The organism is Roseomonas sp. HF4, assembly GCF_005222755.1.
Classification (GTDB): domain Bacteria; phylum Pseudomonadota; class Alphaproteobacteria; order Acetobacterales; family Acetobacteraceae; genus Neoroseomonas.
Map to the genome: position 1 here is coordinate 334996 of NZ_STGD01000002.1, position 112156 is coordinate 447151.

The 112156-nt window shown below is 72.0% G+C and carries 102 protein-coding genes and 3 tRNA genes (2 of these 105 running past the window's edge); 36 read left to right on the top strand and 69 right to left on the bottom strand.

Annotated elements, in window-relative coordinates; genetic code table 11:
- The 3 genes in view from nagZ to E8M80_RS04540 are tightly spaced (at most 30 nt apart) and all read right to left on the bottom strand, a layout consistent with a single transcriptional unit that may run on beyond the window.
- A protein-coding gene (gene nagZ, locus E8M80_RS04530; RefSeq protein WP_240789885.1) for a beta-N-acetylhexosaminidase crosses the window boundary here: on the bottom strand, positions 1-91 show its 5' portion. 941 nt of this gene lie to the left of the window's left edge; the window shows 91 of its 1032 coding nt (coding positions 1-91); the start codon lies at positions 89-91; its stop codon lies beyond the left edge, outside the window.
- Positions 92-107: 16 nt separating this feature from the next.
- Positions 108-845 carry an SPOR domain-containing protein gene (locus E8M80_RS04535; RefSeq protein WP_137124467.1) on the bottom strand — a complete coding sequence of 246 codons (738 nt, stop codon included), beginning with the start codon at positions 843-845 and terminating at the stop codon, positions 108-110.
- Between the two features lie 30 nt (positions 846-875).
- The gene (locus tag E8M80_RS04540; protein ID WP_137124468.1) at positions 876-2714 is read right to left on the bottom strand and encodes an arginine--tRNA ligase; all 1839 of its coding nucleotides are present in this window, start codon (positions 2712-2714) and stop codon (positions 876-878) included.
- A 113-nt stretch (positions 2715-2827) separates the two neighbouring features.
- Between E8M80_RS04540 and E8M80_RS26255 the strand changes: the two genes are divergently transcribed.
- The gene (locus E8M80_RS26255; protein ID WP_206035566.1) at positions 2828-3175 is read left to right on the top strand and encodes an NAD(P)H-binding protein; all 348 of its coding nucleotides are present in this window, start codon (positions 2828-2830) and stop codon (positions 3173-3175) included.
- A gap of 27 nt (positions 3176-3202) precedes the next feature.
- Positions 3203-3514 (top strand): hypothetical protein, encoded by a 312-nt coding sequence (locus tag E8M80_RS26260; protein WP_206035567.1) that lies wholly within the window; start codon positions 3203-3205, stop codon positions 3512-3514.
- Between the two features lie 22 nt (positions 3515-3536).
- Here E8M80_RS26260 and E8M80_RS04550 read toward each other — a convergent pair whose 3' ends face one another.
- Positions 3537-4685, bottom strand: a complete 1149-nt coding sequence (locus E8M80_RS04550) for a deoxyguanosinetriphosphate triphosphohydrolase (RefSeq protein ID WP_137124469.1) — start codon at positions 4683-4685, stop codon at positions 3537-3539.
- Positions 4686-4785: 100 nt separating this feature from the next.
- Between E8M80_RS04550 and E8M80_RS04555 the strand changes: the two genes are divergently transcribed.
- Positions 4786-5139 (top strand): iron-sulfur cluster assembly accessory protein, encoded by a 354-nt coding sequence (locus E8M80_RS04555; RefSeq protein ID WP_137124470.1) that lies wholly within the window; start codon positions 4786-4788, stop codon positions 5137-5139.
- A 114-nt stretch (positions 5140-5253) separates the two neighbouring features.
- Positions 5254-6021, top strand: coding sequence for an exodeoxyribonuclease III (locus E8M80_RS04560; RefSeq protein WP_137124471.1), 768 nt, complete (start codon positions 5254-5256; stop codon positions 6019-6021).
- A 10-nt stretch (positions 6022-6031) separates the two neighbouring features.
- On the opposite strand, the gene E8M80_RS04565 is transcribed toward E8M80_RS04560, so the two are convergent.
- The 7 genes from E8M80_RS04565 to E8M80_RS04595 all read right to left on the bottom strand — a co-directional run bounded on the left by E8M80_RS04565 (position 6032) and on the right by E8M80_RS04595 (position 14042).
- Positions 6032-6328: a hypothetical protein gene (locus tag E8M80_RS04565; RefSeq protein WP_137124472.1), complete on the bottom strand. Its 297-nt coding sequence runs from the start codon at positions 6326-6328 to the stop codon at positions 6032-6034.
- Positions 6329-6362: 34 nt separating this feature from the next.
- Complete coding sequence (locus tag E8M80_RS04570; RefSeq protein WP_137124473.1) at positions 6363-6593, bottom strand: hypothetical protein; 231 nt, start codon at positions 6591-6593, stop codon at positions 6363-6365.
- Positions 6594-6692: 99 nt separating this feature from the next.
- Positions 6693-8411: a dihydroxy-acid dehydratase gene (gene ilvD / locus E8M80_RS04575; RefSeq protein ID WP_137124474.1), complete on the bottom strand. Its 1719-nt coding sequence runs from the start codon at positions 8409-8411 to the stop codon at positions 6693-6695.
- Between the two features lie 28 nt (positions 8412-8439).
- Positions 8440-11139 carry a valine--tRNA ligase gene (locus E8M80_RS04580; RefSeq protein WP_137124475.1) on the bottom strand — a complete coding sequence of 900 codons (2700 nt, stop codon included), beginning with the start codon at positions 11137-11139 and terminating at the stop codon, positions 8440-8442.
- 53 nt (positions 11140-11192) lie between these two features.
- Positions 11193-11729, bottom strand: coding sequence for a DUF2497 domain-containing protein (locus E8M80_RS04585; protein WP_240789886.1), 537 nt, complete (start codon positions 11727-11729; stop codon positions 11193-11195).
- A complete protein-coding gene (locus E8M80_RS04590) occupies positions 11726-13243 on the bottom strand; it encodes a TolC family outer membrane protein (RefSeq protein ID WP_137124476.1) in 1518 nt (505 codons plus the stop codon). The genes E8M80_RS04585 and E8M80_RS04590 overlap by 4 nt, the downstream gene beginning before the upstream one ends.
- A 142-nt stretch (positions 13244-13385) precedes the next feature.
- A complete protein-coding gene (locus E8M80_RS04595) occupies positions 13386-14042 on the bottom strand; it encodes a protein-L-isoaspartate O-methyltransferase (RefSeq protein WP_137124477.1) in 657 nt (218 codons plus the stop codon).
- A gap of 110 nt (positions 14043-14152) precedes the next feature.
- Between E8M80_RS04595 and E8M80_RS04600 the strand changes: the two genes are divergently transcribed.
- Positions 14153-14223: transfer RNA gene (locus E8M80_RS04600), tRNA-Cys, on the top strand.
- 60 nt (positions 14224-14283) lie between these two features.
- Positions 14284-14359: transfer RNA gene (locus E8M80_RS04605), tRNA-Asn, on the top strand.
- Between the two features lie 21 nt (positions 14360-14380).
- Here E8M80_RS04605 and E8M80_RS04610 read toward each other — a convergent pair.
- From E8M80_RS04610 to E8M80_RS04620, 3 genes are read right to left on the bottom strand one after another with little or no spacing between them, the layout of a single operon-like run.
- On the bottom strand, positions 14381-15607 hold the full coding sequence (locus tag E8M80_RS04610; protein ID WP_137124478.1) for a D-alanyl-D-alanine carboxypeptidase family protein: 1227 nt from the start codon (positions 15605-15607) through the stop codon (positions 14381-14383).
- 30 nt (positions 15608-15637) lie between these two features.
- On the bottom strand, positions 15638-16495 hold the full coding sequence (locus E8M80_RS04615) for an RlpA-like double-psi beta-barrel domain-containing protein (RefSeq protein ID WP_240789887.1): 858 nt from the start codon (positions 16493-16495) through the stop codon (positions 15638-15640).
- Positions 16492-17556 carry a lytic transglycosylase domain-containing protein gene (locus E8M80_RS04620; RefSeq protein ID WP_240789888.1) on the bottom strand — a complete coding sequence of 355 codons (1065 nt, stop codon included), beginning with the start codon at positions 17554-17556 and terminating at the stop codon, positions 16492-16494. Before E8M80_RS04620 ends, E8M80_RS04615 begins: the two co-directional genes overlap by 4 nt.
- Before the next feature lie 107 nt (positions 17557-17663).
- Between E8M80_RS04620 and E8M80_RS04625 the strand changes: the two genes are divergently transcribed.
- From E8M80_RS04625 to E8M80_RS04640, 4 genes are all read left to right on the top strand, one after another.
- Positions 17664-19064: an MmgE/PrpD family protein gene (locus E8M80_RS04625; protein WP_137124479.1), complete on the top strand. Its 1401-nt coding sequence runs from the start codon at positions 17664-17666 to the stop codon at positions 19062-19064.
- An 18-nt stretch (positions 19065-19082) separates the two neighbouring features.
- A tRNA-Ser gene (locus E8M80_RS04630) sits at positions 19083-19172 on the top strand.
- A 97-nt stretch (positions 19173-19269) separates the two neighbouring features.
- Complete coding sequence (locus E8M80_RS04635) at positions 19270-19449, top strand: hypothetical protein (RefSeq protein ID WP_137124480.1); 180 nt, start codon at positions 19270-19272, stop codon at positions 19447-19449.
- A gap of 78 nt (positions 19450-19527) precedes the next feature.
- Positions 19528-19752 carry a hypothetical protein gene (locus E8M80_RS04640; RefSeq protein WP_137124481.1) on the top strand — a complete coding sequence of 75 codons (225 nt, stop codon included), beginning with the start codon at positions 19528-19530 and terminating at the stop codon, positions 19750-19752.
- A gap of 7 nt (positions 19753-19759) precedes the next feature.
- Here E8M80_RS04640 and E8M80_RS04645 read toward each other — a convergent pair whose 3' ends face one another.
- Positions 19760-21322 carry an acyl-CoA synthetase gene (locus tag E8M80_RS04645; protein WP_137124482.1) on the bottom strand — a complete coding sequence of 521 codons (1563 nt, stop codon included), beginning with the start codon at positions 21320-21322 and terminating at the stop codon, positions 19760-19762.
- A 147-nt stretch (positions 21323-21469) separates the two neighbouring features.
- Here E8M80_RS04645 and dctP point away from each other — a divergent pair, with 147 nt between their 5' ends.
- The 3 genes from dctP to E8M80_RS04660 are packed head-to-tail and all read left to right on the top strand — an operon-like array spanning position 21470 to position 24325.
- Positions 21470-22522, top strand: a complete 1053-nt coding sequence (dctP, locus tag E8M80_RS04650) for a TRAP transporter substrate-binding protein DctP (RefSeq protein ID WP_137124483.1) — start codon at positions 21470-21472, stop codon at positions 22520-22522.
- Between the two features lie 7 nt (positions 22523-22529).
- Positions 22530-23039 (top strand): TRAP transporter small permease, encoded by a 510-nt coding sequence (locus E8M80_RS04655; protein WP_240789889.1) that lies wholly within the window; start codon positions 22530-22532, stop codon positions 23037-23039.
- Complete coding sequence (locus E8M80_RS04660) at positions 23039-24325, top strand: TRAP transporter large permease (protein WP_137124484.1); 1287 nt, start codon at positions 23039-23041, stop codon at positions 24323-24325. Before E8M80_RS04655 ends, E8M80_RS04660 begins: the two co-directional genes overlap by 1 nt.
- 35 nt (positions 24326-24360) lie before the next feature.
- Here E8M80_RS04660 and E8M80_RS04665 read toward each other — a convergent pair whose 3' ends face one another.
- The 3 genes from E8M80_RS04665 to E8M80_RS04675 form a co-directional block, all read right to left on the bottom strand.
- A complete protein-coding gene (locus E8M80_RS04665; protein ID WP_137124485.1) occupies positions 24361-25023 on the bottom strand; it encodes a peroxiredoxin in 663 nt (220 codons plus the stop codon).
- Positions 25024-25161: 138 nt separating this feature from the next.
- Positions 25162-26133: an alpha-ketoacid dehydrogenase subunit beta gene (locus tag E8M80_RS04670; protein ID WP_137124486.1), complete on the bottom strand. Its 972-nt coding sequence runs from the start codon at positions 26131-26133 to the stop codon at positions 25162-25164.
- A complete protein-coding gene (locus tag E8M80_RS04675) occupies positions 26130-27110 on the bottom strand; it encodes a thiamine pyrophosphate-dependent dehydrogenase E1 component subunit alpha (protein ID WP_137124487.1) in 981 nt (326 codons plus the stop codon). The genes E8M80_RS04670 and E8M80_RS04675 overlap by 4 nt, the downstream gene beginning before the upstream one ends.
- A gap of 72 nt (positions 27111-27182) precedes the next feature.
- Between E8M80_RS04675 and E8M80_RS04680 the strand changes: the two genes are divergently transcribed.
- The 4 genes from E8M80_RS04680 (at position 27183) to E8M80_RS26515 (ending at position 30814) form a co-directional block, all read left to right on the top strand.
- Complete coding sequence (locus E8M80_RS04680; protein WP_137124488.1) at positions 27183-27992, top strand: hypothetical protein; 810 nt, start codon at positions 27183-27185, stop codon at positions 27990-27992.
- Positions 27989-29728 (top strand): thiamine pyrophosphate-binding protein, encoded by a 1740-nt coding sequence (locus E8M80_RS04685; RefSeq protein WP_240789890.1) that lies wholly within the window; start codon positions 27989-27991, stop codon positions 29726-29728. Before E8M80_RS04680 ends, E8M80_RS04685 begins: the two co-directional genes overlap by 4 nt.
- Positions 29729-29780: 52 nt before the next feature.
- Positions 29781-30227, top strand: a complete 447-nt coding sequence (locus E8M80_RS04690) for a hypothetical protein (protein WP_137124489.1) — start codon at positions 29781-29783, stop codon at positions 30225-30227.
- A 71-nt stretch (positions 30228-30298) separates the two neighbouring features.
- The gene (locus E8M80_RS26515; protein ID WP_240789891.1) at positions 30299-30814 is read left to right on the top strand and encodes a hypothetical protein; all 516 of its coding nucleotides are present in this window, start codon (positions 30299-30301) and stop codon (positions 30812-30814) included.
- Between the two features lie 7 nt (positions 30815-30821).
- Here E8M80_RS26515 and E8M80_RS04700 read toward each other — a convergent pair whose 3' ends face one another.
- Entirely contained in the window at positions 30822-31751 is a 930-nt protein-coding gene (locus tag E8M80_RS04700) for a ribokinase (RefSeq protein WP_240789892.1), read from the bottom strand.
- Positions 31752-31843: 92 nt separating this feature from the next.
- On the opposite strand from E8M80_RS04700, the gene trxC reads away from it, so the two are divergent.
- Together trxC and E8M80_RS04710 are read left to right on the top strand one after the other, a co-directional pair.
- Positions 31844-32281, top strand: a complete 438-nt coding sequence (trxC, locus tag E8M80_RS04705; RefSeq protein ID WP_137124490.1) for a thioredoxin TrxC — start codon at positions 31844-31846, stop codon at positions 32279-32281.
- A gap of 76 nt (positions 32282-32357) precedes the next feature.
- Complete coding sequence (locus tag E8M80_RS04710; protein ID WP_137124491.1) at positions 32358-34688, top strand: xanthine dehydrogenase family protein molybdopterin-binding subunit; 2331 nt, start codon at positions 32358-32360, stop codon at positions 34686-34688.
- A gap of 100 nt (positions 34689-34788) precedes the next feature.
- Here the strand turns inward: E8M80_RS04710 and E8M80_RS04715 are convergent, their stop codons facing one another.
- The 3 genes from E8M80_RS04715 to E8M80_RS04725 are packed head-to-tail and all read right to left on the bottom strand — an operon-like array spanning position 34789 to position 39240.
- A complete protein-coding gene (locus E8M80_RS04715; protein WP_137124492.1) occupies positions 34789-35931 on the bottom strand; it encodes an acyl-CoA dehydrogenase family protein in 1143 nt (380 codons plus the stop codon).
- Between the two features lie 6 nt (positions 35932-35937).
- Entirely contained in the window at positions 35938-37146 is a 1209-nt protein-coding gene (locus E8M80_RS04720) for an acyl-CoA dehydrogenase family protein (protein WP_137124493.1), read from the bottom strand.
- Positions 37147-37170: 24 nt separating this feature from the next.
- Entirely contained in the window at positions 37171-39240 is a 2070-nt protein-coding gene (locus E8M80_RS04725; protein ID WP_137124494.1) for a 3-hydroxyacyl-CoA dehydrogenase NAD-binding domain-containing protein, read from the bottom strand.
- Positions 39241-39397: 157 nt separating this feature from the next.
- On the opposite strand from E8M80_RS04725, the gene E8M80_RS04730 reads away from it, so the two are divergent.
- Positions 39398-40183 (top strand): SDR family NAD(P)-dependent oxidoreductase, encoded by a 786-nt coding sequence (locus tag E8M80_RS04730; protein ID WP_137124495.1) that lies wholly within the window; start codon positions 39398-39400, stop codon positions 40181-40183.
- A 180-nt stretch (positions 40184-40363) separates the two neighbouring features.
- Here E8M80_RS04730 and E8M80_RS04735 read toward each other — a convergent pair whose 3' ends face one another.
- From E8M80_RS04735 to E8M80_RS04800, 13 genes are all read right to left on the bottom strand, one after another.
- Positions 40364-42190 (bottom strand): SUMF1/EgtB/PvdO family nonheme iron enzyme, encoded by a 1827-nt coding sequence (locus E8M80_RS04735; RefSeq protein WP_137124496.1) that lies wholly within the window; start codon positions 42188-42190, stop codon positions 40364-40366.
- A gap of 3 nt (positions 42191-42193) precedes the next feature.
- The gene (locus E8M80_RS04740; RefSeq protein ID WP_137124497.1) at positions 42194-43384 is read right to left on the bottom strand and encodes an FtsX-like permease family protein; all 1191 of its coding nucleotides are present in this window, start codon (positions 43382-43384) and stop codon (positions 42194-42196) included.
- The gene (locus E8M80_RS04745; protein WP_137124498.1) at positions 43384-44115 is read right to left on the bottom strand and encodes an ABC transporter ATP-binding protein; all 732 of its coding nucleotides are present in this window, start codon (positions 44113-44115) and stop codon (positions 43384-43386) included. The genes E8M80_RS04740 and E8M80_RS04745 overlap by 1 nt, the downstream gene beginning before the upstream one ends.
- Positions 44116-44269: 154 nt before the next feature.
- Positions 44270-46165, bottom strand: a complete 1896-nt coding sequence (locus E8M80_RS04750; protein ID WP_137124499.1) for a vWA domain-containing protein — start codon at positions 46163-46165, stop codon at positions 44270-44272.
- Positions 46162-47220: a hypothetical protein gene (locus E8M80_RS04755; protein WP_137124500.1), complete on the bottom strand. Its 1059-nt coding sequence runs from the start codon at positions 47218-47220 to the stop codon at positions 46162-46164. Before E8M80_RS04755 ends, E8M80_RS04750 begins: the two co-directional genes overlap by 4 nt.
- Complete coding sequence (locus E8M80_RS04760; protein WP_137124501.1) at positions 47217-49814, bottom strand: virulence factor SrfC family protein; 2598 nt, start codon at positions 49812-49814, stop codon at positions 47217-47219. Before E8M80_RS04760 ends, E8M80_RS04755 begins: the two co-directional genes overlap by 4 nt.
- Entirely contained in the window at positions 49811-52774 is a 2964-nt protein-coding gene (locus E8M80_RS04765; RefSeq protein WP_170979192.1) for a virulence factor SrfB, read from the bottom strand. The genes E8M80_RS04760 and E8M80_RS04765 overlap by 4 nt, the downstream gene beginning before the upstream one ends.
- 76 nt (positions 52775-52850) lie before the next feature.
- Entirely contained in the window at positions 52851-54008 is a 1158-nt protein-coding gene (locus E8M80_RS25745) for a hypothetical protein (protein WP_170979193.1), read from the bottom strand.
- A 133-nt stretch (positions 54009-54141) separates the two neighbouring features.
- Entirely contained in the window at positions 54142-55449 is a 1308-nt protein-coding gene (locus E8M80_RS04775) for a hypothetical protein (protein ID WP_137124503.1), read from the bottom strand.
- A 22-nt stretch (positions 55450-55471) separates the two neighbouring features.
- Positions 55472-57274: a serine protease gene (locus tag E8M80_RS25750; protein ID WP_170979194.1), complete on the bottom strand. Its 1803-nt coding sequence runs from the start codon at positions 57272-57274 to the stop codon at positions 55472-55474.
- 126 nt (positions 57275-57400) lie between these two features.
- Positions 57401-57814 (bottom strand): Rieske (2Fe-2S) protein, encoded by a 414-nt coding sequence (locus tag E8M80_RS04790; RefSeq protein ID WP_137124504.1) that lies wholly within the window; start codon positions 57812-57814, stop codon positions 57401-57403.
- The gene (locus tag E8M80_RS04795; protein WP_137124505.1) at positions 57814-58920 is read right to left on the bottom strand and encodes an amidohydrolase family protein; all 1107 of its coding nucleotides are present in this window, start codon (positions 58918-58920) and stop codon (positions 57814-57816) included. Before E8M80_RS04795 ends, E8M80_RS04790 begins: the two co-directional genes overlap by 1 nt.
- Complete coding sequence (locus E8M80_RS04800; RefSeq protein WP_137124506.1) at positions 58917-59978, bottom strand: amidohydrolase family protein; 1062 nt, start codon at positions 59976-59978, stop codon at positions 58917-58919. The genes E8M80_RS04795 and E8M80_RS04800 overlap by 4 nt, the downstream gene beginning before the upstream one ends.
- Positions 59979-60089: 111 nt before the next feature.
- Between E8M80_RS04800 and E8M80_RS04805 the strand changes: the two genes are divergently transcribed.
- The 4 genes from E8M80_RS04805 to E8M80_RS04820 are packed head-to-tail and all read left to right on the top strand — an operon-like array spanning position 60090 to position 65000.
- On the top strand, positions 60090-61097 hold the full coding sequence (locus E8M80_RS04805) for an MBL fold metallo-hydrolase (RefSeq protein WP_137124507.1): 1008 nt from the start codon (positions 60090-60092) through the stop codon (positions 61095-61097).
- Positions 61098-61099: 2 nt separating this feature from the next.
- The gene (locus E8M80_RS04810) at positions 61100-62734 is read left to right on the top strand and encodes a gamma-glutamyltransferase family protein (protein WP_137124508.1); all 1635 of its coding nucleotides are present in this window, start codon (positions 61100-61102) and stop codon (positions 62732-62734) included.
- A complete protein-coding gene (gene add / locus E8M80_RS04815) occupies positions 62731-63783 on the top strand; it encodes an adenosine deaminase (protein WP_137124509.1) in 1053 nt (350 codons plus the stop codon). Before E8M80_RS04810 ends, add begins: the two co-directional genes overlap by 4 nt.
- Positions 63780-65000 (top strand): M20/M25/M40 family metallo-hydrolase, encoded by a 1221-nt coding sequence (locus tag E8M80_RS04820; protein WP_137124510.1) that lies wholly within the window; start codon positions 63780-63782, stop codon positions 64998-65000. The genes add and E8M80_RS04820 overlap by 4 nt, the downstream gene beginning before the upstream one ends.
- 151 nt (positions 65001-65151) lie before the next feature.
- Here the strand turns inward: E8M80_RS04820 and E8M80_RS04825 are convergent, their stop codons facing one another.
- The 3 genes from E8M80_RS04825 to E8M80_RS04835 all read right to left on the bottom strand — a co-directional run bounded on the left by E8M80_RS04825 (position 65152) and on the right by E8M80_RS04835 (position 67907).
- Entirely contained in the window at positions 65152-65880 is a 729-nt protein-coding gene (locus E8M80_RS04825) for a transporter substrate-binding domain-containing protein (RefSeq protein WP_137124511.1), read from the bottom strand.
- Complete coding sequence (locus E8M80_RS04830) at positions 65877-66866, bottom strand: isopenicillin N synthase family oxygenase (protein ID WP_137124512.1); 990 nt, start codon at positions 66864-66866, stop codon at positions 65877-65879. Before E8M80_RS04830 ends, E8M80_RS04825 begins: the two co-directional genes overlap by 4 nt.
- A gap of 63 nt (positions 66867-66929) precedes the next feature.
- Positions 66930-67907: a tripartite tricarboxylate transporter substrate binding protein gene (locus tag E8M80_RS04835; RefSeq protein ID WP_240789893.1), complete on the bottom strand. Its 978-nt coding sequence runs from the start codon at positions 67905-67907 to the stop codon at positions 66930-66932.
- Positions 67908-68031: 124 nt separating this feature from the next.
- Here E8M80_RS04835 and E8M80_RS04840 point away from each other — a divergent pair, with 124 nt between their 5' ends.
- The 3 genes from E8M80_RS04840 to E8M80_RS04850 are packed head-to-tail and all read left to right on the top strand — an operon-like array spanning position 68032 to position 70237.
- Positions 68032-68853 carry a transporter substrate-binding domain-containing protein gene (locus E8M80_RS04840; RefSeq protein ID WP_137124513.1) on the top strand — a complete coding sequence of 274 codons (822 nt, stop codon included), beginning with the start codon at positions 68032-68034 and terminating at the stop codon, positions 68851-68853.
- A gap of 1 nt (position 68854) precedes the next feature.
- On the top strand, positions 68855-69523 hold the full coding sequence (locus tag E8M80_RS04845; RefSeq protein WP_137124514.1) for an amino acid ABC transporter permease: 669 nt from the start codon (positions 68855-68857) through the stop codon (positions 69521-69523).
- A 3-nt stretch (positions 69524-69526) separates the two neighbouring features.
- A complete protein-coding gene (locus tag E8M80_RS04850; RefSeq protein WP_137124515.1) occupies positions 69527-70237 on the top strand; it encodes an ABC transporter permease subunit in 711 nt (236 codons plus the stop codon).
- Here the strand turns inward: E8M80_RS04850 and E8M80_RS04855 are convergent.
- The 4 genes from E8M80_RS04855 to E8M80_RS04870 are packed head-to-tail and all read right to left on the bottom strand — an operon-like array spanning position 70218 to position 73931.
- Positions 70218-71141 carry a dihydrodipicolinate synthase family protein gene (locus tag E8M80_RS04855; protein WP_137124516.1) on the bottom strand — a complete coding sequence of 308 codons (924 nt, stop codon included), beginning with the start codon at positions 71139-71141 and terminating at the stop codon, positions 70218-70220. The genes E8M80_RS04850 and E8M80_RS04855 overlap by 20 nt on opposite strands.
- A complete protein-coding gene (locus E8M80_RS04860) occupies positions 71138-72250 on the bottom strand; it encodes an FAD-binding oxidoreductase (RefSeq protein WP_137124517.1) in 1113 nt (370 codons plus the stop codon). The genes E8M80_RS04855 and E8M80_RS04860 overlap by 4 nt, the downstream gene beginning before the upstream one ends.
- Entirely contained in the window at positions 72247-73662 is a 1416-nt protein-coding gene (locus tag E8M80_RS04865) for an FAD-dependent oxidoreductase (protein WP_137124518.1), read from the bottom strand. The genes E8M80_RS04860 and E8M80_RS04865 overlap by 4 nt, the downstream gene beginning before the upstream one ends.
- A complete protein-coding gene (locus E8M80_RS04870; RefSeq protein WP_137124519.1) occupies positions 73659-73931 on the bottom strand; it encodes a 2Fe-2S iron-sulfur cluster-binding protein in 273 nt (90 codons plus the stop codon). The genes E8M80_RS04865 and E8M80_RS04870 overlap by 4 nt, the downstream gene beginning before the upstream one ends.
- Positions 73932-74037: 106 nt before the next feature.
- On the opposite strand from E8M80_RS04870, the gene E8M80_RS04875 reads away from it, so the two are divergent.
- The 5 genes from E8M80_RS04875 to E8M80_RS04895 are packed head-to-tail and all read left to right on the top strand — an operon-like array spanning position 74038 to position 77939.
- Positions 74038-74778, top strand: coding sequence for an amino acid ABC transporter ATP-binding protein (locus E8M80_RS04875; protein WP_137124520.1), 741 nt, complete (start codon positions 74038-74040; stop codon positions 74776-74778).
- Between the two features lie 31 nt (positions 74779-74809).
- Positions 74810-75634 (top strand): transporter substrate-binding domain-containing protein, encoded by an 825-nt coding sequence (locus E8M80_RS04880; RefSeq protein WP_137124521.1) that lies wholly within the window; start codon positions 74810-74812, stop codon positions 75632-75634.
- 6 nt (positions 75635-75640) lie between these two features.
- On the top strand, positions 75641-76315 hold the full coding sequence (locus E8M80_RS04885; RefSeq protein WP_137124522.1) for an amino acid ABC transporter permease: 675 nt from the start codon (positions 75641-75643) through the stop codon (positions 76313-76315).
- Positions 76316-76317: 2 nt separating this feature from the next.
- Positions 76318-77007, top strand: a complete 690-nt coding sequence (locus E8M80_RS04890; RefSeq protein ID WP_137124523.1) for an amino acid ABC transporter permease — start codon at positions 76318-76320, stop codon at positions 77005-77007.
- Between the two features lie 11 nt (positions 77008-77018).
- Positions 77019-77939 (top strand): DUF6282 family protein, encoded by a 921-nt coding sequence (locus tag E8M80_RS04895; protein WP_137124524.1) that lies wholly within the window; start codon positions 77019-77021, stop codon positions 77937-77939.
- A 102-nt stretch (positions 77940-78041) separates the two neighbouring features.
- Here E8M80_RS04895 and E8M80_RS04900 read toward each other — a convergent pair whose 3' ends face one another.
- From E8M80_RS04900 to E8M80_RS04910, 3 genes are read right to left on the bottom strand one after another with little or no spacing between them, the layout of a single operon-like run.
- Positions 78042-78848 carry an ABC transporter substrate-binding protein gene (locus E8M80_RS04900; RefSeq protein WP_137124525.1) on the bottom strand — a complete coding sequence of 269 codons (807 nt, stop codon included), beginning with the start codon at positions 78846-78848 and terminating at the stop codon, positions 78042-78044.
- Entirely contained in the window at positions 78845-79678 is an 834-nt protein-coding gene (locus E8M80_RS04905) for an alpha/beta fold hydrolase (protein WP_137124526.1), read from the bottom strand. The genes E8M80_RS04900 and E8M80_RS04905 overlap by 4 nt, the downstream gene beginning before the upstream one ends.
- Positions 79678-80394 carry a PIG-L deacetylase family protein gene (locus tag E8M80_RS04910; protein ID WP_137124527.1) on the bottom strand — a complete coding sequence of 239 codons (717 nt, stop codon included), beginning with the start codon at positions 80392-80394 and terminating at the stop codon, positions 79678-79680. The genes E8M80_RS04905 and E8M80_RS04910 overlap by 1 nt, the downstream gene beginning before the upstream one ends.
- 97 nt (positions 80395-80491) lie before the next feature.
- Between E8M80_RS04910 and E8M80_RS04915 the strand changes: the two genes are divergently transcribed.
- Together E8M80_RS04915 and E8M80_RS04920 are read left to right on the top strand one after the other, a co-directional pair.
- The gene (locus E8M80_RS04915; protein WP_137124528.1) at positions 80492-82129 is read left to right on the top strand and encodes a GMC family oxidoreductase; all 1638 of its coding nucleotides are present in this window, start codon (positions 80492-80494) and stop codon (positions 82127-82129) included.
- A complete protein-coding gene (locus E8M80_RS04920) occupies positions 82126-83061 on the top strand; it encodes a carotenoid 1,2-hydratase (RefSeq protein ID WP_240789894.1) in 936 nt (311 codons plus the stop codon). Before E8M80_RS04915 ends, E8M80_RS04920 begins: the two co-directional genes overlap by 4 nt.
- Here E8M80_RS04920 and E8M80_RS04925 read toward each other — a convergent pair.
- A complete protein-coding gene (locus E8M80_RS04925; protein WP_137124529.1) occupies positions 82988-84193 on the bottom strand; it encodes an ATP-grasp domain-containing protein in 1206 nt (401 codons plus the stop codon). The two genes, E8M80_RS04920 and E8M80_RS04925, sit on opposite strands and share 74 nt — an antisense overlap.
- Positions 84190-85578 (bottom strand): cytochrome P450, encoded by a 1389-nt coding sequence (locus E8M80_RS04930; RefSeq protein WP_206035568.1) that lies wholly within the window; start codon positions 85576-85578, stop codon positions 84190-84192. The genes E8M80_RS04925 and E8M80_RS04930 overlap by 4 nt, the downstream gene beginning before the upstream one ends.
- Positions 85579-85687: 109 nt before the next feature.
- Between E8M80_RS04930 and E8M80_RS04935 the strand changes: the two genes are divergently transcribed.
- Together E8M80_RS04935 and crtD are read left to right on the top strand one after the other, a co-directional pair.
- Complete coding sequence (locus E8M80_RS04935; RefSeq protein ID WP_137124530.1) at positions 85688-86425, top strand: hypothetical protein; 738 nt, start codon at positions 85688-85690, stop codon at positions 86423-86425.
- Between the two features lie 6 nt (positions 86426-86431).
- Positions 86432-87955: a 1-hydroxycarotenoid 3,4-desaturase CrtD gene (gene crtD / locus E8M80_RS04940; RefSeq protein ID WP_137124531.1), complete on the top strand. Its 1524-nt coding sequence runs from the start codon at positions 86432-86434 to the stop codon at positions 87953-87955.
- Here crtD and E8M80_RS04945 read toward each other — a convergent pair.
- From E8M80_RS04945 to acsF, 22 genes are all read right to left on the bottom strand, one after another.
- Entirely contained in the window at positions 87930-89471 is a 1542-nt protein-coding gene (locus E8M80_RS04945; protein ID WP_137124532.1) for a phytoene desaturase, read from the bottom strand. The genes crtD and E8M80_RS04945 overlap by 26 nt on opposite strands.
- Before the next feature lie 94 nt (positions 89472-89565).
- Complete coding sequence (gene pufC / locus E8M80_RS04950; RefSeq protein ID WP_137124533.1) at positions 89566-90663, bottom strand: photosynthetic reaction center cytochrome PufC; 1098 nt, start codon at positions 90661-90663, stop codon at positions 89566-89568.
- Positions 90660-91640, bottom strand: coding sequence for a photosynthetic reaction center subunit M (gene pufM, locus E8M80_RS04955; RefSeq protein WP_137124534.1), 981 nt, complete (start codon positions 91638-91640; stop codon positions 90660-90662). Before pufM ends, pufC begins: the two co-directional genes overlap by 4 nt.
- Positions 91641-91662: 22 nt before the next feature.
- Complete coding sequence (gene pufL / locus E8M80_RS04960) at positions 91663-92490, bottom strand: photosynthetic reaction center subunit L (protein ID WP_137124535.1); 828 nt, start codon at positions 92488-92490, stop codon at positions 91663-91665.
- 123 nt (positions 92491-92613) lie between these two features.
- Positions 92614-92793, bottom strand: a complete 180-nt coding sequence (gene pufA, locus E8M80_RS04965) for a light-harvesting antenna LH1, alpha subunit (protein ID WP_137124536.1) — start codon at positions 92791-92793, stop codon at positions 92614-92616.
- A 27-nt stretch (positions 92794-92820) separates the two neighbouring features.
- A complete protein-coding gene (locus E8M80_RS04970) occupies positions 92821-92997 on the bottom strand; it encodes a light-harvesting protein (RefSeq protein WP_137124537.1) in 177 nt (58 codons plus the stop codon).
- 136 nt (positions 92998-93133) lie between these two features.
- Positions 93134-94573: a chlorophyllide a reductase subunit Z gene (gene bchZ / locus E8M80_RS04975; RefSeq protein ID WP_137124538.1), complete on the bottom strand. Its 1440-nt coding sequence runs from the start codon at positions 94571-94573 to the stop codon at positions 93134-93136.
- A gap of 2 nt (positions 94574-94575) precedes the next feature.
- A complete protein-coding gene (bchY, locus tag E8M80_RS04980) occupies positions 94576-96018 on the bottom strand; it encodes a chlorophyllide a reductase subunit Y (protein ID WP_170979195.1) in 1443 nt (480 codons plus the stop codon).
- A gap of 72 nt (positions 96019-96090) precedes the next feature.
- Positions 96091-97032 carry a chlorophyllide a reductase iron protein subunit X gene (locus E8M80_RS04985; protein ID WP_206035578.1) on the bottom strand — a complete coding sequence of 314 codons (942 nt, stop codon included), beginning with the start codon at positions 97030-97032 and terminating at the stop codon, positions 96091-96093.
- A 74-nt stretch (positions 97033-97106) separates the two neighbouring features.
- The gene (gene bchC / locus E8M80_RS04990) at positions 97107-98045 is read right to left on the bottom strand and encodes a chlorophyll synthesis pathway protein BchC (RefSeq protein WP_137124541.1); all 939 of its coding nucleotides are present in this window, start codon (positions 98043-98045) and stop codon (positions 97107-97109) included.
- Between the two features lie 80 nt (positions 98046-98125).
- On the bottom strand, positions 98126-99283 hold the full coding sequence (locus E8M80_RS04995; RefSeq protein WP_137124542.1) for a methyltransferase: 1158 nt from the start codon (positions 99281-99283) through the stop codon (positions 98126-98128).
- 10 nt (positions 99284-99293) lie between these two features.
- Entirely contained in the window at positions 99294-100160 is an 867-nt protein-coding gene (locus E8M80_RS05000; RefSeq protein WP_137124543.1) for a polyprenyl synthetase family protein, read from the bottom strand.
- Positions 100161-100243: 83 nt separating this feature from the next.
- On the bottom strand, positions 100244-100852 hold the full coding sequence (bchJ, locus tag E8M80_RS05005) for a bacteriochlorophyll 4-vinyl reductase (RefSeq protein WP_240789895.1): 609 nt from the start codon (positions 100850-100852) through the stop codon (positions 100244-100246).
- Between the two features lie 5 nt (positions 100853-100857).
- Positions 100858-102519, bottom strand: a complete 1662-nt coding sequence (gene bchE, locus E8M80_RS05010; protein WP_137124545.1) for a magnesium-protoporphyrin IX monomethyl ester anaerobic oxidative cyclase — start codon at positions 102517-102519, stop codon at positions 100858-100860.
- A 93-nt stretch (positions 102520-102612) separates the two neighbouring features.
- Positions 102613-103656, bottom strand: a complete 1044-nt coding sequence (locus E8M80_RS05015; RefSeq protein WP_137124546.1) for a phytoene/squalene synthase family protein — start codon at positions 103654-103656, stop codon at positions 102613-102615.
- Positions 103653-104942 (bottom strand): DUF3422 family protein, encoded by a 1290-nt coding sequence (locus E8M80_RS05020; RefSeq protein ID WP_137124547.1) that lies wholly within the window; start codon positions 104940-104942, stop codon positions 103653-103655. The genes E8M80_RS05015 and E8M80_RS05020 overlap by 4 nt, the downstream gene beginning before the upstream one ends.
- Positions 104939-105823 (bottom strand): alpha/beta fold hydrolase BchO, encoded by an 885-nt coding sequence (bchO, locus tag E8M80_RS05025; protein WP_137124548.1) that lies wholly within the window; start codon positions 105821-105823, stop codon positions 104939-104941. The genes E8M80_RS05020 and bchO overlap by 4 nt, the downstream gene beginning before the upstream one ends.
- Before the next feature lies 1 nt (position 105824).
- Positions 105825-107588 carry a magnesium chelatase subunit D gene (locus E8M80_RS05030; RefSeq protein ID WP_240789896.1) on the bottom strand — a complete coding sequence of 588 codons (1764 nt, stop codon included), beginning with the start codon at positions 107586-107588 and terminating at the stop codon, positions 105825-105827.
- Positions 107585-108697, bottom strand: a complete 1113-nt coding sequence (gene bchI / locus E8M80_RS05035; protein ID WP_137124549.1) for a magnesium chelatase ATPase subunit I — start codon at positions 108695-108697, stop codon at positions 107585-107587. Before bchI ends, E8M80_RS05030 begins: the two co-directional genes overlap by 4 nt.
- Entirely contained in the window at positions 108697-109908 is a 1212-nt protein-coding gene (gene hemA / locus E8M80_RS05040; protein ID WP_137124550.1) for a 5-aminolevulinate synthase, read from the bottom strand. The genes bchI and hemA overlap by 1 nt, the downstream gene beginning before the upstream one ends.
- A gap of 109 nt (positions 109909-110017) precedes the next feature.
- The gene (gene puhE, locus E8M80_RS05045) at positions 110018-111085 is read right to left on the bottom strand and encodes a putative photosynthetic complex assembly protein PuhE (RefSeq protein WP_137124551.1); all 1068 of its coding nucleotides are present in this window, start codon (positions 111083-111085) and stop codon (positions 110018-110020) included.
- 26 nt (positions 111086-111111) lie between these two features.
- Positions 111112-112156, bottom strand: partial view of a magnesium-protoporphyrin IX monomethyl ester (oxidative) cyclase gene (gene acsF, locus E8M80_RS05050; RefSeq protein ID WP_240789897.1) — the 3' portion only. The gene runs 74 nt beyond the window's last position; 1045 of the gene's 1119 nt are visible here — the last part of the coding sequence; the start codon falls outside the window, past its right edge — the gene reads right to left on this strand; its stop codon occupies positions 111112-111114.

Consider the following 112156-nt stretch of genomic DNA (forward strand, 5'->3'; position numbering starts at 1 on the left):
CGCCCGCCGGCGGCCGGGCGCGCAGCAGCGCCGCCTCCTCCGCCGTCAGGTCCGGCCCCGAGAGGCCGATGATCGCCGCGCGCGGGGTCACGGGACGCCGCGCCGCGTCAGCGCACGACGATGCAGGGAACGTTGCGCTCGCGGACCTGGTCGCAGAAGGCACGGGCCGAGGCGGCATCGGCGAAGCCGCCGGTGCGCAACCTGTAGAGCGTGGTCTGGCCGTCGCGCTCGAAGCGCACGACCTGCGGGCGGAAGGCGCCGAGCAGGTCGGCGTGGCGCCGCGCCAGCCGGTCCCATTCGCCGCGCGCATCGGCGTCCGAGGTCAGCGCGCCGAGTTGAACGCGGATCGTGCCGCCGGGCGCGGGCTCGGGCCGGGCGGCGGGTGCCGTCGCCGCGGCGGGCTGTGCCGGCGCGGATTGCGGCGCGGCAGCCTGCGGCGCGGCTGCCGCGGTCACGGTGGGCGGCGGCGCCGCCGTGCGCGGGGCCGCGACCTCGACCGGCGGCGGCGCCATCTGGGCGCGCAGCGCGTCGATCCGCGGGGCCTCGGGCTCGGGCGCCAGGCTCGCGCCCGGCATGGCCGTGCTGCCGCGGTTCCGTTCGAAGATCAGTTCGTCCTGGTTCGGCACGCGCAACCCGCCGGGATCGTCGGGGCGGACCTTGATCGGCCGGGGGTCGGCCTCGATCAGCGGCGCATTGCGCGGCCCCGACCCGCCGGCGATGCCCCAGACCAGGGCAGCCGCCACGACCACGGTCGAGGCCAGCCCGCCGCCGATCGCAATGAGCCGCCAGTTCGGGCCGGTTTCCGCCGGCCGCATGCGGTAGGACGGAATCGGTACATCGGTCACGCGCGCCCCCCTTCGGGCCGACCGCGGCCCTCAGCGCATCTCCTCAACCGGCGTCACCCCCATGACGCCGAGGCCCGAGCGGATCAACGTCGCGGTCGCCGCGACGAGGGCCAGCCGGGCCCGGGTCGCTTCCGGCTCCTCCGCGCGGATGAAGCGCAGGGTGGAATCGTCGCGACCGCGGTTCCACAATACATGAAAGTCCGAGGCCAAGTCTTGGAGAAAGAACGCGATCCGGTGCGGCTCACGCGATGCTGCGGCCGCTTCCACCGTGCGCGGCCAGGCGGCGATGCGCCGGATCAGGGCCATTTCCGCCGGGTCGGCCAGCGCATCGAGCGGCGCCGAGGCCAGCTCCGCCACCGGCGGGTCGCCCGCCTGGCGCAGCACGGACCGGCAGCGCGCATGCGCGTACTGCACGTAGAATACCGGGTTGTCGCGCGACTGCTCCACCACCTTGTCGAGGTCGAATTCCATCTGCGCGTCCGACTTGCGCGTCAGCATCGTGAAGCGCACCGCGTCGCGGCCCACTTCCTCGATGAGGTCGCGCAGCGTGACGTAGGTGCCGGCGCGCTTCGACATGCGCACGGGCTCGCCCGCCTTCATGACGTGCACGATCTGGCACAGCACGATCTCGAGCGGTACGCGCCCATCCGAGACAGCGCGCACCGCGGCCTGCATGCGGCTGACATAGCCGCCATGGTCGGCGCCCCAGACGTCGATCAGCAGGTCGTGCCCGCGTGCGACCTTGTCGGCGTGGCAGGCGATGTCGTTGGCGAAATATGTGTTCGAGCCATCCGACTTGCGCAGCGGCCGGTCAACGTCGTCGCCGAAATCGGTCGCGCGGAACAGCGTCTGCGGGCGGGGTTCCCAGTCCTCGGGCGTCTTGCCCTTGGGCGGTTCCAGCACGCCCTCGTAGATCAGGCCCTTGTCCTGCAGCAGGCGGACGGCGCCCTGCACGGCGCCGGCCTCGACCAGGGCGCGCTCGCTCAGGAACACGTCCTGGTTGACGCCGAGGAGCGCGAGATCCTCGCGGATCTCGGCCATCATCATCGCGACCGCGGTCTCGCGGCAGGTGTCGAGCCAGGCGGTCCGCACGAGCCAGCCGCGTTCGAGCGCGGGCTCGAAGGCCGAGATCGTCTCGTCTTCCTTCAGCATGCCGGGCTCGATGCGGCGCGGCGCCAGGCTGTCGCCGAAGCGCGCGGCCAGCGCATCGCCGACCGCGACCAGGTAGTCGCCGCGGTATTGCAGCGTGACGCCGAAGCGGCGCTCGGCGGATTCGGCATTCCACTCGTCGGAATCGAGGGTAATGGCGCGCAGGTATCGCCAATAGGCCGCCCAGCCGAGCGCCGCGACCTGGTTGCCGGCGTCGTTGACGTAGTATTCCTTGGTGACGGCGAAGCCCGCCTTGGCCATCAGGTTGGCCAGCGCGTCGCCGACCACGGCGCCGCGGCAATGCCCGACATGCATCGGCCCCGTCGGATTGGCCGAGACGTATTCGACATTGGCCCGCAGGCCGGCGCCCATCCGGCTGTCACCGAAGGCCTCCCCCGCGCGCAGAACGGCGGGCACCTGGGCGCGCAGGAAATCCTCCCGCAGCCGGAGGTTGACGAAGCCCGGGCCGGCCGGCGTGGCCTCGACCACCATGGGCAGCGCCAGCAGGCGCTCGGACAGCGCTGCGGCCAGCTTGGCCGGCGGCATGCGCGCTGGCTTCGCGGCGACCAGCGCGGCATTGGTCGCCATGTCGCCATGCGCGGCGTCGCGCGGCGGCTCGACCTGCACGCGAGCCAGCGCCTCAGCCGGCAGGTCGGGCACCAGGGCGGCGAGCGCGCCGCGCACCTCCTGCGTCAGCAGGGTGAAGATGTTCTCGGTCATTGGGGATTCGCCCAGATCTGTCGGCCCGTGTGATACGCCAGCACGGGCGGCGGCGTTAGCCATGCGCGGAAAGGCACCTCCGGGCCGCCTGCCGTCAAGCCAGGGAGGCATCCATGGCCAGGATCTGCATCGTCGGCATCTCGGGCAAGCTCGGGCGCTACATGGTGCAGCACGCGCTCGACCTCGGGCACGAGGTGGTCGGCGTCTGCCGACCCGGGAGCGTCGGCAAGCTCGACCGCTTCGCAGGACGCATAACGGTCTTCCCCGGCGCGACCGACGACCGCGCCGTGATCGGCCAGGCCGTCGCGGGCTGCGACGCGGTGCTGACCGTGCTCGCGCCCTGGGGCATCAAGGGCTACGCGACGGGCACGGCGCAGGCGGTGCTGGACCTGGCGCCGCCGGGGGCGCGGCTGGTGTTCTCCCGCGGCTGGCACATCACGCGCGACGGCCGGGACGTCTAATCCTGGAAGCTGCGCGCCTTCCTCGCCGTGTTCGGGCCGGTCGCGCGGCTGCTGCGCGTCGCCGACCTCGACGACCAAGTGGAGGCCTGCCGGCGCATCTTCACCAGCGACACGCGCTGGACCGTGGTGCGCGGCAGCGACCTGGAGGAAGGCGAGAGCCAGGGCCTGCCGATCTGGCGCCGCCACGTAGGCGACCCGGCGCTGGCCAGCAACCGCACCCAGCGCATCGACTTCGCGCTGTTCATGGTGGCCGCGGTCGAGGACGAGGCGCTGGTGCGCGAGGCACCGGCCCTCGTCGGGCGCCTCGCGCCCTCGGCGCTTGCGGCCGAGGGCGGCTGAACAGGGGCCGAACGGCATGGCGCTAGCCCGGCACGTCCGGGTCGGTCAGGCGCCGGTGCTCCTCCAGCGCGTAGCGGTCGGTCATGCCGGCGATGTAGTCGCAGACCACGCCCGCGCAGTGGGTGCTGCCGGCCTCCCCCGCCCGGGCGCGCCACATCGGCGGCAGCATCTGCGGCCCGCCATGCAGCAGCGTGAACAGCACCTGCACCACGCGCTTCGACTTCGCCATGGTGCGGTTGACGCGCCAGTGGCGGTACATGCGGGTGAACAGGAAGTCCCGCAGCACGCCATTCGCCTCGGCCATGGCCTGGGAGAAGCCGACCACCGGATGGCCGGCGCGACGGATGTCGTCCACGCCCGCGGGGGCCAGCGCGGCGATGCGCCGGCGGGATTCGGCGACCACGTCGCCCACCATCAGGTTGATGACGCGCCGGATCGTCTCCGGCGCCGCGCGGTCCTCGGCCAGGCCGGCATTGGCGCGGCGCGCATCGGCCAGCGCCTCCCCGATCAGGGGCAGCGCAGCCACCTCCTCCAGCGTGAACAGGCGGGCGCGCAGCCCGTCGTCGAGGTCGTGGTTGTTGTAGGCGATGTCGTCCGAGATGGCGGCGACCTGCGCCTCCGCGCTCGCATGCGTGCCGAGGTCGAGCGGATGCAGCGCGTCGTATTCCGCGATGTAGGGCGCGGGGCGGCGCAGCGGGCCGTTGTGCTTGGCGAGCCCCTCCAGCGTCTCCCAGGTCAGGTTCAGCCCGTCGAAGCCGCCGTAGCGGGTTTCCAGCAGCGTCACGGCCTTGAGCGACTGCGCGTTGTGGTCGAAGCCGCCATGCGGCTTCATCATCGCGTTCAGCGCATCCTCCCCGGCATGGCCGAAGGGCGGGTGGCCGAGGTCATGCGCCAGCGCCAGAGCCTCGGCCAGGTCCTCGTCCAGCGCCAGCAACCGCGCGACGGAGCGCGCGATCTGCGCCACCTCGATGCTGTGGGTCAGGCGCGTCCGGAAGTGGTCGCCTTCATGGTAGACAAAGACCTGCGTCTTGTACTGCAGGCGCCGGAAGGCGGTAGCGTGGATGATGCGGTCCCGGTCCCGCTGGAAGGGGGAACGCGCATCGGCGCCCGCTTCCGGATGCAGCCGGCCGCGGGAGGTCTCCGGCCGGACGGCATGGGGCGCGAGATCCATCTGCCGGGCCGTAGCACCGCTCCGCGCCGGGTCACAAGCCGCGACGCGTTGGAACCGGGCGCGCTAGGCCCTATGTTCAGGGCTGAGGAGTCCCATCGCCATGCCCGACGGCGCCAGCACCGCCCCAGCATTCCGCGTCACCACGCGCGCCCATGCCGAAATCACCGACATTGCGGCCCGCGAGGGCAGGCCGGCGGCAGGGCTGCGCCTGGCCGTCGAGGCCGGCGGCTGCTCGGGGTTCCAGTACAAGTTCGGCCTGGAGGATGCGCCGGCCGAGGACGACCTCGTCATCGGCGAGGGCGTGGGGAGGGTTTTCGTCGATCCGGTCTCGCTCGACCTGCTGGCCGGCGCCGAACTGGATTGGGCGGAAGAGCTGATCGGGGCGCATTTCGCGATCCGCAACCCCCAGGCGGTGTCCGCCTGCGGCTGCGGCACCTCGTTTTCGGTCGGATGAAGATCGGGGGAGGAGAACCTCCCCCGGTCCCCCTCCCTTCTTTGTTCCTTGGTTCCAGAGAAGGTTGAGGGGGGTGCGGGGGGAGAAGTTCTCTTCTCCCCCCGGTCACAGCGCATGAAGCTCGCGACCTTCAACGTCAATTCGATCCGCCAGCGCGCCGGGCATGTGGCGCGCTTCCTCGAGCGCGCGCAGCCCGACCTTCTGTTCCTGCAGGAGACGCGCTGCACCGCCGAACAGGTGCCCGCCATGGAGTTCGAGGCGCTGGGCTACCGCACCCACGCCATCGGCCAGCAGGGCGGGCGCAACGGCGTCGCCGTGATCTCGCGCATGCCGTTCGAGGTGGTGGCCGAGGCCCTTCCCGGCGACGCGGAAGACGCGCAGGCGCGCTATATCGAGGTGCGCGCAGGCGGGATGCAGGCGGCCGGCATCTACCTGCCGAACGGCAATTCCGGCGGCGAGGCTGGCTTCGCCTACAAGATCGCGTGGATGGAGCGACTGCGGGCGGTCGCGCAGGACCGGCTCGATGCCTTCATCCCCTTCGCGGTGCTGGGTGACTTCAACGTCTGCCCGACCGGGGCGGACCTGGCCCCTGGCGCGCTGCCGCCGACCGATGCGCTGGTGCGCCCCGAGACCCGGGCGCGGTTCCGCGCGCTGTTGCATCTCGGCCTGACCGACGCACTCCGCGCGCTGCATCCGGCCGAGACGCTGTTCACCTACTGGGACTACGGCGCGGCCTTCGAGACCAACCGCGGGCTGCGCATCGACCACGTGCTGCTCAGCGCGGAGCTCGCCGAGCGGCTCGAAGCCTGCGAGGTCGACACCATGCCGCGCGGCGAGGCACAGCCCTCGGACCACACGCCGGTGATCGCCACGCTGCGGTGAGCAGCGGCGGCTACCAGCGCCGGCCGCGGTAATGGGGCCGACCGTAATACCCCGGCCCCCACCAGCCGCGCGGTCCCCAATAGAAGCCGAGCCCGATGGACGGCGAGACGACGACCGGCGGCGGCGGCGCGACATAGACCGGCACGCCCTCCCCGGTCATGTAGGCGGGCGGGGCATAGGCGACGGGCGGCGGCGCGTAGTAGCCGACCGGCGGCGCCGGGGGCAGCGGGCCCAGGGTTCCATCCGGGTAGACGGCGCAGCCGCCGAGCAGCGCGGCAAGCGCCGGGACAAGCAGGGGCAGACGCATCACGTCCTCCTTCCGCGCCGGCCGCGTCGGCGGCTCAGCGCCAGTAGCCGCCCCAGCACCGGCCCCAGCGGTCGCAGCGCCGCGGCACCCATTGGCGGCGCGGCGGTGGCGCCACGTAGGCGCGTGGCGGCGGGGCGACATAGGCGCGCGGCGGCGGCGCGTAATAAGGCCCCGGCGGCGGCGCATAGGCCACCGGTGCCGGGTAGGCGACGCATCCTGCGAGGCCGATCCCGGCCAACAGGGGCAGCAACGTTCTCGTCGACATGATGGCATCCTCCCGGGCGGAAAGGCACCATCATGCCCTTCCGTCCGGGGAATGTCTGCGCGGCGCCCGTGTCAGGGGCGTGGCGCGCGTGTGGCGGTGCTACTGGTCGGCGTAGCAATGCGTCTCGGCGGCACCGCCCGGGTTCGTGACAGCGCCGAGATAGGCCGGGCCCACGAGCTGCGCGTACTTCCAGAGCGCACCGGAATTGTAGTCGTGGCCGCGCGGCTTCCAGGCGGCGCGGCGGCGCGCGATCTCCTCCTCCGGCAGCAGCATGTCGATGGTGCCCTTGTCCGCATCGATCACAATGCGGTCGCCGTTCTGCAGCAGGGCGATCGGGCCGCCCACCGCCGCTTCCGGCCCGACATGGCCGATGCAGAAGCCGCGCGTCGCGCCGCTGAAGCGGCCATCGGTGATGAGCGCGACCTTGTCGCCCATGCCCTGGCCGTAGATCGCGGAGGTGGTCGACAGCATCTCCCGCATCCCCGGGCCGCCCTTGGGGCCCTCGTAGCGGACGATGATGATGTCGCCGGGCTTGTAGGCGCGGGCCTCGACTGCGGCGAAGGCGTCCTCCTCGCAGTCGAAGCAGAGCGCGGTGCCCTCGAACCGGAGATTGGTCATGCCGGCGATCTTCACGATCGCACCTTCCGGCGCCAGGTTGCCGTGCAGCGCCACCACGCCGCCGATCGGGCTGATCGGGTCGGAGGTCGGGCGGACCACGTCCTGGTCCTTCGGGATGATGACCTCGCGGTGGTTCTCGGCCAGCGTCTTCCCCGTGACCGTGAGGCAGTCGCCCTTCACGTAGCCGCCATCGAGCAGCGCCTTGATGATGACGGGCACGCCGCCGATGCGGAACACGTCGGCCGCGACGTAGCGTCCGCCGGGCTTGAGGTCGGCGATATGCGGCGTCTTGCGCATGATCTCGGCCACGTCCTGCAGCGTGAAGCGGATGCCCGCCTCATGCGCCATGGCGGGCAGGTGCAGCGCGGCGTTGGTGCTGCCGCCCGTCGCGCCCACGATGGCGGCCGCGTTGTGCAGGCTGTCGAGCGTGACGATGTCGCGCGGGCGGAGGTTGCGGCGGATGAGTTCCACCACCGCCTTGCCCGATTCCACCGCCCAGCGGTCGCGGTCGAGGTCGGGCGCCGGGGCGCCGGCCGAGAAGGGCAGCGCGAGCCCGATCATCTCGCTGACGCAGGCCATGGTGTTGGCGGTGAACTGGCCGCCGCAGGCCCCGGCGCCGGGGCAGGCGTGTTCCTCGAGTTCCTGCAGTTCCTCGTCCGACATGTTGCCGGCGGCGTGCTGGCCGACCGCCTCGAACACGTCGAGCACGGTGACGTCGCGGCCGTGGTGCCGGCCCGGCATGATCGACCCGCCATACATGAAGACCGAGGGGACGTTCAGGCGGATCATGGACATCATGACGCCGGGCAGCGACTTGTCACAGCCCGCGATGCCGACCATGGCGTCGTAGCAGTGGCCGCGCATGGTGAGCTCGATCGAATCCGCGATGGTCTCGCGCGAGGCGAGCGAGGACTTCATCGACTGGTGGCCCATGGCAATGCCGTCGGTCACCGTGATGGTGGTGAATTCGCGCGGCGTGGCGCCGGCCGCGGCGACACCCTTCTTGGCGGCCTGCGCCTGGCGGGACAGCGCGATATTGCAGGGCGCGGCCTCGTTCCAGCAGGAGACGACGCCGACCAGCGGCTGGGCGATCTCCTCCGCCGTCAGGCCCATGGCGTAGTAGTAGGACCGGTGCGGCGCGCGCTCCGGGCCCATGGTGGTGTGGCGGCTCGGCAGGCGGGACTTGTCCCAGGCGGTCATGGCGTGTCCTCGGGTGGTGTCTTGCTGTTCAGGCGGTGATGCGGGCGATGGCGGCTTCGAGGCGTGCCATCTCGGTGCTTTGCGCGCTCAGGCGGTCGCGCATCTCCTGCACGATCTCCTCCGGCGCGCGGGAGATGAAGACCTCGCTGGCGAGCTTGGCCTCGGTCTTCGCGGCCTCGCCGGCGATGCGGGCGCGCTCCTTGGCCAGGCGCGCTCGCTCGGCGGCAAGGTCGATGACATCCGCCAGCGGCAGCATGATCGTCGCCTCCCCCACCACCGCCTGCACGGCGCCCTTCGGGGCCTCGCCCTCGAGCGCGCGGATCTCGGTGGCGCGGCCCAGGCGCCTGATGGCGTCGGACCAGCGCGCCGCACGATCGAGACTCTCGCCCGACGCGCCGGCCAGCAGCAGCGGCACCGTGATGGACGGGGCAACATTCATCTCCGAGCGCACGGTGCGCACCTCGGAGACCAGCCGCACCACCCAGTCGAGTTCCGCCCGCGCCTCGGCGGCCCCCTGCACCGGCACGGCTTCCGGCCAAGCCTCGCGGATCAAGCTTCCTTCAGGGCCGTAGCCCATGCGGTGCCACAATTCCTCGGTGATGAAGGGCATCACCGGATGCAGCATCCGCAGGATCGTTCCCAGCACGTGCTGCGTGGCACCCTTCACCTCGTTCTTGTCCGGCCCATCCGGGCCGAGCAGCACGGGCTTCGCGAATTCCAGGAACCAGTCGCAGAAGGTGTTCCAGGTGAAGCGGTAGCAAGCAAGGGCGTAGTCGTCGAAGCGGAACGCATCGAGCGCGGCATTGGCGTCCGCGACGGCGCCGTTCGCGGCATCGAGGATCCAGCGCGACAGCGGTAGCGTCGCCGTCGCCGGGTCGAAGCCCGGCACCGGCGCGATCCCGTTCATCTCGCAGAAGCGCGACGCGTTCCAGATCTTGGTCGCGAAGGCCCGGTAGCCCTCGATGCGCTGCTTCGCCAGCTTGATGTCGCGCCCGGGACCCGCCAGCGCACACAGGGTGAAGCGCACCGCATCCGCGCCATGCGCGTCGATCAGGTCGAGCGGGTCCATCACGTTGCCGCGCGACTTGGACATCTTCTGCCCCTTCTCGTCGCGCACCAGGCCGTGGATGCACACCGTCCTGAAGGGGACCTCGCCCATGAAATGGATGCCCATCATCATCATTCGGGCGACCCAGAAGAAGATGATGTCGAAGCCGGTCACGAGCACGTCGCCGGGGTAGTACTTCGCCAGTTCCGGCGTCTTCTGCGGCCAGCCGATCGTGCTGAAGGGCCAGAGCGCACTGCTGAACCAGGTGTCGAGCACGTCCTCGTCGCGCGTGAGGTCCACGTCGCGGCCGAACTTCGCGCGGGCGAGGTCGCGCGCCTCGGCTTCCGTGTGGGCGACGAAGACTTCCCCATCCGGGGCGTACCAGGCCGGGATCTGGTGGCCCCACCACAATTGGCGCGACACGCACCAGGGCTGGATGTCGCGCATCCAGGCGAAGAAGGTGTTCTCCCACTGGCGCGGCGTGAACACGGTCTGGCCGGTCTCGACGGCGCGGATTGCGGGGGCCGCCAGGGTCTTGGCGTCGACGTACCACTGCATGGTCAGCCGCGGCTCGATCGGCACGCCGGACCGATCGCCATGCGGCACGGCGTGCGTGTGCGGCTCGATCTTCTCTACGAGGTCCATCTCCTCGAGCCGCGCGACGATGGCCTTGCGCGCGGCGAAGCGATCCTGTCCGGCAAGCCCGCGCACGAAGTCGAGGTCGCTCACGCCCTCGAGCGCCGCGAAGGACGTGGCGATCTCGTCGAGGAACACGCACCCTTCCGCATCAAGCACGCTCGGCATCGGCAGGTCGTGCCGCCTGCCAAGGTCGAAGTCGTTGAAGTCATGCGCGGGGGTGATCTTCACCGCGCCTGAGCCCTTCTCCGGGTCGGAATACTCATCCGCCACCACCGGGATGGAGCGCCCGACCAGCGGCAGGACCACGCGCTTGCCGACCAGGTCGCGGAAGCGGTCGTCGTCCGGATGCACGGCGACGGCGGTGTCGCCCAGCATCGTCTCGGGGCGCGTCGTCGCCACCACCAGGAAGCGGCCGGGCTCGCCCTCGACCGGGTAGCGCAGGTGCCACAGGTGGCCCTTCACCTCCTTGCTCTCGACCTCGAGGTCCGAGATGGCGGTGAGGAATTTCGGGTCCCAGTTCACCAGGCGCCGGTCGCGATAGAGCAGGCCCTCGCGGTACAGCCGCACGAAGACCTCGCGCACCGCGTCGGACAGGCCCTCGTCCATCGTGAAGCGTTCGCGCGGCCAGTCGAGCGAGGCGCCCAGGCGGCGCAGCTGGCGGGTGATGGTGCCGCCCGATTCCGCCTTCCAGTCCCAGACCCGCTTGATGAAGGCGTCGCGGCCCATGGCGCGGCGGTCAGGCTGCTGCTGCTGCGCGAGCAGCCGTTCCACCACCATCTGCGTCGCGATGCCCGCATGGTCGGTGCCCGGCTGCCACAGGGCGTCGCGCCCCTGCATCCGCCGCCAGCGGATCAGCACGTCCTGCAGCGTGTTGTCGAGCGCATGGCCGATATGGAGGCTGCCCGTGACGTTGGGCGGCGGGATCATGATGGTGAAGGGCTTCGCGCTCGAGGCGGGGTTGGCCGAGAAGGCGCCCGAATCCTCCCAGCCCTGATAGAGGCGCGGTTCGATCGCGGCGGGGTCGAAGGACTTGTCCAGCATGGGCCGCATCCCTTCCCCGCCGGGCGCGCCGCGTCAAGGGCGGCGAAAGCGGGTCAGGTCAGCGCGCGGCCGACCACGCGCTCGATCTCGGCGCGGACCAGGCGCTCGACGATGCCGGGCAGGTGCTGGTCCAGCCAGTCCTTGAGCAGCGGGCGCAGTTCCTCACGCACCACGTCCTCGATCGACGGGCCACCGCGGGTCACGGTCGCGGCGCGGTCCGAGGCGACGGCGCCGAGCAGCCGGCTGACCGCGGCGGTGGCCGCGGCCGCCACGGCTGGGGCGAGCAGGCCCTCGGCAGCCGGCGAGGGCGGCGGCGGCGGCGGATCGGCCGCGGCCGGGGCGGGCGGGGGCTCGGCGGCTGGCACCATCATCTCCTCGGTCAGGAGGAGCGCGCCGTCGGCGGCAGGCTCCGGGGCCGGCGCGGGCGGTGTTGGCACGGCGGCCGCCTCCGCTGCCACGGGCGTCGCCGCGACCGGGGCTGCAGGCGCCTCGTCCTCGTTCAGGATGCGGCGGATGGAGGCCAGGATGTCCTCCATCGACTGGTCCGCCGTGACGGCCGGCGCGGCGGGGGGCGCGGCCTCGGTGCTCATCGCGGCGTGGATCCGGGCGCAGGTGCGGCGGGCTGCAGCACCTGCACCTGAACCACCCCCTGCGGGGAGGAGGATCCGGCGACACCCGAATAATCCCCGGTGCCGGCCCAGCGGTCGCGCACCGCGTTGTAGTAGGCGCGCGGGTCGTAGATATCGACCTGCAGCCCGAGGTCGCGCGCCGTCAGCCGCCCGAGCGTCGCGGTCAGGGCATAGGAGGCGTTGATCAGCGTCGCCAGCGCCTGCACCAGGCTGACGCGCGCGTTGAGCAGTTCCTGCTCGGCGTTCAGCACATCGAGGGTGGTGCGGCTGCCGACCACGGCTTCGCGCTGCACGCCGTCGAGCGCGATTTCCTGCGCGCGGATCTGGGCGCGCACGCTCTCGACCTGCGCGCGGGCGGACCGGAGCGATTCCCAAGCCTGCGTCGATTGCTGCGCCGATACGCGCCGCGCCTCGTCCACCGCCTGGCGGGCCTGCTGCGCCTGCTGGCGCGCCTGGCGCACCGCCGAGTGCTCTGCGCCGCCCTGGTACAGCGGCACCGAGAGGTTCGCCGTGATCTGCGTGCCGGTCTGGCGCGTGCCGCGGGCGCCGTTGTTGTCCGTGCGGAAGGCCGAGGCGTTGAGGCTCACCTGCGGCATCAGCGCGGAGAACTGCACGTCGATGAAGTCGCGCGCCGCAGCCTCGTCGAACATCGCGGCGACGACCGTCGGGTTGTTCTCGGAGGCGAGGCGCACGGCATCCTCGCGCGAGCGGACGGGCGGCACGATCGGTGGCGGCGCCTGCACCCGCGTGGGTTCCAGCCCGATCAGGCGCTGGAAGACGGCGCGCGAGGATTCGAGGTTGCCTTCCGATTGCTGCAGCTGCGCCCGCGCGCCCGCCAGCCGCGATTCGGCCTGCGCGACGTCGGTGCGGGTGATCTCGCCGACGCGGAAGCGCTCGTTGGTCGCCTGCAGCTGGCGGCTCAGCACCTCGACGTTGTTGGCGTTGAGGCGGACCACCTCCCCGTCCCGGATGAAAGCCACGTAGGCGGCGACCGAATCGAGCAGCACCTGCTGCTCGGTCGCGAGCAGGCGGGAGCGCTGGGCGTAGACCTGGTTCTCGGCGCGGCGGGTCTGCGAGGTGGTGCGGCCGCCGCGGTAGATCGGCTGGCTGACGGTCGCCTGCAGGCTGCCCGTGTTGCGCGGCTGCTCCGTGAACACGGAGAAGGGATCGCCCGCCGTGTCAGGGTTGCGGACATTGCCCGCGGAGTCGCGCACCACCGGCACCGTCGCCTGGCTGCGGGACGTGGTGTCGGAATATCCGCCGGCCGCCGCGATCACGACCGTGGGGCGCCAGCCGGCCAGCGCCTGGGGCACGTTCTCGTCCACCGCTCGGGCCTGCGCACGCGCGGCGAGCAGTGCAGGATTGTTCGCATAGGCCGCGGCGAGCGCATCCTGCAGGCTTTGCGCCCATGCAGCGGCGGATGGCAGGGCGGCCAGGGCGGCAGTGAGCAGCAGGGTCTTGCGCAGGCTTCTCATCACGGTCGCCGTTCCCCAGATTTTCCGGCCGGCATCCCGGCGGGCCGACCCGACAGGCCGGTGCAGTCTCGGCGAAAAGTCTTAACGCACTGCAACAGGGGCGCGCCACCCCGGAGCGGCGCTGCCGGTGTTGCAGAGCGTTTCAGAAGGCGAAGGCAGGCGCCGGGGCAAAGGCCGGCAGCATCGGCGCATGGGCGTCGAAGTCCTGCAGGCGCGTGACGGTGCCGCCGGCGCGGCGCAGCAGCAGCGCGCGGCCCGGCGGGCCGCCGGCGAGGCCAATGGCGACGATCCGCCCGCCCTCGGCAAGCTGCTCCTCGATCGCGCGCGGGATGTCGGCGACGCCGCCCTCGACCAGCACGACGTCCCAGGGCGCGCCAGCGGCGTGGCCCTGCGCGGGGTCGGACTCGACCAGCGTGACCGCGCCGGGGGCGACCGCCGCCGGCAGCGCGGCGCGCGCCAGCGCGAGCAGCGCCGGGTCGTTCTCCACCGCCGTGACGTCGGCGCCGATCGCGGCCAGCAGCGCGGCGCCGAAGCCCGTGCCGGCGGCGAGCACGAGCGCCCGCTCGCCCCGCCTGACGCCCGCGAGCTGCACCAGGCGCGCCAGCACGAGCGGCTGCAGCATGGCGCGCCCGCCCGGCAGCGGCACGTCCGCATCGGCATAGGCGCGCGCGGCGAGCGTGGGCGGCAGGAAGCGCTCCCGCGGGAGGTCGCGCATCGCGGCGACGATACGCGGATCCTCGACGCGATTGGGGCGGAGCTGCCCGTCCACCATGAAGCGGCGCGCCTCGGCGAAATCCATCGTTGCAGGGCCTCGTGCAGGTCTGGGCAGGGTTATAGGTCGCACCCGGCTGGGGCGCCAAGCGGGCGCTTGACCGGCGCGGCCGCGCGGCCGATATGGGCGAACCGCGCGGTCCGGTGGCCGAGTGGTCAGGCAAGGGTCTGCAAAACCCTCTACAGCGGTTCGATTCCGCTCCGGACCTGACCGCGCGGATGGGTTTACACCGGGGGCGCCCCCGACTATATGCGGCGCCCGGCTCCTTTCCCCGATAGCTCAGTTGGTAGAGCGCGGGACTGTTAATCCCTAGGTCGTAGGTTCGAGTCCTACTCGGGGAGCCATCTTTCCGGTCCAGCCGCCCGTCACGTCCCGAACACCCAGCGGCTGACGACCGCCGGGATGCGCGAGACCACGCCGAGCCGCTCGACATCCGCCCCGGCCAGCAGCGGCACGGTCAATTCCGGCACGCCCTGCCCGCCCACCAGCATCTCGCCGATCTGCTGCCCGCGCGCGACTGGCGCCGTCAGCGGCGCCTCGTAGCGCAGCCGCACCTGCAGGCGCGACCGCCACTGCCGCGGCAGGGTCAGCACCAGGTCGCGCCCGCCCACCATCGGCACCTTCGACCGCTCGCCGAGATAGACCGGCACTTCCTCGATCGTGTCCTGGGCGCGGAACAGCACCACCGCCTCGAACTCGCGGAACGCCCATTCCATGAGGCGCTCGCTCTCCTCCGCCCGGGCACGCATCGACGGCAGGCCGTTCACGACCAGGATCACGCGCCGGTCGCCACGCAGCGCCGTGCCGGTCAGGCCGTAGCCCGCCTCCTCGGTATGGCCGGTCTTGAGCCCATCGGCCCCCGCAACGCGGGAGAGCAGGGGGTTGCGGTTGTCCTGGCTGATGTTGTTATAGCGGAACGAACGCTCGTTGTAGTATGGGAAGTATTCCGGGAAGTCGGTGATGATCCGCCGGGCCAGGGTCGCGAGGTCGCGCGCCGTCGTGCGGTGCTCGGGATCGGGCCATCCGGTCGAGTTGCGGAAGGTGCTGTTGGTCAGGCCGATCCGCCGCCCGGTGTCGGTCAGCACCTCCGCGAATTGCTGCTCGCTGCCGCTGATCGCCTCGGCCAGCACGATGCAGGCGTCGTTGCCGGACTGCACGATGACACCACGGACGAGGTCCTCGACCCGGATCTGGGAGCCGAGCTCGACGAACATCTTGGAGCCGCCCATGCGCCAGGCACGCTCGCTGACCGGCAATGTCTGGTCGAGCTGCAGGCGCCCCGACTTCAGCTGCTCGAAGACGACATACATCGTCATCAGCTTCGACATCGAGGATGGCGGCATCCGCTCGTCGGCGTTCTTCTCGAGCAGCGTGGCGCCGGTCGCGAAATCAACGATCAGCGCCTGGCGCGCCTGCACGTCGAGCGGGCCGAGCGGCGTGTCCGCGGGCGCCCCGGCCGGCCGCGCCGGGGCCGCGCGGCGGGGGGCGGCGCCACGCTGCTGCGCCAGGGCCGGCGCGGCGAGCGTCGCGCCCAGCGCGCCCGCGAAGCTCGTGCCAAGCGTGCCGAGAAGCAGGCTTCGGCGATCGGTCATGTCCGCAACTCCTTCGACCCGGCGGCCATGTCAGTCCACCAGGATGCGCGCGCCGGATACGCCGGCGGCGCGGGTGCGCTCAAGTGCCGCATCGGCCTCCCGCACGCTTGCGAAGGGGCCGAGGCGGACGCGGTGCTGCCGGTCCCGGCGCGGGCCGAAGGCCTCGGTGCGGGCCCCGGGAATGCGGGCGGCGAGCGCCGCGGCGGCCGAGGCGCTGCCCAGCGTCGCCGTCTCGATCACGAGGCGGCCGGGCTGCGGCGATCCCTGGACGACGGTCTCGGGCAGCGGCTCGTCGCGCGGCGGCGGCGCGGCCGCCACGGCGGCGGGGCCGGCCGCGGCGGCCGCGACCACGGGTGCGGCGCCGCGCGCGCCGGGCGGCGGCGCCAGGCTTTCGGTCGCGACCGCGGCGCGCGGCGCGGCGGCGATCTCGACCGGTGGGGGCCGGCGGCCCTCGGCGAGCGCGCGGCTACGCTCGCCATCCACGGCGAGGCGCACCTGCGCCGCGCCGCCCGCCGGCAGGCCGAGAAGGTTGGCCGCGCGGTCGCTGAGCCCGATGACGCGCCCGGGATCGACCGGCCCGCGGTCGTTGACGCGCAATGTCAGCGCCCGCCCGTTCTCGAGGTTCGTGACCGTGACCACGGCGGGCAGTTGCAGCGTACGATGGGCGCCGAGCGCGCGTCCCGCGCTCCAGGCCTCGTCGTTCGCGGTGCGCGCGCCGAAGCCGGGACCGGGGTGGCGGACCGCAAGGCCCGTCTCGACCAGGGCGAAGTCCTCACGCGGGTAGGACCAGACGCCTCCCATCCGGTAGGCATCGCCCACCAGGTAGCGCGGCGGCGCGGAGGTGCAGCCGGCGGCGAGGACGGCGAGGAGGAGGACGACCCCCCTCACCCCACCCGGTCCGAGATCAGGCCGACGGCCAGGCCGTAGTTCACCGGCGAATTGTATCGCCGGATGACGCGGAGGTTGTGGTGGCCGAGGAAGACCTGGCCGCTGCCGCGGGAGGGCAGGACGATCTGCGCCTCAGGCCCGCTGGTCGACAGCGGCGCGCCGGAGGCCTCGCGGAACCCCATGCGGGCGAAGTCGCGCAGCGGGCGCTTGGTGTCGGTGTCGGCGCCGGCGGTCGTGAAGCCGGGCGGTGGGCGGACCTCGCGGCCCCAGGGCTCGCCCGCGCGCCATCCGCTGCGTTGGAAGTAATGCGCGATGGAGCCGAGCGCGTCAGCCCGGTTTTCCCAGATGTCGCGACGGCCGTCGCCGTCGAAGTCGACCGCCAGCCGGTCGAAGTTGGACGGCATGAACTGCGGCTGGCCCATCGCACCTGCCCAGGAGCCGCGCATGCGGTCGGCGCGGATGTGGCCTTCCTCCAGGATCTTGAGCGCGGCCATCAGTTCGTTGCGGAAATAGGACGCGCGGCGCCCTTCCCAGGCGAGCGTCGCCAGCGCCTCGACCACGCCGAAGCCGCCCGTGTTGCCGCCGTAGTTGGTCTCGACGCCCCAGATGGCGACGACGACGCTGGGCGCGACGCGGTAGCGTTCCTCGATCCGGCGCAGCAGGTCGGCGTTCTCACGATAGAGGCGCTGGCCGTTCTGGATGCGCGTGGAGGTGACCATGATGCGGTCGCGGTAGTCCTCCCATTGCATCCCGCCCTCGGCCTGCCGGCGGTCGAGCGCGATGATCCGCTGGTTGGGCCGGACGCCCGCGAAGGCGACATCCAGCGTCCGGGCGGAGACGCCGCGGCGGCGGGCATCGGCCTTGACCCCCTCGACGAAACGTTCGAACGGCACCGATGAGACGGATTGCAGGTCGGCGGCGTCCGGCATCGCCGGCGCGGCGGGGGCAGACGCGGCGCCCTGCAGCGGCGGCGCGGCCCTGAGCGGGGTGGCGGGCGGGGTGGCCGCGGCCCCGCAGCCCGCAAGCGGCGCGGCAGCCAGGAAAAGGCGGCGAGTGATCATGGGGTGGTCCTGCCACGCGAGGGGGGGCGGATGCAAACCCTGCCTGCATGTCTTGGCCGCAACGCCCGGAGTGGTAAGGTCCGCGCCGTCATCCGGAGGATAATGCCATGGCTGCCGTCACGCGCGAACTCGCCGCCTTCGCCGCCGCGATTCGCTACGACTCCCTGCCCGCCGAGGTGCAGGAGCGCACCCGCTTCCTGGTGCTCGACCTGGTGGGCAACATGCTGCGTGGACGTCACGATGCCGAGAGCACGGGTCCGCTGCTGGCGGCGGTGCGGGCGCTCGGCCTCGCGGCGGGCGGGGCGGCGGTGTTCGGCGACTCGGCGCGCTACACCCCGGCCGGCGCCGCGCTGGTGAACGGCGCGACGGCGCATTCGCTCGACTTCGATGACACCCACGCGGCGGGCACGCTGCACCCGGGCGCTCCGGTCATCCCCGCCGCACTCGCCGCGGCCGAGATGGTGGGCGCCGACGGCCGGACCCTGCTGGCGGCGATCGTCGCGGGCTACGAGGTGACCTGCCGGCTGGCGCTCTCGCTGCCGGGCGGCGACCACTACGACCGCGGCTATCACCCGACGGCCACATGCGGCGCCTTCGGCGGCGCGGCGGCGGCGGCGCGGGTGTTCGGGCTGAACGCGGCACAGATCGAGGACGCCTTCGGCATCGCACTGTCCCAGGCCGCGGGCAGCCTGCAGTTCCTGGCGAACGGCGCCTGGACAAAGCGCTTCCAGGTCGGCTGGTCGGCGCTGAACGGACTGACGGCGGCAAGCCTCGCCCGGGAAGGCTTCCGTGGCGCGGGCGAGGCGCTGGAAGGCCGTGCGGGCTTCCTGCGCGCCTATGCGCCGAACCCGACGCCGGAGCGCGCGCTGCAGGACCTCGGCCGGGTGTGGGAGCTGATGGAGACGGCGGTGAAGCCCTATCCGTCCTGCCGCTACGGCCATGCGAACGTGGACGCGGCGCTGGCGCTCAAGGCCGAGTTCGGCCTGAAGGCCGAGGACATCGAGAGCGTCACCATGGGCCTGCCCAACAAGGGCATGCTGCTGGTCGGCAGCCCGCTGCAGTACAAGCAGAACCCGCAGAACATCGTGGACGGCCAGTTCAGCGGGCCCTTCGTCGTGGCCTGCGCGCTGGCGCGCGGGCATTTCGGGTGGGACAGCTACGCCTGGCTTCAGGACCCCGACATCCGCGCGCTGATGCAGAAGATCACGCCGGCCGAGGACCCGGAGGTCGAGGCCGACTTCCCCACCTACATGTCGGGCAAGCTGACCGTGAACGCGCGCGGCCGGAGCTTCGTGCAGAAGGTGAACGTGCCGAAGGGCGAGCCCGGCAACTTCCTGACCGAGGCGGAACTCCGCGCCAAGTTCCACGGCCTAGCCGATGCGGTGCTGGGCGCGGAGCGCGCGCGACAGCTGGCGGATGCGGTGATCGGGCTGGACCGTGCGGCCGACGTGCACGGGATGATGCGGCTCGGCGCGCCGATGATGGCGGCGCGGCTGGCGGGGGAATAAGCCCGCGCCCGCCTGCCGGGATGGGTGGCCGAGCGGTTTAAGGCACCGGTCTTGAAAACCGGCGTGGGTTCACGCCCACCGTGGGTTCGAATCCCACCCCATCCGCCAGGTTCACTCATGCCAGGCCCACGATTTCGCCCAAAAAACGCTGCGCAATTAAGGCATCTGCGCCGAGCCGATCGACATCGGCAATGCCGCGACGCCGATGACGGCGCTCATGGCCAAGGGCGTGAACCGGGGCGATCGGCCGATCGCGGTGGAACCGACGATGGACCTGCACCAATTCGGCCAGGCCATCCTGCACATGGCGCGCCTGCCGCTCGAGGCGAACATCCTGACCATGACCATCAGGGCCTCGAAAGATCCGTCCGAAGGCCGCGGCTGAAGATCGGCAGCGTGCAACTTCGGCGCCGCCACGATGTTCTGGCTACGAGTGCACCAAGCCACAATCACGGAGGTCATGATGACCGGCGAACGCAAGCCGAGCACGGAATCCGCCGATACCCCGCCGCCGCCCCGACCGGAGAAGACCGGCCAGGGCACCATTCCGGTGCCGACCCCGTCCAACGCGAAAAATCCTGAGCCCGCCCCCAAGCCGGATCCTGCCGACAAGCGCGCCGAGAAGAAAGGCCAGGGCGTGATCGATGCGCCGACGCCCCCCGCGGGAAAGAAACCACAGGAGCGCTGAAGCGCCGCTAGGCCCGGCCGCGCTCCGCCAGAAGCCGCTTCACCTCGGCCTTCGGCACCTTGCCATAGCCCGACCGCGGCAGCGCGTCCCACACCACGATCCGCGCCGGCCATTTGTAGCGACCGAGCCGGCCATCGAGATGCGCCATCACCGCCGCCGGGTCGAGCATGGCGCCCTCGGCCGCGACCAGCACCGCCACGCCCGCCTCGCCCCACTTCGCGTCCGGCACGCCGACGACACAGGCCTCGGCCACGGCGGGATGCGTCAGGAGCACCTCCTCGATCTCGCGCGGATACACGTTCGAGCCGCCCGAGATGTACATGTCCGACTGCCGGCCCGTGATGTGGAGGAAGCCGCGCCCATCGAGGTGGCCGAGGTCGCCCGTGTGGAACCAGCCGCCGGCGAAGGCGGCCTCGTTCGCGGCCGGATTCTCGAAATAGCCGGCCATGACGGCGGCGCCGCGCACGCAGATCTCACCGGTCTCGCCCGCCGGCAGGCGGCGGTGCCCGGCATCCAGGATCGCGACCTCGATCCCCGTGCGCGGATAGCCGCAGGACCCGGTCGGGAAGGCCGGGTCGTCCTCCAGGCTGTGCCATTCGGGCGGCAGCACCGTGATGTTCCCGGTCACCTCGCCCAGCCCGAAATACTGCACGAGGCAGGGGCCGAGCTTGCGCAGCGCGTGCTTCTGGTCCTCCCGGTACATCGGCGCGCCGGCGTAGATCACGTGGCGCAGGCTGGAATGGTCGTGCGCGTCCACGCTCGGGTCGCGCACGAGCGCGTTCAGGATCGTGGGCACCGTGAACATGTTGCTGACGCGGTGCTTCTCGACCAGCCGCCAGGCCTCCGGCACGTCGAGCCGCTCGCCCGGCAGCAGCACCGAGGCAGCGCCGCGCGCCACCTGCGCCATGGCGTGGATGCCCGCGCCATGCGAGAGCGGCGCGACCACCAGCGAGGCGTCGCGCTCCGTCAATCCCGGCATCAGGTCGGCGATGTGGTTCACCACCACGAAGGCGAGTTGCCCGTGCGTCAGCGTGCCGCCCTTGGGCCGGCCGGTGGTGCCCGAGGTGTAGAACAGCCAGGCGGGGTGGTCGCGGTCCACGGCCTCGGTCTCGGCCACAGGCGCGGCGCGGCCTTCCTCCACCAGGCCGTCCCAGGCCAGGCCATCGCCCTCGCCGATCGCGACCTCGAGCAGGCAGGCGGCATTCGCCGCCTTTGCGGCGGCGCGGTGCTCGGGGAAGCCGGTGTCGAAGACATGCCCGCGGCAGCCGGCATTGGCCGCGAGCCAGGCGACCTCGGGCGGGCTCAGGCGGAAATTCACGGGCACCCAGACGGCGCCGATCAGCCAGCAGGCCCAGCAGGATTCGAAGATGGCGTTGCCATTGCGCGCAAGGACCAGCACACGGTCCCCCACGCCGATGCCCCGCGCGCGGAGCGCCCCGGCGGCGGCCATGACGCGCGCGGCGGTCTCGGCCCAGGTCCAGGCGCGGTCGCGCCAGACCAGCGCCGGGCGCCCCGGCAGGCGCCGTGCGGTCTGCAACAGCAGGGACGCCAGGTTCGCGGTCGGGATCATGTAGCGCTTCCTCCGGGCCAAACTCCTGCCGCGGCGCGGCGCCCCGGGCAAGAGCGCGGGCGCTTGCCGCCGCCCCCCGCGCCGGGCCAGTCTGGCGGCAAGCGCCGGCCAGCGGCGCGCCGAACGATACCCTTGGGAGAACGCCACATGTCCACGACCCGCCTCGGCGCCTCGCGCCGCGCCCTGCTGATCGCCGGTGCCGGCGCCGGCCTCGTCCTGCCGCTCAGGGTGCGCGCGCAGCAACAGTACCGGCCGGAGTACAAGGTCTCGGTCGTCGGCAACCGGCCGATCCCGCTGTCGGACGGTGCCTTCGTCTGGGCCGACCTCGTGCGCGAACGCTCCAACGGCCGGATCAACATGAAGGTCTATCCCGGCAGCCAGCTGGTCGGCGGCGACCAGACGCGCGAACTGGTGGCGATGCGCCAGGGCGTGATCGACATGGCGGTCTTCTCGACCATCAACATCTCGCCGCAGGTGCGGGAGATGAACATCTTCTCCCTGCCCTTCCTGCTGCGCGACCATCGCGGCTTCGACGCCATCGTGAACGGGGAGGTCGGCCAGGACCTGTTCCGCGTGCTGGCCACGCGCGAGGTGGCGCCCGTCGCCTGGGGCGAGAACGGCTTCCGCGAGCTGTCCAACTCGAAGCGCGAGGTGCGCAAGCCCGAGGACCTGCGCGGCATGAAGATCCGCTTCGCCGCCGGCGCCATCTTCAGCGAGATCTTCACGGCGCTCGGCGCGAACCCGCTGCAGATGTCCTTCGCCGACCTGCAGCCGGCGCTCTCCACGGGCGCGGTGGACGGGCAGGAGAACCCCGTCAACCTGTTCCTCGCCTTCCGCATGGACACGCTGGCGCAGAAGCACCTGACCATCTGGAACTACGTGGCGGATGCCGGCATCTTCGTCGTCGCGAAGTCGATCATGGACGGCTTCAACGCCGCCGACCGGACGCTGATCACCGAAGCCGCGCAGGAAGCCGCGCGGCGGCAGATCGCGGGCTCGCGCCGCGGCATCGGCATTGGCGGCGACCGCTCGGCCTTCGAGGAATGCGCGCGGCGCGGCGTCGCGGTCGCCGAGCTCACGGCCGCCGAGAAGGACGCCTTCGCGGCCGCGACGCGCCCCGTGTTCGACAAGTGGGCGCAGACCGTGGGCACGCCGCTCGTGCAGAAGGCGCAGGCCGCCATCGCGCGCGCCACGGCCTGACGGCCGCGTGAACGCAGAGCTCGACCCGGCTGCCGCGCAGCCGGACCCGCGCACGCGGGTGCCGCTGACGCTGGAGCGCGTGCTGCTGGCGGCCGCCATGGGGGCCATGGCGCTGATCACGGCGGCCAACGTGGCGGCGCGCTACCTGACCGACGTCTCGATCGCCTTCACCGAGGAATACTCGGTGGTCCTCATGGTGATCGTGACGCTGGTCGGCTCGGCGCTCGCCATGGCGGCGGGACGGCATATCCGGGTCGACTACTTCACCGGCATGATGCCGCGGGGCGCGCAGCGGGGTGCGGAGGTCGTCTCGCTCCTGCTCGCGATCCTCTGCTTCGGGCTGCTCGCCTGGTACGGCATGTGGCTCGCGTGGGACGAGTATCGCTTCGAGGTGCTGTCCAACGGCCTCGGCCACCCGAACTGGTGGTACACGGGCTGGCTGCCGCTGCTCTCGCTCCTCGTCATCGCGCGGGCTGCGGGCAGGTTGGTCCGCATCCTGCGGGGGGAGCCCGGCTGATGGTGGCCGGCGTCCTCTTCATCGCCTTCGGCCTGCTGCTGGCCGGCGGCGTGCCGGTCGGCATCGGGCTCGGGCTCGCCGGCGCGCTGGCCATCGTGCTGGCCGGCCAATCCATCATGGCCATGCCGACCAACGTCTATGCCGGCATCGCGAAGTATCCGCTCATCGCCATCCCGATGTTCGTGCTCGTCGGCTCGGTCTTCGAACGGACGGGCGTCGCGCTGCGCCTGGTGCGCTTCGCGAGCGCGATCGTGGGCGCCGGGCGGGGCGCGCTCGCCTCGGTCGCGGTGCTGGTCGCGATGGTGCTGGGCGGCATCACGGGCTCCGGCCCCGCCAATTCGGCGGCCGTCGGCCAGGTCATGACGAAGTCCATGGTCGAGGACGGCTACCCCCGCCCGTTCATCGCCAGCACGGTCGCCGCCGCGGCCGCGACCGACATCCTGATCCCGCCCTCCATCGCCTTCATCGTCTATGCCGTGCTGGTGCCGGGCGTCTCGGTGCCGGCCATCTTCGCCGCCGGCATGATCCCGGGGCTGCTCGCGGGGCTCTTCATCATCGGCGCCGTGGTCGGTATCTCGATCCTGAGGGATTTCGGCGGCAAGGCGCAGGCGCGGGAGGTGCTGACGCTCTGGCAGACCTTCAGCGAGGCGATCTGGGGCCTGCTCGCGCCCGTGGTCATCCTGGGCGGCATGCGCATCGGCATCTTCACGCCGACCGAGGCTGCGGTGGTGGCCGTGTTCTACGGCCTTTTCGTCGGCTTCGTCGTCTACCGGACGCTGACCTTCCGCGACGTCTACGAGATGCTGGTCGAGGCGGGCGAGATCTCGGCCGTGATCCTCATCGTCGTGGCGCTCGCCACCGTCTTCGCCTGGTCCACCAGCACGCTCGGCATCGTGCGGCCGATCGCGGAGTGGATCGTGGGCCTCGGGCTCGGCTCGGGCGGCACGCTCGTGCTGCTGACGCTGGTGCTGGTCGTGGTCGGCATGTTCCTCGACGGGATATCGATCTTCCTGATCCTGCTGCCGATCCTGCTACCGATCGCGGCGACCTTTGGCTGGGACCTCACCTGGTTCGGCGTGGTGCTGACCATGATGATCGCGATCGGGCAGTTCACGCCGCCCATGGCGGTGAACCTGATGGTGTCCTGCCGCATCGCAGGCGTGGGGATGGAGACGACGCTGCCCTGGGTGACCTGGCTCGTGCTCGCCATGACCGCGGCGGCGGCGGCGGTCATGGCGGTGCCGGACCTGGCGCTCTGGCTGCCGCGCGCGATGGGCCTCGGCTGAGCGGCGCGCCCCCGCGGGACGCGCCGCGCGCGCCTTCAGCCCTGCGGCTGCGGCACGATCCGGATGTAGGGCTTGGGTTCCCGCCAGCCGTCCGGGAACAGCTTCCTCGCGTCCTCGTTGCTGACCGAACCGGCGATGATCACGTCCTCGCCCCGCTGCCAGTTCGCCGGGGTCGCGACCTTGTGCCTGGCCGTCAACTGCAGGCTGTCGAGCAGCCGCAGGATCTCGTCGAAATTGCGCCCGGCCGTCATCGGATAGGCGAGGTAGGCCTTCACCTGCTTGTCGGGCCCGATGATGACGACGACGCGCACGGTCTGGTTGGCCGCGGCCGTGCGCCCTTCGGACGTCGCGCCCGCATCCGCCGGCAGCATCCCGAACAGCTTCGAGACGTGCAGCGTCGGGTCGCCGATCATCGGGTAGGTCACGGCATGGCCCGTCACCTCGGCGATGTCGCCTTCCCAGCGGTGGTGGCTCTCCACCGGATCGACGCTGAGGCCGATGATCTTGGTGTTTCGCCGATCGAATTCCGGCTTCAGCCCGGCCATGGTGCCGAGTTCGGTCGTGCAGACCGGCGTGAAGTCCTTCGGGTGGCTGAACAGGATGGCCCAGCCGTCGCCGATCCAGTCATGGAAGCGGATGCGGCCCTGGGTCGTGTCCGCCTCGAAGTCCGGGGCAATCTGGCCGATCGCGATGCTCATGGCACTTCTCCTCCTGCATCTGTGGCGCGGAAGGCATCACGCGCGGATCCGACGCGCAAGCGACAGCATTGTATCATCCCCAGCGCGTCGGGTGAGGAAATCCTTGCTCCGGAAGGTGCGGTGGCGGCTATGACGCCGTCAGGGCCCTGCGGCGGCGAGCCTCCTGACCGCCGCCGCCACGCGTGCCGGCGTGATGCGCATCGCATCCTCGAGCGGCGGGCTGAACGGCACTGGCGCGCGCGGCGCGCCCACGCGCTCCACAGCGCGCAGCCCGCCCGGGCCGACGCCCTCCACCACGCGCGCCACCACCTCCGCCCCGAAGCCCGAGACCGTAACCGCCTCATGCACCACAAGCAGCCGGCCGGTGCGCCGGACGGAGGCGACCACCGCCGCCTCGTCCCACGGCCAGAGGCTGCGCAGGTCGAACACGTCGCAGGCGATGCCGCTATCACGCGCGCCCTGCTCGACCACAGGCACGGTCGCGGACCAGGTCACCACGGTCAGCGCATCGCCTTGCGCCGCCTGCCGCGCGACGCCGAAAGGCACGGGCGCGACCTCGTCCGGCACCTCGCCCTCCGCGGTCCAGAGGTTCTTGGGCTCCATCAGCACGACGGGGTCGTCGGAGCGGATGGCGGCAACCAGCAGCCCCGCCGCATCCGCCGGCGTGCCGGGGGCGGCCACGACCAGGCCGGGGATGTGCGTGAGCCAGGCCTCCAGGCATTGGCTGTGCTGCGCGGCGGAGTTGCGCCACATTCCCTGCGGCATGCGAACGACCAGGCTCGCGCGCCCCTGCCCGCCGAACATGTAGCGCGCCTTGGCGATCTGGCTGACCAACTCGTCCATCGCGCAGAGCGTGAAGTCGGCGATGCGCATCTCGACCACCGGCCGCGTGCCGCACAAGGCGGCACCGAGGCCGGCACCCATGATCGTGCTCTCGGAGATCGGCGTGGAGACGATCCGCTCCGGCCCGAATTCCTCGGCCAGCCCCTTGTACTGGCCGAAGATGCCGCCCTGGGCCAGGTCCTCGCCCAGCGCCCAGACCAGCTTGTCGCGGCGCATCTCCGCGGCAAGCGCGCGGCGCGCGGCCTCGGCGAAGGTCAGGCGCGTCATGCCGGCGCTCCCGCATCCTGCACGTCGCTGAAGGCGGCCTCCGGCGCGGGCCAGGGCGCGGCCATGGCGGCGGCGCGGTGGCCGGCCATCTCGGCGGCGGCGGCGGCCTCGATGGCGGCGATCTCCCCGGCCGCGACGCCGGACGCCTCCAGGATGGCGGCGAGGCGGCGGATCGCGTCCCGCTCCCGCGCCGCCGACGCTTCCTCCGCCGGGCGATAGGCGGCGGGATCGGTGCCGGTGTGGCCTTCCCAGCGGTAGCATTTCGCGTGCAGGAACTGCGGGCCGGCACCTGCGCGGATGCGGGCAACGAGGTCGGCCGCGACGGCATCGACGGCCATTGCGTCCTCCCCGTCCACGGCCGTCGCGGGCACGCCGCAGGCCTCGGCGCGCGCGCCCGGGCCGGCGCCCGCGGTCACCGCGCTGTTGCGGGTGAAGGCGGCGAAGCCATTGTCCTCGCACACGAACAGCACCGGCAGGCGATAGAGCGCCGCCCAGTTCATGCCTTCGAGGAACGGGCCGCGATTGACCGCGCCGTCGCCGAAGAAGCACGCCACGATCGCGTCCTCCTTCGTCAGGCGAATGGCCTGCGCCGCCCCGCAGGCAATCGGAATGCCCGCGCCCACCACACCGTTCGCGCCCAGCATGCCCACCGCGAAATCGGCGATGTGCATAGAGCCGCCCTTGCCGCCACACGACCCACCCGCACGCCCGTGCAATTCCAACATCATCGCCCGCGCATCGGCGCCCTTGGCGATGGCGTGGCCATGGCCGCGATGCGTGCTGGTGATACGGTCGGCCCGCCGCAGATTCGCGCAGACGCCGACGGCAACGCCTTCCTGCCCGATCGACGGGTGCACCACGCCCGGCGCCTCGCCAGACCGCATGGCGGCGACCGCCTCGCGCTCGAAGGCGCGGATGCGCGCCATGTCGCGCAGCATCGCGATCCGCCGCGCCGTCTCGTTGGACGCGCCTGACATGCGTTCCCCCTTCCCCTGTTGCCAGCCCCGCGGCCGCGCTCTACTCCCGCGGCGGGAGCAAGGAACGCGGCCATGCTGGACCGGCTCATCGTCGTCGACAGCGTCACCCGGCTGGGGCCGGAGGCGCAAGGGCGCGTGATCGTCGGTGGCTCCCATGGCGGGGTCTATGCCGCCTACCTTGCCGCCCGCGCGCGCGTCGCCGGCGTGCTGTTGAACGATGCGGGGCTCGGGCTCGACCGCGCCGGCATCGCGGGGCTCGATTACCTGCAGCCGCTCGGCATCCCCGCCGCCTGCTGCTCGCACCGGTCCGCGCGCATCGGGGATGGCTTCGACATGCTGGGCCGCGGCATCGTCAGCCACGCGAACGGCGCGGCGGCGGCGCTCGGCATCGAACCCGGCATGTGGTGCCGCGAGGCCGCCCGGCGCCTGGCCGGCGCGACGGCGCCCGACATCGCCGCCCCTGACAGCGTGGAATCCCGCTTCGCCATCGGCGCGCGCGCCGCGGCCATGGACTCCAATTCCCTGATGACGCCGGCCGACGACGGCACGGTGGTCGTCACCGGCAGCCACGGCGCGCTGCTCGGCGGCCGGCCCGAGACCGCCGCGCGCGCCGCCGTCTTCGCGGCGCTCTACAACGACGCCGATGGCGGGGCGGACGGCGCCGGCTTCACCCGCCTGCCCGCGCTCGATGCCCGCGGCATCGCGGCGGCCACCTATTCCGCCTGGACGGCGCGCATCGGCGATGGCCGCTCCGCCGTCGAGACCGGCGTCGTCTCCACCGTCAATGCGCGCGCCGCCGCGCTGGGACTGCGTCCCGGCGGCCTTGTGCGCGACGCCGTCGCCCTGCTCGCCGACGCCTGCATGAAGGACCACCGCGCGTGACCAATTCCAACGCGACCCTCACCATCACGGGCGGAGAGGCGCTGGCGCGCATGCTCCAGGCCCATCAGGTCGGCCCGATGTTCGGCATGGGGGGTTTCCAGCTGCTGCCCTTCTACGAGGCGGTGCGCGCCCTCGGCCTCAAGCACCACCTGATCAACGACGAGCGCTGCGGCACCTTCGCCGCCGATGCCTGGGCGCGCGTGACGAACCGGCCCGGCGTGGTGGACGCGACGCTCGGCCCGGGGGCGACGAACCTCGTCACCGGGCTGGTGGAAAGCCTCAATGCCGGCATCCCGCTGGTCGCCATCACCGGCGACGCCAACCGCGATCACGCCTGGAAGAACATGACGCAGGAGGCGCGGCAGGTGGAGATCCTCCGCCCCGCCGCCAAGGAACTCCTGCGCGTCGAGAGCACGAAGCGCATCCCGGAATTCGTCCGCCGCGCCTTCGCCGTCGCGACCTCCGGCCGCCCGGGCCCGGTCGTACTCGACGTGCCGGAGGATGTCTGCCACGGCGAGCACACCTTCGGGGCCGACGAGATCTGGGCCGACCCGGGCACGCTGATGGCGCAGGCGCGGCGCACGCGCCCCGACGGGCGCGAACTCGACCGTGCCGCCGTGCTGCTGGCCAGGGCGAAGCGGCCCCTGCTGCTGGTCGGCGGCGGCATCCATGTCAGCGGCGCGCACGACGCGCTGCTGGCGCTGGCCGAGGCCGGGCGCATCCCGGTCGCGCACACCATGTCGGGCAAGGGCGCCATCGCCTGCACCCACCCGCTCAGCCTCGGCGTCTTCGGGCGCTATTCACGCATCGCCAACGACTTCATCGCGGAAGCCGACCTGCTCATAGTGGTCGGCTGCAAGCTCGGCGAGATCGCGACGAAGCGGTTCTCCCTGATGCCCGCCGGCGTGCCGCTCATCCACATCGAGATCGTGCCGGAGGAGATCGGCCGCACCACCCGCGCCGATGTCGCGCTGGCGGCGGACGCGAAGCTGGCGCTCGAGGACCTGCTCGCCGCCCTGCCCGCAGGCCCGCTGCCCGATGGCCGTGCCGACTTCGCCGCCGCCGTCGTGCCCCGCATGGCCGCCTGGCGCGTCGGCGCCGCGGACCGGCTCGAATCCAACGAGACGCCGATCAATGTCGGGCGCCTGATCAACGAGCTGAACATCGCGATGGGCGAGGACGACATCCTCGTCGCCGATGGCGGCTTCGCCGGCCACTGGGGCGGGCTGCTGTTCGACACCAAGCGCGCAGGGCGCCACTTCATCGCCGACCGTGGCTTCGCCTCCATCGGCTACGGCGCACCGGGCGCGATGGGCGCGCAGATGGCCGCCGGGCCGAGGCGCCGCGTGGTCGGCCTGACCGGCGACGGCGGCTTCAACATGACGATCGGCGAGATCGAGACGGCGCGGCGCGTCGGCGCCAACTACGTGTTGTGTGTCTTCAACAACGGCGCCTCGGGCTACGTGAAGGCGCTGCAGCATGCCGTCTACGGGCCGGGCAAGTACCAGTCCTCGGAACTCGCCGAGACCGACTACGCCGCCGCCGCCCGCGCCTTCGGCTGCCACGGCATCCGCGTCGAGGGCCCGGACGCGCTGGCGGGCGCGATCCGCGAGGGGCTGGCCAATACCGACACGCCCACCATCCTCGATGTGATCGTGACGCGCGACCCGGCGCGGATGCTGCCCGGCGTCGACAACCGCACGCTGCGCGTCGAGAAGGGCGACCGACCGGTCTGACCGGCAGCGGAACCTGATGCCGCGACCACGCCTGCTGCGCTATACTGCGGTCGTGATACGCCATCGCCCTGTCGCTGCCGTTCTTCTCGCCGCGGCGCTGCTGGCCGGCGCGGGCGCGCGGGCTCAGGCGCCCGAGCTCAGCCCGCCGCGCGTCATCTACGGCACGCCGAGCCCGAGCGTGGTCTACGGGCAGCCGAGCACGCCGCCGGAAGCGACGCGCCGCCAGGCGCAACCGCAACAGGCACCGCCGCCGCCACCGCAAGGCAGCCTCACCTTCGAAAGCGGGCCGGCCTACCTGCCGCCGGCCTACTGGCTGCCGCGGCAGGACGGCCGGCACTGGCGGCAACGCTGGCCGGACCGCCCGCCACCGCCCACGCCCACCCCCTATGTCTCCCCGCGCGGCGGGATGTTCGAGCCGCCCTTGCCGCAAGGGCGTTACGTCGGGCAACCGCCGGGGGCGCCGCCGCAGCCGCGCTACGGCCGCCAGCCCTTCCCGTGATGCCCCGCCACAGCGCCGCCATGCTGCTGGTGGAAGATGCGGTTGCAGGTCGGCGGCAGAGGACAGGAACGATGCGGCGCATGGGCATGATGGCGATGGCCGGGGCAGCGGCGCTGCTCGGCGCCGCCTGCACCAATCCCTACGACCCGACGCAGCGCGCCTTCGGCGGGGGGCTGATCGGCGCGGGCGCCGGGGCCGCCATCGGCGGCGTGGCTGGCGGAGGCCGGGGCGCCGCCGTGGGCGCGCTCGCGGGCGGGCTTGGCGGCGCCGCCATCGGCGCGGCGACCACGCCGCCACCGCCCGCCTACCAGGGCGGCTACGCGCAGCAGGGCAGCTACGCGCCGCCGCAGGCGGGTGGGTCGGTCTACTACCCGCCACCCTCGGGCGCACCCGGCTACTACCCGCAGCCGGGTCCTGGCCAGGTGGCGGCGCCCTATCCCTATGCGCCGCCGCAGCAATCCTGGCAGCAGCCGCCGCCGGGGTCCTACTGGCAGCCGCAGCCGCAACCCTACTGGCAGGGGCAGCAGGGCTATGGCGGCTACCCGCAGCCGCAGCCGGATCCGCGCAGCTACGGCTACTACTACTAGGCCGCCGCTACCCGCCCAGCGCCAGGATCTCCGCGCGCCGCGGCAGCGACGGCACGGCCCCGAGCCGCCGGCATGCCAGGGCACCGGCCGTGGCGCCCCGGCGGAGCGCGGCCTCGATCGGAAGTCCCTCGGCAAGGCCGGCGGCCATGGCGCCGGCGAAGGCGTCGCCGGAACCGGTGCTGTCCACGACATCGGTCGGAACGGCCGGGACGTGACTTGGCGCGGCCCCGCGTGCCGCCCACCAGGCACCCGCCGCCCCGGCCGTCAGCACCACGCCTTCGGCGACACGCGACGCGAGGGCCGCGGCAAGGTCGGCCGGCGCGCCGCTGCGCCCGGCCAGGCGCTCGGCCTCCGTCTCGTTCACCATCAGGATGGCCGTGGCGTCGAGCAGCGCCTCCGGCAGGACCTGCGCGGGCGCCGCATTGAGCAGCGTCCGCGCGCCCGCGGCGCGTGCGGCGACGAAGGCCGCGAGCGTCGCCTCGACCGGCGTCTCGAGCTGCGCCAGCACGAGGGCCGACACGCCCAGGGCCGCGACGGCCTCCTCCGGCGCCAGGGTCGCATTCGCGCCGCCGACGATCACGATCTCGTTCTCGCCCCGGTCGTCGAGCAGGATCAGCGCCTCCCCCGTCGGCACGCCGGCGCGACGATGCACGGAGGCGGCGCCGATGCCCTCCGCCGCCCAGAGCGCCAGTGCGGCCTCCGCCGCCTCATCGGTGCCGATGGCGGCCGCGAGCGAAACCGCGGCGCCGGCACGCGCGGCGGCGACCGCCTGGTTGCTGCCCTTGCCGCCATGGAAACGGTCGAGCGCGCGGGCGGCCAGCGTCTCCCCGGGCTGCGGGAAGCGCGGCACGCGCAGCACCGTGTCGCGGTTGTAGGACCCGATGACGAGGATGCGGCGCATCGTGACCTCCGGAGGTTCGCCGAGGCTGGCCAGCACGGCCCCCATGGTCAAGCCGGGGCTTTGCGGGGGCGCAAGGCGGCGGGGAGCGGAACGCGGCATCCTGCGGCGCTGAGCCAGGAGGATTGCCGATGTCCGACACCCTGCAGGTGGTCTGCCCGCATTGCGATGCCGTGAACCGCGTGCCGCGCGCGCGGCTCGCGGACGGGCCGGTCTGCGGCGGCTGCAAGCGGCGGCTGTTCGAAGGGCGGCCGCTCGCGCTCGACGAGGCGCGGTTCCGGCGGCATCTCGGCGCGTCGTCCATTCCGCTGCTGGTCGATTTCTGGGCATCCTGGTGCGCCCCCTGCCGCAGCATGGCGCCCGAGTTCGAGGCGGCCGCCGGGATGCTGGAGCCGGCGATGCGCCTCGTGAAGATCTCGACCGAGGAGGCACCGGCACTGGCGCAGGAGATGCAGATCCGCTCCATCCCGACGCTCGCCCTTTTCGCCGGCGGGCAGGAGGTGGCGCGGACGGCCGGCGCCATGCCGGCCGGGCAGATCGCCGCCTGGGCCCGGCAGGCGTCCGGCTGAGCGCCGCTGCGGGTTGCGGAGCCGCGGGGGCGGCCCATCCTTTGCATCGACCGTTCTTCATCGCCGAGGTGCGCCCATGCCCGACACGAATCTGGCCGACCCCACGCTGCTGAAGTTCGGCATCGGCCAACCCGTGCCGCGGCAGGAGGACCCGACGCTGCTGCGCGGCCAGGGGCGCTACACCGACGACGTCGCGCTCGCGGGCCAGGCCGTTTGCGTCATGGTCCGAAGCCCCTACGCGCATGGCGTGATCCGCCACATCGGCACCGAGGCGGCGGCCGCCATGCCCGGCGTGCTCGGCGTCTTCACCGCCGCCGACATGGCCGCCTACGGGCCGATGAAATCCGTGCTGCCGCTGAAGAACAAGGACGGTACGCCGCTCATCAACATCGAGCGCGGGCCGCTCGCGGCCGACAAGGTCCGCTTCGTGGGCGACCCGGTCGCCTTCGTGGTGGCCCAGACCCGCGACAAGGCGAAGGACGCCGCCGAGGCAGTCGAGATGGAGATCGACGCGCTCGACGCCGTGACCGAGGCCTCCGCCGCCGCGGCGCCCGGAGCGCCGCAATTGTACGACCACGTCCCCGGCAACGTCGTGCTCGACTTCCGCTTCGGGGATGCCGGGAAGGTCGAGGCCGCCTTCGCGCAGGCGGCGCATGTCACGACGCTGTCCATCCGCAACAACCGCATCGTCGTCTGCGCCATGGAGCCGCGCTCGGCGGTCGGCGAATGGGACGCGGCCGAGGGACGCTACACGCTCCATGTCGGCAGCCAGGGCGTGTTCGGCCTGCGCAACCAGATGGCCAACGACATCCTGAAGGTGCCGGTGGACAAGGTGCGGATCCTGACCGGCAATGTCGGCGGGTCCTTCGGCATGAAGGCCAGCGCCTATCCGGAATACGCCTGCGTGCTGCATGCGGCGAAGCTGCTCGGCCGGCCGGTGAAGTGGACCGACGACCGCTCGGGCGCCTTCCTGTCCGACTGCCACGGCCGCGACCACGAGACCGAGGCGTCGCTGGCACTCGACGCGGAGGGCCGTTTCCTCGCGGTCAAGCTGGTCTCCTACGGCAACATGGGCGCCTATCTCTCGACCGTCGGCAACCTCATGGGCACGGGCAATTTCAGCAAGAACGTGCAGTCCAACTACGCGACGCCGCTGCTGCTGGTGGAGACGCGGAACGTCGTCACCAACACCACGCCCGTCTCGGCCTATCGCGGCGCCGGGCGGCCCGAGGCCAACTACTTCATGGAGCGCCTGATCGAGACCGCGGCGCGCGAGACCGGCCGCGACCCGGTGGCGCTGCGCAAGCTGAACCACATCCGCCCCGACGCCTTCCCGTTCAGCGCGCCATCGGGGTCGGTCTACGACTCCGGCGATTTCTCCGCGCTGCTCGACCACGCGCTGGAAGCCGCCGACTGGGACGGCTTCGCGGCGCGCAAGGCCGCGAGCGCGGCGCGGGGGATGCTGCGCGGGCGCGGGCTCGGCAATTTCCTCGAATGCACGGCGCCGCCCATGAAGGAACAGGGCGAGCTGGTCTTCGAGGCCGACGGGACCGTGACCATTGTGACCGGCACGCTCGACTACGGGCAGGGGCATTGGACGCCCTTCGCGCAGGTGCTGCACCAGAAGCTCGGCGTGCCCTTCGAGAGCATCCGGCTCGTGCAGGGCGATTCCGACCGGCTGGTGGCGGGTGGCGGCACGGGCGGGTCGAAGTCGCTGATGGCCTCCGGCGCCGCCATCCTGCAGGCCGCCGACATCGTGATCGAGAAGGGCCGGCGCGCCGCCGGCTACGTGCTGGAGGCGGCCGCCGAGGACATCGAGTTCGCCGCCGGCCGCTTCGCCATCGCGGGCACCGACCGCTCGATCGGCATCATGGACCTGGCCGAACGGCTGCGCGCGATGGGGCCGCTGCCGCAGGACGTGCCGAACAGCCTCGATGCCCGCACGGTGTTCGACCAGGCGCCGATGGCGTTCCCCAATGGATGCCATGTCTGCGAGGTCGAGATCGACCCGGAGACGGGCCTTGTGCGGATCGACCGCTACCTGTCGGTCAATGACTTCGGCGTGGTCGTGAACCCGATGCTGGTCGAGGGCCAGGCGCATGGCGGCATCGTGCAGGGCATCGGCCAGGCCCTGCACGAGCGCGTGGCCTATACCGAGGAGGGGCAGATCCTGACGGCCTCCTACATGGATTACGGCCTGCCGCGCGCGGACGACCTGCCCTCCTTCGGCTTCGAGAGCGCGCCCAGCCCCTGCACGACCAACCCGCTCGGCGCCAAGGGCTGCGGCGAGGCGGGGTGCGCGGGGTCGCTGCCGGCGGTGATGAACGCGATCTCGGACGCCCTGGGCGGGCAGCACATCGACATGCCCGCGACGCCCGAGCGGGTCTGGGCGGCGCTGCGCGGGTAGGGCCGGAGAGGGCACATCTCCGCGCGCCCGAAGCCTGGCGCCAAGTGCCCGAAGAAGGAGGGGGATCGGGGGAGTTCCCGCCCCCGACCTGTCGTCCCGCCTAGGCCGCCAGGAACACGCCCCCTTCCTCGCTGAGCGCGGCCAGGTGATGGTCCATGTCGCCCAGCATGTTTTCGATGACCGTCAGCCGCTTCAGGTAGTGCCCGCCGGCATATTCCATCGTCATGGCGATGCCGCCATGCATCTGGACCGTCTGCTGGCCGACGAAGCGCGCGTTGCGGCCGATCTCGATCTTCACGGCGCGCATGTTGCGCCGCCGCTCGGCGTCGTCGCGCTCGGAGGCCATCATCGCCGCCAGCATCGCCATCGACCGCGCCTGCTCCAGGCAGACCATCATCTCCGCCGCGCGGTGCTGCAGCGACTGGAACGATCCGATCGGCCGGCCGAACTGCTTGCGGGTCTTGAGGTAGTCGACGGTCAGGTCCTTCGCGGCCTCCATGCAGCCGATCGCCTCGGCCGAGAGCGCGGCGATGGTCTCATCGGCCACGCGCTCGACCAGTGACAGGCCCCCCTTCAGCTCGGCCTCCGCGCCGACCTTCACGTTGTCGAAGGTGATGTCGGCGGCGCGCTGGCCGTCCGAGGTCTTGAAACCACGACGCGTCACGCCCTTCGCCGTCGCCGGCACCAGGAAGACCGCGATGCCGTCCCGGTCGCGCCGGCCGCCCGAGACGCGCGCGGTGACGACAAGCTGGTCGGCCGTGTCGCCATGCACCACGACGCCCTTGCGGCCCTCGATGACCCAGCCGTCGCCGTCCTTCCTGGCCGTGGTCGCGACGTCGTGCAGGTCGAAGCGCGACTGCGGCTCGGTCTGCGCGAAGGCGAGCAGCAGCTTGCCCTCAGAGATCTGCGGCACGAGCGCGGCGCGCTGTTCGGCAGTCGCGCCGTGGCGGAGGAAGCCGCCGCCCATAACGACGGTTGAGACGAAGGGCTCGAGCGCCAGGGCGCGGCCCATCTGCTCCATCACGATCATCGTCTCGACGGCGCCGTAGCCGAGGCCGCCATCCTCCTCGGCGAAGGGCATCGCGAGCAGGCCGAGTTCCGCATAGGCCGCCCAGACCTCGCGCGACCAGCCGGCCTCGGACGTCATGTAGCCCTTGCGCTGCTCGAAGCCGTACTTGTCCTTCAGCAGCTTCTGCAGGCTGTCCTGGAGAAGCCGCTGGTCATCAGAAAGGTCGAAATCCATGGTGCGTTACAGTCCCAGGAAGGCCTTGGCCATGATGTTCTTCTGGATCTCGGTGGATCCGCCGTAGATGCTCTGCTTGCGCCAGTTGAAGTAGGTCGCCTGCGCGAGCGTCTGCCAGTCGGCCGCGACATCCGGCTCGTTCCGCCCATCGGCCTCGGGATCGTTCGGCGCCGCCAGGCCGTAGGGGCCTGCCGCCATCACGTACAATTCGCTGATCGCCTGCTGCAATTCGGTGCCGCGGATCTTGAGCACGGAAGACGCTGGATTCGGCTTGCGCTGGCTGAGCGCGCGGTTCTCGTCCGCCAGCACACGCAGCGTCGTCATCTCGAGCGCCTTGAGTTGCACCTCGACATCCGTGAGGCGGGAGCGGAAGCGCGGATCCTCCATCACCGGCCGCGCGCCGCCGGGCGCTTCCTTCGCGATCAGCTTCAGTCGCCGGATGCGTTCCTTCGACGCACCGACGCGCGCCTGGCCCGTGCGTTCGTTGGACAGCAGGAACTTCGCGCAATCCCAGCCGCGGTTCTCAGTGCCGACCAGGTTCGCCACGGGCACCTTCACGTCGTCGAAGAAGACCTCGTTCACCTCATGCGCGCCGTCGATTGTGATGATCGGGCGCACCGTGATGCCCGGTGTCGTCATGTCGACCACGAGGAAGGAGATGCCTTCCTGCTGCTTGGCCGCGCCCGGGTCGGTGCGCACCAGCAGGAAGATCCAGTCGGCGTGCTGCGCCAGCGTCGTCCAGGTCTTCTGGCCGTTCACCACGTAGTGGTCGCCGTCGCGCTTGGCCGCGCATTTCAGCGACGCCAGGTCCGAACCCGCGCCGGGCTCCGAGAAGCCCTGGCAGAACCAGAGGTCGAGGCTAGCCAGCTTCGGCAGGAAGTGCTTCTTCTGCTCATCCGTGCCGAAGGCGATCAGCACCGGCCCCAGCATGTTGCAGTTGAAGCCGAGCGGCGACGGCGCCGGCGTCGACTGGATCTCCTCGCTCAGGATGAAGCGCTTGATCGCCGACCAGGGCTGGCCGCCCCATTCGACCGGCCAGTGCGGCACCGCCCAGCCCTTGTCATAGAGGCGCCGCTGCCAGTCCACCTGCATCGCCTTGGTGGGCGTGCGGCCGGATGCCATGCGCTCGCGCGTCGCAGCGGGCAGGTTGGCGTCGATCCAGTCGCGGACTTCCTGGCGGAAGGCGCGTTCCTCGTCGGTGAAGCGGAGTTCCATCCGTGGTGCTCCCGTTGAATGCGTTCAGCGGCCCATGCCGGCGAAGGTCCCGCCCTCGGCCGCCAGTTTCTCGATTAGCGCGGTGGGCTTCAGGTTGGCGTCGCCCGTTGCCTCCGCATAGCGCGACAGCTTGTCGCGCACCGTGGCCAGCCCCTGAGTGTCGGCCCAGAACATCGGCCCGCCGCGGAAGGCCGGCCAGCCGAAGCCGTTGATGAAGATCACGTCGATGTCGATGGGCCGGTAGGCAACCCCTTCCTCCAGGATGCGCGCGCCCTCGTTGACCATCGGCAGCAGCATGCGGTCGAGGATCTCCTCGTCCGAGATCTCCCGCCGCCGCACCTGCATCTTCTCCGCGACGTCGAGGATGATGCGCTCGACCTCCGGGTCCGGCAGGCGTGTGCGCTTCTCGTCGTACATGTACCAGCCCTTGCCGGTCTTCTGGCCGAAGCGGCCGAGCGCCACCACGGCATCCGCCACGGGCGCCACCGTCCCGCGCGCCTTGCGCACCGCGGCGCCGATGTCGAGGCCCGCGAGGTCGCCGGTGGCCAGCGGCCCCATCGCCATGCCGTAGCCTTCCATGACTTTGTCGATGTCCTGGGGCAGGCAGCCTTCCAGCAGCAGCTTCTCGACCTGGGGCGTGCGCTTGCCGGTCATGCGGTTGCCCACGAAGCCGTCGCAATTGCCGACCAGCACGGGCAGCTTGCCGATGCGCTTGCCGAACTCGGTCGCCGTCGCGATCGCCGGCCAGGACGACTTGGCGCCGCGCACATTCTCGAGCAGCCGCATGACATTGGCGGGGGAGAAGAAGTGCATCCCCACCACCAGTTCCGGCCGGGACGTCGCGGAGGCGATCTCGTCGATCGACAGCGTGGACGTGTTCGACGCCAGCACCACCCCCGGCCGCGCCGCCTTGTCGAGCCGCGCGAAGACCTGCTTCTTCACGTCCATGTTCTCGAACACCGCCTCGATCACGAGGTCGGCCTTCGCCACCGTCCCCTCGAAATCCGTGCTGCCGGTCAGCAGCGCACGCCGCTTCGCGTACTCGGCCTCGGACAGGCGGCCGCTCTTGACCGTCCGTTCCCAGTTCGCGTGACAGCGCGCGAGGCCCTTCTGCAATGCCTCCTCGCTCGTCTCCACGATCGTCACCGGCACGCCGTTGTTCGCCGCCGACATCGCGATGCCGCCGCCCATGGTGCCGCCGCCGATCACCACCAGGCGCTCCACCGGCAGCGACTTCGCATCGGCCGGCATGCCGGGGATGCGCAGCACCTCGCGCTCACCGAAGAAGATGTGGCGCAACGCCTTGGACTGCTCGCCGGAGACGAGCGACTGGAACAATTCGCGCTCCTTCTTCAGCCCTTCCTCGAAGGGCAGGGTGAAGGAGGCACGCACCGCCTCCGCGCAGCCCCTCGGGCTTTCCTGTCCGCGCGTCCGCTTCAGCAGCCCCGCCACCACCGCGTCATAGGCCGCCGGGTCCTGGCCGCTGATCTTGTCGGTCCGGTTTCGCGCGAGCGTGAAGGTCTTGCCGATGTTCGCCCGCGCCCAGGCCACCGCTCCGGCCTCGAGGTCGCCCTCGATGATGGCGTCGACGATGCCGAGCCTGTGCGCCTCGGTCGCCTTGATCGGGTCGCCGCTGACGATGATCTTCGCCGCCGCCTCGGGCCCGATCATGCGCGGCAGGCGCTGCGTGCCGCCGGCGCCGGGCACGAAGCCGCGCTTCACCTCGGGCAGGCCGACCTGCGCGTCCGGCGCCGCCACGCGCGCATGGCAGGCGAGCGCCAGTTCCAGCCCGCCGCCCAGCGCCGAGCCATGGATCGCCGCCACCACGATGCCGGGGAAACCCTCCATCGCCTCGAAGACATCGGGCAATGAGGGCGGCACCCGCGGCTTGCCGAATTCCGTCATCTCGGCGCCGGCGCAGAACATGCGGCCGGTCCCGATCAGCACGACCGCCTTCGCCCCCCCGGCCCGCGCCGCGTTCATGCCCGCGAGAAGCCCGGCCCGGATCTCGGTCCTGAGCGTGTTCACGGGTGGGTTGTTCAGGCGCAGCACATGCACGTCGCCATGCTGGACGTGCTGGACGAAGTCGCTCACGGCGTCACTCCCTCAAGTCTCGGCGGACCTGCCCGGCCCTTTTCGGGCGCGGAGTGTCCGGCAGAACCCGGCCCGCGGCAAGCATGCCGCGCCCGGTTGCCCGCGCGCCCGGCCCATGCTGCCCTGCGCCCGACGCAGACCAGCGGGAGAACGCCCCATGTCCCTGTTTGACCTGACCGGCAAGGTCGCCATCGTCACCGGCGGAAGCCGCGGCATCGGCCGCGCGATCTGCGAGCGCATGGCCGAGCACGGCGCCCGCGTCGTCGTCTCATCCCGCAAGGTCGATGCCTGCCAGGAGGTGGTCGACGCCATTGCGGCCAAGGGCGGAACGGCCATGGCCATTGCATGCAACATCGGCCGCAAGGCCGAATGCCAGGCGCTGGTGGACCAGACCCTCGCCGCCTGGGGCCAGGTGGACGTCATGGTCTGCAACGCCGCGATCAACCCGCATTTCGGCCCGGCGGTGACCATGCCGGACGAGATCTTCGACAAGATCATGGCGTCCAACATCAAGTCGAACATGTGGCTCGCGCACATGACGGCGCCGGGCATGGCGGAACGCGGCGGCGGGTCGGTCATCATCGTGTCGTCCATCGGCGGCTTCCGCGGATCGCCGGTGCTGGGCGCCTATGCCATCTCCAAGGCCGCCGACATGCAGCTCGTGCGCAACCTGGCGGTCGAGTGGGGGCCGCGGAACGTGCGCGCCAACGCCATCGCGCCCGGCCTGATCCGCACCGACTTCGCCCGCGCGCTGTGGGAGGACCCGGGCATCTACAAGAAGCGCACCAAGGACACGCCGCTCAAGCGTATCGGGGAACCGGACGAGATCGCGGGCGCTGCGGTGTTCCTCGCCTCCGCGGCGGGGTCGTTCATGACCGGGCAGACCATCGTGATCGACGGCGGCGTGCTGGCCGGGCCGCCGTCGCGGTCGGATGACGAATGACGCGCGGCGACGTGTGACACCATCGGTAAGGTCGGGGGAGGAGAACCTCCCCCAAAACCCCCTCCCTTCTTTGGCACTCGGCACTGGTCCTGGAAGGTCGGGCGCCAGGTTCCAAAGAAGGTTGTGGGAGGCTCGGGGGGAGAAGTTCCCTTCTCCCCCCGCCTTCCGCCATTCACATGATCAACGCAGCCCGAGCGGCTTCCCTGTCGGGTCGAACAGGCGCGACGGCCCGCTCCGGTTGATCGGCGGCTTCACGCTGATCCCCGGGCCCTCGCGCGGCGGCGCCGGCGCGGCGCCTTGCGACGCCTGGGACGGTCGCGACGCCGCTGGCGGCTCGGGATCGGCCGTAACGGGCGGGGGCGGCGGGGGCGGCAGAACGGCGACGGGGGGCGGGCGCGGCTCGGCCGGCCGGGGCTCCGGTGCGCGCGGGGCGGCGGCGGAGGCGGGCGGGGCAGCGGGTGCTGCTGCCTGGGGCGGCGCGGCGGTCCGGCCCGCGGCCAGGACCTCGGCGCGCATCCGGTCGCGCTCCGGCAGGCCGCGTTCCCGCGATTCCGCCGCATGGCGCGCCGCGACATCGAGGTAGGGTGCCAGGTCCGGCACGCCGCGCGCCTCCGTCTCTCGCCGCACCACGCCCGCCTCTGTCACCAGGGTCGCACGCGGCGCGGTGCGGCCGAGATCCGCCACGATCCGCGCATAGCCATCGAGCGCCAGTTCCCGCTCGACGCGCAGCTGCTCGAGCGCGCGGACCCAGTTCGCGCGCATCTCGGGGCTCGACTGCACGACATCGGCGCCGTCCAGCAGCGGCTGGATGCCGTCCATCCGCCGCTGCGACAGCACGGCAGAACGGCCGAGCACCGCGGCCCCCTCCAGCTGCGCGCGCAGCCCCGCGCGTTCCTGTTCGAGCCGCGCGCGCTCGGCCGCCATCAGCCCGGCCTCGAGCCGGTCGAGGCCCTGGCGCGTCCGCGCATCGGCGCCCTCGCGCAGCGACGCGATCTGCCGCCGCGCCGCCTCGGCCTCGTTGCCGCTCGCGCGGCTTTCTTCCTCGAAGGCGCGGTTCAGCGTCTCGGCACGGCGCAGGCTGGTGGTCACATGCGCCGCCAGCACGACGCGGAAGCCGACCGAGGGAAGCCGCGTCGCCTCCCCGCTCGTGGCGTCGAAGGGCGGGATCTCGATGCGGAGCGAGGATCGGAGCGAGGCCTCCGGCGTGCGGAAATCCCCGCCCTTCACCACCACGCCGCCGGCCTGGCCGTGCAGCCGGCCGACGCGCACGGCGCGGAAGGGCTCGAGCACCATCTCCCCCACATTGCCCAGCATGTCGTGCAGGCCGAGCGGGTTGGGCTCGAGCAGGCCGATCGCCTGCGCGCGCCCGGCGGCCGATCGCGGCCCCTGGAACCAGGCGTAGCGCGCGGTGCCCTCGGGCATCGGGAAGGTGCGGGCGAGGAAGTCGAGTTCGCTGACCGCGGCGCCGCCGCGCGCGGCGTATTCCCATTCCTCCTCGGTCGGCAGGCGCACGAAGGCGGGCGTGCCGTCGGCCTGCGGGAGTCGTGCCTGCGCATTGCGCATCAGCCAGGTCGTGTAGCGTTGCGAGAAGCCGACCGCGTCGAACCAGGACAGCGCCGCCGCCGGCAGCCGCCCCTCGGCGGAGGGCGTCGGGCAGCGTTCCTCCATCACCGCCGCGTACTGGTCGCGCGTCACCTCGTACTTGCCGAGCCAGAACTGCGCGACGTCCCGCCCTGACCCGGTGAAGGGGCCGGCCACGGCCTCGCGCCGCGCGAACTCGGCGATCCCGCCGGCGGGGTCCGTGGTGCCGACCGTCACCGGCCTGTCCTCGAGCGCACCGGGGCCGGCCGGCGTCTCGACCGGGCGGAAGGCCATGGCGCCGCCGCAGGGCATGGGCAACACCAGGTCGTCCTCCGCGGCGCGGGGGTTGGTGAACTCGGCCGGCCAGGGGGCCTGCGCGAGGGCCGGCGCGGCCGCGACCAGCATGGCGATGACGACGGCGCGCATCCCTCAACCCTCCGCGAGGCCGGCCGCCGGCGGCACGCCGGCCGCCCGCAGCCCCGCCAGCACCGCGGCCAGCAGCGCCCCCGCCAGCGTGACCGCCGCAGCCGCGACGCCCATGCGCAGCGTCAGCAGGCAGACCGGCCGATCGCCCGTGACGGTTCCGGCGAAGGCCTGGTTCAGCACGGCTGCCACCGCACCGGCGATGGCGAAGGCGAGCGCCGCGCCCGCCAGCGCGACCGAGGCCGCCTGGACCAGCGGCACCGCGAGCAATTGCCGCCGCCGGAGCCCGAGCAGCGACAGCAGCGCGAGGTCGCGCCGCTTGCGCTCCACCTGCGCCCAGAGTCCGACGCCGAGGCTGACCAGGTACCCCGCCCCGCCCGCGCCCGCGATGGCCAGGAACAGCAGCGCGAGGTTGCGATCGAGCCGCAGCAGCGCGCCGACGGCCTCGGCGCGGGAAGCGACCTCGATGCCGGCCAGGCGAAAATCCCGGTCGAGCGCGGGCACGTCCTCAAGCCGTGCGGCGTGCAGGCGGAAGCCGGCGAAGGGGCGGGCGCGCGCCTCATCCAGGCCAGGGGGGCGGGCGTCGGGACCTGCCGTGCCGTCGAGGAAATCCTCAGCCAGCAGCAGCACCGGCAGCATCGCAAAGGCACCGTCCCGCGCCAGGGCCGAGACCGGCGCGACGGCGGCGATGCGGAGCGGCAGCGTCAGTGTCTCCCGCTGCCCGTCCCGCGTGCGCGCGACGGAGGTGAGCACGCTGCCGCCGACCACGACCCCCAGGCGCTCGACCAGCGTCGCCGAGAGGATGACCTCGTCCGTGTCCATCGCGCTCAGCCCCGGGAACAGCGGATCGCCGGGTCCGGTCGGCAGCAGCTCCACGCGCGTCCCGCCGCCGGGCCGGGATGGATTCTCGATGACGATCGTGGCCGAGAGCGCGCGCGTGCGCGGCACGACGAAGGCGATGCGCGGGTCGGCCTCCAGACGCCGGAACAGCGCCGGCTCCAGCGTACGGTTGACGACCGAGACGACTTCCCGCGCACGCGGGTCCTCCAGCAGGTCGGCGCGCAGGCCGGCGACGACGCCCTGGCGCAGGCCGAACAGCACGATCAGCGGCGCCAGCACCGCCGCGCAGCCGAGCGCGGAGCAGAGGAACAGCACCCGCTCGTGCCACAGGTCGGCGAGCGCCAGGCGCGCGATCATCACGCCGCCGCCGCCGCGGGCGGGCGGGCGAAGGAGGACCGCGCGATGCCGTCCGCACCCGGCGGACGCGTGACGCAGGCGAGGACCGGGTAGCCCGCGCGGGCCGCGCGGTCGGGGTCGTGCGTCGCGACCAGCAGCGCCGCGCCGGCGGCCGCGCATTCGCGCCGGAGCAGCGCGAGCACGGCATCGGCCAGTTCGGGATGCACCGCGGCGGTGGGTTCGTCCGCCAGCACGAGCGCCGGGCGGTGCGCGAGCGCGCGCGCGATCGCCGCGCGCTGGCGCTGCCCGACCGAGAGCTGCGCCGGGCGCTTGGCGAGTTGCGCGCCGATGCCGAGGTCCTCGGCCAGGCCGCGCACGCGCGCCGGGTCGGGACGGTTCGCGATGCGCTGGGTCAGCGCGATGTTGCCCTCGACCGTCAGGAAGGGAAGCAGCCCGCCGGTCTGCGGCACCACGCCGATGCGCCGCGCGCGCAAGTCCGCCAGCGCGTCGCGCCGGCCGGCGCGCCAGTGCCGCGCGATGTCCTGCCCGGCGAAGGCGAAGCGTTCCGCCGCGTCGGGCGGCGCGGCGAGGGCCAGCATCATCAGCAGCGTGGACTTGCCGCTGCCCGACGGGCCGGCGAGGGCCAGGGCCTCGCCGGCCGCCAGGTCGAATTCCGGCACCTCGAGCGCGAAGGGTGCCGCATCACCGCGATAGGCGCGCAGCACGCCGCGCAGCGAGAGTAGCGCCGTCATCGCAACCCCATGCCTTGCGGATCGAGGCCCCGCCTCGGGCCGGGAGCGCACAGCGCGACCGCGCCCGGATCATCCGCGCCCATCGGCGCACCAGCGCACGGCGCACAAGCCAAGCCGGCGAATGCCGGCGCCGGCGCCTGAGGCAAACAAATCTTCACGGCAACGCGTCGAGCGGCACCGGGAAGAAGGCCTCGCCGCCCGGCCTTCCGTCCAGCGTGACCCAGAGGTCCGGCCGGGCCGCGAATTCCTGGTAGAGTCGGAGCTTCGCCTCGATGCCGTTGATGAGTTCGCGCTGCGCCGCAGCGCCCATCGCGAGCCATTCCTGCTCCCCCAGCTCCATCACCTGGCTCTGGTAGGGCAGGCCGTCGAGATATTCGCCGAGGGCCTGGCCGACGCGCGCGAGGTTGCCAAGCCGGGCAGGGTCGCGCGCCGTCGCCGCGAAGGCCGCGCGCAGTTGCCCGAAGAAGGACCGCGGGTCGGTCCGCCCCGCGAGGCCGGCATCGAGGATGCGCGTCAGCGCCTGCGACAGGTCGCTCAACTGGTTGCGCGTCAGGAGCACGCGCACGTCGAGCGCGGCCAGCGTCGGGTCGCGCAGGTCGCGGTCGGTGGTGAAGGAACGTACGACATCGGGCGCCGTGGTGCCGCCCTCCCGCCCGAGATAGGCGAGGCGCATTGCCGTGCCGACGATCTCGACCTGCTGCGCGATGCGCTCCGCCTCCGGCGTGCGGGCCGGCTCGACGCCGCCGACCGGGCGGCCGACCGTATCCGCCACCTGGCGGAACAGCGCGTTGGTCAGACCGTTGACGACGCGCTCGAAGGCCTGCGGGCTGCCGCCTTCCACCGGGAAATAGAGCGAGCCGGCGGCGCCGTAGCGCGTGAGCTCGGTGTATTGCGCGCGCGCCTGGGCGTGGTTCGGGCGCCCCTCGGGCGTCTGCAGGTGGATGGCGAACAGCGCGACGCCGCGCGCTTCCGCCAGCGCGCGAATCTCGGGAATGCCAAGCCGGGTCTGGGATTTCGGGTCGGTCGCGTCCAGCGCGCCGGCATCGGTGATGAGCACCACGTAGCGCCCGCCGAATTGCGACCAGTCCACCTGGTCGATCGCGACGCGCAGCCCCGCGATCGCATCCTCGTCGAACTGCTCGGTGGACGCGGTGGCGGCGCGCACGCCCTCCAGAGCCGGCAGGATCGCGCCCGGCGGGCGCGAGAAATCCGGCGCCGCCACCAGTCGCGTGACGTATTCCAGCTGCGGCCGGTTCGCTATGTCGGCGCGGTAGGCGACCATGCCGAAGCGGAAATTGTCGCGCACGGCGGTGTCGCCGATGCGGCCCACGATGCGGCGGATCGCCTCCCGCGTGCGCTCGATGTAGGGCTGCATCGAGATGGTGGTGTCGATCACGAAGACGATGCCGCCGCGGAAGTCGCGCAGCCGCGACGGGTCGGCCTGCGCCGGCGCCTGGCGCAGTTCCGCCGGGGCCGAGATCACCTCCAGCATCCGCATCTGCGCGCCGTCGCGCCGCTGGACCGTCTCGGCCTCCAGGATCGGCAACAAGTAGAAGTTGCGCTGGATGTCGACGAAGGTCTCGGGCTCGAGCGCCAGCACCGGGCTGCCCGGCTGGCCGGCGGTGGCGCGCAGCGCGGCGGCCTCGCGCGGCATCTCGGGCGACGTCAGCAGCCCGCGCAGCGTCGCGGCGTCGCGCAGGAACATCGTGCGCTCGCGCCCCGCGGGGTTGGTGAAGGCGCCCACCATGGCGTGGCGCCAGTCGATCGCGCGCTCCTCGCGCACCCAGCCCTCGACGCGGCCATCGGGCTCGCGCCCGATCTCGATCCAGCCGTCGCGGCGGGCATAGACATCCGCGACCGAGAAACCCGGCACCGGGCGCCCGGCCGCCGCGCCGGGCTGCGCATGCAGCGTCGCGCCGGGCCGCAGGATCACGCGCTGGAACAGCGTGGTCTTGCCCGGGATCAGCAGCGGCAGGCGCCGCACGGGCTGGGCCTGCGCGGCCAGGGGCAGTGCGACGGTGGCGAGCAGCAGCAGGCGGCGCGGCGTCATGGCCAGAAATCCCGGATGGTCAGCGGCGCGTTGATGTCGCCTTCCCGTACGCGGTCCTCGAGCCAGCGGCGTAGCCGCGCGCGGGGTTCGGCCGCGCCCGCATCCCCCGCGGCCACGGCGTCGCGGTAGTGGCGCGCAGCCTGGCGCGGGTCGGGGTCGCGGAAGGGGCGGTTCGGCTCGAAGCCTACGGGATCGTAAAGGCCGGCAAGCCGCGTCAGCGCCGCCGCATGGCCCGCCCGCGCCGCGGCTTCCCAGAGCAACAGCGCGTCGTCATGGCGGCCGGCGCCGAAGCGGCGCGCGGCCTCGGCGGCGATGGCGGCGGGGGACGCCGCGCGCTCGATCACCTCGGGCACCGAGAGGCCGTCCAGCGAGGGCGGCGCCTCGGCCTCGGCCTGCGGGCGGACGGGCGGCAGCGTAGGCTCGGATGCCGGCACAGGCGCGGGCGGCGCCTCGGCCACCTGCGGCGCCTGCTCGCGCAGCACGAACCACCAGTAGGCGCCGCCGCCGCCGGCACCGAGCAACAGCAGCAGCAACAGGACCCAGGGCAACGCCGAGCCGCGCTTCGCGGGCGCCGCCGGCTGCGGCACCGAGAGCGCCGGCGGCGGCGGCGGGGCCGGCCGCGGCGCCAGCGCGATGGTCGCGTCGGGGTCCTCGATCGGCAATGACGGCGGCGGCGCTGGCCGCGGCGCGGGCGACGCTGGTTCCGCGAGGCTGTGCCCGCTGCCGCCATGCAGCGGCGGGATGTCGGGCCAGAACAGCGGCGCATCGATGCGCGCCCCCGGCAGGCGGAACAGCACCGGCCCCGCCTCCAGCCAGTCCACCACGCGCGGACCGAGATAGAGCCGCACGCCCTGCGGCGATGTCTCCACCCGGTCCGGGCTCAGCAGCGCGTCGCCCACCTGCCAGCCCTCGGTCCCGAGCGTGCCCTTGGCCCAGCCCTCCCGCAGGATGCGGAAGCGCGGGTCGGCCGGCGGCTCGGCCACGCCCTGCAGCAGCAGGATCGCGTGGCCGCCTTCGGGATGCGCCGGGTCGGCAGCGGCGCGGACGGTCGTCATGCCGCCTGGCCGAGCGCGCCCAGGATCCTGCCCAGACGCGCATTCTGTGCGACGTCGACCTCCTGCCCGCCCGGCGCGGTCACGTTCTCCTCCGCGAGGCGCGAGAAGGCGCTGATCCAGTCGACGTGGAACTGCTTGTCGTAGGGCTCCGGCTGCGGGCCGAGATGCGGCATGCCGTTGACCGGCGGTCGCGGCGCAAACACGGGGCGGTCGGTGCGCCCGGCACGCGGGCGCTCAGCCGCCGGCACATCCGCATAGCCCAGCATGTGAACGTAGCGGTTCACCACCCCTTCCGCGACCATCACCGGCTTCGCCGCGCTCTCACTGAGCTTCTGGCGATACGACGCTGCTTCCCGCAGGCGCTGCGCGATGCGCGCGGACAGGCCCGTGCGGCGGGCGCCGGCGCCGATCTGCGCGACCAGCGCGGTCGCGGCCTCGCGCGGAAGCTTCAGTTGCTCCGCCGTCTCGGGCTCGCCGGCCGCGCGGTGCATCTTCTCCATCCATTCGGCGACGGCGAGGTCGGCGTAGCGCTCGAAGGCGTCGCGCGCGCGATGCTCGCCCTCCGCCGCCGACGCCACCAGGTCGCCGAGCTCGGCCAGGTAGTCCTCCTCCCCTGCCCGCGCGCCGACCGGCGCTTCCTCGTCCGGCTCCATCTGCATGCGCCACCAGGCGGAGGTCAGTTCCTCGCGCGTCACCTGCAGGCTGCGGATGAGGCGACCGAAGGCCTGCGCGGCGGCGCAGGCGACCAGCGCGCGGCCGACCACTCGCGCTTCCTCCCGCCGCTTCGCGAGTTCGGCCGCGAGGTCGCCCGAATGCCAGTAGGGCGCGAGACGTGCCGCCATGTCGGCGCGCAGCGCCTCAAGCCGTGCCGCGATCTGCCCGCGCTTGATGGCGGGGTCGCAGACCGGGCGCAGGCTCTCCGCGAGGTAGGATATGCCGCCGTCGTTCAGCGTCATCGCCGCGTCCCAGGCGCGCGCCGGGTCGGCGAAATGGCGGCGGCCATCCTCGTTCGAGAGGAATTCCTCGCGCAGCCGGGCAAGGCGCGTGGCCTCGGAGGCGCGCACCGCAGCCTCCCGCCCATCCGCGTCGTAGTCGAGGATGTGCTTGGCCGCAACGTTGGGGTTGCGCAGCCAGTAGGTATTGGCGAAGGGCTGGCCGGCCGCCCAATTGCGCGGCCAGTCGTGCTCCTTGCCGAAGAAGTCGAGCAGCGAGGCGTTCAGCCGGATGGTCCAGCGGCTGCCTGTGCCCTCAGTCGCGCCCTTCTTCTCCTCGAATTCCGTGTCGAACTTCGTCAGCACCAGGAACAGCGCGTTGCGGTGCCGCGCGCGTTCGTCCGGCGTGGCACCCAGCGTGCCGTCCACCCAGTCCTTGATCATCCGCGGCAGGGTGCGGACTTCCTGGTTCGACGGCCCGATGCAGAGCAGCATCGAGGTGATCTCCTGCTCCGCGCAGTAGCGCTGGTACAGGTAGGCGACCTTGCCGCGTAGGAACAACCCAGGGAGCTTGCCCTTCTCCGCCAGGAAGCGGCCGGGCTGGGTCAGCTTCTCACGCGAGCGGGCGCCGGGGAAGTCCAGCAGGTCCGTGACATCGAAGAAGTCCCAAGGCTTGTCGCGGAGCGCGATGGTCAGTTCCGCGACCAGCGCCGCCAGCGCCGCGCGCGGCAGCATCGCCTGCCGCCCGGCGCGCGTGCGCACGGCCAGCTTGCCGTCCGTGGCGTCGCCCAGCGCGAAGAGCGTGCGCACGTCGATGATCGAGGTCTCGCGCGGGGAGAGCGCATCGAGCGGCGCGAAGGCCTCGTCCGGGAAATCCAGCGCCGCGAGCGCGGCCAGCAGGTCCCGCGCCGCCGCCGTGAAGGCCTCGTGCCCGTTCCACAGGATCGCGAAGAAGGCCGCGCGATCGGCGACCGGCAGCCGCGGCGCGATGGCCGCGGCCTGCGCCCAGAAGGCCGAGCCGAGCCCGGGCACCAGCGGATGGCCGCGGAACAGCGCCTCGAAGTATTCGCGCAGGTCGTCGACATCGTCCTCGGTGAGCCGGTCCACGGGCTCCGTGCCGGCGCGCGCGGCGAATTTCGCGCAATGCGACTGCACAAGCTCCGGCGAGGGGATGTCCACCTCCGCCGGGTCGAAATCCTCGAGGAAGGTATTGCCCAGGATCTTGATGACATCGGTCTGCGACAGCAGCCGCAGCGCCACGGGATGCCCCGGCAGCGCGGCCGGCGGGCGCAGCGTGAAGCGGGTGACGAGGCCGGTCGCCTCCTGCCCGCCCTCGGGGTTGATGTCCCGCACGAAGTCGAGCTCTCGGCCCTCGAACACTGCCGTCACGCTCTCCTGTCCGCGGCGTGCCAGCGCGCTGATCAGGTAGGACTTGCCCGATTGAGAGGGGCCGAAGACCGCGACGCACATCGGCCGCTCGGCCGCGGTTTCCAGCTTGCGGGCGCGGCGGGCGAACTTGCGAAAGTCGCGCGCGACGGCGGACGCTTCCTCCCGCACCTTGGCACGGTTGTCGGCGAGCCAGCCGATCGCCTCCTGCGCCGCCTCGGCGCTGCCGCGCGCGGCGGCGGCGAGCGCCGCGTCGGTGCTGGCGTCGAGCCTCATGCCAGCCCCACCACGCCAGTGTCGCGCCAGTATCCCGCCTCGGACTTCATCGTCTGCAGCCGTATCTCCACATCGGTGCGCCGGAGCGCGCCGCCTTCCGCATCCTCAATCTCCTCGACGCGGAAATCCTCGCGCTTCTCCTCCTGGCCCGGCGCGTCGGGGTCCATGTCGGCGCGGCGGATCTTGACGCGCAGCGGCAGCAGCAGGCGAGGAACGCTTTCAGGGTTCGCGAATTCCAGCGCGTACAACGGCGTGGCCGGCCAGCGCTCGATCGGCAATTGCCGGAAGCCCAGGAAGGTGGGGGCCGCGAAGGTCAGGCTGAACTCGACCCCGTCCGCGCTGGCAGGCTTCTTCTCGAGATCGACCTCCGAGAGCAGCACCCCCTGCTCGCGGATCTGCCCCGAGATCTCCATCCGCCCGATGTAGCGGGCGGTCGACTTCATCTGCAGCTGGCTCGTGCGCATCAGGAAGGATTCGAGCCGCCCCTCGGCCAGCGCGCAGAGCATGGCACCCACCGCCGCGCTCGTCTTCGGGTCCTCGATCCGCGCATTGGCGTCACGGAACGGATACCAGCCGCCGACCGCGTAGCGGTGCATGCCGATCATGCGGTGCGGCGCGACGGGCGACTTGGCCAGGACGATGTCGGTCACGGCGCGCAGGCGCGACGGCCGGCCCGAGAGCAGCAGCACGTCGCAATCATAGTGCCAGACCACTTCGCAGAGGTCAGCGAGCACGGGGCCGAGCGTCGCCTGGATCACCGCCTCGACGCGCTTCGCATCGGCCGCGACCTCGACATCGGCGATGGCGAAGCCGCGGGCGCCGGCCTGGCGGGCGGCGGTCTCGAAGAAGGCGACGGCGCGCGGATTGGCGGGCTGCGGCTCGGCGCCCAGCACCGTGCCGACCGGGGCACGGAACACCTCGCCCATCTCGCGGCCTTCGATGCGTTCGTAGGCGTGCAGCACGGCGAGGCCGACCGGCTCCAGCACCTGCGCCACGAATTGCCGGCGCAGGTGGCGCTCCACCTCGCTCTGCCCGCCGCGGTCGCCGCCCAGCGTCTGGCGCAGGAAGGCGTTCGGGTCCGACATGCCGGCGGCGCGCAGCGCAGCGGCCACCTGCGGCAGCACCAGGTGGGTGATCAGCCCTTCCAGCACCTCGTCGCCTGCGATCTTGAAGCCCTCGCGGAAATCCTGGCGCGGCACGATGGTGTCGCGGTTCTCCACGCTCCAGGTCACCACCATCAGGTCGGTGGTGCCGCCACCGATGTCGATGGAGGCGACGCGCAGGCAAGGGTCCTTCCCCCGTTCCGGCCGCACGCGCCCGGCGAGCTCGAAGAACCCCGCGGCGTCGCCCTGCAGGCGCTGCGTGATCTCGGTGTAGAGCCAGACCACCTGCGTTGCGGTCGCCTCGTCGAGGTTCAGCAGCACGCGCGGCTCGGGCGGCGCCGTGGGACCCGCCTCGGTCCAGCCGAGCAGGTCCCATGCGAGCTTGATCGCGCCTTCCGCCCGTTCCCGCAGGATCTTCTGCTCGGCAAGCGGCATGGCCGGCGGCAGCGTCAGGATCACGCGGCGCAGCCGGCGCGGCACGTCGGCGAAGCGGCGCGCCGCGCGCGTCGCCGGCGCGTTGATCTGGCTGACCGCCTGCATCAGAAGCTCGGTCAGCAGGAAGGTGAACATGGCCGATCGCGAGAAGCGCGCGCGCACCGCCGGCTGGCCACGGCCGCGCAGCATGCGCAGCGCCTCCCCGGTCTCGGTCACATGCGCCATGAAGGGGCCGGAGACCGGCGGTTCCGTCGTCACGCCATCCGACGCGCGGCCGTTGAACCGCCAGCCCTGCACGTTGGGCCGCCGGTCCCAGAGGTACCGCTTCGGGCTCGAAATGCCCGTCGCACCCTCATTGCCCTGTGTCGCGGCGGCAAGCCGCATCGCCTCGGGCCCCACGCGCACGGGCGACGGCCAGCGGAAGGCATTGGCACGGCCCGAGCGGCGGGAGATCGCATCCCGCCCGAAGGAGCCGACCGCGAATTCGACGCGGCTCTCGAAGGGCCGGGCGTAGAGGTCCTCGGGCCGCGACAGGTCGCGCAGCGCCAGCACCTGCGAATTGTTCAGGGACGGCGCGTCCTGGCTTTCCTCGACCAGCACGCCGCAGGTGCGCGAATTGCCGATGTCGAGCACGAGGTCCACGTTGATCGGCGCATAGCCGCGGTTGTCGGAGACCACGTCGACCAGCCGCACCCGCGGCAGGATCCCGATGCCCTCCAGCAGGCCGAGGAAGCCGAGGTAGCGCGCCCAATGCTCGCAGGCATGGGCGAAGTCCTCGGGCCTGAGCGCGCGGCCGCCGCGCTGCGCCTGGCGGAGTTCGCGGAACCCTTCCTCGAGCCATTGCCCGACCCAGGATTCGTTCAGGAACCAGGCGTTCTCCGCATGGCCGAGGACGGGGGCGAATTCCTGCTGGCGCGCGCTGTCCTCGGGCGCCGGCGCGACATAGGGGCGCGCCGCGTCGCGCGGCATCAGCGCCGTATCGAAGGCGAGCACCAGGCGGTGCGAGCGCCCCTCGGCATCGCGCGCCGGCTTCTCGGCGACATAGGCGCGCGCCCAGTTGGACGGGCCGCGGTCGAACACTTCCTTGCCGTCCGCGCCGCGGGCATGGACGCGGAAATAGGGCAGCGGCACCCATTTGTTCAGGAACGGCTCCAGCGCCTGGGCGCGGGAGATGGCGTAGCTCTCCTCCGGCGCCGGCACCTGCCCCGTCACCGGGTCCACCAGACTGCCGTCCTCGTCGGGCTCGAGCACGCGCAGGATCACGGGGGACTTGCCCTCGTGGTCCACCTGCTCGCGCAGCGTCTCCTCCCAGAAGTTGCGGGACCCGCGCGGCAGCCGGTCCATGTCGAAGTCGATGTCGAGGAACTGGATGCCGGAGGACGGCACCAGGCTGATCAGGCCGGCGGTGGATGCGGTGCTCATGGACATGACGCGTTCCACCGAGTGTGCCCGAGGCGCGCGCAGCGCGCCAATGCGGCGTGGGCTGGTCCAGGCGTCATCAGTTCACCGGGCAGTTCAGGCGGTAGCGCCAGCGGGTATTGGCGAAGGGGCCGATCACGACGACCTCGACGACGTGGTCGTTGCCCTGCGGCCGCCAGTCGAAGCCGATGCGCCCGCGGCCGCTGACCATGCCGGGGGTCGAGGCGACGACGCGGCCGCGATAGCGCACTTCGATCCGGTCCGGCACCGTCTGCGCGTCGTAGTCGAGCGTCACGGGGCCAGGCGTCGGGCCGAGGTAGTGGCGCGTGCGCGTCTCCCCGGCGCCGCCGGATTGCGTCTCGACGTTGCAGGGCTGGGTGCCAGGCGGCGGGCCGCGGGGCGGCTCGGGCTCGGGCGGCGGGGGCGGCGGCTCGGGCGGCGGCGGGGGCAGCGGTTCCTCGGGCCGGGGCGGCTCCGGTGCCGGCGGCGGCTGGGGTGCCGGCGTGGGCGGCGGCTCGGGTGCACGCGGCAACGGGCAGGCAAGGCGCCGGCGGCCCAGCTCCTCCTCGAGCCGCGCGAGCTCGGTGCGGAGGTCGCGTTCGCCCCGTTCCACCTCGACCAGGCGATCGAGCGCCGCCACATCGCCCTCGGCGGCGACGCAGGCGGCCTCGGGCGGCGACAGGAAGCGCCACGCCAGCAGCGGCCCGAGCAGCCCGGCCGCCAGTGCGAGCAGCGCGAGCGCCGCGAGCGTCGCGATCCAGACCCCCCAGGGCCGGCGCGCCGGCGCGGCCCAGGCGACGCCGTCGTCGAAGCGCGCCAGCAGGCCGAGCGGCCCGGGCGCTGCCGCCGCGACATGCCCCCAGGCCGCCAGCACCGGCCGGCCATCCACGGCGAAGACCATGTCGAAGGACGGGATTTCCGCGATGGCGGGCCAGAGCGCCACCAGCGCGCCGCCGCCCGTGGCCGCCTGGCGCTCGGCCTCACGCCGCAGGTCGGACAGGATGCGCCCGGCCTCGGCGGTCAGCGCGGCGCGCGAGGCAGCGTCGAGGTCGGCATAGCGCGCCATGCGCGTGCCCTGCGCGACCCAGGCGAGGCCGCCATCCTCCGGCACCGGCGCGGCAAACAGCGCGGCATGGGCGGGGGAGAGGCGCGCGGCCTCGGCGTGCAGCGTGGCGGCGGCATCGGGGGGCAGGAGCGGGCGGAGGTCCTGCGGGCGGGTGGCGGCCAGGCGGATCATGGCGCGGCGCCTTCCGAGGGCGGGGGGACGCGAACTCCCCCCCGCACCCCACAACGCAGGGCCGACGCCAGGTGCCAAAAAAGGGAGGGGGGGCGGGGGAGGTTCCCCTCCCCCGCAACGTCGCGGCGCGCCCTCATGGCACGGTGAACTCCCCGACCACCTGTTCCCGAACGCCTTCGCGCGCCGTGCCCGTGATCACCTGGTCCGGCTGGCCTTCCCGGCGCACCGTCACGCGATAGGGCGTGTTCGGCCCGTCGCGCCGGTCGAAGTAGTCCACCACGATCCGGTAGCGACCCGGCGCGGGGTCCTGGTCGAACACCACGTTCTCGACCGGGTTGCGTGTGGCCGGCCCGCCCTGCGCGTTCTGGTCGATGTCGAGCGAGCCGCCGCAGGCCGCGCGATTGCGGAAGTCGATGCGCTGCCCGTTCGGGCAGATCACGGCGAGGTCGAGGTCGTTGCGGTCGTCCCAGGCCAGGATGACCTGCGTCCGCCCGCGCCGCGCGCCCTGGCGGTCGGCACGGTCGAGGTCCGGGTTGCGCTGTTCCGGCGGCGGGGGCTGGCGGGGCGGCGGCTCGGGGCGCTCGGGCGGGCGCTGCGGTTCCGGCGGGCGGGGCGGTTCCGGTGCGCGGGGCGGCTCGGGTGGGCGGGGCGGCGGCTCGGGGGCGCGGCAGAGCAGGCGGCGTTCGCCCGCCTCGGCCACGATTCGGGCGAGCTCGGCGCGGAGTGCGCCTTCCCGCGCCTCCTCCTCGCGCAGCGCATCGAGGCGCGCGACCTCCCCCTCGGCCGGCACGCATTGCGCGACGGGCGGCGGGAACCAGCCGAAGGGGTCGCGCCAGAGCAGCCAGAGCGCCAGCAAGAGCGCCAGCAGCATCAGCAGTAAGGCCAGCAGCCAGGGCCAGACCCGCGCGCGCGCGGCGGCCACCGCGGCAGGTGGGCCGAGGATGGCCATCGGCGCCGCCGGCTGCGGCATCATGCGCACGAGCAATTCGCGCCGCGCGCCCGCCCCTGCGGTCGTATGGCCCCAGGGGGCCAGCACCGGCACGCCGTCGCGCACGCGGATCGCCGACTGGTCCGGGATCTCGAGTGCCAGCCGCAGCAATTCGCCGAGGAAACGCTCGCCCTCGTTGGCCGAGCCGTGCAGCTTCGCCGCGGCGGCCTGGATCTCGGCCACCATGGGCATGAGCGTGGCGAGCGCTGCCTGCTGCGCGTCGGGGTCGAGTTGCGGCAGCGGCACGGCGGTGCCGGCGCCGGGCGCGTACCAGTCGATGCTGCCGCGCTCGGGGTCCGGGTTGGGCTCGGCGAACAGCGCGGCATGGCGCGGCGAGAGGGCGCGCCGCAGGTACTGCGTCAGCTGTTCCCAGTGCTGCACCGACAGCTGCCCGCCCACCCCCTGCGCGAGCAGGTCGCGGTTCAGGGTGGTGGCGATCAGGGTGTCGTCCACGGCGCGTTCCTGCCCCGCCCGGTCAGCGCGGCGCGGCCGGGGCCGGCGCGGGGCCGGCGGGAGGTGGCGCAGCCGGCGTCGCGGGCGCGGGCGTTGTGGGCGCAGGCTCAGCGGGCGTTGGCGCGGCGGGCGCCGGCGACCCGGGCGGCATGCTGGCCGGTGCGGCGCCGCCCGGCGGCGCGGGCGGCACGCCCGGCGCCGGCTGGCAGGCCCCGGTCACCTCGGCCACGGTCACGTTGTTCGCCTGCAGGAAGGCCATCAGGCTGTCGGTCTTCTGCGCGTAGGAGACACGCTCCCCCTGCTCGGCGTTGAAGAAGCCGAAGGTGTTGACGCCGACGACGCGCCCGCAACGGTCCACCAGAGGCCCGCCCGAATTGCCGCGGCTGATCGCGGCCGTGTGCGGCATGACGGTCAGGCCCGAGGGCAGCGGCTGGATGGCGCTGACCAGCCCGTCGGTCACCGCCAGTTCGGGAATGGCCTGCGTGTTGCCGTCGAGCAGCGCGCGGAAATTCGCGTCCGTCTGCATGATCGCCTGCGGGAAGCCCGCGGCGATGACCGGGTCGAGCCGTCCCGACACCCGCGTGAGGCCGAGCGGCGAGAGCGCGGTCGCATCGGCCGGCAGCCGGAGCAGCGCGAAATCCGTGCGGCCGGGCTGCGGGTCGGGCGTCTGCGCCGCGACCTGCACGCTGACCGGCCGGCCCAGCCGCCGGTTCACGACATAGACGCGCGCGGGGTCGATGTTGGCCACGACATGGGCGTTGGTCACGACGATGCCGGGCGCCACGACGAAGCCGGTGCCCGTGCCTACCCCCTGCCCGTTCGCGAGCGGGCCGAGCACCAGCACTGTCGCCTGGTCGAGCAATTCGATCAGCGTGCCCTGGAAGGCCTGCTGGCCCGGCGCCGGCGGCGGCAGGGCGGAGGGCTGCACCGGCGTGATCTGCGGCGGCGTCAGCGGCGACAGGCCGAAATCGCCGGGCCGGCAGACATCGCCGGCCAGCGCGGCGCGCGCCTGGTCGATCTCCCGCCGCAGCGCGTCGTTGGTCTCGCGCTGGCGGATGATCTGCGCGTCGATCCGTGCCGTATCGACCACCGGCGCCACCAGGCGCTGCGCGCCGATGCGTTCGGAGATGAGTTGCCAGCCGAGCCAGAAGCCGAGGCCGAGGAAGACCAGCGCGACCAGCACGCCAACCGGCAGCAGCCACCAGTTCCAGGCGGAGGCGACGGGACGCGCGGCGACCGCGGCGCCGGCGGCGACCGGAGCCGCGGGCGGCGGGGGCGGCGCCACGGCGGCGGGGCGTGGCGGCGGCGGCGCGGCGCGGGGCGGCTCCGGCGCGGGCGGCCCCTCGGCCAGCAGCGCGGGCGGCAGCGCGCCGCCGTAGGTCGCGCGCAGATGCGCCGCGCGGGACGTCGCGTCGCGCAGCGCGCCGGCCGGCGCCAGGCCCCAGCCGGCCAGCAGCGGGCGGTCGTCCAGCGCCAGGATCGAATCGGGTCCCGCCAGCACCAGCGCGCCGCGCAGCAGCGGGTCGGCCATGAGCGGCCCCAGCGCCGCCAGGTCCTGATGCAGCCGCGCCTCGACGGCCGCGCGCCGCGCCGGCGGCAGGGCGGAGAGCGGCACCGGGTCGCCCGCAGCCTCGGCATACCAGGAGACCGAGCCGGCGTTGCGCCCGTTGCCCCAGGTGACGACCGGCTCGGCGAACAGCGCGGCGCGATCGGGCCCGAGCAGCGCGCGCAGCCTGGCATCGGCGTCGAGCACCGTCGCACCGCCCACCGTCACGGGCTCGAGGCCCTGGAGGTCGGTCTTCAGGATGAAGCGCGGGCTCGCCATGGTGTCGTCGGCTCCGGGCGGGTCGGTTCGGGGCCGGGTGGGCAGCCCTGTCGGATCACTCTAGGCGTCAGCATCCGGCGGGAGAATGGCGGCGCCGTGGCGAAGACGCGCCGCGGCTGAAGCGTTTCACGCCTCGATGACGACGTAGCTGTCCTCGATCCGGACGGGGATGGTCTCGGCGGTATGGGGGCCCTGGACCAGGGTCGCGCCGGCCTCGACGCCCGCCGGGAAGGGCCGCACCTTGGTGCGGCGCGGGTCGAACCAGGACTTCCCCGTGCGAATGTCGAATTCCCATTGGTGCCAGGGGCAGCGGATGAACTCGCCGGCGCGGGAGAAGCGGTAGGTCCCCGGCTCCTCCGACTGCGTCAGGCCACACAGGATGCCGCCAGACAGCGGCCCGCCCTGGTGCGGGCAGCGGTCGAGCAGTGCGAAGAAATCGCCGTCGAGGTTGAACACCACGATGCGCTTGCCGGCAGCGTCCACCACCTTGCGCCCGCCGGGCGGGATCTCCGCGACCGGCGCCACCACGTGCTTCGCCATCAGATGCGGTACAGCCCGCGCGCGTTGCCGCCGTAGATCGCCGCGCGCCGCGCCTCCGGGATGAAGGCGGGGATCGCGAGGCGCGGGTCGTCGAAATCCCAGTGCGGATAGTCGGAGGCGAAGAGGATCCGGTCCCAGCCGATCCATTCCATGGTGTCGAGCACGTGCTCGGGCCGCTCCGGCTCCTCGATCGGCTGGGTCGAGACGAAGACATGCTGGCGCAGGTATTCGGACGGCGCGCGCTTCAGGTGCGGCACCTCGTCCTTCAGGCGCTTCCAGGCGCCGTCCAGCCGCCACGCCAGCGACGGCATCCAGGCGAAGCCGCATTCGATCATGATGACGCGCAGCGCGGGGAAGCGCTCGAAGATGCCCTCCACCACCATCGACGCCACCTGCGCCTGCGCGCTGGTCGCGTGTTCCTGCACTTCCTCCACGTAGAAGGACGGCCAGCCGCCATTCGTCATGGCATGGCCGGAGTAGCCGAAGGCGTGGATGCCGACCGGCAGCCCCGCCTCGGCGGCCGCCTGCCAGATCGGCCAATAGCGGGCGCGGCCGAGTGGCTCGGAGGTCCGGCTCATCAGCAGCACCTGGCAGAAGCGGGGATCGGCCGCCCAGCGGCGGATCTCCTCGACCGAGGCGGCGGCGTCCTCGTAGGGCACGACGATCGAGCCGCGCAGGCGGCTCTCGTGGCGCAGCCAGTGCTCGACCTGCCATTCGTTCACCGCGCGCGCGAGCGCGACCGACAGCCCGTCGTTCACATCCCCCTGCCCCGAGGGCTGCAACGGGTTCAGCACGCCGATATCCATGCCGTAGCGGTCGAGCAGCTGTTCCTGCAGGAAGGGCAGGTCCGAGGCAGGCGGCCCGCCGCCCGGCGGCCAGGCGTCCCGCCGGCAGGCGAGCGGCGCCGCCTTCGGGAAGGGATAGCCCTTGTGGAAGCCGTGCCGCGCATGGATGCCGTAGGTCGACAGGCGATGCCAGGCGGCCTCCGACAGGAAGGGCCGGAATTCCGAGAGGTCGCGCACCCGCGGGTGGATGTCGACATCCACGAGGCCCAGCGTGGCGGCGGCCGGCCGCCCCGGCGATGCGATCGGTCGGACGAGGTTCATGGCGTGCCTCCTTCCCTGATCCGATCATAGGTCGCGCGCGGGTTCGCGACCATGATCTTCGGCAGCAGCCCCTCGGGCAGGCCGGGGGGGATGGTGTCGTCGCCCGCGAAATGGGCATGCGGCCAGTCGCTGGACCAGAGCAGCATCTCGTCCGAGCGCAAATGGTCGAGCAGCCGGGCGACGCCCTCGGCATCCTCCGGCGCGTCGAAGGGGCGGATGGTCAGGCGCAGCTGGTCGCGCAGGATCTCGGCCGGCGGGCGGTCCAGCCAGGGCACCTCGAAGCGCACGCCCTTCCACGCCTTGGTCAGGCGCCACAGGAAGCCCGGCAGCCAGGAGACGCCGCTTTCGATCAGCACGACCTTGAGCCCCGGGAACTTGCCGAAGACGCCTTCGGTCACCAGCGAGGCGAGGCTCGCCTGGAAGCCGTAGGAATTGGCGACGTACTCCTCGACATGCCAGGACGGCCAGCCGACCGAGGTCGGCGGATGCCGCCAGGCGCTGCCCGCATGGATGCCGAGCGGCAGGCCGTGGCGCTCGAGCGCCGCATGCACCGGCCACCATTCGCGCCGGCCGAGCGGGATCTCGCCCATGCAGAGCACCATGCCCTGCACGAATCGACGGTCGGCGGCCAGGCGCTCGATCTCGGCGACGGCGTCCTCGACCCCGTTCGGCAGCAGGATCGACGCGCGCAGCCTGTCGTCCTTGTCCAGCCATTCGGCGCGGATCCAGTCGTTCACCGCGCGCGCCATCGCCGCCGACATGTCCCGCGAGAACGGCAGCTGCACCGGAAACAGCGGGTTCAGGATGCCGATCGCCGCGCCCCAGCGGTCCAGCGCCTGGGATTGCAGCTCCGCCAGGGTCGAGGGCGGTCGCCCCTTGGGCCCGCGCCAGTCCGCCCGCACCGAGGACGGCGCATTGGGCGGGTAGGAGGCGCTTTCGAGCGATTCGATGCCGCGCTCGACCAGCGTATGGCGCCAGTACTCGTCCATGTAGGGCAGCAACGTCGCCACCCCGGGCACATGCGGATGCAGGTCGCAGTCGATCGCGGCGGTGCTCACGTGTCCTCGGCGCCTTGTCTGTCCGTCCCTGCCCGACAGGTTCGGCCCGAACGGCGCCGCGGGCAATGGGCGGGGTTGAGGCCCCTGCCCCGCCGGGCCACCCTGGGGGCGATGAACATCGACATCCCCCCGCCGGGCGAAGCCCGGGAGATCCTCCCGGGCCTGCGCTGGCTGCGCTTCCCGCTGCCCTTCGCGCCGCACCACGTGAATGTCTGGCTGGTCGAGGACGGCGACGGCTGGACCGCCATCGACGCGGGCGTCGCGAACGACGAGACGCGCGCCAACTGGCAGGCCGCCATGGCCGGCGAGGCCTTCGGCGGCCGCGCCCTGACCGGGCTGCTCGTGACGCATTTCCACCCCGACCATGCCGGGCTGATGGGCTGGCTCTGCGCCGCGCACGGCCTGACGCCGCGGATGACGAGGATCGAGTGGCTGCAGGCACGGAGCCTGTGGTTCGACACCGGCACCGAGATGCTCGACCACCAGGCGGAATTTGCCCGCACCGCAGGCGCGCCGGCGGAATACTGCACCTTCCTCCGTGCCCGCGGCGCGCTCTATGTGCGTGCCGTCGCGCCGCTGCCGCGCGCCTTCGCGGCGATCGCGGATGGCGAGACCGTCACGATCGGCGGGCGCGCCTGGCGTGTCGTCACCGGCCAGGGCCACGCGCCGGACATGGCCTGCCTCCATTCGGCCGAGGCAGGGGTGCTGATCGCGGCGGACCAGATCCTGCCGCGCATCTCCCCCTATATCGGCCTGCACGCCGGGGAGCCGATGGGCGACCCGCTCGGCGCCTTCCTCGCCTCGATCGGCCGGTTCCGCGCATTGCCGGAGGACACGCTCGTGCTGCCCTCCCATGGCGAGCCCTTCCGTGGCCTGCATGCGCGGATCGACGCGCTGGCGGCGCACCACGCGGATCGGCTGGCGGCGCTGGAGGAAGCCTGCCGCGCGCCGGCCACCGCGCATGCGCTGCTGCCGGCGCTGTTCCGCCGCCCGCTGGACCAGCGCAACCTCGGCTTCGGGCTCGGCGAGACGCTCGCGCACCTGCGCTGGCTGGAGGCGATGGGCCGTATCGAGCGCCTGCCCGCCGCCGACGGCGTCATCGCCTGGGCCAGGAGATAGCGATGCCCCGCCCCGCCCGCCGCATCCCGACGCCGCGCGCGATGATCGTCGCGCCGCAGCCCGAGGCCGTGGAGGCCGGCGCCGCCGTGCTGGCGGCCGGCGGCAACGCGATGGACGCGACGCTCGCCGCCGCCTTCACCCAGGGCGTGGTGGACCCGATGATGTGCGGCCTGGGCGGCCTCGGCGTCATGACGGTGCACGACCCGCGCACGGGCACGGAGACGGTCTTCGACGGCCTCTCCCCCTGCCCCGCCGCCGCGCATGAGGCGATGTGGGCGCATCTGTTCGAGCGCGAATGCACCGACGGCTACGGCTTCGTCCTGGCGGGCGCGCCGAACGAGGTGGGCCACGCGGCCGTCACCGTCCCCTCGGTCCTGCGCGCCTTCGCCGATGCGCATGCCGCCCTTGGGCGGCTGCCCTGGCGCGACCTGTTCGGCGGCGCCGTCGCCTGCGCCGCGGAAGGCTGGATGGTGCGCCCGCATGTCCACATGATGATGACGGCGGACGAACGCGCCTATGGCCGCGTCAACGTCGCCGAGAAGCTGACCCGCACGCCGGACGCCGCGCGGCTCTATCTCCGCCCCGACGGCACGCCGAGGCGCCCGGGGGAGCGGATCGTGAACCCCGACCTCGCCGCGACGCTCGAGACCATCGCCCGCGACGGGGCGGATGCCTTCTACACGGGCGGGATCGCCCGGCGCATCGCCGCCGACATGGCCGAGCATGGCGGGCTTGTCACGGAAGCCGACCTCGCCGCGGTGCGCGCGCGCCGCGTGGAGCCGCTGCGCGTGCCCTATCGCGGCCGCACGCTGGTCCTGCCGCCGCCGCCCGCGGGCGGCATCTTCGTGGCGGAAGTCCTGCGCATCCTGGAACGCTTCGACCTGCCGGCCATGGGCCACAACAGCCCGGCCATGATCACGGCGCTGGCCGAGGCGCTGAAGATCGCCGGCATCGACAAGGACCGCCATGTCGGCGATCCGGACTTCGTGGCGATCCCGCTCGACCGGCTGCTGTCGGACGCCTACGCCGACGCCTGCGCGGCCCGCATCCGGGCCGGGGAACGCGCCTCCCTCGCCCGCGCAGGAAACGAGCCCAAGGGCACCACGACCATCTCCTGCGTCGATGCCGACGGCCTCGTGGTCAGCGTCACGCACACGCTCGGCATGCCCTCCGGCGTCATCCCGCCCGGGCTCGGCTTCATGCTGAACGGGGCCATGAACTGGTACGACCCGCGCCCGGGCCGGCCGACCTCCATCGCGCCGGGCAAGCGCCGCTTTTCCTCCATGTCGCCGCTGATCGTGCTGGAGGGTACGACGCCGGTCGCGACACTGGGCGCGCCGGGCGGCGCCTGGATCGGCGTGGCGCTGGCGCAGGTGCTGGTCAACCTGCTCGACTTCGGCATGGGGATCCAGGAGGCGGTGATGGCGCCGCGCATCAGCGCGACGAGCGAGACGCTCGATCTCTCGCTCCGCATCCCCCGCGCCACCGAGGCTGCCCTGACCGCGGATGGATACCGCGTGAAGCGCGTGCCGACGACCTTCGCCTTCGCGGGCGTGCACGGCATCGCCATGTGGGACGGCGCTCTGGAAGGGGCCGCCGATCCGCAGCGGGACGGCTACGCCGCGGGGGTCCCATGATGGACCTCGCCGCCTTCTGCCGCGCCATCCCGAAGGTGGAGTTGCACGTCCACCTGCTCGGCGCCATCCGCCTGCCGACGCTGGCCGAGATGGCAGCGCGCCAGGGCGCCGGCTACACGCCGGAGGAGGTGGACGACCTCGCCCGGCGCGACGCCAAGCCCAAGGGCGTGCTGCACATCCTGCGCGCGCTGGAACAGCGCATCCTGCGCGGCCCCGAGGACCTGCACCGCATCGCCTACGAATACCTGGAGGACGCGGCGGCGCAGGGCGTCCGCCACGCCGAGATCTTCTGGAACCCGACCGGCACGGCCCGCGATGCCGGCATCGACTACCGCGCGGGCGCGGACGCGATCCTCGCCGCCTTCGACGACGCCAGGCACGACCACGGCGTCTCGGCGCTGCTGATCCCCGCGATCGACCGCGAGGCGACGCCCGAGGACGCGGTCGAGATGGTGGACTGGATGCGCGCGCACCGGCGCGGGCGCATCGTCGGCCTCGGCATCGACTACCGGGAGAATGACGGCCCGCCGGAAGCCTTCTGGAAGGCGTACCGCCTGGCGAAGCAGGCCGGCTTCCGGCTGACCGCCCATGCCGGGGAATTCGGCTGCCATTGGCGCAACATCGAGACCGCACTCGACCTGTTGGAGGTCGAGCGCATCGATCACGGCTACACGGTACTCGACAACCCCGCGCTGGCGCGGCGGTGCGCGGAACGCGGCATCGTCTTCACCGTCGTGCCGACCAATTCCTACTACCTGCGGACCCTGCCGCCGGACCGCTGGGCGGCCGACCATCCGATCCGGCGGATGCCGGCGGCGGGGCTGCTGGTCCACCCGAACACCGACGACCCGCCGCTGCACCGCGTGGACCCGGCCGGCTGCTGGCTCTCCATGGCGCGCGACTTTGGCTTCGGCCTGGAGGATCTGCGCCGCTTCATGCTGAACGGCATCCTCGGCGCCTTCATCCCGGACGACGAGAAGCGCGGGCTTGCCGCCACCTTCGATGCCGAATACGCGCGCCTGCGCGCTGAACTGGAACCGACGCCATGACGCCCACCGAGACCATCGCCGCCATCCGCGCCGACGCCCGCTTCGCGCGTGCCAGCGAGACGCTCGCCGCAGAGCATGAGCGCACGGTGCAGGACCTGATCACGCTCACGGAGATCCCGGCGCCGCCCTTCGCAGAGGACCAGCGCGCGAGCGCCTATCTCGACATGCTGAAGGCCCATGGCCTCGAGGAAGTGGAGCAGGACGAGATCGGCAACGTCATGGGCATCCGCCGCGGCTTCGGCAACGGCGACATGCTGGTGGTAGCCGCGCATCTCGACACCGTCTTCCCCGCCGGCACCGACGTGCGCGTGAAGCGGGAGGGCACGCGCCTGATGGCGCCCGGCATCGGCGACGACACCTGGTCGCTCGCGGTCAACCTCGCCTACCTCCGCGCCATGGACGCGGCCGGCATTCGCACGCGGCACGACATCCTGTTCGTCGGCGACGTGGGGGAGGAAGGGCTCGGCGACCTGCGCGGCGTGCGCCACCTTTTCGAGAAAGGCCGCCACCGCGGCCGCCTCCGCGCCTTCCTGACCGTGGACAGCCCGAACGTGGACGGCATCGTCTCGGGCGGAGTCGGGTCGCGACGCTACCGCGTGACCTTCCGCGGCCCGGGCGGGCATTCCTATTCGGCCTTCGGCCTCGTCAACCCGATGTACGCCATGGCGGAAGCGGCACGCGGCCTGGCCGCCGTGCCGGTGCCGGTCGAGCCACCGACCACGCATTGCGTGAGCGTCGTCTCGGGCGGCACCTCGATCAACGCCATCGCGAATGCGGTCACGATCGAGGTGGACCTGCGCTCGGCTTCCGCCGCGGAACTGGCACGGCTCGACGGACGCTTCCTCGCGATCGTGGAACAGGCGGTCGCGACCGAGAACGCCGCACGCTCGACCCGCGCCGGCGTCATCACGGCCGAGATCCAGCGTGTCGGCGACCGCCCGGCAGGCGAGACGCCGAAGGGCGCGCCGATCCGCGACCTGGCCGCGGCAGCCGTCGCGGCCGAGGGGTACCGCCCGAGCTTCGAATTCTCCTCAACCGACGCGAACGTGCCGATGAGCCTCGGCATTCCGGCACTCAAGATCGGCGCGGGCGGGCGGGGCGGCAGGGCGCATTCGCTCGACGAATGGCTCGACGTCGAGCCCTTGGAGGTGCTGCGCGGCATGCGGAGCAGCCTCGCGACCATCCTGGCGCTGGCGGGGATGGAAGGGATCGGCTGATCGCGGGAATGTTGGGGGAGGAGAACCTCCCCCAAACCCCCTCCCTTCTTTGGGACTTGGCGCCCGTCCTGGAAGGTCGGGCTCCAGGTGACAAAGAAGGCTGAGGGGGGGTCGGGGGGAGAAGTTCTCTTCTCTCCCAGGCCAGCCCGCATCACCCCGGCGGCGCCACCGACAGGCCGTGCACGCCATGCTTCTCGATCAGCCGCGCGACCAGGCCGCTCGCCTTCGCCTCCTCGACGAAGCCGGCGAGAAATTCCGCCGCCGCCGCGTTCGCCCGCGCCGTGCCGATCGCCTGCTGCACGGCGCTGAACTGCCCGTCCAGGATGCGCGAGCCCGGCAGCGCCGCGGCGTCCTTGATCAGCCTTGGGCGGAGCCCGGCCAGCGCCTCCAGCCCCTGGTCCGTGAACAGCCGGAAGGCGGCGTCGATGCTCTCCGCGCGCAGCAGCGTCGCACTCGTGATATTGCGCTCGAGCCAGAGGTCGTAGGCCGCGCGCGCCGTGCTCGCGATGCGGATGCCCGCGCGATCCACCTCGGCGATCGAGCCGATGGTCGAGCCGGGCGGCACCAGGTAGGTCGCCTCGATCTCGGCATAGGCGGCGCTGAAGGCGATCGTCTCGGCGCGCTGCGGCTCGGCGCCGATCAGCGCGATGTCCCAGGCGTCGGTGCCGCAGGCATCCGCCACCAGCCCGGGCGATCGGAAGGGCACCAGGCGAAGCGGCACGCCGAGGCGCTCGGCGACCGCGCGCGCCATGTCGGGCGAGACGCCGACCGGGCTGCCATGTTCGTCCCGCCCGGTCACGAGCAGGAAGTTGCTGAGATTGATGCCGGCGCGCAGCGCGCCCGTCGGCGCCAGTTGCAGCCGGGCCACGTCGGGGCTCATGCGCCCTGCATCTCCACCTTCTCCGCGCCGTCGGCAGCATGGTGGAAATTCGCGCGCTGGTAGCCGGTCATGAACTCCGGATAGGTGATGGGCGGCATCCGGGCCGGGCTGCCATCGGCGGTGATCGGCGCCATCACCGCGTCGTAGCTCGCATCGAAGAAGAACGGAATCGCGTAGCGTTCGCGGCCCGACCGGTTGATCACGCGGTGCGGCGTGGCGAGGAAACGGTTGTCCGTCCAGCGCCGCAGCATCATGCCGCCATTGATGAGCAGCGCGCCTTCCGGCGCCGGCGCATCGACCCATTCGCCGCTGGTCAGCCGCAGCGACAGGCCGGGGATACGGTTCTGCGCCAGGATGGTCATGAAGGACGTGTCGAGATGCGGCGCGATGCCGAACTCGTTCTCCGGCGCCGTCGGCTCCTGCTGCGGGTAGTGCGACATGCGGAGCGTGTACATCGGCTCCCGGAAGAAGGGCGCGAAGAAGTCGGCCTTCTGGTCGAGCGCGCGGGCGTAGATCGGCAGCAGCGACAACGCGAGCCCCTCGAACGCGTCGCAGGCGGCCAGCACCTTTTCGCGGAAGCCGGGCAGGCCAGTCGGCCACTGGTTGCGGCCACGGAAGCGCACGCGGCCGATCACGTCGGGATGATCGGCCGGGAGGTCCCGCTTGAAGAACACCGCCTCGTTCGCGTTGGGCAACGCGACATCGCCCACCGCGTTGACACGCGTGGTCGCCCCGCGCATCGGCATATAGCCGATGTTGTGCTCGTTGATCTTCAGCGCGAGCTTGGCGTCGAGCGGCTGCGCGTGGAACAGCTCGGCCGCGGCGAAGGTCGCGTCCAGAAGCGCCTGCGGGATGCCGTGGTTGCGCACGAAGTAGAAGCCGACCTCGGTGAAGGCCTCGCGCAGCGCGGTGCCAAGTGCCTCCAGCGCACCGGGCGCGCCCGCGCGGAAGGGGCCGAGGTCAAGAACGGGGATCTTGTCGCTCATCGGGGCGTCTCCTGGGCCGGGATGAAAAGCGTCGCACCGGCAAGCGGTGCGCGCAACGGGGGCTTAGGCCGGCAGCAGGTTCAGCCGGCGCAGCAGGTCGCGCTCCTCCTCGAAGGTGCGCTGCATGTCGGCGCGATAGGCGTCGCCATCCTTGAGGATCAGCGGCTGGTCGAGCCGTTCGAGGAACTGAAGGTGGGCGGGTTCCTGCGCGGCCTCGCGGAAGGCGTCGGCCAGCACGCGCACCACGCCGGCATCCATCCCGCGCGGCCCGATCAGCCCGCCCGGGCTGTCGACCGCGATGTCGATGCCCTGCTCGCGCAGCGTCGCCACCTCCGGGAAGCGCCGCGCGCGGCCGGTCGTGTAGATGGCCAGCAGGCGCAGTTGCCCCGCGAGCACCATCGGCGCCCAGCCCGAGGATTCCGAGGCGAAGTCGATCTCCCCGCCGAGCAGTGCGCGCAGCGTGTCCGCCGTGCCGCGATAGGGCACATGCGTCCAGGTCAGGTCCTTCATCATGCCGATGCGCGCCATCACCAGATGCTGCGTCGATCCGGTCCCGAGCGTGCCGTAGTTGAGCTTCCCCGGATTGGCGCGGGCATGCGCGAGCAACGCGTCGAGCGTGCGCCACGGCGCGTCGGCCCGCACGACGAGGCCCATGGTGAAGCCCGTGATCTGCAGGATGTAGGTGAGGTCGTCGATCGGATGGTAGGGCGGGCGCGGGTTCAGCAGCATCTGCCGCACCACCCCGACATGCATCTGGGAGATGGCGTAGCCGTCCGGCCGCGCCTCCTTCAGCGCCATGGCGCCGAGGATGCCGGCGGCGCCTGCCCGGTTCTCGACCACCACGGGCTGGCCGAGCTTGCGCGTGACGGCTTCCGCCATGATGCGGAATCCCGTGTCGGCGGGCCCGCCGGCCGTCCATGGCACGATCAGGCGGATCGGGCGGTCGGGGAAGCGCGCCTGCGCGAAGGCCGGAAGCGGCAGCGCGGCAAGGCCGAGCAGGGCGGCCCTGCGCGTCAGGCGGGGCGGCATGATGGCGGTCATGGCTGGTCTCCCTGGCAGGGGGAAAGTCTGGCGCGCGGAAGCGGTGCACCGCAAGCCCCGCCCTTGCCGGCATCGCCGCCCGCGGCCTAGCCTCGCGCAGAAGATCAACAGATCGGAGACGACGATGCGACCGACCGACCGCCGTTCCCTTTTCGCGCTGACCGCGGCGCTGGCCGCCGGCGCCGCGCTTCCCGCCGGTGCGCGCCCGCTCGACCAGGTGCTGTCGTCGCGCCGGTTGCGTGCGGGCATCAACCCGACCCTGCCGCCCTTCGGCACCTTCAACGACCGCAACCAGATCGACGGCTTCGATGCCGACATCGCGCGGGAGATCGCGCGGCGGATGAACATCGAGCTCGAAATCGTACAGGTCGGCAGCCCCGACCGCATCCCCTTCCTACAGGCCGACCGCATCGACATCGTGCTCGGCGCCATGACCCGCACGATCGAGCGCGCGCTGGTGATCGACTACACCCATCCGCTGCACACCCAGTCCGTCGTTGTCCTGACGAAGGAAAGCGGCACGGCCAAGCCCGTCAACCGGCTCGCGGACCTCAACGACCGCGCCGTGCGGCTGGTGCAGGTTCGCGGCACAATCGGCGTGCCCTGGATCCAGGCCAATGCGCCGCAGGCGCAGGTCACGCTGCTCGACAACTACCCGGACACCTTCCGCGCCCTTGCGCAGGGCCGTGCGGACGCGATGGTCGACGTGTTCGAAAGCGTGGTCATCCCGATGCGCAACTTCCAGGGCACGCCCTGGAAGATCCTGGACGAGGTGATCGCCTCCACCTGGGTCGGCATCGGCGTGCAGAAGGGCAACACGACGCTGCGCGACGTGCTGAACGTCATCCTGTTCGAACTCCACCGCACGGGCTTCGTGAACGCGACCTGGGAGAAGTGGTTCGGCAGCCCGATGCGCACGCAGATCCCCTTCAACCCGATGTTCTGACATGACGCTCCAGTACGGGCAGGTCCTGCACTACCTGCCCGACTTCCTGCTGGGCGCCGGCATGGCGCTCTGGATCGCGGCGGTCGCCTTCGCGGGCGGCCTGCTGATCGGGCTGGCGGGCGCGGCGGTGCTGACGCAGGGGTCGCGCTGGGCGCGCGTGCCCACGCTCATGTATGTCCGCTTCTTCACCTACACGCCGCAGCTCGTGCAGATCTTCTTCCTCTTCTTCGCCCTGCCCGAATTCGGCATCATCCTGTCGCCCATCGCGGCGGTGCTGATCGGGATGACGCTGAACGCCGGCGCGTATCTCACCGAGATCGAGCGCGCGGGCTTCGCCTCGGTGCCGCAGGCGGAGCTGGACGCGGCCGAGACGCTCGGCTTCTCCCGCATCCAGACGGTCTGGTACGTCATTGCGCCGCATGTGGTGCGCACGCTCTACCCGTCGCTGTCGAACCACTACATCATCATGACGCTCGGCACCTCGATGGCAGCGATCTTCGGCGTCGAGGAACTGACCGGCCGTGCGCTCAACGCCAACGCCATCTCCTTCCGGTCGGTCGAGATCTTCTCGATCGCGGCCGGGCTCTACATCCTGCTGACCATCGTCGCGTCGGTGCTGCTCTGGCTGGTCGGACGCTGGCTGTTCCGCGTCAAGGCGAGGGCGTTCTAGGCGATGTCGGCCTGGCAGATCCTGGCGAACGAGGCGCCGCGCTTCTTCACCTGGTGGAACATGGTCTTCCTCGGCCAGGCGGTGCTGAACACGCTCATCGCGTCGGTCGTGGGCTGCGCGCTCGGCTACGCGGCGGGCTTCCTGCTGGCGACGCTGCGGCTGCCGCAGGTCATGCCGTTCGCACCCGTGCGCACGGTGGCGATCCTGTGGGTCGAGGCCTTCCGCCGCATCCCCTTCCTGGTGCTGCTGCTGCTGGTCTTCTTCCTGAGCCAGGCGCTCGGGCTGGCGGCGCCGCTCTGGGCGGTCGCCATCGCCGCCGTCGCCATCCGCATGAGCGCGCTCGCCGCCGAGAACGTGCGCGCGGGCTACGACAGCGTACGCCCGCAGCAATGGGAGGCGGCGCTGACCATGAACATCCCGGCGCTGGCCGCGCTGCGCCGCATCGTGCTGCCGCAATCCTGGAAGGTGATCCTGCCGCCGTCGATCGTGCATGTGCTCAGCATGGTGAAGGAGACCTCGCTCGTCTCGCAGATCGGCTTCATCGAGATCACCTTCGCCGCCAAGATGCTGACCCAACGCGGCTTCAGCGCCATGATCACCTACGGCACGGCGCTGCTGCTGTACTTTTGCCTGTCCTGGGCGCTGGCATCGCTGGCCCGCGTCGCGGAACGGCGCCTCACGTCGCGCCCGACCTTCACAATCCCGACGCCCTGAGCGCGGCCCGCAGGCTGGCCGCGTCGGCCTCGTCCACCGGCGGATGCGGCGGGCGGACGGCGGCGTCGGGGATGATCCCCATCTCCCGCAGGCACCATTTCAGCCGCGCCGTCGCGCGCCCGGCGGGTGGCGCGCCGTAGATCGCCTCGGCCAGCGGCTCCAGCCGCTCATGCAGGGCGCGGGCGGCGGGCAGGTCGTTCGCGCGCACGGCGGCATCCAGCGCCACGATTTCGTCCGGCATCAGGTCCGCCAGCGAGACGAGGCTGCCGTCGCTGCCATGGACCATGCAGGCCAGCAGGTGCTCGTCCCCGCTCGCGCAGACCGCGACATCGGGGCGCAGCCGGCGCACCTGGCGGCGGAGCGCGTCGTAGCCATCGACCTCCCAGCCACCTTCCTTGATGCCGACGACGGTTTCGATCTTCAGGAGTTCCGCCAGCGTGTCCGACGTGAAGGCCATGCGCCCGGCGGCGTGGTGCGCCTGGAACAGGAAGATCGGCAGCCCGGGAACCGCATCCGCCACCGCGCGATGATGCAGCACGGCCATCGCCGTGGTGTGCGCCAGCGCGAAGGCATTGGGCAGGAAGACCATGACGGCGTCGGCGCCGGCCGCACCTGCCTCGCGCGCTTCCTCGGCGGCCTCATGACTCGATTCCGCGTTCACGCCGGCGACCACCAGGCGCGTCCCGTCGAGCGTCGCGCGCGTCACCTCGACCGCGCGGCGCTTCTCGGCGCGCGTGATGACGAAGTTCTCCCCGGCATGGCCGTTGATCAGCACGCCGCGGATCCCTGGGCGCAGCACGCAATGCGCGGTATGCGCGGCGTAGGCGTCCCAGTCGGGTGCGAAATCCGCGCGCATCGGCAGCACCGTGGAGGGATAGATGCCGTGGAACCGCGTCCCGCTCATGCCGCATTGCTCCGTTCGTTCAGCAGCCGGTCGATGGGAAACAGCGGCAGGTCGGGCTCCTGGCCGAGCACCGCCTGCGCGAGCAGCCGCCCCATGTAGGGGCCGCTCGTGTAGCCCGAATGCACGCTGCCGATGATCCAGGCATCCTCGACGCCGGGAATGGGTCCGATGGCGGGCAGCGCATCGGCGGTCTCGGCCTCGAGCCCGAGCCAGGAGCGCACGACGCGCGCCTCCCGGAGCGCGGGCACCGTATGCGCGGCGAGGCGGACATTGCCGAGGAAATTCTCCGGTCGCACCGACACTCCGCCGCGGGCGCGGTCGCCGATGCCCTGCCAGCCGCCCCCGATCAGCACCGTCCCGTTCGCATACTGCTTCAGGCTGAGCAGGCCCGAGGCGACGCCGAGCACGGTCCGCATCACCGGCGCCATGCGCTCGGTCACGACCAACTGGTTGACCAGCACCTTGATCGGCAGCCGGATGCCGACCCAGGCGGCCATGTCTTCGAGCCACGCGCCGCCCGCCAGCACCAGGCGCCGCGCCGCGATCGCGCCGGCCGCCGTGTCCAGCGTGAACCGCTCGTCGACGCCACGCACCGGCGTGTCCTCCAGCAGTGTAACGCCGGCCTCCAGCAGCGCGGGCCGGAAGGCACGGCCGGTCAGGTAGGCCGAGGTGAAGCCGTCGATCGGACAATGCCCCGCGAGCTTCACGCCATCCGCCAACCCCGGCTCGATCGCCTGCGCCGCGCGCCCGTCGATCATTTCGATCGGCGCCCCGGCCGCGCGGCGGATGCGCGCGCGTTCCTCGAGCATCGCGGCCTCGCCATCGGTGAAGGCGACGGACAGTCCCGGGCAGGCCGTGGCCAGCACATCCCCGCCGGCGCACCATTGCGGCATGGTCAGCCACATCTCGTGAGCGCGAAGCGCGTAGGGAATGAGCGCGGCACGCGTCATCTGCATCGTCAGCGTGCCGGCATTCACGCCAGACGCCTCGCGGCAGATCCCGCCGCGGTCGAGCAGCGCGACGCGCATCCCGCCGCGCGCCAGGAACAGCGCCGTCGCGCAGCCCATCACGCCGGCGCCGACCACGGCGCAGTCGAAGCGCGCGGTCATATCGGCGCCGGCGCCGGCACGGGGATGTCGCCGTAGTCGAATTCGCCGAGGATCGCCTCCATCGGCACCGGCCGCAGCGGGATGCGCCCGGTCGCGAAGCCGACCTCCGCCACCGGCACGCCGCGCGCGGCGGCGAGGATCGCGGCCGCCGCCTCGCCGCACATGCGCCCCTGGCACGGCCCCATGCCGCAGCGCGTGAAATGCTTGAGCTGATTGACGGTCGCGGCACCGTCGGCCGCGGCATCCTCGATCGCGGCGCGTGCCACGCCCTCGCAGCGGCAGACGATCGTCTCCGGCGGAATGGCCGCGACCAGCGACGGGCGCAGCGCCATCATGCGCGCCATCGCCGCCCCGGCCCGGCGCGCCCGGCCGAGCGCGGCCGTCCCGGACGCCGGCCGCTCCCCCGGCAGGCCAAGGTCGTCGAGCGCGGCGAGCGCGGCGACGCGTCCCGCCGCGGGCGCCGCCGCCGCGCCGCGCACCCCGGCGCCGTCGCCCGCGGCATAGAGCAGCGGCACGCTCGTGCGCTGCCGGTCGTCGAGAACCGGGACCCATCCGCCGTCCTCGGGCCGGTGCGCGTGACGCGCGCGGTAGGTCCGGGTCGCCTCGGTCGCCGGCACCAGGCCGTGGCCGACGCAGAGCGCATCGGCCTCCAGGATGCACTCGGCCCCGCCGGCCAGGACACGCACGCGCGCCAGAACGCCGTCCCCCTCGGCGGCGGCGACCTGCGAGCCCTGCAGCACGGGCACCCGGCGCGCGAGCAGCCCCGCCCGCCAGGCGGTACCCCGCGCCAGAAGGTCGGGCCGCGCGGCCAGCGCCGGCAGCGCGGCGATCCATTCCCCGCGCGACGCCGCATCCGCCACGGCCACAACCTCGCCGCCGCCCGCCAGAACCTTCGCGGCGACGGCGTAGAGCAGCGGCCCCGCGCCCGCGACCACGACGCGCCGGCCCGGCAGCACCCCCTGCGCCTTCAGCAGGATGGTCGCGGCCGCCAGGCCGATCACGCCGGGCAGCGTCCAGCCCGGGAACGGGATCACGCGTTCATGCGTGCCGCAGCAAAGGATCAGCGCGCGCGCCAACACCGCGAAGGGCACGCCATCGGCGCCGAGCGCAGACAGCGCGAAAGGTCCGGCCGCCTCCCCCGCCGGCCCCAGCGGGCCGCCGCCGAGGCCCCACACGCGGCAGCCGGTCCTGACATCGGCACCGCTGGCCGCGAGCGCCGCGCGCAGGCGGTCGCCCTCCCGCCGGTCGGCATCCGGCTTCCCCACGAAGTCCGGCGGCGGCGCACGGTGCACCTGGCCGCCGGGCGCGGGCGATTCCTCCAGCAGCACTACCCTCGCGCCGCCCACCGCCGCCGTCGTGGCCGCCGCCATGCCCGCCGGGCCGCCCCCCAGCACCGCGATATCGAAGCTCATGCCGCGCTCACGACCTGCCCGGCGACGACGGGCGTCAGGCAGGCCTGCACCAGGCGCCCGTCCACGCGCAGCAGGCATTGCTGGCAGACGCCCATCATGCAGAAGGCCGTGCGCGGGCGCGCCGGGTCCTCGCCCTCGCCGAAGCGCAGGATGCTGGCGGCGATCAGCGCGGCGGCCAGGCTCTCGCCGGGGTGCGCCGCGACCGGCTGCCCGTGCACCGTGATGGTGACAGGCGCGGGGCGCGCGATGCCGGCGATGCGAAGGCTCATGCGCCGAGGATAGGCACGCGTGGCCGTCGTGCAACTCCCGCGCGGGCTTGACGGCGGCGCGCCGATGCCACGACCATGACGGCATCGAACCGGGACAAGCAAAGCATTGGCCTTCCTGTCCATCCACGGGCTGACGGTTTCCTACGGCGGCAAGGCCGACGTGCTGCGCGACGTCTCGCTGGAGGTCGAGCGCGGCGAGGTGATCGGCCTGATCGGGCCATCCGGGTCCGGCAAGTCCACCATCCTGCGCACCCTGGTCGGGCTTCTGAAGCCGCGCGCGGGAACGGTCACGCTGGACGGCACGAAGGTGGACTACGGCAGCCGGGGCAGCCTGCGCGCGGCGCGCGACCGCTTCGCCATCGTCTTCCAGCAGTACAACCTGTTCCAGAACATGACCGCGCTGCGCAATGTCGCGATCGCGCCGACGCTCGTGAAGAAGCGCGGCCGCGCCACGGTGGAGGAGGAGGCGCGCGCGCTGCTCGCACGCGTCGGCCTGGCCGAGAAGGTGAACGCCTATCCGGACGAGCTTTCCGGCGGGCAGCAGCAGCGCGTGGCGATCGCCCGCGCGCTGGCGCTCAAGCCCGACATCCTGCTGCTTGACGAGATCACCGCCGCGCTCGATCCCGAGCTGGTCGGCGAGGTGCTGGACACCATCCGCGCCTTGCAGAAGGACGGCATGACGATGCTGATCGTCAGCCACGAGATGGCCTTCATCCGGGAGGTCGCGAGCCGCGTCGCCTTCCTCGACCAGGGATCGGTCGTCGAGACCGGGCCGCCGGCGGAGATGTTCGACCGTCCGAACAGCCCGCGCCTGAAGGAGTTCACGTCGCGGATCCTGCGCCACTGAAGGCGCAGGATCCCAGCATGGGAGACACGACATGACCGACCGCCGCGCCCTGTTCGCCGGGGGGGCCGCCGCCGCCGCGGCCGCAGCCACGCTGCTGACGCCGAAGGATGCCGCCGCGCGTTCGCTGAACGACGTGCTGAGCGGTGGCGAGATCCGTGTCGGCGTCAACCCGACCTTGCCGCCCCGCGCCCTGTTCAACGAACGCAACCAGATCGACGGCTTCGAGCCCGAGGTCGCCGCCGCGATCGCCCGCAAGATGGGCGTGCGGCTCGCGCTGCAGCCGGTCGGCTCGCCGGAGCGAATCCCGATGGTCGCATCCGGCCGCATCGACTTCGTCATGGGCGCCATGAGCCGCACCAGCGAACGCGCCAAGGTCATCGACTACACCGTGCCCGTGCATTCCGAGAACTACGGCATCGTCGCCGTGCAGGGCCGCGGCCACACCTCGATCGAGGCGCTGAACAAGCCCGAGGTCACGCTTGCGCAGGTGCGGGGCACGACCGCCATCGCCTACATCCAACGCGCCATCCCGAACGCGCAGGTGCTGCTGCTCGACAACTATCCCGACCGCAACCGGGCCATCGCGCAGGGCCGCGCGCAGGCATCCTTCGACGGCATCGATTCCGTCCGCTTCGCGCTGAGGCCGTTCCGCCAGGTGCAGTGGGAAGTTACGGCCGTGCCGGAATTCGGCGTGACCTATTCCGGACTCGGCGTGGCGAAGGACAACCATTCCCTCCGCAACTGGCTCAACATCGCGCTCTATGAACTGCACACCGACGGCACGATCGAGCGCGCCTGGGAGAAGTGGTTCGACGGCCCGATGTTCACCAAGGTCCCGGCCAGCCCGTTCTTCTGAGCGGGCGTGAACTACACGCTCATCTACTCGCAGGTCACGGGGCACATCCCGTACCTGCTGGGCGGCGCGGTCTTGACGCTGCAACTCGCGGTGATCTCCTTCCTCGCGGGCTGGGCGATCGGGCTGCTCAACGCCTCGGTCCTGCATTTCGGGCCGCGGCCGGCGCGGCTCGCGGTGCAGGGCTACGTGACCTTCTTCATCAACACGCCGCTGCTGGTGCAGATCTTCTTCATCTTCTTCGTGCTGCCCGATGCGGGGATCCTGCTGTCCCCCTATGCCGCCGTCGCCATCGGCATGTCGCTCAACGCCGGCGCGTATCTCACGGAAATCCAGCGCGCCGGCTTCCAGTCGCTGCGGCGGGAGGAGATCGATGCCGCCACCGCGATGGGCTTCTCCGTGCCGCAGCTGGTCTGGTACGTCGTGCTGCCGCATATCGCCAAGGCTCTCTATCCGCCGCTGTCCAACCAGTTCATCATCCAAGTCATGACGACCTCCATCGCCGCGATCTTCGCGGTCGAGGAACTCACCGGCCGCGCCTACAACGTCAACTCGCTGACCTTCCGCTCGCTCGAGGTGTTCTCGATCGTGGCGGTGATCTATGTCCTGCTGACGCTCGTCTGCTCGGTCGCGCTCGCGCTGCTCGGGCGCTGGCTGTTCCGCGTGAAGGCGAGGGTGTTCTAGCCGTGTGGGACCAGATCCTCGAGGACGCGCCGCGCTTCTTCGGCCCCTGGAACCTGCTGTTCCTGGGGGAGGCGTTGGTCAACACGCTGCTGCTCTCCTACATCGGCGCCGCTCTTGGCTTCATGATCGGCTTCGGCCTCGCGATCGGGCGGCATCCGCGGCTCTACGGCATCCTGCCGGTGCGCCTCGCCGCCACCGCCTATGTCGAGGTGTTCCGCCGCATCCCCTTCCTGGTGAAGCTGATGTGCGTGTTCTTCGCCTTCCAGCTCTCGGGCACGCAGGCGACGCTGTTCACCGTCGCGCTCGTCACCGTCGTGCTCTCGGCGGCCGCCTTTGCGGCCGAGATCGCGCGCGCGGGCATCGAGGCCGTGCCCGCCCCGCAATGGGACGCGGCGGAGGCGATGAACTTCTCCCGCTGGCGGGTGCTGACGCGCGTGGTCGCGCCGCAATCCTGGCGCGTCGTGCTGCCGCCACTGTTCGGCTACGCCGTCGGCTTCATCAAGTCGACCTCCATCGCGAGCCAGATCGGCGTGATGGAGTTGACCTATGCCGCCAAGATCCTGAACACGCGCGGCTTTTCCGCGCTGCTCTGCTTCGGCACGATCCTGGTGCTGTACTTCCTGATCTGCTGGCCCACCAAGCGCATCGGCGAGAGGCTCGAGGCGCGGCTGGGGCGGCGCGCCAAGGCCTGAGGAACACCGCCATGCCCTTCGTCCCGCCCGGCACCCGCCTGCTCAAGGGCGCCATCGACTGCCATGTCCACTGCGCGCCGCATCTGTCGGGCCGCGCGGTGAACGCCTTCGGCGCGGTGCGCCAGGCCGCCGAGGCGGGCATGCGCGCCATCGGTATCATGTGCAACTTCCAGAACACCTCGGGCCTGGCCGCGCTGGTCAATGACGAACTCGGCCATCTGGGCGTCGAGGCCTTCGGCGGCCTCATCATGCAGCCGACCGCCGGCGGCGTGACGCTGGAGGCGGCGCGCACCGCCATCGGCTACGGCTACGGACCGGGCACCGGGGCACGCTTCGTGAGCCTGCCCACGCACCACACCCGCCATGTCGCGACGCGGGAGGGCCGCAGCCCCGCCTTCCTGGAAACCACCTTCTCGGTCCCCGAGAGCGGTAAGGTGCCCGACCCGGTGCCCGCGATCATGGACCTTTGCGCGGCAAAGGACGTGGTGTTCGACTGCGGCCACGTCTCGGGACGGGAGGCGGTGGCGCTGACGGAGGAGGCGAAGCGCCGCGGCGTCGCGCGCATCCGCACCCACTGCGCGCGCTACGCGCCCGAGGAGATCGCGGCGATCGTGGCCCTCGGCGGCTTTGCCGAGTTCTCCTTCTTCGTCCTGACGCATGCGACCCAGGTGGGGCTCACGCATGTGGACGAGGAGAAGCACAAGATCGCGTCGAACAGCGTGATCCAAGACTATACGCCGCGGATCCGCGCGGCGGGCGACCGGGCGATCCTGTCGACCGATGCCGGCGTCTACCTGCTGCCGCCACCGGTCGAGGCGATGCGCGAATACCTGATGTTGGTCGAGAGCGAGGGCTTCTCGGAGGTGGAGATCCGCCGGATGACGGGCGCCAACCCAGCCTGGCTGTTCCGCGTCGCGGAACCCGCCGCCTGAGGTTGGTTGGATGGGGCGGGGCGGTCGTCGATGTGTGGTGCGGAACAGGGAAGCCGTTCGCGGGCACGACATGCGTCGGCCGGGCCGAGCGTCCGCGGCCCGCTACGACCAGATCTCCTCAGCGCCCAGCATCCGCGCCATCAGCCCCTGCGCGACGCACCAGCGGTTCGCGAGGGTCAAGGCCGGCGCCAACGCGTCGCGCGTCGCCGCCGCGGCACCCAGGATATGCAGCAGGTCCGCGACCAGCCCCGCCTCGCCGGCAAGGGCCGAGCGGATCACCACCAGGTGGTTCACCGGCACGAAGCCGTGGCGCGCCTGGAAGTCTCGCCCCGCGGCGGCCGCGTCGGGGAAGACCGGGCGGAATTCATCGCCCGCCGGTAGCTCGGCGCCGAAGATCGCGGCGTCGAGCTCGCCCGCGCGCAGCATCGCCGTCATGTCGGCCCCCGCCGGCGCCCGCGTGCAGAAGGGCGGGTCGCGAAAGCCTGGGACGTGCGCGTCCTCGAATGTCGTCCAGGCAATCGCCTCGGGCGCGACGCCGTGGCTCTCGGCCAGCACGCCGCGCAGCCACATCCCCGTGGTCTGGCTGTAGGCGCGCACGCCAACGCGCTTGCCCGCCAGGTCCGCCGGACCGCGGATGGCGCCGTCGGTCCGGCAGAGGATCGCCCCTTCCTGGAAGCGCGATGCCATCACCACGGGCAACAGCGTGATCGGGACACCGGCCTCCTTCGCCATCAGGAAGGTGGCGATGGCCATTTCGCTGACGTCGTAGCGCGCCTCCCGCACCATCGGCGCGAAGGCGCGGCTGATCGGCTTGACCGCGACGCGCTCGAGCCGCACCGCCGGGGTCTCCGGCAGCGCCGCGGTGTGCGGGTAGTCGCCGAGCGCTGCGTTGAGCACGCGCGCGCTCACGCGCCCACCTCGGCGAAGAAGGCATCGACCAGGGCGTTGAAGGCGGTCGCGCGCTCGAACTGCGCGGAATGGCCAGCCTTCAGGATCGGTGCGACGCGCGCGCCGGGAATGACGCTCGCCATCGCCGCCGCGGCGAAGGGGGGCAGCACGATGTCTTCCTCCGGCGGGACGAACAGTACGGGGCAGTTCGCGGCGGCGAAGGATTCGGGCGGACGGCGGCGATGCACGTCGAGCTTCGCGCGCACCGCTTCCCGATCGAAGCCCTGGTTCAGGCCGAAGATGTGCTGGTACAGGTGGTAGAGGGCCGGCTGTTCCTCGGCCATGCGGGCGCCGGCCGCCGGGTTGATGTTGCGCGCGGCGAGCGCGGCGCGCGTCGCCGCGCTCTCCTGCCTCCAGGCCTCGAGGCGGCCGCGCTCGGGCTCGCGCATCTGCCGCGCGTCGAGCGAGCCGGTGGTGGCGCCGAGCACCAGCGCCTTCACCCGCCCCGGCCGCATCAGCGCGTATTCCACGCCGGTCCATCCCCCCATCGATTGGCAGATGATGCGGACATCGCCGAGGCCGAGTTCGTCCACCAGCGCCGCCAGGTCGCCGGCATAGGCGGTCGGGTCCGGCCCCTCGGCCGGCGCGGCCGATGGGAAGAAGCCTCGATGGGAGAACGCCACGCAGGTGTAGCGCGGCGCGAAATGCGCCACCTGCTGCCACCAGGTCATGAGGTTCCCGCCCAGGCCGTGGGCGAAGACGATGGCGGGCCCCTCGCCCGTCACCTCGTAGCGGATGCGGGCGTCGGGGCGTTCGATCCAGCCGGCGCGGCGGGGGGGTGCGGCGAACATCACGCGAGCGTCTCGACCACATGCGGGAAGACGGACTGGAAGCCCTCCCCCCACTTGATCGTCTTGTCGGAATTGCGCGCCGCCTGCGCGCCGCGCTGCTGGGCCACGCGGGTGTAGTATTCCCAGAGGTGCTCCTGCCCTTCCATGCACTCGATCGCCGCGCGCTTCTTCGCCCAGACGCTGCCGATGTCGAGCAGCATGTCGGGCTTCCAGTTGCATTGCTCGGGCTGGTGCGGCTCGAACAGGAAGACCGGCGGGGCGCCGAGCACCTTCTGCCCCGGGTTGTGGCCATGTGCTTGCGCGGTGATGCGCGCGTGCTGCGCGAAGTCGGTCACCGCGGGGTGGTCGCGGTTGTAGATGTCCTCCTTGCTGTGGGTCAGCACGAAGTCCGGGTGGATGGCGCGGTAGACATCGACCAGGCGGAACAGCGAGTCGTTGGTCAGCGTGATCGGGTAGTCGCCGAGGTCCCAGAACTGGATGTCGTGCACGCCGAGCACGCCGGCGGCCTTCTTCGCCTCGGCCTCGCGCGACGCCTTGACGCGATCGAGCGTCATGCCTTCCTGGCGCCAGAGCTTGGCCGATTCGCCGCGCTCCCCGTAGGACAGGCACACGACCGTGACCTGCCAGCCGCGCTCGGCATGGAGCGCGATGGCACCGCCGCAGCGCCAGACGAAATCGGCGGAATGGGCGCTGACGACGAGCGCGGTGCGGGGCATGCGGGTCCTCCGGGTCTCGGGGCGCGCGGTCTGGCGGGACGGCCCCCGCGCGCCTAGGCTAGGCATCGGGAATTAGCGCAGGAGACGCCCGCCCGCCATGGCCAGCACGCCCGACACCTTCGACTACGTCATCGTCGGCGCCGGCGCCGCAGGATCGATCCTGGCGGCGCGGCTGACCGAGGACCCCGGCGTCAGCGTCTGCGTGCTGGAGGCGGGGCCGCCCGACCGCAACTTCTTCATCCATTTGCCGGCCGGCTTCATAAAGACGCTGGTCGACCCCTCGGTCACCTGGCAGTTCAGCACCGAGCCTACGGAGCGCACCGGCGGGCGCCGCATCAAGACCATCCAGGGGCGGACGCTGGGCGGGTCGTCCTCGGTCAACGGCATGATCTACAACCGGGGGCAGCCGGCGGACCTCGACAGTTGGGCGCAGCGCGGCAACCGCGGCTGGGGCTATGCGGATTGCCTGCCCTACTACATGCGGACCGAGAACCGCATCGGCTACGGCCGCGACGACCGCCGCGGCAAGCAGGGCGGCCTGCCGGTCACGGACATGGACTGGATCCACCCGCTCTCGGAAGCCTTCATGGAGGGCTGCGTCGCGGCCGGGCTGCCGCGCAACCCGGACTACAACAGCGGCGACCAGGCCGGCGTCGGCTATTTCCAGCGCGGCATCCAGGGCGGCTGGCGCGTCTCCGCGGCGCGCGCCTTCCTCAAGCCCGCCATGGCGCGGCCCGAACTGGAAGTCCGCACCCATGCGCGCGCCTCGGCCATTCTGTTCGAAGGGAAGCGCGCCGTCGGCATCCGCTACGTCACCGAGCGCGGCGGCCCGGCGCGGGAGGTGCGGGCGCGGCGGGAAGTGATCCTCTCGGCCGGCACGGTGAACACGGCGCGGCTGATGCAACTCTCAGGCATCGGGCCGGCGTCCACGCTGGCGCGCATCGGCGTGCCGGTCTTCCACGAATTGCCGGTCGGCGAGAATTTCCGCGACCACTACGCCTCACGTCTCGTCATGCGCGCCAAGCCGGGCATCCAGACGCTGAACGAGCTCGCGCGCGGCTTCGGCCTGGTGAAGCAGGTGGCGCGCTGGGCGACGGGGCGGCCTTCCATCCTCGCCACCGCACCGTCGCACGTGCACCTGTTCTGGAAATCCTTCGAGGGGCTGGACGAACCCGACCTGCAGGGCGTCTTTACCCCCGGCTCCTATGCCGAGGGCAAGGTCTACGTCTTCGACGAATATCCCGGCTGCACCGCCGGCGCCTGGCAGCACCGGCCCGACAGCACCGGCTGGGTGCGCGCGAAAAGCACCGACGTCTTCGAGGACCCGGAGATCCAGCCGAACTACCTGAGCGACGAGAACGACCGGCGCGTCCATCTCGGCGGCATCCGCCTGATCCGCCGCCTGCTGCACATGCCGCAGATGATGCGGCACCTGGAGAAGGAGACGCTGCCGGGGCTGAACGTCGAGCGCGACGACGAGTTGCTCGACTTCGCCTATCGCAACGGTGTCACCACCTACCACCTGATCGGCACCTGCCGCATGGGGCCGGAGACGGACAGGACCTCGGTCGTGGACGACCGGCTGATGGTGCATGGGCTCCAGGCGCTGCGCGTCGTCGATGCGTCGGTCATGCCGTCCATGCCGTCCGCGAACACCTACGCGACCACGATGATGATCGCCGAGAAGGCCTCCGACTTCATCCGCAAGCGTGAACCGCTGAGCGCAGCGGCGTGACGGCGCGGCCCTGGTCCTTCGACCAGCCCGTTCGCAGCCGCGGCTACCGCTGGTGGTACATCGACGCGCTGTCAGATGACGGCGCGCAGGGCATCACGCTGATCGCCTTCATCGGCACCGTCTTCTCCCCCTGGTACGCCTGGGCGCACCGGCGCGGCGAGGTCGATCCCGCCGAGCATTGCTGCCTCAACGTCGCGCTCTACGGCACGCCCCGTCGCTGGGCGATGACGGACCGGCGGTCGCGCGCGCTGATCCGCGATGCCGACACACTGACGATCGGCCCCTCCAGCCTGCACTGGGACGGCACGGCGGTGACCATCGACATCGAGGAGGTGACGGCGCCGATCCCCTCCCGGCTCGCGGGGCGCGTGCGCGTGCTGCCCGATGCCGTATCCGACCGTCCCTTCGTGCTCGACGGCGCGGGGCGTCACCGCTGGCAGCCCATCGCCGCGCGGGCGCGGGTCGAGGTGGCGCTGACGCATCCGACGCTCCGCTGGTCCGGCCCCGCCTATTTCGACACCAATGCCGGCGACCGTCCGCTCGAGGAGGATTTCGCCGAGTGGGACTGGTGCCGCGCGCCGCTCCGCGAGGAGACGGCGGTGCTCTACAATGCGACCCGCGCCGACGGATCGGCGCAATCGCTGGCGCTGCGGGTGAAGGCCGATGGCGCGGTCGAGGACATGGAGCCGCCGCCGGCCGCCGCCATGGCGCCCACGCTCTGGCGCCTGCCCCGGCCAACGCGGGCCGAGGGCGGGGAGGCACGCGCCACGCGCACGCTGGTGGACGCGCCCTTCTATTCGCGCTCCGAGATCCGCACGCGCCTCCTGGGCCAGGAGGCGACGGCGATGCACGAATACCTCAATCTCCGGCGCTTCCGCTCGCCGGTGCTGTACTCGATGTTGCCGTTCCGGGTGCCGCGGGCGCTGCGGTAGGCAGCGGCGCCCCGCGCCAGCCGACATCGAGCGTCGCGACCTCCCCGAAGGTCGCGCGCCGCGCCATGGCCTCGCGGATGATGGGCCAGGATGTCGCCGTCATGGTCAGGAAGGGTCTCGGATCATGCCGGGACCACGTCACGTCGCGCGTCTTCAGCAGCGTCCGCAGCTTCCGCCCGAACCCGCCGCGGAACAGGCCGAGTTGCGTCTCCGTCAGGCAGGAATAGAATTGCTGCAGCCGCGTCTCGGGCTGGAAGCGCAGCGGATGCGTCGGGTCCAGCACGGCGCGCGCCAGATCCTCAGCCGAGAAAAAATGCAGCCCGCTGGTCGTGCGCGGATTGCACTCGATCGCGAAGGGATGGCCCTCGTGATCCAGCATGAAGTCGAAGGAGAGGAAGCCCGTCCAGCGCGTCGCCGAGGCATAGGCGCGCACGAAGGCCTCGATCCGCAGGTCCTCCACGCGCTCGAAGGCGATGCTGACCGAGCCCGAATGCATGAGGCCCTGGTAGACCACCGTGCCGCTGACGACGCCGTCATGCACCAGGGAGCAGGTGCTGCGCTCCGGCCCCGCGATCATGCCCTGCACGATGGCCGGCGCCGCCGGGTCGGCGGCCGGCAGGACCGCGCCCCGCCGCAGCCGCAGCACGCCGCGGCCCGAGCACGCATGCAGCGGCTTGACCACGACATCCTGCCGCGCGGCCAGAAGCGCGGCCGCCTCGCTGCCCAGAGGATACGTGGGGGGCACCGCGAGTCCCAGCCGGTCGGCCACCGCCGCGAAGGCGCCCTTGTCATGCGCGGCGAGAACCGCGGCCGCGGGCATCGCGAAAAGCCGCGTGCGCCCGGGCAGACGCCCGTGCAGCTCGGCGACATGCACGACCTCCTCCGAGACCGGCAGCACGAGATCAGCGGCCTCCTCCTCGACCACGCGCAGCAGCCCGGCCAGATACGCCTCGCGATCCGTGGCCGGCGCCGTGACGACGACGCTGCGCGCGACGCTCCGCGACGCGCCGGCGAGATGCCGCCGGAACGGCTCAGCCACCACCACGCGCCATCCCGCGGCATGGAATGATCGCGCCAGGTCCAGCGCCTTGGGCAGGCGCCCGAGCGTGAGCAGGACGGTCCCCGCGCTCATGCCGCGGGCGTCACCCGGGCCATGATCTGCTCCACGGGCCGGGTCGTCAGCCGCGCCGCAGGGCGCACCTTTTCCGACGCCGCGACATGGAAGTCGAAACGCCGGAACAGCCGCGCCACCAGCAGCACCGCCTCCACCTGCGCGAAGGCCGCGCCGGCGCAGACGCGCGGCCCGATGCCGAAGGGGATGTAGGCGCCGGCGGTCACCTCGCCCTCCCGCCCCGCGTCGAAGCGGTCGGGGTCAAAGACGTGCGGCCGCTTCCAGTAGGCCTGGTGGCGATGCAGCACCCAGGGGGCGACCATCACCAGGGCGCCGCGCCGGATGCGATAGCCGTCCAGCGCCGTCGCCTCGTTGGCCACGCGCGGCAGGAAGGTGATCGGGGGATAGAGGCGGAGCGTCTCGCGGAACACGTTGCGGATGAAGGGCAGGCGCTTCGTGTGCTCGAAGGTGACGGGGCCGTCGCCGCAGACCTCGGCCACCTCGGCGCGCAGCCGCGCGACCAGCGCGGGCTGCGTGGCGAGCAGGAAGAAGACCCAGGTGAGCGCGCTGGCGCTCGTCTCGTGCCCTGCCAGGAACAACACGCCGAGCTGGTCGATCAGCTCGTCGCGCGTGAAGCCGCGGCCCTCGGCGTCGCGCGCCTCGGTCACCGCGCGGCAGATGTCGTCGAAATCGGCGCCGGCCGCGAGATGCGTGTCGAGCAGCGCGCCGAGGTGGCGGCGGATCAGCGCGCAGGCGTCGAGCACGTGCCGCTTCTGCGGGATGCGCGTCCAGGCGCGGTCGAGGATCAGGCGGCGGATCTCGACCTGCGCGACGCTGCGCTCGAAGTCGGTGAAGGCGTCGAAGACCTCGTGAGCGACCTGGCTCTTCAGGCTGGTCGAGAAGACCGTGCGGCAAATGATGTCGGCCGTGAGGTGGCTCATCGCGAGGTCGAGCGAGAAGGCCGTTCCCTCGCGCGCGGCCCGCGCGAGCGTCTCCTCCGCCGCCGCCGCGCCGGCTTCCATGGCCGGGAAGGCGCGGTTCACGCGCATCATGGACAGCGCGGGGTCGATCATCGCGCGCTGGCGCCGCCAGGTGGCGCCGGAGGAGACGAAGATGGAATCGCCGATCAGCGGGTCAAGCGCCTCGACCATCAGGTCGCTTTTCGGGAAGATCCCCTCGGGGTCGGTCAGCACGTGCCGCACCAGGTCCGGCCGGTTCACGATGATGGTCGACCGGCGCGACCAGCCGAGGGGGCCGATCGGCATCCGGTACGCTTCCGCCGGCAGCAGGCCGAGCAGGTTGCCCTCCCCTTCGAGCATGGCGCGGACCAGCGCCACGACGGCAGGCAGGGACCGCGGATGCGGCGGCTCGAAAGGCCTGAAGGGCGTCATGGGCAGGTCGAGCATGGCGCTCAATTCGGGGCCTCGCGGCGCAGGGCATCGGCGCACCATTCCGTTGCTTGACAGTCCTATCTGTCAAGTTGGATTGTCGCTTCGAAACACGAGGTCCCGCGCGATGGAGCTGCTGCTCTTCCACAGCCTCATCGCCGCCCACATCGTGACGGGAGCCACCGGGGCGGTCGCCTTCTGGGTTCCCGTCATCGGCAGGAAGGGCGGCGTCAATCACCGCCGCTGGGGCCGGCTGTTCAACCGCTGCATGCTGGTCACGGGATGCCTCGCCATGGCCATGGCGACGCTGACGCTGATCGACCCGATCGGCACGCACCCGCACCTCGAAGGCCGCTTCGACGCGGCCTTCCTGCGCGGCATCTTCGGCTGGATGATGCTGACGACGGGGCTGCTGACCGTGAACCTCGCCTGGTATGGCTGGCTCGCGGTGCTGAACAAGCGCGGCGGGCATGCGCGCAACCGCACGCCGCTCAACATGGCGCTGCAGCACCTTCTGCTGCTGGCCTCGGTCAACTGCGCCTTCCAGGCATGGCTGATCGGGCAGCCGCTCATGTACGGCATCGCCACGGTGGGGGTCGCGACGGTCGTGACGAACCTGCGCTTCCTCCGCGCCGAGGCGCCCGGCCCGACCTACTGGCTGAAGGAGCACGTGAAGGCGCTCGTGGGCGCGGGCATCTCGGTCTACACGGCCTTCATGGCCTTCGGATCGGTGCGCATCCTGCCGGAACTGGCGCTGCACCCGGTGATGTGGGCGATCCCTTGCGGCACGGGCATCGCGCTGATCCTGTGGCACTGGCGCGCCGTCGACCGGCAGTTCGCGGCGCGCAGGCCGGCCGCCGCCTGAGGCGCCGTGGCCGAGCTTCGCGTCATCGTCGTGGGCGCCGGCATGGGCGGGCTCGCGGCAGCGGCCGACCTCGCGCGGCGCGGCGCGCGCGTGACGGTGCTCGACCGCGCGGCCGCGCCCGGCGGAAAGATGCGCCGCGTCGAGGTGGACGGCGCCGCCGGGATCGACGGCGGGCCCACGGTCTTCACCATGAAATGGGTCTTCGACGGGCTGTTCGGCGACGCCGGCCGGCGGGTCGAGGATGCGCTGACACTCACGCGGGCCGGGATCCTGGCGCGGCACGCCTGGCGCCGTGGCGGACGGCTCGACCTGTTCGCCGACCGCGAGCGCTCGGCCGAGGCGATCGGGGACTTCGCCGGCGCGCGCGATGCTGCCGGCTACCGCGCGCTCTGCAAGCGGAGCGCCGACATCTACCGTACCCTGGTCGGGCCCTTCATCGCGTCCGAACGGCCATCCCAGTTCGACCTGGTGCAGCGCGTCGGCCTCGGCAACATCGGCGCGCTGGTGCGTACCACGCCCTTCGCGACGCTCTGGTCCGCGCTCGGCGAGCATTTCTCGGACCCGCGGCTGCGGCAATTGTTCGCGCGCTACGCGACCTATGTCGGCTGTTCCCCCTTCGCGGCGCCGGCGACGCTGATGTTGATCGCGCATGTCGAGCAGGAGGGCGTCTGGCTCGTGGACGGCGGCATGCGGCGCGTGGCCGAGGCGGTGCGCGACCTGGCCACGGCGCAGGGCGCCACCTTCCGCTTCGGCGCCGAGGTCCGGCGCATCCACGTGCTGCGCGGACGTGCCGCCGGCGTCGAGCTCGCGGACGGGGAGCGCATCGAGGCCGATGCCGTCGTCTTCAACGGCGCGCCGGATGCGCTGGCCGCCGGGCTGCTGGGGGAGGCCGCGCGCCCCGCCGCGGCGCCCGTGCCGCGCGACCAGCGGACGCTGTCCGCCGTGACGCTCTGCCTGGACGCCCCGACCGAGGGCTTCGACCTCGACCACCACAATGTCTTCTTCGCCGAGGACTACGCGGCCGAGTTCGACGCCATCTTTCGCCGCCGCGCCATCGTGGCGGCGCCCACGGTCTATCTCTGCGCGCAGGACCGCGGCGGCGAAACCCGCCCCGCGCCCGGCACGCGTGAGCGCATGCTGCTGCTGGTCAACGCGCCGCCCGACGGGGACCGCGCCGAGCCCGATGCGGCCGATGTCGCGCAGCGCGCCTTTGCGCTGACCGAGGCCTGCGGCCTCCGTATCCGCGTCGAGGACGGCGCCTCGGTCGCGACCACGCCGGCCGGCTTCCATGCGCTGTTCCCGGGCACGGGTGGCGCGCTCTACGGACGGCTCGGCCACGGCTTCGGCGGGTCCTTCGCACGGCCCGGCGCGCGCACGCCGATCCCCGGCCTCTATCTGGCGGGCGGCGGCGTCCATCCCGGGCCGGGCGTGCCGATGGCGACCATGTCCGGGCGGCTGGCGGCAGCGCGGCTGCTGGAAGACCGCGCCGGCCGGCCGCGCCGCGTCATCGCGCTGCCGGTTGGCCGCTGAAGACCCAGTCGCGGCCCGCGGGCACCACCTGGTCGAGGATCTTCGCCGAGGAGATCACGCCCGGCACCCCGGCGCCGGGATGCGTGCCCGCGCCGACAAGGAACAGGTTCGCGACCTCCTCGCTGACATTGTGCGGACGGAACCAGGCGCTCTGGAACAGTTGCGGCTCGAGCGCGAAGGCGGATCCGTTCACCGAGAGAAGCCGGTCGCGGAAATCCTGCGGCGTCATGATGCGGGACGTGACGAGCGCTTCGCCGAGCCCTGGCAGCACGGTCTCCTCCAGGCGCTTCTGGATGGCGGCGCGATAGGGCTCCGCCTGCACGGCCCAGTCGGTCCCGCTGCCGAGATGCGGCACGGGTGCGAGCACGTAGAAGGCGTCGCACCCCTCGGGTGCCAGCGACGGGTCGCTGGCGGAGGGACGGTGGAGATAGAGGCTGAAATCCTCCGCCAGCCGCTTGCGGCTGAAGATGTCGGTCAGCAATTCCTGGTAGCGCGGGCCGAGGACCATGGTGTGGTGGTAGACGTCCTCGTAGCAGCGCTTCGTGCCGAAGTACCAGACGAACAGGCTCATGGAGTAGCGCGCGCGCGCGATCCGGCGGTCCGTCCAGCGCCGGCGCGGATGGTGGCCGAGCAGCCTGGAATAGGTCCAGGCGACATCGGCGTTGGAGACGACGATGTCGGCATCGACGCGTTCGCCCGAGGCGAGTGTCACGCCCGTCGCGCGCCCGCCTTCAACCTCGATCCGCGCGACCTCGGCATTGCAGCGGACCGTGCCGCCGAGGCGCGCGATGAGCCCCGCCATGCCCTGCACAAGCGCGCCCATGCCGCCCATCGCGTAGTGCACGCGGTGCTTCCGCTCGAGATGCGCGATCAGGCAGTAATACGCCGTGGTGGTCAGCGGATTGCCGCCGATCAGCAGCGGATGGAAAGAGAAGGCGACGCGCAGCTTCGGATTCGTGAAGTAGTCCGAGACCTTGGAGAAGACGGTCCGGTAGCCCTGCAGGCGGATCATGTCGGGCGCCGCCTTCAGCAGCGTGCCGAAGCGATGGAAGGGCTGGTCGGCCAGCTTCTCGAAGGCGATGCTATAGATGCGCTCGCTCGCGGCAATGAAGCGGTCGAAGCCGGCCAGGTCCTCGGGCGCGATGCGACGGACCTCGTCGCGCGTCGCATCGAGGTCGGCGCTGCAGCGCATCACCGTGCCGTCGTCGAAGCGGATGAAGTAGAAGGGCTCGAGCTCGCGCAGGTCCACGTCGTCGGCGAGCCGCCCGCCGGCCATCGACCACAGTTCCTCGAGCAGGTAGGGCGCGGTGATGATGGTCGGCCCGGCGTCGAAGGTGAAGCCGTCCTGCCGGAAGACGTAGGCACGCCCGCCCGGCGCATCCAGCTTCTCGAGCACCGTGACGCGCCAACCCCGGGCACCGAGGCGGATCGCGGCGGCAAGGCCGCCGAAGCCCGAGCCGATGATCACCGCATGGGGCCGCGGATCCTGCGCCATGCTCGTGCCGTCGAGTGCCATGCGCCGGGCCTCCAGAAAAAAAAGGGGGGGAGCGGACCTGCCGCCCCCCCCACCTACCCCCGGCGGCGGCCGGGGAGTGTCGCCGCCGCCGTCATCACTGCGGTGCCAGCGCCGCCGACCGGGCGGGGCTGGAGCGCACCATGCGCAGTTCGGGATAGTCCTGGAGCATCGGGGCGCCGTTCAACGGGCGGTTCAGTCCCCGATGGCATGTGGTGCAGTTGGCCTTCATCGCGTCGCCCATGGGCCCGAGGCGCGCGACGCGCGGTCCCGCTTCCGGCGGCCCGTTGGGATTGGCCTGCCACAGCGGCGTCAGCGGTTCGATGTAGGTCATGTTGACCTCCCGGACCATGCGGATGCCGTGCCACGCCGTCAGCCGCTGCGGCGGGCTCTGTTCCCAGTTCGAGAAGGCGCGGCTGTTGTGGCAGAAGGTGCAGTTCACGCCGAGGCTCGTGGACATGTGCATCATCAGCGCATAGGTCCACTCGGTCTGCTGGATGCTGCTGGCGTTGTAACCGGGCAGCGAGGTGTTCGCGGTGATGACGCGGATCTCGCGGTCCTGCAGCAGGTAGGGCGTGAACGGGTCGGTGGGCAACGACGACCCACCGGCCGCCCGCGACGGCGTATTCTGTCCGGTCGGCGCCTGCAACCCGGCGCGCGAGGTCGGCAGGGTGGACCAGGCCTCGGACGGCACGGCCTGCCCGCGGTGGCAGGTGTAGCAGGTCACGCCGGTCTGGCCGACATGCGGATGGTTGTTGATGGTCGCGACCATCTGAAGCATCCGGCGCGACACCGCCTTGGTGTAGACCTCGTCGGACGCCATGTTCTCGATGTTGTGGCAGTAGGCGCAGCCGTTGCCGGCATCGCGCACCGCCTGCGGCACGACCCATTCGGTCATGGCCAGCATCACGCGCAGGAACTGCGCGTTGGAGAGGTCGCCCAGCACCTGCACGTTCTCATACAGCGTGCTGGCGCGGTCGCCCTCGTTGTCGGCGGCGTCGAGTACCGGCGGCACTTCGTTCGCCGCCAGGGTCCGCGCCCGCAGGCGCGGATTGGTCACGTGCTCCATGGCGGTGCCGCGGAAGCCGTTCTGGCTGGTGTCGACCGGCAGCCGCTCGAACGTCGGCAGCAGCAGCGCGGTGACGACGAGCGCGCCGACGGCCGCACCGATCTTGAGATTGGTCCAGCTGCTCATCGCGGCGCTCCTTGCAGCAGGGCCGGGTCGGCCACCGGCGCCCAGAGTTGCGGATAGGCGGGCGCGAAGTGGCGGTCGACTGCCCAGAGGTACCAATTGTCCACCACCGTGCCGGTCAGCAGGATGCCGATGCCGCCGGTGATCGGGCACAGCACCGCGAACCACCAGGCCCAGCGATGGATGCTCTCGAAGGTCGCATTGAAGCCCATGGTCCAGCGCCAGAAGAGCCCGCCGCGCTCGGCCGCGGTGCCACGGTCCAGCGTGAGCTCGATCTCGCGTTCACCGCCGTAGCGGCCGAGCGCCAGGATCGTCGCGCCGTGCATCGCGAACAGCAGCGTCGCGCCATACAGGAACACGATCGAGAGCGCGTGGAACGGGTTGTAGAAGAGGTTCCCGTAGCGAATGGAGAAGGCCGCGGTCCAGTCAAGGTGCGGGAAGATGCCGAAGGGCACCGCCTCGCTCCAGGACCCCATGGCGATCGGGCGGATGAAGCCCAGCACCAGGTACAGCCAGATCGCCGCCGCGAAGGCCCAGGCGACATGCGTGCCCATGCCGAGCGCGCGCGCCCTGAGATAGGTGCGCACCCACCAGAGCAGCAGCGAGGCGGTCAGGAAGAAGCCGGCGACCAGCCACCAGCCGCCCTCGCGCATCGGCGGGAACTGCAGCCCGTATTGCGGGCCCGGCGGCTCGAGCGCCAGCCAGAAGAGCTGCCGCACGAACTGGATCGGATCCCAGTTCACCGAGGCCAGCATGTTGAGGCCGATGATCTCGAAGGCGATGAAGCCGAAGAGGATCGAGAGCAGCCCCGTGTAGCCGAGGTAGATCGGCCCCACCTGCGCGTCGCCGAGGCGACCGAACAGGTGGACGAAGCGCGGCGTCCCCGCCCGCGGCTCTGAGTCCGCGGGGAGCGGCACCCCGGGATAGGGCGCGGGACCGCGCACCTGAACCCGGGTGAAGATGTTCTGGTATTCGGGCATGGCGATTCGTCTCCCCTTCCCGTCAGTGGCGCCAGATTGGCAGGTTCAGCCACCAGCCCCACCATTCGGGCCAGCCACGCGTCCAGAACGGGCCGCTGATCACGATGCACACGGCGCTCCAGAACCCGGCCGACAGCGCGAGGAACAGGCCGAGCCGGTGGATGCCCAACGTGCCGATCGAGTAGCCGATGAAGTCGCGGAAGAAGGTGTTCTCGTGCTCGGCGGTCTTGACCGTCTCGCCCTCGGGCGGGTTGAGCGCCGAGAGGACCAGCGCACCGTGCAGCGAGAGCGCGAGGACGGTCGTGAAGAAGAACGTCACTGCGATCATGTGCGCCGGGTTGTAGTGGAAGTGCAGGAACTGGTAGCCGACGTTGGAGACCCAATCGAGGTGGCTCCAGATCCCGTATGGGAAGCCGTGGCCCCAGGCGCCCAGCAGCACCGGGCGGATCACCACCAGCGTGACATAGGCGAAGACCGCGACGCCGTAGGCGATCGGGATGTGAAGCCCCATGCCGAGCTTGCGGCTGATCTCCGCCTGGCGCAGCGCCCAGGATACGAAGGCGCCGATCGCGCAGATCGTGATCCACTGCCAAAGCCCGCCTTCGCGCAGCGGCGCGAGCCGCAGGCCATAGGCGAGATCAGGCGGCGGGATGTTGATCAGCCACGGGTTCCAGGTGCCCTGGATGGCCGCGCCATACAGGATGAGCCCGGTGCCGACGAAGCTGAAGAACGCCGTCGTCACGCCGAAGAACCCGATCCAGAACGGCCCGATCCAGAAGTCGAACAGGTCGCCCCCGACAAGGGTGCCGCCGCGCACACGGTACTTGCGCTCGAAAGTGAGCATGGCCATCGCTTCAACTCCTCCCTTGGGCGGGTGGAACCCGCCGTCCGGTCACGGCCCTTTGGGGTGTGCGGGCGAGGCCCTGTCAGGGGCCTCGCCCAGTCCGCCGCAGCGCGGCGCGGTACGCTGGCTTCAGCCCCCGACGCGCTGGCCGGGGGTGAAGGTCGGCGTGGTCGCGCACCAGCCGAGGTGGTCGCAGTAGCGGGGCGAGCTGAGCACCACGAAGTGGATCAGCAGTGCCACCGCCATCACGCCAGCCGCGCCGAGGAACCCCACGCGGCGTGCGTCGATGACCATCCAGATCTTATGCATTGGCTTCTGGTCCTTTCCGGTTCTGCTTCAGAAGAAGCGCCAGTCGGGCGGGACCATCTGGCCCGCGTAGACCATCGGCCGCCACAGCCAGACCAGGATATGAGCGCCCATGGAGGCGAAGACCGAGAACACCCAACCCTGGACAACCAGGGAATGGACCTCTCGGGCCTGTTCCTCCGTCAGACGCGTACGTGCTTCGGTCATTGGGAGACCTCCACCGTCGCCTTTCGGCGGTTACCGCGCTCGTCCCGCGCGGCAGGGATCGCCCGGGGGGCAAGACACCACCCTGGCCGACTGTCGGCGCGCGCCACGGCGGGCGCGCGCGATGACGGGGCGCGCGTCATGACACGCCCTCAAGTTCCAGGCTCTGCGCGACGCGCGCGGCCGTGATGCGGTCTTCCCGCGCGTCCCGCGCGTCGCGCTCGATGCGTTCGCGCAGGCGCTTGGCCGCCGAGATGCGCAGCAGGAAGGGTTCGCTCTCCACCATCCGGTCGAGCAGCGCGCTCGCCTCGGGCTCCCAGCGCTCGACGGGGCGCGCGGGCGTCGGCTCCACCTTGTCCATCTCTGTCGCGAGGGGGAGGATGTGGAACAGCGCATCGAACAGCGCGTTGCAGTATTCCTGCACGATGTAGGTCGCGCCGGCGTAGCCCATGAAAGGCGTGCCGGTGGCGCGGCGGATGATCGCGCCGGGGAAGGACGCGGGGATGTAGGCGGCGCGGCATCCCGCCTCCTGCGCGTACATCCTCTCGTTGAACGACCCGAAGATGACCAGCGGCGGGGACTTGCGGAAGGCGTCGCGCACCGCCTGGTTGTCGGGCTTCTCGCCCGGCTTGCGGGCGAATGCGAAGGCGCAGGGCACGCCCATCTCGTCCGACAGGAAGCGCTGCAGGCCGCGCGTGTAGGTCTCGGTGGCGCTCACGCCGAAGGCGGCAGTGGCGAAGAAGTCCTGCGTGACCGAGCGCCACAGGTCCCAGATCGGCTTGATCGTGCTGTGCTTCTCGCGCTCGATGAAGGGTTCGGGGTCGAGCCCGGTCAGTTCGCCGAGCTTGCGCAGGAAATTGGTGGTGGCGAAGATCCCGAACGGCGCCATCAGGTAGGGGCGCTCGAGCGTCTCGCACAGCCGCCGCCCGAATTCCCGGTACATGCAGATGTTCACATCGGCGTCGGGCAGCTTGCCGATGTCCTCGACATGGCTGCCGAGCGGGAAGAGCAGGTTGATCTCGCAGCCGATGCCCTCGACCAGGCGCCGGATCTCGGCCAAGTCAGACGGCATGTTGAAGGTGCCGTAAATCGGGCCGATGATGTTGACGCGGGGCCTCTCGCCGTCCTTGCGCGTGCGCGGCTTGATCTTGCCGCGCTTGCTGCCGAATTCCGTCCAGAGCCAGTTGATGGCGCGATCGGCGGACTGCCACTGGTCCTCGTCGATCGTGCGCGGGATGAAGCGCTGCAGGTTGGATCCCTGCGGCGTCACGCCACCGCCGATCATCTCGGCGATCGAACCGGTCACCACCACCGCGGGCAGGTCGGGGTCCTGCGTGGCGGCCGCGCGCTTCATCGGGCCTTCGGTGCCGGTCTGGGACAGCGCCTCTTCGTCGAGGCCCGTCACCACGATCGGCAGCTCATGCGGCGGCAGCGCGTCGGTGTAGTGCAGCACCGCCGTGACCGGCAGGTTCTCGCACCCAACCGGCCCGTCGATGATGACGCGCAGGCCACGCACGGCGGAGAACGCGTAGACCGCGCCCCAATAGCCCCCTGCCCGGTCGTGATCGAGGACGAGCATCGTCAGGTCCCCACCGCTTCTTCGGCCTTGGCCTTCGCGGCGCGCAGCTTGCGCTGCCGCTCGCGGAAGCCGGGCGGATCGGATGGCTTCTCGCGGAAGCCGTAGCCCGCGCCATCGGGCGTGCCGACGCCCTCGAAGAAGCCAACCATGCGCGACATGCGTTCGCGCTGCCCCACCTGCGCTGCGACGATGCCCGCCAGCGACGCCGCGCCCGCGGGCCCGAACAGCGGGCGCGCACTCACCATGTTGGTGAAATAGAGCGCGGGGATGCCGAGTTCCTTGGCCTTCTGCACCAGCGGCGTCGTGCCGAGCGCGAGATCCGGCTTCGCGTCGCGCATCGCGGCCATGTCCTGCTCGAGCGAGGCGCGGTACTGCACATGCACCCCGCGCGCCTCGAGCCATTCGCGGTCGGCGTTGCTCCATTCCGTGCGCGGGCAGGCGGTGCCGACATAGGGCACCTCGGCGCCGGCCTCGACCAGCAGGCGCGCGACCAGCAGTTCCGATCCCTCATAGCCCGAGACCGTCACGCGCGCCTTGACCGGCGATGCGGCAAGCGCGCCGGCGATGGCCGGCAGGAAGCGCTGCTTCGCCGCGTCGACCCTCGCCTGCGGCACGCCGGCCGCAGCACCGATCGCTTCGAGCCAGGCGGCCGTGCCATCGACGCCGACCGGCCCCGACCCCACCACCGGACGCCCGGCGGCTTTGAATTCGCGGATGCTCGCCGTGTAGAAGGGATGAACCGCCGCGGCGACCACGCAGTCCAGCGCCGCATACAGGTCGCGCCATTCGCGGCACGGCGTGGACGGCGCCAGCGAAAGCCCCATCGCGCCGAGCAGGGCGCCGATGCCCGGCGGGTCACCGGGGAACATCTCGCCGATCAGCGCGACGGTCGGCTCGCCCTCGACCAGGTTGCGCGGGCGCGCCACGGCGCCGGCCTCGGCCTCGTTGCGCGCGTAGCGCAGCATCGCACCCGCCAGCACGTCCTTCGCTTCCGCATGCGTCGGCACGCCGAAGCCCGGCACGTCGATGCCGATGATCCGCACGCCGTTGATCTGCTTCGGCAGCAATTCCAGCGGCACGCCGGACGCCGTCGGCACGCAGAGGTTCGTGATGACCACCGCGTCGTAATCCTCGGGCCGCGCTGTCGCGTGCACGGCGTCGCGGATGTCCTCGAACAGCTTGCCGGTGACCAGCGTCTCGGAATTGAAGGGCACGTAGCCCACGGTCCGCTTCGCGCCGTAGAAGTGACTGGTGAAGGTCAGCCCGTAGACGCAGCACGCGCTGCCCGAAAGGATCGTCGCCACCCGCCTCATCCGCAGCCCGACGCGCAGCGACCCGAAGGCCGGGCACATGGATTGCGGCTGATCGTGCGGACCCTTGGGGTAGTCGGCGGCCAGGCGTTCCATCGCCTCGCCCTTCCCGGCGGCGCGCGCGGCTTCCAGCATGGTCTCGCGACCGCCGTGGCAGCCGCCGTCAGCCGATGCGGGAGGGCCAGTGGGAGGCAGCGCGTCCATCGCTCAGACGCCCTCGTAGACCACTTCGAGGGACGGCCTCGTGATCACCTCGGCGCCGCACATGTCCTCCATGGTCGCCGGGTTCAGGACCACGCCGCGGCCGACCGCCTCGCCCTTGAACAGGCCGAGCAGCTCGTCATGCGTCAGCGGCTTCGGGCGCAGCGGCGGGGCTTCCGCCACCTGCACGCCCAGCGCCTGGAACAGCGCGCCCCACTGGCTGTCGGGCGTGCCGATGATCTCGTAATTCGCGCTCTTGCGCCGGATGTCGTCATCCTGCGGGATGGCGGCGAGCACCGGGATGCCAGCGGCGGCGGCGAAGGCCGCGGCCTCGCCCGTGCCGTCGTCCTTGTTCACCACCATGCCGGCGACGCCGACATTGCCGCCCAGCTTGCGGAAATACTCCACCGCCGAGCAGACGTTGTTCGCGACGTACAGCGACTGCAGGTCGTTCGAGCCGACGACGATGACCTTCTGGCACATGTCGCGCGCGATCGGCAGGCCGAAGCCGCCGCAGACCACGTCGCCCAGGAAGTCGAGCAGCACGTAGTCGAAGTCCCACTGGTGGAAGCCCAGCTTCTCCAGCAGCTCGAAGCCGTGGATGATGCCGCGCCCGCCGCAGCCGCGGCCCACTTCCGGCCCGCCGAGTTCCATCGCGAAGACGCCGTCGCGCTTGAAGCAGACATCGCCGATCTGCACCTGCTCGCCGGCCAGCTTCTTCTTCGACGAGGTCTCGATGATGGTCGGGCAGGACCGCCCGCCGAACAGCAGCGAGGTGGTGTCCGACTTCGGATCGCAGCCGATGAGCAGCACGCGCTTGCCCTGCTGCGCCATCATGTAGGACAGGTTCGCCAGCGTGAACGACTTGCCGATGCCGCCCTTGCCGTAGATCGCGATCACCTGCGTGTCCTTCTTCGCCTCCCCGGTCGGCACGGGGTCGAGCGGCATCGCCGCCTCGGCGCGCAGGCGCTCGGCCTGGCTGGCGGGTGTCGCGGGCGGCGGCGTGAAGCCGGTCGGGGCGTTCATGCGCATTCCCTCCAGTCGAGGACCATTTTCAGGCAGGATGGATCGGTGAAGGCGCGCGCATAGGCCTGGGGCGCGCGCTCCGCGGCTTCCTGGTGCGTGACCAGCCCCCCGAGATCGAGCCGACCGTCATGGATCGCGGCGCTCGTCGCACGAAGGTCGGCCTCCTGCCATTCGGCAGCGATGCGCAGGCGCGCCTCCCGCATGAAGGCGGGCGGGAAGGAAAAGCCGATGCGGTCGGAGTAGAACCCGGCGAGCACGATCTCGCCGCCCGGCGCCAGGCGCTGCACCAGAAGGTCGAGGATGCCGGCATCGCCGCTGACGTCGTAGATGCTGCGGTAGTCGCGCCGCGGATCGCTGTCGGGATCGACCACCTCGTAGCCGACGGCGCCGTCGCGGCGCGCGGCATCCCGCTCCCAGACCACCGGCTGCGCGCCATGCAGCAGCGCAACGCGCGCCAGCAGCCGCCCGAGCACGCCGTGCCCGACGATCAGGTCGGGCGGCGATGCGTGCGGCGCCGCCATGGCGTGCCAGGCGGTCGCGGCCAGCGCGAGCAGCACGCCCTCGGGCCCCGCGAGGTCACCGAGCGGCACGGCGCGCTTCGCTGGCACCACGAGCCGCGCCGCCGCGCCGCCGAACAACCCGCGCACGTCGCCGAAGCAGCGCGCACCGGGCACGAAGACACGTTCGCCGCACTGCCGCCCGGCCTCGGCCCCGGCGGCGATCACCCGCCCCACCGACTCGTAGCCCGGCACCAGCGGATAACCCATGCCCGGGAAATGCGGCATGCGGCCCGACCAGAGCAGGCGCTCGGTGCCGGTGCTGATGCCGCTCCATTCCACCGCGACGACGATGTCCTCGGCCCCTGGCGGCGTCAGCGCCAGGCGGCTGAGGACGAGGTCCTCGGGTGCTTTCAGGATGACGGCAATGGTGTCCAAGACGGACCCCCCGGTTGAATGCTTGATCGTCAGCCTAGATGGACGGTGGCAACTGTCAAGAAGTTCTGACACTCGTGCCGTCACGACGCGCCCGCCTCGGCAAGGATGACGCGCGTGAGCAAGGGCGTCGGCGTCGGCAGCAGGCGGCTTGCGGCGAAGCCCGCTGCCGCGAGCATCCGCCGGATCTCCTCCGGCGTGCGCGGCCTGCCCCGCCCCATGGCGAGCAGGTAGAAGCCGAAATAGGCCTCGCCCATCGGTTCGGCGCCGGCGGTTCCGGCCATCGGTTCCGCCAGCAGCAGTCGCCCGCCCGGCGGCAGTGCCGCGCGAATCCGCCGCAGCAGGCCGAGCGCCACGTCGTCGTCGTGGTCGTGCAGCACGCGCACCAGCGTGATCAGGTCCGCCCCGCGCGGCAGCGCGTCCTGCGTGAAGTCGCCGCCGAACACCTCCGCGCGGCCGCCGAGCCCGGCCGCAGCGAAGCGTGCGCGCGCCTCCTCCGCCACCGCCGGAAGGTCGAACAGCATCAGGCGCGGCGCGGGCGACTCGGCCGCGACCGCGCGCAGGAAGGCGCCGTTGCCGCCGCCGACGTCGAGCACCGCGCGGTGCCGGCCGAAGCGGTAGGCGGCGAGCACTTCCTCGGCCACCATGGGCTGGCTCGCGGCCATGAGCGCGGTGTAGTCGCGGATGCGCCCCGGCTCGACCGCGCCCGGCCGCTCGGCCCCGGCATAGGCCCAGTAGCCCGACAGTGCGTTCCCACCGCGCGGCCGCCGCAGCAACGCGACCGGGTCGGCGAGGTCGGTGTAGAGCATCGCATGGTGCTCGACCATCGCGGCGATGCCGTCATTGCCGATCATGGCGGCGCCGAGCGGGCCGACCGTCCAGGCGCCGTCGGACCGCCGCGCCGTGAGCCCGAGGGAGGCCGCCGCGGCCATCAGCCGCTCGGTCGCTTCGTCCGGCAGGCCGAGCAGCGGCGCCAGGCGCGGCGTCGTGCGCGGCGCCTCCGCCAGGATCGCGAAGACGCGGAGCCTGACGCAGGCAAGCAGCACCTGCGTGTAGACGAAGCCCGCGCAGATATCGAAGAGCGCGCGGGCGCGCCGCCGCGCGAAAGGCCTGGTCAGCGGGAAGCGCGCGGCCCAGCGCCGGAAGCCGGGCCGCGCCGCCAACCCTTCGCGGAATGCCCGGAAGCGGTCGAGCAGCGAGGAGGAGGAGGGCGCCGCACCCATGGTGTCAGCCCCTGACATGCGGGACGCCTCAGGCGGTCGCGAGCTTGGCCGGCAGAAGGCGTCGCGTCTCCTGCAGGATCAGCCCGCGCAGCATCGCCTGGCCGGGGCAGTCGGGGATCGCGGCGACGGCACCCTCGGCCAGCGCGGCGAGCCGCGAGATCGCGCCCTTGAGGCCGAACTCGGCCACTGCGCTCGGCCGGCCGAGCGCCTTGTCGCGGCCGACCGGCTTGCCGATCGTGGCCTCGTCCTCGACCGCGTCGCGCAGGTCGTCGGCGACCTGGTAGGCCTCGCCGAGCCGGTCGCCGAGCAGGCGCCAGGCCTCGGCATCGGCGATGCCGGCCGCCGCCGCGCCGGCCACTGCCGCCGCCGCGAACAGCGCGCCGGTCTTCTGCCGCTGGTAGTCGGAGAGATTGACCTCTGGCTCGCATTCCCAGGCTTGGCCGGCCACGATGCCGAAGGGCACGCCGACGCCATCGCCGACGGCGCCGATCACCGGCCCGAGTCGCTCCGGCGCGCAGGGCGCCGCGCGCGCCAAGGTCTGGAAGGCGAGGATGATCAGCGCGTCGCCAGCCAGCACAGCAAGCGGCTCGCCATAGGCGCGATGCACGGAAGGCTTGCCACGCCGCGTATCCGCGTCGTCGAAGCAGGGCAGGTCGTCGTGCACGAGGCTCGCGCAGTGCAGCAGCTCGATCGAGGCCGCCGCCGCGCTGGTCAGCCGCGGCCGGTCGTCGCCGCAGGCGAGCGCCACGGCGATGGTCAGCCGCGGCCGGATGCGGGCGCCCTTGGGAAAGACGGCATGCCGCATCGCGGCGGCGAGGCGGGGCGGCGCGCCGGCCGCCTCGGCGAGGAGCACGGAATCGGCCAGCGTGGCCTCGATGCGGGTCGCGGGGTCCATGCGGTTTCTCCGGGCGGCGGCCGTCACGCCGGCACGTCAGTTACGATTGACTTTCGAAGTGTCAATCCAACTGGACAGTCAAGTCAAACGCTTTTGCGCGCCTGCCACCTGGCCTCGAAGATGCAGCGCGGGGCACCGGCGGCCTCGCAGGCCGTCTCGACCACGCGCGCCGCCGGGTGCACCAGCGCGCGGAACAGGCCCTCGAAGGTCGCGGCGTAGTAGGCGCAGGCAGGCACCGCCGAGACGACCCCGCGCGCGAGCGGCCCGCCGGCGATGGCGAAGCGGACCGGGAAGCCCGGCAACGCCTCGAACTGCCCGCTGCCCGCGAAGGTCCAGGCGTGGCCGCCGATGGCCATGAGCAGCACCCGGGCCGCGAGGCGCGCGGGAAGGCGGGGCAGCACCGCACGCATCGCGCGCGGGATGCGATGCTCCAGCAGATAGGCCGCCGTGCGGTCCCCGGCGTCGCGCGCCACGTCGTGCGCCTCGGCGGCAGGCAGGCTGGCGCGCAGCGCGGCATGCAGCGCGATGACCTCGACTTCCTCGACCATCCGGTCGGGCGGGCGCGCCAGGCGATGCGCAAGGCCGGCGCGGTCGAACACGGCGCGCGCCCCCTCCGCGCCGCGCACCGCCGCCAGTGCCTCCGCCAGGCGCGTGACCGCATTGGGTCCGATCCGCGCGGATGCCTGGGACACGCGCGTCAATCCCCCTGCAGCGGCGCCCTTTCGCGCGGCGCCGCGACGGCATCCATCTGGGCCTCGGTGAGCTGCTCCTCGCCGCCGCCGCAGGCACGCACCTCCGCGGCCGCATTTGTCGACGGGATCTTCACCTTCGGGCGGTGCATGGACTTCCACATCGCGTTGTGCGGCGCGCGCGCGGCCTCGCGCGTCATTGTGCGGGTCTCGTCGAAGTGGAAATCGACGTTCTTCTTGGATTGCGGCCCCCAGTAGCCGACCTTGCCGAGGTCGTAGAAGGTCCGCTGGAAGCCCGATTTCGCGAAGGCCCAGAGGCAGCCCAGCATGTAGCTGCGCTTCACCTTGTCGCGGATCCACGGATAGCCGAGGAAGGTCTTGCGCAGGTAGAAGCGCCGGTAGTTGGCCATGGTGCGGTCGAGCAGCGTGGCGCGGTCCATCGCGTCCGGCTTCATGATGGGCGTGACGAAATTGTACTTCGAGAAGTCGAACACCTCGACCTTGTCGCCCAGCTCCTTGAAGAGGTCGTTGAAGGGCCAGGGCGTGTACATGGCCCAGTTCGCCATGTCCGGGTCCCAGTCCAGCGCCATGCGGTAGGTTTCCTCGAGCGTCTCGACCGTCTCGTTCTCGAGGCCCACGATGAACTGCGCCTCGGCGACGATGCCGTTGGCGCGCAGCAGCTGGATCGCCTTCTTGTTCTGCGCGACCGTGGTTTCCTTGTTGAAGCGGTCGAGCTTGAGCTGCGCCGCGGCTTCCGTGCCGAGCGAGACGTGGATGAGGCCCGCGCGGCGGTAGAGCGGCAGCAGCGCCTCATCGCGCAGGATGTCGGTCACGCGCGTGTTGATGCCCCAGAGCACCGGCAGGTCGCGCTCGATCAGCGCCTCGCAGAACTCCACGAACTTCTTCTTGTGGATGGTCGGCTCCTCGTCCGCCAGGATGAAGAAGCCGACGCCGTGGTTGCGCACCAGGTCCTCGATCTCGTCGACCACGCGCTTCGGGTCGCGCACGCGGTAGTCGCGCCAGAACTTCCACTGGCTGCAGAAGGAACAGGTGAAGGGGCAGCCGCGCGCCAAGTTCGGGATCGCGACCTTCGTGTTCATCGGGATGTAGGTGTATTTCGACCAGTCGAGCACGGACCAGTCGGCGACGATGCGATCCACGTCCCTGATCGTCGGGCAGGCCGGGGTCGCGACGATCCTGTCGTCCTCGGCGAAGGCGATGCCCTTCACGGTGCCGCGCTCCGCAGGCCAGCGGCCATCCTCGACGCAGCGCACGAGATCGGTCAGGATCTGCTCCCCTTCGCCGCGCACGACGCAGTCGATCCAGGGCGCCTCGGTCAGCACCTGCTGATACATGAAGGTGCCGTGGATGCCGCCCAGCACCGTCACGGCGCCGGGGCAGGTCTCCTTCGCGATCTTCAGCACGGCTTCCGCCTCGTAGATCGCGGGCGTGATCGCGGTGGCGCCGACGATGTCCGGCTCAAGGCGCGCAAGCCGGTCGCGCACCTGCTCATGCGTCAGGTGGTTCGTCATCGCGTCGATGAAGTGGATGTCGGTGTAGCCCTCGGCCTTCAGGAAGCCGGAGAGGTAGGCGACCCAGGCGGGCGACCAGTTGCCGGCGATCTCGGCGCCGCCGGAATGGTAGTTCGGATGGATGAGGACGATGCGCATGCCGGGGTCTCCCGCCGCCTGTCCTGCGGCGAGGGAAAGGCTGCGCCCGGCACACCGGTCATGCTTTGCGATGCGTCAATTTCGACTGACGCTTTATGCTGTCACTCGAACTGGACGTTCGACCGCCCTCTCCCGGTCCAGCCGGTCCATCAGTTCCAGCGCCCAGATCAGCCGGCTGCCCCAGCCGCGCGGAATGAAGCTCGCCGGCGACGGCGCTGCGGCCACCGCTTCCACAAGGTAGGAGGCGGCCTCGCAGGGCGGTTCGCCCGCGCCGCCGCGCCGCCCGACCAGCGCGCCGGCCGCGCGCGCCAGAAGCGCGGCCTTGCGCCAGCCCGGCACCACGGCGCGCCGCGTGATCGAGTCGAGCCCGTTGCGCTCGAGCTCGCGCCCGATCTCGGCGTAGATGACGCGCGCCGCGCCGATGCCCGCCCGGCAGTCGCGCGGCAGCAGGGAAATGCCCGCGGCCGCGCGCGAATAGTGCCTGTCCGCCGCCGCCAGTAGCCGCGCCACCAGCCGCGCGACGGCCGGCGTGAAGGCCGGCGCGGCGAGGAACTCGGCAGGCGCGATCCCTTCCTCCCGCAGCCAGGCGAGCGGAAGATAGAGCCGCCCCTCCCGCGCATCCTCGCCCACATCGCGCGCGATGTTGGTCAGTTGCATCCCCAGGCCGAGGTCGCAGGCGCGCGCGATCGCATCCGTGTCGCGCACGCCCATCAGCAGCGTCATCATCGCGCCCACCGTCCCCGCGACGCGCGTCGCATAGGCCTCGAGCGCCGGCATGTCCTCGTAGCGCCGCCCGACGGCATCCCAGGCGAGCCCCTCGAGCAGCGCCTCCGGCAGCGTGCGCGGGATGCTGAACTGATCGACCACGGCGGCGAAGGCGCGGTCCACCGGGTCGTCCTGCGGCGTGCCGGCATAGGCGGCATCGAGCCGCGCGGCCAGGCGCGCCATCGCCTCCTGCTTGCCGCCCGACAGGTCGATCTCGTCATCGGCCACGCGGCAGAAGGCATAGAGCGCGGTCGCGGGCGCGGCGATGCGCCGCGGCAGCAGCATCGACGCCGCATGGAAGGACTTCGAGCCGCCCGCGAGCAGCCGCCGGCAATGCGCGAGGTCGTCCTCGGCGATGGCGAAACCCGTCATGTTTCCTCCCGCTCCATCCGCCGGCGCACGCGCCGCGTCGCCGCATAGACGGCAAGCGCCACGACGGGCACGGCAAGGCCCGTCACCACCTCGTCGCGCACCGGCACCCGCGCGTCGGACAGCGCCTTGGCCGCATAGCCGATGAGCCCGACGACGTAGTAGGTGATGGCCGCGACCGAGAGGCCTTCCACGGTCTGCTGCAGGCGCAGCTGCAGCCGCGCCCGCCGGTCCATCGAGGCCAGCAGCGCCTGGTTCTGCCGCTCGCGCGTGAGATCGACTCGCGTGGACAGCAGCTGAGTGGCGCGCGCCACGCGCTGCGACAGCAGCACCTGGCGCTGTGCCATCGCAAGGCACGTGTTCATCGCCGGCGCGAGCCGCCTCTCGGTGAATTCGCGCACCGTCTGCAGCCCCTCGATCCGGCCCTCACGCAGGTCCTCGATGCGGCGCTGGACGATCTCGTAGTAGGCGGCGCCCGCGCTGAAGCGGTAGCGGTTGCGCGCCTCCCCGCTCTCGATCTCGGCGGCGAGGCGCGTCAGGCGATCGAGCAGCACCGGCTCGTCGTCGTCGCCACAGCCGATCAGCGCGTCGGTCACCGCGGCGAGTTCCCGCTCCTGCGCCGCCAGTTCGGGCGAGAGCCGCCGCGCCAGCGGAAAGGCGAGCAGCGCCATGACGCGATAGGTATCGATCTCGATCAGCCGCTGCACGATCCGCCCGGCCTGCCGCGCACCCGTGCCACGGTCGAGCAACAGGAAGCGGCTGAAGCCATCGGGCTGGATCCGGAAATCCGTGATGGCAGTGGCGCGCCCGGCGCTGACCTCGGCGCCGAGCAGGTGGTTGCCCGCGAAATGCCGTGCCGAGAGCGCCGCGATGTCGAAGGGCGCGCCGTCATCGGGCAGGAGCGCCACGTGCTGCGCGGCGATGACCCGGCCGGGCAGCGCGGCCACCCAGTCCCCGGGCAACGCCTCCATCGCCGTGCTGGCAAAGGGATCGGCCTCCAGCCCCGGCACGATCACCATGAATCGGCTGAACTCCGTGTGCCGTTCCCATTTCAGGCGGAACGGGCCGAGGTCGGCGCTGTAGTGCGTGGCACCCGGCGCGGGCTCGGGGCCGCCGAAGCGCTTCGCCAGCGCGACCAGCGCGGCCAGGCTCTCGTCGCGCGGCGCGTCGTCGTCTGGGAGCAGCGCGAGGTGCGAGATGCGGCAGGGCGGCACCAGCGCCTCGGGCGGGCGTGCATGCACCTCGTCGTTCAGCTCGGCGCGCAACGGGTGGGAGGCGGGCAGGCTCACGGCTCGGCCATCTCCGCCTGCAGCATTTGCAGCAGCAGCGATGCGACCAGGTCCGGCCGTTCCTCGTGCATCAGGTGGCCGAGGCCGGACAGCGTCTCGATCCGCGCGCCCGGCACCAGCGCCGCGATGCGCCGCGCCTTGGACGGCGCGATGGTGCGGTCGTTCGCGCCGACCGCCAGCAGCAGCGCGGCGCCGAGCCGCGGCAGGTCCCGCAGCAGGGGTGCCAGGTCCCAGTTCGCCATCATCCGCAGCGCACCCGACAGATGCCCCGCGCGCCGGAACAGTCGCGCGTAAAGCTCGACGCCGCGCGCGTCGATGCGCGATCCGGTGTCGCGCAGCAGGCGCTCGGCGACCTCGCGGTTCGCCGCGCGCCAGGCGAAAAGGCGCGGCACGAAGGGCAGCCCGACCAGCAGGCGCGCGGCGCGCGTGAAGAAGGCGGCGTGCTCCTCGCCGAGCGGCGTCAGCGCGCCGTTCAGGCTGACCACGGCGCGCGGCGCGATGCGCCCGTCGAGCGCCATGCGCAACGCGACGGCGGCGCCGGCCGAATGCCCGACCGCCACCACCGGCCGCAGGCCGAGCGCCTCCACCAGCGCGGCCACCAGCCGCGCCATGCCCGGCAGCGACAGGCCGACATCCCCCGGCATGCCGGTGAAGCCGTGGCCCGGCAGGTCCGGCGCCACCACGGTCGCATGTGCGGCCAGGCGGGGGATCACGTCGCGCCAGGAATGCGTCGCCGCCGCGGTGCCGTGCAGCAGCAGGATGACGGGCCCCTGCCCGGCCACCTGCACATGCCAGTCGAGAGCGCCCGCGCGCAGGAAACGGCTCGCCTCCCGGTTCGGCCAGTCGCGGCCATCGACCGTCCAGGACGGGCGCTCGGCCATCTCAGGCCGCCGTCTCGCGTACGGCCTGCGACAGGCGCGCCGCATCGGCCGCCGGCAAGGGCAAATAGCGGGCCCCCATCGCGGCCGCGAGGCCCTTCGCGAAGGCCTGAGGGCGCGGCGCGGTATCGACCAGCAGCGCGGGCACGGCAGCGAGTCGGAGCGGCCGCGCGGCTTCGAGCGCATCGGCCTCGGCGCCCGCGCGCCCGCCCGTGCCGTCGCGCGCGACATTGGCGCGCCCGTCGGTCAGCAGCACGATGAGCGGCGTGCGGCCCGCGCGTCGGCACGCCTCGACCATGCCGCGCGCGGCATCGAGCCCGGCGGCGAGCGGCGTGCCGCCACCCCCCGGCAACCCCGCCAGCGAGCGTTTCGCGCGCACGAGCGATGCGGTCGGCGGCAGCAGCACCTCGGCGCCCGCGCCGCGGAAGCCGATCAGCGCCACCTTGTCTCGGCGCACATAGCAATCGGCCAGCAGCAGTTCGACCGCGCCCTTGGCTTCCGCCAGGCGGTGCATGGCGGCGGAGCCGGAGGCATCGACGACGAAGATCGCCGTCGTCTCCTGCGGCGCCTCGAAGCGGCGCAGCCGGATGTCCTCCCGCTTCACGAGCACGCGCGGGCCGCCGGTGCGCTGCGTGCGGCGCAGCTTCTGCCATGGTGCCGCGGCGCGCAGCGTCTCGACCAGCGCAAGCCGGGCGCCGCTCCGCAGCTCGCCCTGGCGCACGCCGGCTGGCCGGCCACGCAGCGGCGTCGCGTGCCGCGCGCCGGCGCGGCCATCGGGGGAAGCGTGTCGCGCCGCCTCCCTGAGCCCGGCGCCGAGCCCGGCCAGCAGCCCCTCCGGCAGCACGGCCCGCGCGGCGTCGAGGATGCGGTCGGCGAGCGGCGCCTGTTCCTCGGCGCCCTTGGGCGCGTCCTGCGTCTCGCCCTGTTCGGGCGGCGGGGGTTCCTCGGCGGGCGGTGGCTCGGCCTCCGGCACGCGCGTCGCGCGCGGGGCGAGCACCAGGCGCGCGGCGAGCGCCGCGTCCTCGGCCGAGACCTCGCGGCGACCGGACAGCGCGGCGGCGGCGATGGCGGCGCGCTGCGCCAGCATGGGCGCGCGAAGGGAGGCGATGCCGAGCGCGAGCGCGGCCCCGGCCAGCGCTTCGGTCATCTCCGCCGGCACGCGCACGGCGGCGAGGCGCGCCCGCGCCGCCGCGATGGCGTCGCGCGACGTGGGCGGATCGTCGTCCCCTGGGCGCCCGGGCGAGATGTGAAACGCCAGGCGGTCGCGCAGCGCCTCTGCCACGCGCTCCTCCTCCACCCCTTCGTCGAGGGCGACCAGGCCGAAGCGCGCGGGCAGGCGGCGCGCGAGACCGTCGCGTTCCAGCGCCACCTCCTGCGCATCCATCACCGCGGCGATGCGGGCCGCCATGCCGGGTGCGGCGCGTTCCGCCATGGCGAGCAGCAGCAGGCCGCCATCGGCCTCGGCCAGCAGGCCACGCTCCGCGACCGGCCGCCCGGCGGCGAGCGTCGCGGTGAGGTCGAGCCCGCCAAGCAGCCGGCTGTCGGGCACGGCGGCCGGCATGCGGCGCCACGGCGTGGCAGCGGGCAGGTTCCGGCGCAGCTGCGCGAGCCAGGCATCGCGCTCCGGCCCCGGCCCGCCGCGCAGCACCGCGCCGCCAAGTCCGACCGGATCCACGGCGAGCAGCGCCGCGGCCGCGCGCTGGTCCAGGGCCACGCTGTCCTCCGGCGCCGCGCGCGGCCCTGCGCGCCCGTCGCCGGCCGCGGTCACGGCCCGAACAGCTCGGCCACCGCGCGCTCGACCCGCGCGCCGGAGGAGGTCTCGTCGAGCGGGTTCCGCCGCAGGCGGTGGCGCAGCGCGGGGCTGGCCACGGCGCGGAGCTCGGCGTCGCCAACGCTGGTGCGCCCCTCAAGCGCCGCCAGCGCGCGCGCCGCGCGGATCAGCGTGAGCTCCCCGCGCAGCCCGTCCGTGCCAAGCGCGAGGCAGAGCGTGGCGGCGCGCTCGAGCGCGGCATCCGGCACCGCGACCTGGCCGATATGCGCGCGCGCGGCGAGGATACGGCGGCGGAGCTTCGCCTGCTCCTTCTCCCAGGCGGCGCAGAAGGCGGCGTGGTCGCGCTCATAGGCGTCGCGGCGGCGGATCACCTCGATGCGCGTCGGCACGTCCATCGGCGTGCGGACCTCCACGCAAAGCCCGAAGCGGTCGAGCAGCTGCGGGCGCAGCTCCCCTTCCTCGGGGTTGCCGCTGCCGACCAGCACGAAGCGCGCGGGGTGGCGGATGCTGATGCCCTCGCGCTCCACCAGGTTCTCGCCGGAGGCAGCGACATCGAGCAGCAGGTCAACCAGGTGGTCCTCGAGGAGGTTCACCTCGTCGATGTAGAGGAAGCCGCGATGGGCGCGCGCGAGCAGCCCCGGCTCGAAGGCCTTCACGCCGTCGGCCAGCGCACGCTCGATGTCGAGCGCGCCCGCGACGCGGTCCTCGGTCGCGCCGAGCGGCAGGTCCACGACCGGCACCGGCGCCTCGATGGCCTTGAGGCGGCCGCGCGCACGGCAATCGGCGCAGAGCGCGGCTGCATCCGCCGGGTCGCAGCCGAAGCGGCAGCCCGCCACGGCCTTCATCGGCGGCAGCAGCGCGGCCAGCGCGCGCACGGCGGTGGACTTGCCGGTGCCGCGGTCCCCCAGCACCAGCACGCCGCCGACGCTGCCGTCGACGGCCGCGATCAGCAGCGCGCGCAGCATCTCCTCCTGCGCAACGATGGCCGCGAAGGGATAGGGCGCGCGACCGCCAGGAGACGCGCGCCCCGCCTTCGTGCGAGGAGGGACGGACGAGACGGCCACCTCCTCCCCGCCCCGGCCGTGGTCGCCGGGAACCTGATCCATCAGGCCGCGCGCCTCAGGCTGAAGCGCGACCACACCTTCTCGAGCGCCGAGACGAGGTGGTCCATGTCGGCGTCGCTGTGCACGGGGGAAGGCGTGATGCGCAGCCGCTCGGTGCCGCGCGGTACCGTCGGGTAGTTGATCGGCTGGACATAGACGCCGTGCTCATCGAGCAGGATGTCACTGATGTCCTTGCAGATGACGGGGTCGTAGACCATCACCGGCACGATGTGGCTGTTGTTGGGGAGGTGCGGCACGCCGATCGCATCGAGCCGCCGGCGCAGCGTGGCCGCGCGTTCGTGCAGCCGCTCGCGTTCCGTGTTCGACTGGCGCAGGTGCTGGATCGCGGCGCGCGCCCCGGCGGCGACCGCCGGCGGCAGCGCGGTCGAGAAGATGAAGCCCGAGGCGAAGGACCGCACGAAGTCGCACATCGCGTGGGAGCCCGCGATGTAGCCGCCGATCACGCCGAACGCCTTGGCGAGCGTGCCCTCGATGACGGTCAGGCGATGCGCGACGCCGTCACGCTCGGTCACGCCGCCGCCCGTCGCGCCGTAGAGGCCGACGCCGTGGACCTCGTCGCAATAGGTCATGGCGCCGAATTCATCGGCCACGTCGCAGATCTCGGCGATCGGCGCGATGTCGCCGTCCATGGAATAGACGCTCTCGAAGGCGACCAGCTTCGGCGCCTTGGGGTCGAGTTCCGACAGCACGCGGCGCAGGTCGATCACGTCGTTGTGGCGGAACAGCCGGCGCTCGGCGCGCGAATGGCGCATGCCCTCGATCATCGATGCGTGGTTCATCTCGTCGGAGACGATGACGCAGCCCGGCATGCGCGACGCGAGCGTGGAGAGCGAGGCCCAGTTCGACATGTAGCCGGAGTTGAACAGCAGCGCCGCCTCGGTCCCGTGCAGCGCGGCGAGTTCCTGTTCCAGCAGAACATGCGCGTGGTTGGTGCCCGAGATGTTGCGCGTGCCGCCCGCCCCCGCACCATAGCGGTCGAGCGCCTCGTGCATCGCGGCCAGAACCTTCGGGTGCTGCCCCATGCCGAGGTAATCGTTGGAGCACCAGACCGTGACCTCGCGCGCCTTGCCCGCATCGTGGCGGATGGCGCGCGGGAAGGCGCCCGCCTGGCGTTCGATGTCAGCGAAGACACGGTACCGTCCCTCGCGCCGGAGGCCGTCGAGCTGGGAGCGGAAATAGGCTTCGTAGTTCATGAGTGACCTCCCCGGTCGGTCCGGTGCGCCATGTTGGGACAGCATGCGCGACGGCGCGACGCGATGCCGTAGGAAAACCGGGCAGGGCCCGCAATGTCCTTGATGCCGATCATGCCGCCGCGGGCCTCAGGCAGGCTTCGAGAGCCGAGCGCAACCGCGCCAAGTCGCGCATCGGCCCGACCGCCACCACCCGCGGTGCCGCGTCGCCCGATGGCGCCACGGACAGCACCTGGGCCTGGCCGCCGGCCAGGTCGAATTGCACCCAGCCGGAGCCCGACCGCAAGGTGCCGTGCAGGCTTTCGACCCGGCCATAGGCGCCGTCCGCGACCTCCGCGAGCAGCCGGTCCAGCGAGGCCGCGTCGCAGGGCGCAGAGAGCCCGACCTCCCAGGCCGCCGTCCCCGGCGCGGGGCGTGCCGCAGCGCGCCGGTCCATCGCCCAGCGCCAGAGCGCCTCGACCGGGAGCGGCAGCATCAGGAACCAGTGCTCGAGCACCGCGAGCGCCGCCAGCGTGCCGAGCAGGCTCGCGGCCGTCACCTCGAAGGGGGTCGCGCCGGGCAGCAGCGCGCGGTGGAACAGCCAGGCGCAGAACAGCGTCGCGGCGGTCACGGAGAAGGGGAACAGCAGGTTCATCGGTCGGCTGCGGAAGTAAGTTCCGATATAGCGCAGATGGTCCGGCAGGAAGCCTTCGCCAGTGTTCCTGGCGCCCAGGAAGATGTTGATCTTGGTGCTCTGCCGCATCACCCAGAGGATGCCGAAGGTCCAGGCGGCCACCTGGTTCGGCGCGCCCCAGGACAGCGCGATCACCAGCGCCGCACCGCCGATGATCGCGAATTCGTGCCAGAGGATGGCGGCGATCGCCGCCACCACGCGGCGCGGCCCCTGGATCCCCGGCGGGCATGGCGCCCGGCGCGGGCCGGTCAGGATGCCGGTCAGGAACGACAGCTCGATCCAGCCCCAGACCGCCAGCCCGCAGAGGAAGCCGAGATAGGCGCCCGACGTGCTCGTGTCCTGCGCGAGCGTCGCGACGCCATAGAGGGCCAGCACGAGCACGACGGTCGCGAGACTCATGCTGCGCACGAAGGTCTCCCGCCGCAGGCCGTCCAGCAGCAGGATCAGCCCGGTGCTGAACCACCAGGCGAAGATCGTCACCAGTGCGGGGATGCCGATCTCGGCCATGCCTGCGGCTCCGCCCCCCCTTCCCGCTACCAGGCCGGCTGCAGGCGCGCATCCGCCGGCAGGTCGTGGCGCCGCGGGCGCCGCAGCAGGGCGCCCACGAAGGTGGCGCCTGCCGCCACCGACAGTCCGATCCGCTTCGCCGCGCCCACGATGCCGCCCTGCGCCTTCGCCGCGCCGATGGCATCGGCCAGCTTCCGCAGCCGCTCCATGTCCCGCAGGAAGCCCGGATGGTCGACATCGAGCGTCGCCGGGAAGACCTGGCGGCAGATTTCCTCGGTAATGCGGAAGACGCGCATGTCGTAGTCCGTCGGCGTCATGCCGAGCGCCTTGTGGAATTCCGGCCGCGCGTGGTCGCGCACGTACATCGTGGCGAAGACCGCGAGTTGGAAGAAGCGGCACCACCAGACGTTCATGCCGCTGACCAGCGCCGGGTTGGCGCGCATCAGCAGGGCGAAGGCCTCGCCATGGCGGAACTCGTCGTTGCACCACTTCTCGAACCACTGGAAGATCGGGTGGAAGCGAAGCTCCGGGTGCTTCTCGAACTGGCGGAAGATCGTGATGTAGCGGGCATACCCGATCTTCTCGCTCAGATAGGTGGCGTAGAAGATGAACTTCGGCTGGAAGTAGTGGTATTTCTTGGCCTTGGTCAGGAAGCCGAGGTCCACGCCGACGCCGATGTCCTTCAGGCTGTCGTTGATGAATCCGGCATGGCGACTCTCGTCGCGGGCCATGACGGAAAACAGCTCCTTGATGTCGGGGTTCTTTACCCGCTTCTTGATCTCGGCATAGAGCACGCAGCCCGAGAATTCGGCCGTGACGCTGCTGACCAGGAACTCAACCAGTTCCTTCTGCAGGCCTGGCGGCAGGGCGCTCAGGTCGAAGCTGTCAAAATCCGTGTTGCGGACGAAATGGCCCTTGTTCGGGTCGGCGCGGAACTCGTCCATCAGCCGGTCCCATTGCGCGCGTAGCGGCTCGACATCGACCTTGTCCATCGCGGCGAAGTCGGTCGTGTAGAAGCGCGGGGACAGCACGGTCTCGGTCATGGCCATGCGCGTCGCCTCGGCGGACGCA

Excerpts from the sequence above, each read along its gene's own strand:
- E8M80_RS04540 (WP_137124468.1), bottom strand. The coding sequence starts at position 2,714 with ATGACCGAGAACATCTTCACCCTGCTGACGCAGGAGGTGCGCGGCGCG.
- E8M80_RS26255 (WP_206035566.1), top strand. The coding sequence starts at position 2,828 with ATGGCCAGGATCTGCATCGTCGGCATCTCGGGCAAGCTCGGGCGCTAC.
- E8M80_RS04550 (WP_137124469.1), bottom strand. The coding sequence starts at position 4,685 with ATGGATCTCGCGCCCCATGCCGTCCGGCCGGAGACCTCCCGCGGCCGG.
- E8M80_RS04555 (WP_137124470.1), top strand. The coding sequence starts at position 4,786 with ATGCCCGACGGCGCCAGCACCGCCCCAGCATTCCGCGTCACCACGCGC.
- E8M80_RS04560 (WP_137124471.1), top strand. The coding sequence starts at position 5,254 with ATGAAGCTCGCGACCTTCAACGTCAATTCGATCCGCCAGCGCGCCGGG.
- E8M80_RS04565 (WP_137124472.1), bottom strand. The coding sequence starts at position 6,328 with ATGCGTCTGCCCCTGCTTGTCCCGGCGCTTGCCGCGCTGCTCGGCGGC.
- E8M80_RS04570 (WP_137124473.1), bottom strand. The coding sequence starts at position 6,593 with ATGTCGACGAGAACGTTGCTGCCCCTGTTGGCCGGGATCGGCCTCGCA.
- ilvD (WP_137124474.1), bottom strand. The coding sequence starts at position 8,411 with ATGACCGCCTGGGACAAGTCCCGCCTGCCGAGCCGCCACACCACCATG.
- E8M80_RS04580 (WP_137124475.1), bottom strand. The coding sequence starts at position 11,139 with ATGCTGGACAAGTCCTTCGACCCCGCCGCGATCGAACCGCGCCTCTAT.
- E8M80_RS04585 (WP_240789886.1), bottom strand. The coding sequence starts at position 11,729 with ATGAGCACCGAGGCCGCGCCCCCCGCCGCGCCGGCCGTCACGGCGGAC.
- E8M80_RS04590 (WP_137124476.1), bottom strand. The coding sequence starts at position 13,243 with ATGAGAAGCCTGCGCAAGACCCTGCTGCTCACTGCCGCCCTGGCCGCC.
- E8M80_RS04595 (WP_137124477.1), bottom strand. The coding sequence starts at position 14,042 with ATGGATTTCGCCGAGGCGCGCCGCTTCATGGTGGACGGGCAGCTCCGC.
- E8M80_RS04610 (WP_137124478.1), bottom strand. The coding sequence starts at position 15,607 with ATGACCGATCGCCGAAGCCTGCTTCTCGGCACGCTTGGCACGAGCTTC.
- E8M80_RS04620 (WP_240789888.1), bottom strand. The coding sequence starts at position 17,556 with ATGATCACTCGCCGCCTTTTCCTGGCTGCCGCGCCGCTTGCGGGCTGC.
- E8M80_RS04625 (WP_137124479.1), top strand. The coding sequence starts at position 17,664 with ATGGCTGCCGTCACGCGCGAACTCGCCGCCTTCGCCGCCGCGATTCGC.
- E8M80_RS04635 (WP_137124480.1), top strand. The coding sequence starts at position 19,270 with ATGACGGCGCTCATGGCCAAGGGCGTGAACCGGGGCGATCGGCCGATC.
- E8M80_RS04640 (WP_137124481.1), top strand. The coding sequence starts at position 19,528 with ATGACCGGCGAACGCAAGCCGAGCACGGAATCCGCCGATACCCCGCCG.
- E8M80_RS04645 (WP_137124482.1), bottom strand. The coding sequence starts at position 21,322 with ATGATCCCGACCGCGAACCTGGCGTCCCTGCTGTTGCAGACCGCACGG.
- dctP (WP_137124483.1), top strand. The coding sequence starts at position 21,470 with ATGTCCACGACCCGCCTCGGCGCCTCGCGCCGCGCCCTGCTGATCGCC.
- E8M80_RS04660 (WP_137124484.1), top strand. The coding sequence starts at position 23,039 with ATGGTGGCCGGCGTCCTCTTCATCGCCTTCGGCCTGCTGCTGGCCGGC.
- E8M80_RS04665 (WP_137124485.1), bottom strand. The coding sequence starts at position 25,023 with ATGAGCATCGCGATCGGCCAGATTGCCCCGGACTTCGAGGCGGACACG.
- E8M80_RS04670 (WP_137124486.1), bottom strand. The coding sequence starts at position 26,133 with ATGACGCGCCTGACCTTCGCCGAGGCCGCGCGCCGCGCGCTTGCCGCG.
- E8M80_RS04675 (WP_137124487.1), bottom strand. The coding sequence starts at position 27,110 with ATGTCAGGCGCGTCCAACGAGACGGCGCGGCGGATCGCGATGCTGCGC.
- E8M80_RS04680 (WP_137124488.1), top strand. The coding sequence starts at position 27,183 with ATGCTGGACCGGCTCATCGTCGTCGACAGCGTCACCCGGCTGGGGCCG.
- E8M80_RS26515 (WP_240789891.1), top strand. The coding sequence starts at position 30,299 with ATGCGGCGCATGGGCATGATGGCGATGGCCGGGGCAGCGGCGCTGCTC.
- trxC (WP_137124490.1), top strand. The coding sequence starts at position 31,844 with ATGTCCGACACCCTGCAGGTGGTCTGCCCGCATTGCGATGCCGTGAAC.
- E8M80_RS04710 (WP_137124491.1), top strand. The coding sequence starts at position 32,358 with ATGCCCGACACGAATCTGGCCGACCCCACGCTGCTGAAGTTCGGCATC.
- E8M80_RS04715 (WP_137124492.1), bottom strand. The coding sequence starts at position 35,931 with ATGGATTTCGACCTTTCTGATGACCAGCGGCTTCTCCAGGACAGCCTG.
- E8M80_RS04720 (WP_137124493.1), bottom strand. The coding sequence starts at position 37,146 with ATGGAACTCCGCTTCACCGACGAGGAACGCGCCTTCCGCCAGGAAGTC.
- E8M80_RS04730 (WP_137124495.1), top strand. The coding sequence starts at position 39,398 with ATGTCCCTGTTTGACCTGACCGGCAAGGTCGCCATCGTCACCGGCGGA.
- E8M80_RS04735 (WP_137124496.1), bottom strand. The coding sequence starts at position 42,190 with ATGCGCGCCGTCGTCATCGCCATGCTGGTCGCGGCCGCGCCGGCCCTC.
- E8M80_RS04740 (WP_137124497.1), bottom strand. The coding sequence starts at position 43,384 with ATGATCGCGCGCCTGGCGCTCGCCGACCTGTGGCACGAGCGGGTGCTG.
- E8M80_RS04745 (WP_137124498.1), bottom strand. The coding sequence starts at position 44,115 with ATGACGGCGCTACTCTCGCTGCGCGGCGTGCTGCGCGCCTATCGCGGT.
- E8M80_RS04750 (WP_137124499.1), bottom strand. The coding sequence starts at position 46,165 with ATGACGCCGCGCCGCCTGCTGCTGCTCGCCACCGTCGCACTGCCCCTG.
- E8M80_RS04755 (WP_137124500.1), bottom strand. The coding sequence starts at position 47,220 with ATGACGACCGTCCGCGCCGCTGCCGACCCGGCGCATCCCGAAGGCGGC.
- E8M80_RS04760 (WP_137124501.1), bottom strand. The coding sequence starts at position 49,814 with ATGAGGCTCGACGCCAGCACCGACGCGGCGCTCGCCGCCGCCGCGCGC.
- E8M80_RS04765 (WP_170979192.1), bottom strand. The coding sequence starts at position 52,774 with ATGAGCACCGCATCCACCGCCGGCCTGATCAGCCTGGTGCCGTCCTCC.
- E8M80_RS25745 (WP_170979193.1), bottom strand. The coding sequence starts at position 54,008 with ATGATCCGCCTGGCCGCCACCCGCCCGCAGGACCTCCGCCCGCTCCTG.
- E8M80_RS25750 (WP_170979194.1), bottom strand. The coding sequence starts at position 57,274 with ATGGCGAGCCCGCGCTTCATCCTGAAGACCGACCTCCAGGGCCTCGAG.
- E8M80_RS04790 (WP_137124504.1), bottom strand. The coding sequence starts at position 57,814 with ATGGCGAAGCACGTGGTGGCGCCGGTCGCGGAGATCCCGCCCGGCGGG.
- E8M80_RS04795 (WP_137124505.1), bottom strand. The coding sequence starts at position 58,920 with ATGAACCTCGTCCGACCGATCGCATCGCCGGGGCGGCCGGCCGCCGCC.
- E8M80_RS04805 (WP_137124507.1), top strand. The coding sequence starts at position 60,090 with ATGAACATCGACATCCCCCCGCCGGGCGAAGCCCGGGAGATCCTCCCG.
- E8M80_RS04810 (WP_137124508.1), top strand. The coding sequence starts at position 61,100 with ATGCCCCGCCCCGCCCGCCGCATCCCGACGCCGCGCGCGATGATCGTC.
- add (WP_137124509.1), top strand. The coding sequence starts at position 62,731 with ATGATGGACCTCGCCGCCTTCTGCCGCGCCATCCCGAAGGTGGAGTTG.
- E8M80_RS04820 (WP_137124510.1), top strand. The coding sequence starts at position 63,780 with ATGACGCCCACCGAGACCATCGCCGCCATCCGCGCCGACGCCCGCTTC.
- E8M80_RS04825 (WP_137124511.1), bottom strand. The coding sequence starts at position 65,880 with ATGAGCCCCGACGTGGCCCGGCTGCAACTGGCGCCGACGGGCGCGCTG.
- E8M80_RS04830 (WP_137124512.1), bottom strand. The coding sequence starts at position 66,866 with ATGAGCGACAAGATCCCCGTTCTTGACCTCGGCCCCTTCCGCGCGGGC.
- E8M80_RS04835 (WP_240789893.1), bottom strand. The coding sequence starts at position 67,907 with ATGACCGCCATCATGCCGCCCCGCCTGACGCGCAGGGCCGCCCTGCTC.
- E8M80_RS04840 (WP_137124513.1), top strand. The coding sequence starts at position 68,032 with ATGCGACCGACCGACCGCCGTTCCCTTTTCGCGCTGACCGCGGCGCTG.
- E8M80_RS04845 (WP_137124514.1), top strand. The coding sequence starts at position 68,855 with ATGACGCTCCAGTACGGGCAGGTCCTGCACTACCTGCCCGACTTCCTG.
- E8M80_RS04850 (WP_137124515.1), top strand. The coding sequence starts at position 69,527 with ATGTCGGCCTGGCAGATCCTGGCGAACGAGGCGCCGCGCTTCTTCACC.
- E8M80_RS04855 (WP_137124516.1), bottom strand. The coding sequence starts at position 71,141 with ATGAGCGGGACGCGGTTCCACGGCATCTATCCCTCCACGGTGCTGCCG.
- E8M80_RS04860 (WP_137124517.1), bottom strand. The coding sequence starts at position 72,250 with ATGACCGCGCGCTTCGACTGCGCCGTGGTCGGCGCCGGCGTGATGGGC.
- E8M80_RS04865 (WP_137124518.1), bottom strand. The coding sequence starts at position 73,662 with ATGAGCTTCGATATCGCGGTGCTGGGGGGCGGCCCGGCGGGCATGGCG.
- E8M80_RS04870 (WP_137124519.1), bottom strand. The coding sequence starts at position 73,931 with ATGAGCCTTCGCATCGCCGGCATCGCGCGCCCCGCGCCTGTCACCATC.
- E8M80_RS04880 (WP_137124521.1), top strand. The coding sequence starts at position 74,810 with ATGACCGACCGCCGCGCCCTGTTCGCCGGGGGGGCCGCCGCCGCCGCG.
- E8M80_RS04895 (WP_137124524.1), top strand. The coding sequence starts at position 77,019 with ATGCCCTTCGTCCCGCCCGGCACCCGCCTGCTCAAGGGCGCCATCGAC.
- E8M80_RS04905 (WP_137124526.1), bottom strand. The coding sequence starts at position 79,678 with ATGTTCGCCGCACCCCCCCGCCGCGCCGGCTGGATCGAACGCCCCGAC.
- E8M80_RS04910 (WP_137124527.1), bottom strand. The coding sequence starts at position 80,394 with ATGCCCCGCACCGCGCTCGTCGTCAGCGCCCATTCCGCCGATTTCGTC.
- E8M80_RS04915 (WP_137124528.1), top strand. The coding sequence starts at position 80,492 with ATGGCCAGCACGCCCGACACCTTCGACTACGTCATCGTCGGCGCCGGC.
- E8M80_RS04925 (WP_137124529.1), bottom strand. The coding sequence starts at position 84,193 with ATGAGCGCGGGGACCGTCCTGCTCACGCTCGGGCGCCTGCCCAAGGCG.
- E8M80_RS04930 (WP_206035568.1), bottom strand. The coding sequence starts at position 85,578 with ATGCTCGACCTGCCCATGACGCCCTTCAGGCCTTTCGAGCCGCCGCAT.
- E8M80_RS04935 (WP_137124530.1), top strand. The coding sequence starts at position 85,688 with ATGGAGCTGCTGCTCTTCCACAGCCTCATCGCCGCCCACATCGTGACG.
- E8M80_RS04945 (WP_137124532.1), bottom strand. The coding sequence starts at position 89,471 with ATGGCACTCGACGGCACGAGCATGGCGCAGGATCCGCGGCCCCATGCG.
- pufC (WP_137124533.1), bottom strand. The coding sequence starts at position 90,663 with ATGAGCAGCTGGACCAATCTCAAGATCGGTGCGGCCGTCGGCGCGCTC.
- pufM (WP_137124534.1), bottom strand. The coding sequence starts at position 91,640 with ATGCCCGAATACCAGAACATCTTCACCCGGGTTCAGGTGCGCGGTCCC.
- pufL (WP_137124535.1), bottom strand. The coding sequence starts at position 92,490 with ATGGCCATGCTCACTTTCGAGCGCAAGTACCGTGTGCGCGGCGGCACC.
- pufA (WP_137124536.1), bottom strand. The coding sequence starts at position 92,793 with ATGCATAAGATCTGGATGGTCATCGACGCACGCCGCGTGGGGTTCCTC.
- E8M80_RS04970 (WP_137124537.1), bottom strand. The coding sequence starts at position 92,997 with ATGACCGAAGCACGTACGCGTCTGACGGAGGAACAGGCCCGAGAGGTC.
- bchZ (WP_137124538.1), bottom strand. The coding sequence starts at position 94,573 with ATGCTCGTCCTCGATCACGACCGGGCAGGGGGCTATTGGGGCGCGGTC.
- bchY (WP_170979195.1), bottom strand. The coding sequence starts at position 96,018 with ATGCTGGAAGCCGCGCGCGCCGCCGGGAAGGGCGAGGCGATGGAACGC.
- E8M80_RS04985 (WP_206035578.1), bottom strand. The coding sequence starts at position 97,032 with ATGCCGCTCGACCCCGTGCCGACCGGGGAGGCGAAGAAGGACACGCAG.
- E8M80_RS04995 (WP_137124542.1), bottom strand. The coding sequence starts at position 99,283 with ATGTCAGGGGCTGACACCATGGGTGCGGCGCCCTCCTCCTCCTCGCTG.
- E8M80_RS05000 (WP_137124543.1), bottom strand. The coding sequence starts at position 100,160 with ATGGACCCCGCGACCCGCATCGAGGCCACGCTGGCCGATTCCGTGCTC.
- bchE (WP_137124545.1), bottom strand. The coding sequence starts at position 102,519 with ATGCGCATCGTCCTCATCCATCCGAACTACCATTCCGGCGGCGCCGAG.
- E8M80_RS05015 (WP_137124546.1), bottom strand. The coding sequence starts at position 103,656 with ATGACGGGTTTCGCCATCGCCGAGGACGACCTCGCGCATTGCCGGCGG.
- bchO (WP_137124548.1), bottom strand. The coding sequence starts at position 105,823 with ATGGCCGAGCGCCCGTCCTGGACGGTCGATGGCCGCGACTGGCCGAAC.
- bchI (WP_137124549.1), bottom strand. The coding sequence starts at position 108,697 with ATGGATCAGGTTCCCGGCGACCACGGCCGGGGCGGGGAGGAGGTGGCC.
- hemA (WP_137124550.1), bottom strand. The coding sequence starts at position 109,908 with ATGAACTACGAAGCCTATTTCCGCTCCCAGCTCGACGGCCTCCGGCGC.
- puhE (WP_137124551.1), bottom strand. The coding sequence starts at position 111,085 with ATGGCCGAGATCGGCATCCCCGCACTGGTGACGATCTTCGCCTGGTGG.